General features: G+C 72.4%; 104 protein-coding genes and 1 riboswitch (1 of these 105 cut by a window edge). Of the genes, 60 read left to right on the forward strand and 44 right to left on the reverse strand.

Features of this window, described 5'->3' with window-relative positions:
* Window positions 1-194 precede the first annotated feature (194 nt).
* The 7 genes from ACZ4TO_RS18300 (at window position 195) to ACZ4TO_RS18330 (ending at window position 7,128) form a co-directional block, all read left to right on the forward strand.
* Window positions 195-845 (forward strand): GntR family transcriptional regulator, encoded by a 651-nt coding sequence (locus ACZ4TO_RS18300; protein WP_382794766.1) that lies wholly within the window; start codon window positions 195-197, stop codon window positions 843-845.
* 74 nt (window positions 846-919) lie between these two features.
* On the forward strand, window positions 920-1,708 hold the full coding sequence (locus tag ACZ4TO_RS18305) for a PIG-L deacetylase family protein (RefSeq protein ID WP_468024720.1): 789 nt from the start codon (window positions 920-922) through the stop codon (window positions 1,706-1,708).
* The gene (locus tag ACZ4TO_RS18310) at window positions 1,705-2,415 is read left to right on the forward strand and encodes a 4-carboxy-4-hydroxy-2-oxoadipate aldolase/oxaloacetate decarboxylase (RefSeq protein ID WP_468024721.1); all 711 of its coding nucleotides are present in this window, start codon (window positions 1,705-1,707) and stop codon (window positions 2,413-2,415) included. The genes ACZ4TO_RS18305 and ACZ4TO_RS18310 overlap by 4 nt, the downstream gene beginning before the upstream one ends.
* A gap of 58 nt (window positions 2,416-2,473) precedes the next feature.
* A complete protein-coding gene (locus ACZ4TO_RS18315) occupies window positions 2,474-3,535 on the forward strand; it encodes a 4-oxalomesaconate tautomerase (protein ID WP_468024722.1) in 1,062 nt (353 codons plus the stop codon).
* Window positions 3,536-3,544: 9 nt separating this feature from the next.
* Window positions 3,545-4,495, forward strand: coding sequence for a catechol 2,3-dioxygenase (locus ACZ4TO_RS18320; protein ID WP_468024723.1), 951 nt, complete (start codon window positions 3,545-3,547; stop codon window positions 4,493-4,495).
* Between the two features lie 300 nt (window positions 4,496-4,795).
* A complete protein-coding gene (locus ACZ4TO_RS18325) occupies window positions 4,796-6,124 on the forward strand; it encodes an MFS transporter (protein ID WP_385045172.1) in 1,329 nt (442 codons plus the stop codon).
* Between the two features lie 227 nt (window positions 6,125-6,351).
* Window positions 6,352-7,128, forward strand: a complete 777-nt coding sequence (locus ACZ4TO_RS18330) for a GNAT family N-acetyltransferase (RefSeq protein WP_385045175.1) — start codon at window positions 6,352-6,354, stop codon at window positions 7,126-7,128.
* 21 nt (window positions 7,129-7,149) lie between these two features.
* Here ACZ4TO_RS18330 and ACZ4TO_RS18335 read toward each other — a convergent pair whose 3' ends face one another.
* Window positions 7,150-8,031 (reverse strand): GNAT family N-acetyltransferase, encoded by an 882-nt coding sequence (locus ACZ4TO_RS18335; RefSeq protein ID WP_468024724.1) that lies wholly within the window; start codon window positions 8,029-8,031, stop codon window positions 7,150-7,152.
* 190 nt (window positions 8,032-8,221) lie between these two features.
* Complete coding sequence (locus tag ACZ4TO_RS18340) at window positions 8,222-8,485, reverse strand: GlsB/YeaQ/YmgE family stress response membrane protein (RefSeq protein ID WP_382794790.1); 264 nt, start codon at window positions 8,483-8,485, stop codon at window positions 8,222-8,224.
* 252 nt (window positions 8,486-8,737) lie between these two features.
* On the opposite strand from ACZ4TO_RS18340, the gene ACZ4TO_RS18345 reads away from it, so the two are divergent.
* Complete coding sequence (locus ACZ4TO_RS18345) at window positions 8,738-10,183, forward strand: hydrolase (protein WP_468024725.1); 1,446 nt, start codon at window positions 8,738-8,740, stop codon at window positions 10,181-10,183.
* A gap of 74 nt (window positions 10,184-10,257) precedes the next feature.
* Here the strand turns inward: ACZ4TO_RS18345 and ACZ4TO_RS18350 are convergent, their stop codons facing one another.
* The 3 genes from ACZ4TO_RS18350 to ACZ4TO_RS18360 form a co-directional block, all read right to left on the reverse strand.
* Window positions 10,258-11,037 (reverse strand): hypothetical protein, encoded by a 780-nt coding sequence (locus tag ACZ4TO_RS18350; protein ID WP_385045179.1) that lies wholly within the window; start codon window positions 11,035-11,037, stop codon window positions 10,258-10,260.
* A gap of 158 nt (window positions 11,038-11,195) precedes the next feature.
* Window positions 11,196-13,949: a glycoside hydrolase family 2 protein gene (locus ACZ4TO_RS18355; protein WP_468024726.1), complete on the reverse strand. Its 2,754-nt coding sequence runs from the start codon at window positions 13,947-13,949 to the stop codon at window positions 11,196-11,198.
* Window positions 13,950-14,310: 361 nt separating this feature from the next.
* Entirely contained in the window at window positions 14,311-15,510 is a 1,200-nt protein-coding gene (locus ACZ4TO_RS18360; RefSeq protein WP_382794799.1) for an ROK family transcriptional regulator, read from the reverse strand.
* Window positions 15,511-15,730: 220 nt separating this feature from the next.
* Here ACZ4TO_RS18360 and ACZ4TO_RS18365 point away from each other — a divergent pair, with 220 nt between their 5' ends.
* Window positions 15,731-17,185, forward strand: a complete 1,455-nt coding sequence (locus ACZ4TO_RS18365) for an APC family permease (protein WP_468024727.1) — start codon at window positions 15,731-15,733, stop codon at window positions 17,183-17,185.
* A gap of 98 nt (window positions 17,186-17,283) precedes the next feature.
* Here the strand turns inward: ACZ4TO_RS18365 and ACZ4TO_RS18370 are convergent, their stop codons facing one another.
* A complete protein-coding gene (locus tag ACZ4TO_RS18370; RefSeq protein WP_382794804.1) occupies window positions 17,284-17,856 on the reverse strand; it encodes a GNAT family N-acetyltransferase in 573 nt (190 codons plus the stop codon).
* A 157-nt stretch (window positions 17,857-18,013) separates the two neighbouring features.
* Between ACZ4TO_RS18370 and ACZ4TO_RS18375 the strand changes: the two genes are divergently transcribed.
* From ACZ4TO_RS18375 to ACZ4TO_RS18395, 5 genes are all read left to right on the forward strand, one after another.
* On the forward strand, window positions 18,014-19,549 hold the full coding sequence (locus ACZ4TO_RS18375; RefSeq protein ID WP_382794808.1) for an AMP-binding protein: 1,536 nt from the start codon (window positions 18,014-18,016) through the stop codon (window positions 19,547-19,549).
* 195 nt (window positions 19,550-19,744) lie between these two features.
* Complete coding sequence (locus ACZ4TO_RS18380; protein WP_468024728.1) at window positions 19,745-21,076, forward strand: NAD(P)/FAD-dependent oxidoreductase; 1,332 nt, start codon at window positions 19,745-19,747, stop codon at window positions 21,074-21,076.
* Complete coding sequence (locus ACZ4TO_RS18385; RefSeq protein WP_468024729.1) at window positions 21,073-21,804, forward strand: DUF1365 domain-containing protein; 732 nt, start codon at window positions 21,073-21,075, stop codon at window positions 21,802-21,804. The genes ACZ4TO_RS18380 and ACZ4TO_RS18385 overlap by 4 nt, the downstream gene beginning before the upstream one ends.
* Entirely contained in the window at window positions 21,801-23,105 is a 1,305-nt protein-coding gene (locus ACZ4TO_RS18390; protein ID WP_468024730.1) for a class I SAM-dependent methyltransferase, read from the forward strand. The genes ACZ4TO_RS18385 and ACZ4TO_RS18390 overlap by 4 nt, the downstream gene beginning before the upstream one ends.
* Window positions 23,102-23,908, forward strand: a complete 807-nt coding sequence (locus ACZ4TO_RS18395) for a DUF1295 domain-containing protein (RefSeq protein WP_451075787.1) — start codon at window positions 23,102-23,104, stop codon at window positions 23,906-23,908. The genes ACZ4TO_RS18390 and ACZ4TO_RS18395 overlap by 4 nt, the downstream gene beginning before the upstream one ends.
* 80 nt (window positions 23,909-23,988) lie before the next feature.
* On the opposite strand, the gene ACZ4TO_RS18400 is transcribed toward ACZ4TO_RS18395, so the two are convergent.
* The 3 genes from ACZ4TO_RS18400 to ACZ4TO_RS18410 form a co-directional block, all read right to left on the reverse strand.
* Window positions 23,989-24,735: an anti-sigma factor gene (locus ACZ4TO_RS18400; protein WP_468024731.1), complete on the reverse strand. Its 747-nt coding sequence runs from the start codon at window positions 24,733-24,735 to the stop codon at window positions 23,989-23,991.
* Window positions 24,732-25,316 carry a sigma-70 family RNA polymerase sigma factor gene (locus ACZ4TO_RS18405; protein ID WP_355775278.1) on the reverse strand — a complete coding sequence of 195 codons (585 nt, stop codon included), beginning with the start codon at window positions 25,314-25,316 and terminating at the stop codon, window positions 24,732-24,734. Before ACZ4TO_RS18405 ends, ACZ4TO_RS18400 begins: the two co-directional genes overlap by 4 nt.
* Before the next feature lie 179 nt (window positions 25,317-25,495).
* The gene (locus ACZ4TO_RS18410) at window positions 25,496-26,089 is read right to left on the reverse strand and encodes a sigma-70 family RNA polymerase sigma factor (protein WP_468024732.1); all 594 of its coding nucleotides are present in this window, start codon (window positions 26,087-26,089) and stop codon (window positions 25,496-25,498) included.
* A 113-nt stretch (window positions 26,090-26,202) separates the two neighbouring features.
* On the opposite strand from ACZ4TO_RS18410, the gene ACZ4TO_RS18415 reads away from it, so the two are divergent.
* Window positions 26,203-27,201, forward strand: a complete 999-nt coding sequence (locus ACZ4TO_RS18415) for a MerR family transcriptional regulator (protein ID WP_468024733.1) — start codon at window positions 26,203-26,205, stop codon at window positions 27,199-27,201.
* Between the two features lie 68 nt (window positions 27,202-27,269).
* Here ACZ4TO_RS18415 and ACZ4TO_RS18420 read toward each other — a convergent pair whose 3' ends face one another.
* The 3 genes from ACZ4TO_RS18420 to ACZ4TO_RS18430 form a co-directional block, all read right to left on the reverse strand.
* Entirely contained in the window at window positions 27,270-28,040 is a 771-nt protein-coding gene (locus ACZ4TO_RS18420; protein WP_468024734.1) for a DUF4142 domain-containing protein, read from the reverse strand.
* A gap of 210 nt (window positions 28,041-28,250) precedes the next feature.
* Window positions 28,251-29,624 (reverse strand): cryptochrome/photolyase family protein, encoded by a 1,374-nt coding sequence (locus tag ACZ4TO_RS18425; RefSeq protein WP_468024735.1) that lies wholly within the window; start codon window positions 29,622-29,624, stop codon window positions 28,251-28,253.
* Between the two features lie 147 nt (window positions 29,625-29,771).
* On the reverse strand, window positions 29,772-31,298 hold the full coding sequence (locus ACZ4TO_RS18430) for an SDR family oxidoreductase (protein ID WP_382794837.1): 1,527 nt from the start codon (window positions 31,296-31,298) through the stop codon (window positions 29,772-29,774).
* A gap of 158 nt (window positions 31,299-31,456) precedes the next feature.
* Here ACZ4TO_RS18430 and ACZ4TO_RS18435 point away from each other — a divergent pair, with 158 nt between their 5' ends.
* Window positions 31,457-31,972, forward strand: coding sequence for a MarR family winged helix-turn-helix transcriptional regulator (locus tag ACZ4TO_RS18435; RefSeq protein ID WP_382794840.1), 516 nt, complete (start codon window positions 31,457-31,459; stop codon window positions 31,970-31,972).
* Window positions 31,973-32,128: 156 nt separating this feature from the next.
* Complete coding sequence (locus ACZ4TO_RS18440) at window positions 32,129-34,270, forward strand: MMPL family transporter (protein ID WP_468024736.1); 2,142 nt, start codon at window positions 32,129-32,131, stop codon at window positions 34,268-34,270.
* Window positions 34,271-34,398: 128 nt separating this feature from the next.
* Here the strand turns inward: ACZ4TO_RS18440 and ACZ4TO_RS18445 are convergent, their stop codons facing one another.
* Window positions 34,399-34,566 (reverse strand): hypothetical protein, encoded by a 168-nt coding sequence (locus ACZ4TO_RS18445; protein WP_386976396.1) that lies wholly within the window; start codon window positions 34,564-34,566, stop codon window positions 34,399-34,401.
* Window positions 34,567-34,882: 316 nt separating this feature from the next.
* On the opposite strand from ACZ4TO_RS18445, the gene ACZ4TO_RS18450 reads away from it, so the two are divergent.
* The 3 genes from ACZ4TO_RS18450 to ACZ4TO_RS18460 all read left to right on the forward strand — a co-directional run bounded on the left by ACZ4TO_RS18450 (window position 34,883) and on the right by ACZ4TO_RS18460 (window position 37,851).
* Window positions 34,883-35,365 carry a hypothetical protein gene (locus tag ACZ4TO_RS18450; protein WP_468024737.1) on the forward strand — a complete coding sequence of 161 codons (483 nt, stop codon included), beginning with the start codon at window positions 34,883-34,885 and terminating at the stop codon, window positions 35,363-35,365.
* 698 nt (window positions 35,366-36,063) lie between these two features.
* Window positions 36,064-36,618: an NADPH-dependent FMN reductase gene (ssuE, locus tag ACZ4TO_RS18455; protein ID WP_382794851.1), complete on the forward strand. Its 555-nt coding sequence runs from the start codon at window positions 36,064-36,066 to the stop codon at window positions 36,616-36,618.
* Between the two features lie 90 nt (window positions 36,619-36,708).
* Window positions 36,709-37,851, forward strand: a complete 1,143-nt coding sequence (locus ACZ4TO_RS18460) for an LLM class flavin-dependent oxidoreductase (RefSeq protein ID WP_468024738.1) — start codon at window positions 36,709-36,711, stop codon at window positions 37,849-37,851.
* Here the strand turns inward: ACZ4TO_RS18460 and ACZ4TO_RS18465 are convergent.
* Window positions 37,841-38,914, reverse strand: coding sequence for an acyl-CoA dehydrogenase family protein (locus ACZ4TO_RS18465; RefSeq protein WP_468024739.1), 1,074 nt, complete (start codon window positions 38,912-38,914; stop codon window positions 37,841-37,843). The two genes, ACZ4TO_RS18460 and ACZ4TO_RS18465, sit on opposite strands and share 11 nt — an antisense overlap.
* A 101-nt stretch (window positions 38,915-39,015) precedes the next feature.
* Between ACZ4TO_RS18465 and ACZ4TO_RS18470 the strand changes: the two genes are divergently transcribed.
* The 4 genes from ACZ4TO_RS18470 (at window position 39,016) to ACZ4TO_RS18485 (ending at window position 43,041) form a co-directional block, all read left to right on the forward strand.
* Window positions 39,016-39,369, forward strand: a complete 354-nt coding sequence (locus tag ACZ4TO_RS18470; RefSeq protein ID WP_451075781.1) for a YciI family protein — start codon at window positions 39,016-39,018, stop codon at window positions 39,367-39,369.
* Window positions 39,369-40,568 (forward strand): RNA polymerase sigma factor, encoded by a 1,200-nt coding sequence (locus tag ACZ4TO_RS18475; RefSeq protein ID WP_468024740.1) that lies wholly within the window; start codon window positions 39,369-39,371, stop codon window positions 40,566-40,568. Before ACZ4TO_RS18470 ends, ACZ4TO_RS18475 begins: the two co-directional genes overlap by 1 nt.
* 480 nt (window positions 40,569-41,048) lie before the next feature.
* On the forward strand, window positions 41,049-41,954 hold the full coding sequence (locus ACZ4TO_RS18480) for a universal stress protein (protein ID WP_382794865.1): 906 nt from the start codon (window positions 41,049-41,051) through the stop codon (window positions 41,952-41,954).
* A 64-nt stretch (window positions 41,955-42,018) separates the two neighbouring features.
* Entirely contained in the window at window positions 42,019-43,041 is a 1,023-nt protein-coding gene (locus ACZ4TO_RS18485) for a zinc-dependent alcohol dehydrogenase (RefSeq protein ID WP_385045229.1), read from the forward strand.
* A gap of 18 nt (window positions 43,042-43,059) precedes the next feature.
* Here ACZ4TO_RS18485 and ppk2 read toward each other — a convergent pair whose 3' ends face one another.
* Window positions 43,060-43,863 carry a polyphosphate kinase 2 gene (ppk2, locus tag ACZ4TO_RS18490; RefSeq protein WP_382794871.1) on the reverse strand — a complete coding sequence of 268 codons (804 nt, stop codon included), beginning with the start codon at window positions 43,861-43,863 and terminating at the stop codon, window positions 43,060-43,062.
* An 86-nt stretch (window positions 43,864-43,949) separates the two neighbouring features.
* Here ppk2 and ACZ4TO_RS18495 point away from each other — a divergent pair, with 86 nt between their 5' ends.
* Entirely contained in the window at window positions 43,950-46,334 is a 2,385-nt protein-coding gene (locus ACZ4TO_RS18495) for a phosphoketolase family protein (protein ID WP_468024741.1), read from the forward strand.
* A 137-nt stretch (window positions 46,335-46,471) separates the two neighbouring features.
* Entirely contained in the window at window positions 46,472-48,856 is a 2,385-nt protein-coding gene (locus tag ACZ4TO_RS18500; protein ID WP_385045236.1) for a glycoside hydrolase family 65 protein, read from the forward strand.
* Between the two features lie 39 nt (window positions 48,857-48,895).
* Here ACZ4TO_RS18500 and ACZ4TO_RS18505 read toward each other — a convergent pair whose 3' ends face one another.
* Together ACZ4TO_RS18505 and ACZ4TO_RS18510 are read right to left on the reverse strand one after the other, a co-directional pair.
* Window positions 48,896-49,600 carry a response regulator gene (locus ACZ4TO_RS18505; protein ID WP_382794880.1) on the reverse strand — a complete coding sequence of 235 codons (705 nt, stop codon included), beginning with the start codon at window positions 49,598-49,600 and terminating at the stop codon, window positions 48,896-48,898.
* A gap of 151 nt (window positions 49,601-49,751) precedes the next feature.
* On the reverse strand, window positions 49,752-50,216 hold the full coding sequence (locus tag ACZ4TO_RS18510; RefSeq protein ID WP_382794883.1) for a Crp/Fnr family transcriptional regulator: 465 nt from the start codon (window positions 50,214-50,216) through the stop codon (window positions 49,752-49,754).
* 304 nt (window positions 50,217-50,520) lie between these two features.
* Between ACZ4TO_RS18510 and ACZ4TO_RS18515 the strand changes: the two genes are divergently transcribed.
* Window positions 50,521-51,141, forward strand: coding sequence for a hypothetical protein (locus ACZ4TO_RS18515; protein WP_468024742.1), 621 nt, complete (start codon window positions 50,521-50,523; stop codon window positions 51,139-51,141).
* A gap of 207 nt (window positions 51,142-51,348) precedes the next feature.
* Window positions 51,349-52,239 carry a universal stress protein gene (locus ACZ4TO_RS18520; RefSeq protein WP_468024743.1) on the forward strand — a complete coding sequence of 297 codons (891 nt, stop codon included), beginning with the start codon at window positions 51,349-51,351 and terminating at the stop codon, window positions 52,237-52,239.
* Window positions 52,240-52,297: 58 nt separating this feature from the next.
* Here ACZ4TO_RS18520 and ACZ4TO_RS18525 read toward each other — a convergent pair whose 3' ends face one another.
* Window positions 52,298-52,882: an Rv1733c family protein gene (locus ACZ4TO_RS18525; RefSeq protein ID WP_382794891.1), complete on the reverse strand. Its 585-nt coding sequence runs from the start codon at window positions 52,880-52,882 to the stop codon at window positions 52,298-52,300.
* A 326-nt stretch (window positions 52,883-53,208) separates the two neighbouring features.
* Between ACZ4TO_RS18525 and ACZ4TO_RS18530 the strand changes: the two genes are divergently transcribed.
* The 5 genes from ACZ4TO_RS18530 to ACZ4TO_RS18550 all read left to right on the forward strand — a co-directional run bounded on the left by ACZ4TO_RS18530 (window position 53,209) and on the right by ACZ4TO_RS18550 (window position 59,109).
* Window positions 53,209-53,874: a helix-turn-helix domain-containing protein gene (locus ACZ4TO_RS18530; RefSeq protein ID WP_468024744.1), complete on the forward strand. Its 666-nt coding sequence runs from the start codon at window positions 53,209-53,211 to the stop codon at window positions 53,872-53,874.
* 34 nt (window positions 53,875-53,908) lie between these two features.
* Window positions 53,909-54,349 (forward strand): pyridoxamine 5'-phosphate oxidase family protein, encoded by a 441-nt coding sequence (locus ACZ4TO_RS18535; RefSeq protein WP_382794898.1) that lies wholly within the window; start codon window positions 53,909-53,911, stop codon window positions 54,347-54,349.
* A gap of 149 nt (window positions 54,350-54,498) precedes the next feature.
* Window positions 54,499-56,757: a formate C-acetyltransferase gene (gene pflB / locus ACZ4TO_RS18540; protein WP_468024745.1), complete on the forward strand. Its 2,259-nt coding sequence runs from the start codon at window positions 54,499-54,501 to the stop codon at window positions 56,755-56,757.
* Entirely contained in the window at window positions 56,754-57,491 is a 738-nt protein-coding gene (pflA, locus tag ACZ4TO_RS18545; protein ID WP_468024746.1) for a pyruvate formate-lyase-activating protein, read from the forward strand. Before pflB ends, pflA begins: the two co-directional genes overlap by 4 nt.
* A 58-nt stretch (window positions 57,492-57,549) precedes the next feature.
* Window positions 57,550-59,109 carry a hypothetical protein gene (locus tag ACZ4TO_RS18550; RefSeq protein WP_468024747.1) on the forward strand — a complete coding sequence of 520 codons (1,560 nt, stop codon included), beginning with the start codon at window positions 57,550-57,552 and terminating at the stop codon, window positions 59,107-59,109.
* A gap of 123 nt (window positions 59,110-59,232) precedes the next feature.
* Here ACZ4TO_RS18550 and gndA read toward each other — a convergent pair whose 3' ends face one another.
* From gndA to ACZ4TO_RS18565, 3 genes are all read right to left on the reverse strand, one after another.
* Window positions 59,233-60,675, reverse strand: coding sequence for an NADP-dependent phosphogluconate dehydrogenase (gene gndA / locus ACZ4TO_RS18555; RefSeq protein ID WP_382794909.1), 1,443 nt, complete (start codon window positions 60,673-60,675; stop codon window positions 59,233-59,235).
* Window positions 60,676-60,849: 174 nt separating this feature from the next.
* On the reverse strand, window positions 60,850-61,647 hold the full coding sequence (gene thiD, locus ACZ4TO_RS18560; protein WP_385045257.1) for a bifunctional hydroxymethylpyrimidine kinase/phosphomethylpyrimidine kinase: 798 nt from the start codon (window positions 61,645-61,647) through the stop codon (window positions 60,850-60,852).
* Between the two features lie 65 nt (window positions 61,648-61,712).
* On the reverse strand, window positions 61,713-63,113 hold the full coding sequence (locus tag ACZ4TO_RS18565) for a purine-cytosine permease family protein (protein ID WP_468024748.1): 1,401 nt from the start codon (window positions 63,111-63,113) through the stop codon (window positions 61,713-61,715).
* Window positions 63,104-63,198: riboswitch (TPP riboswitch) on the reverse strand. (Overlaps the previous gene by 10 nt.)
* Before the next feature lie 220 nt (window positions 63,199-63,418).
* Between ACZ4TO_RS18565 and ACZ4TO_RS18570 the strand changes: the two genes are divergently transcribed.
* The 3 genes from ACZ4TO_RS18570 (at window position 63,419) to ACZ4TO_RS18580 (ending at window position 66,558) form a co-directional block, all read left to right on the forward strand.
* Complete coding sequence (locus ACZ4TO_RS18570; RefSeq protein WP_468024749.1) at window positions 63,419-64,252, forward strand: alpha/beta fold hydrolase; 834 nt, start codon at window positions 63,419-63,421, stop codon at window positions 64,250-64,252.
* 152 nt (window positions 64,253-64,404) lie between these two features.
* Window positions 64,405-65,772, forward strand: a complete 1,368-nt coding sequence (locus ACZ4TO_RS18575) for a phosphoinositide-specific phospholipase C-related protein (protein WP_451075769.1) — start codon at window positions 64,405-64,407, stop codon at window positions 65,770-65,772.
* A gap of 177 nt (window positions 65,773-65,949) precedes the next feature.
* The gene (locus tag ACZ4TO_RS18580) at window positions 65,950-66,558 is read left to right on the forward strand and encodes a hypothetical protein (protein WP_382794925.1); all 609 of its coding nucleotides are present in this window, start codon (window positions 65,950-65,952) and stop codon (window positions 66,556-66,558) included.
* 37 nt (window positions 66,559-66,595) lie between these two features.
* On the opposite strand, the gene ACZ4TO_RS18585 is transcribed toward ACZ4TO_RS18580, so the two are convergent.
* The 3 genes from ACZ4TO_RS18585 to ACZ4TO_RS18595 all read right to left on the reverse strand — a co-directional run bounded on the left by ACZ4TO_RS18585 (window position 66,596) and on the right by ACZ4TO_RS18595 (window position 68,274).
* Window positions 66,596-67,339: a hypothetical protein gene (locus ACZ4TO_RS18585; RefSeq protein ID WP_468024750.1), complete on the reverse strand. Its 744-nt coding sequence runs from the start codon at window positions 67,337-67,339 to the stop codon at window positions 66,596-66,598.
* Entirely contained in the window at window positions 67,336-67,659 is a 324-nt protein-coding gene (locus ACZ4TO_RS18590; protein WP_382794931.1) for a hypothetical protein, read from the reverse strand. Before ACZ4TO_RS18590 ends, ACZ4TO_RS18585 begins: the two co-directional genes overlap by 4 nt.
* Window positions 67,660-67,872: 213 nt before the next feature.
* On the reverse strand, window positions 67,873-68,274 hold the full coding sequence (locus ACZ4TO_RS18595) for a hypothetical protein (protein ID WP_382794934.1): 402 nt from the start codon (window positions 68,272-68,274) through the stop codon (window positions 67,873-67,875).
* Window positions 68,275-68,468: 194 nt separating this feature from the next.
* Between ACZ4TO_RS18595 and ACZ4TO_RS18600 the strand changes: the two genes are divergently transcribed.
* Both ACZ4TO_RS18600 and ACZ4TO_RS18605 read left to right on the forward strand, forming a co-directional pair.
* On the forward strand, window positions 68,469-68,918 hold the full coding sequence (locus ACZ4TO_RS18600) for a hypothetical protein (protein WP_385045268.1): 450 nt from the start codon (window positions 68,469-68,471) through the stop codon (window positions 68,916-68,918).
* Between the two features lie 245 nt (window positions 68,919-69,163).
* Complete coding sequence (locus ACZ4TO_RS18605; protein WP_468024751.1) at window positions 69,164-70,405, forward strand: PQQ-binding-like beta-propeller repeat protein; 1,242 nt, start codon at window positions 69,164-69,166, stop codon at window positions 70,403-70,405.
* Window positions 70,406-70,463: 58 nt separating this feature from the next.
* On the opposite strand, the gene ACZ4TO_RS18610 is transcribed toward ACZ4TO_RS18605, so the two are convergent.
* A complete protein-coding gene (locus ACZ4TO_RS18610) occupies window positions 70,464-70,940 on the reverse strand; it encodes a hypothetical protein (protein WP_468024752.1) in 477 nt (158 codons plus the stop codon).
* A gap of 593 nt (window positions 70,941-71,533) precedes the next feature.
* Between ACZ4TO_RS18610 and ACZ4TO_RS18615 the strand changes: the two genes are divergently transcribed.
* Complete coding sequence (locus ACZ4TO_RS18615) at window positions 71,534-72,058, forward strand: hypothetical protein (RefSeq protein WP_468024753.1); 525 nt, start codon at window positions 71,534-71,536, stop codon at window positions 72,056-72,058.
* A gap of 73 nt (window positions 72,059-72,131) precedes the next feature.
* On the opposite strand, the gene ACZ4TO_RS18620 is transcribed toward ACZ4TO_RS18615, so the two are convergent.
* A complete protein-coding gene (locus tag ACZ4TO_RS18620; RefSeq protein ID WP_468024754.1) occupies window positions 72,132-72,893 on the reverse strand; it encodes a phosphatase PAP2 family protein in 762 nt (253 codons plus the stop codon).
* Window positions 72,894-73,283: 390 nt separating this feature from the next.
* On the opposite strand from ACZ4TO_RS18620, the gene ACZ4TO_RS18625 reads away from it, so the two are divergent.
* Together ACZ4TO_RS18625 and ACZ4TO_RS18630 are read left to right on the forward strand one after the other, a co-directional pair.
* On the forward strand, window positions 73,284-73,676 hold the full coding sequence (locus ACZ4TO_RS18625) for a VOC family protein (protein WP_355774056.1): 393 nt from the start codon (window positions 73,284-73,286) through the stop codon (window positions 73,674-73,676).
* An 87-nt stretch (window positions 73,677-73,763) separates the two neighbouring features.
* The gene (locus ACZ4TO_RS18630) at window positions 73,764-74,828 is read left to right on the forward strand and encodes an adenosine deaminase (RefSeq protein WP_385045281.1); all 1,065 of its coding nucleotides are present in this window, start codon (window positions 73,764-73,766) and stop codon (window positions 74,826-74,828) included.
* Here the strand turns inward: ACZ4TO_RS18630 and ACZ4TO_RS18635 are convergent.
* Both ACZ4TO_RS18635 and ACZ4TO_RS18640 read right to left on the reverse strand, forming a co-directional pair.
* The gene (locus tag ACZ4TO_RS18635; protein ID WP_385045284.1) at window positions 74,816-75,325 is read right to left on the reverse strand and encodes a mycothiol transferase; all 510 of its coding nucleotides are present in this window, start codon (window positions 75,323-75,325) and stop codon (window positions 74,816-74,818) included. The two genes, ACZ4TO_RS18630 and ACZ4TO_RS18635, sit on opposite strands and share 13 nt — an antisense overlap.
* Window positions 75,326-75,411: 86 nt before the next feature.
* Window positions 75,412-76,305 (reverse strand): LysR family transcriptional regulator, encoded by an 894-nt coding sequence (locus ACZ4TO_RS18640; protein ID WP_382794956.1) that lies wholly within the window; start codon window positions 76,303-76,305, stop codon window positions 75,412-75,414.
* A 146-nt stretch (window positions 76,306-76,451) separates the two neighbouring features.
* Here ACZ4TO_RS18640 and mgrA point away from each other — a divergent pair, with 146 nt between their 5' ends.
* On the forward strand, window positions 76,452-77,444 hold the full coding sequence (mgrA, locus tag ACZ4TO_RS18645) for an L-glyceraldehyde 3-phosphate reductase (protein ID WP_385045291.1): 993 nt from the start codon (window positions 76,452-76,454) through the stop codon (window positions 77,442-77,444).
* Between the two features lie 78 nt (window positions 77,445-77,522).
* Here the strand turns inward: mgrA and ACZ4TO_RS18650 are convergent, their stop codons facing one another.
* Window positions 77,523-77,900 (reverse strand): nuclear transport factor 2 family protein, encoded by a 378-nt coding sequence (locus ACZ4TO_RS18650; RefSeq protein WP_468024804.1) that lies wholly within the window; start codon window positions 77,898-77,900, stop codon window positions 77,523-77,525.
* A 367-nt stretch (window positions 77,901-78,267) separates the two neighbouring features.
* On the opposite strand from ACZ4TO_RS18650, the gene ACZ4TO_RS18655 reads away from it, so the two are divergent.
* The 4 genes from ACZ4TO_RS18655 (at window position 78,268) to ACZ4TO_RS18670 (ending at window position 83,043) form a co-directional block, all read left to right on the forward strand.
* Window positions 78,268-78,678 carry a hypothetical protein gene (locus ACZ4TO_RS18655; RefSeq protein WP_385045294.1) on the forward strand — a complete coding sequence of 137 codons (411 nt, stop codon included), beginning with the start codon at window positions 78,268-78,270 and terminating at the stop codon, window positions 78,676-78,678.
* 68 nt (window positions 78,679-78,746) lie between these two features.
* Window positions 78,747-81,089: an ABC transporter ATP-binding protein/permease gene (locus ACZ4TO_RS18660; protein ID WP_385045297.1), complete on the forward strand. Its 2,343-nt coding sequence runs from the start codon at window positions 78,747-78,749 to the stop codon at window positions 81,087-81,089.
* A gap of 6 nt (window positions 81,090-81,095) precedes the next feature.
* Window positions 81,096-82,010, forward strand: coding sequence for a hypothetical protein (locus ACZ4TO_RS18665; RefSeq protein WP_468024755.1), 915 nt, complete (start codon window positions 81,096-81,098; stop codon window positions 82,008-82,010).
* Window positions 82,011-82,044: 34 nt separating this feature from the next.
* Complete coding sequence (locus ACZ4TO_RS18670) at window positions 82,045-83,043, forward strand: serine/threonine-protein kinase (protein ID WP_382794971.1); 999 nt, start codon at window positions 82,045-82,047, stop codon at window positions 83,041-83,043.
* Between the two features lie 28 nt (window positions 83,044-83,071).
* Here ACZ4TO_RS18670 and ACZ4TO_RS18675 read toward each other — a convergent pair whose 3' ends face one another.
* The gene (locus ACZ4TO_RS18675) at window positions 83,072-84,367 is read right to left on the reverse strand and encodes a streptophobe family protein (RefSeq protein ID WP_468024756.1); all 1,296 of its coding nucleotides are present in this window, start codon (window positions 84,365-84,367) and stop codon (window positions 83,072-83,074) included.
* 164 nt (window positions 84,368-84,531) lie between these two features.
* Between ACZ4TO_RS18675 and ACZ4TO_RS18680 the strand changes: the two genes are divergently transcribed.
* Both ACZ4TO_RS18680 and ACZ4TO_RS18685 read left to right on the forward strand, forming a co-directional pair.
* Window positions 84,532-85,800, forward strand: a complete 1,269-nt coding sequence (locus ACZ4TO_RS18680) for a DUF6777 domain-containing protein (protein ID WP_382794974.1) — start codon at window positions 84,532-84,534, stop codon at window positions 85,798-85,800.
* Between the two features lie 129 nt (window positions 85,801-85,929).
* Window positions 85,930-86,421: a helix-turn-helix domain-containing protein gene (locus ACZ4TO_RS18685; protein ID WP_468024757.1), complete on the forward strand. Its 492-nt coding sequence runs from the start codon at window positions 85,930-85,932 to the stop codon at window positions 86,419-86,421.
* An 86-nt stretch (window positions 86,422-86,507) separates the two neighbouring features.
* Here the strand turns inward: ACZ4TO_RS18685 and ACZ4TO_RS18690 are convergent, their stop codons facing one another.
* From ACZ4TO_RS18690 to ACZ4TO_RS18700, 3 genes are all read right to left on the reverse strand, one after another.
* On the reverse strand, window positions 86,508-87,110 hold the full coding sequence (locus ACZ4TO_RS18690) for a ClpP family protease (protein ID WP_382794979.1): 603 nt from the start codon (window positions 87,108-87,110) through the stop codon (window positions 86,508-86,510).
* A gap of 1 nt (window position 87,111) precedes the next feature.
* Entirely contained in the window at window positions 87,112-87,765 is a 654-nt protein-coding gene (locus ACZ4TO_RS18695; protein ID WP_382794982.1) for an ATP-dependent Clp protease proteolytic subunit, read from the reverse strand.
* A gap of 136 nt (window positions 87,766-87,901) precedes the next feature.
* Window positions 87,902-89,098, reverse strand: coding sequence for an epoxide hydrolase family protein (locus ACZ4TO_RS18700; protein WP_468024758.1), 1,197 nt, complete (start codon window positions 89,096-89,098; stop codon window positions 87,902-87,904).
* 178 nt (window positions 89,099-89,276) lie between these two features.
* Between ACZ4TO_RS18700 and ACZ4TO_RS18705 the strand changes: the two genes are divergently transcribed.
* Entirely contained in the window at window positions 89,277-89,759 is a 483-nt protein-coding gene (locus ACZ4TO_RS18705) for a VOC family protein (protein ID WP_382794987.1), read from the forward strand.
* Window positions 89,760-89,885: 126 nt separating this feature from the next.
* On the opposite strand, the gene ACZ4TO_RS18710 is transcribed toward ACZ4TO_RS18705, so the two are convergent.
* Together ACZ4TO_RS18710 and ACZ4TO_RS18715 are read right to left on the reverse strand one after the other, a co-directional pair.
* Window positions 89,886-91,109: a PP2C family protein-serine/threonine phosphatase gene (locus ACZ4TO_RS18710; RefSeq protein WP_468024759.1), complete on the reverse strand. Its 1,224-nt coding sequence runs from the start codon at window positions 91,107-91,109 to the stop codon at window positions 89,886-89,888.
* A gap of 61 nt (window positions 91,110-91,170) precedes the next feature.
* Window positions 91,171-92,187 carry a zinc-binding alcohol dehydrogenase family protein gene (locus tag ACZ4TO_RS18715; RefSeq protein ID WP_468024805.1) on the reverse strand — a complete coding sequence of 339 codons (1,017 nt, stop codon included), beginning with the start codon at window positions 92,185-92,187 and terminating at the stop codon, window positions 91,171-91,173.
* A gap of 140 nt (window positions 92,188-92,327) precedes the next feature.
* Here ACZ4TO_RS18715 and ACZ4TO_RS18720 point away from each other — a divergent pair, with 140 nt between their 5' ends.
* Together ACZ4TO_RS18720 and ACZ4TO_RS18725 are read left to right on the forward strand one after the other, a co-directional pair.
* On the forward strand, window positions 92,328-93,125 hold the full coding sequence (locus ACZ4TO_RS18720) for a VOC family protein (protein WP_468024760.1): 798 nt from the start codon (window positions 92,328-92,330) through the stop codon (window positions 93,123-93,125).
* A 90-nt stretch (window positions 93,126-93,215) separates the two neighbouring features.
* Window positions 93,216-93,923, forward strand: coding sequence for a ribonuclease H family protein (locus ACZ4TO_RS18725; RefSeq protein ID WP_382794995.1), 708 nt, complete (start codon window positions 93,216-93,218; stop codon window positions 93,921-93,923).
* Between the two features lie 135 nt (window positions 93,924-94,058).
* On the opposite strand, the gene ACZ4TO_RS18730 is transcribed toward ACZ4TO_RS18725, so the two are convergent.
* The 3 genes from ACZ4TO_RS18730 to melC1 form a co-directional block, all read right to left on the reverse strand.
* Window positions 94,059-95,291: a cytochrome P450 family protein gene (locus ACZ4TO_RS18730; RefSeq protein ID WP_468024761.1), complete on the reverse strand. Its 1,233-nt coding sequence runs from the start codon at window positions 95,289-95,291 to the stop codon at window positions 94,059-94,061.
* 103 nt (window positions 95,292-95,394) lie between these two features.
* Complete coding sequence (gene melC2 / locus ACZ4TO_RS18735) at window positions 95,395-96,219, reverse strand: tyrosinase MelC2 (protein ID WP_382795000.1); 825 nt, start codon at window positions 96,217-96,219, stop codon at window positions 95,395-95,397.
* 33 nt (window positions 96,220-96,252) lie between these two features.
* A complete protein-coding gene (melC1, locus tag ACZ4TO_RS18740; RefSeq protein WP_468024762.1) occupies window positions 96,253-96,657 on the reverse strand; it encodes an apotyrosinase chaperone MelC1 in 405 nt (134 codons plus the stop codon).
* Window positions 96,658-96,994: 337 nt separating this feature from the next.
* On the opposite strand from melC1, the gene ACZ4TO_RS18745 reads away from it, so the two are divergent.
* The 3 genes from ACZ4TO_RS18745 to ACZ4TO_RS18755 all read left to right on the forward strand — a co-directional run bounded on the left by ACZ4TO_RS18745 (window position 96,995) and on the right by ACZ4TO_RS18755 (window position 100,375).
* A complete protein-coding gene (locus ACZ4TO_RS18745) occupies window positions 96,995-98,197 on the forward strand; it encodes an FAD-dependent monooxygenase (RefSeq protein ID WP_468024763.1) in 1,203 nt (400 codons plus the stop codon).
* Window positions 98,198-98,279: 82 nt separating this feature from the next.
* Window positions 98,280-99,746 carry an MFS transporter gene (locus tag ACZ4TO_RS18750; protein ID WP_382795008.1) on the forward strand — a complete coding sequence of 489 codons (1,467 nt, stop codon included), beginning with the start codon at window positions 98,280-98,282 and terminating at the stop codon, window positions 99,744-99,746.
* A 5-nt stretch (window positions 99,747-99,751) separates the two neighbouring features.
* Window positions 99,752-100,375, forward strand: coding sequence for a TetR/AcrR family transcriptional regulator (locus ACZ4TO_RS18755; protein ID WP_468024764.1), 624 nt, complete (start codon window positions 99,752-99,754; stop codon window positions 100,373-100,375).
* A gap of 226 nt (window positions 100,376-100,601) precedes the next feature.
* On the opposite strand, the gene ACZ4TO_RS18760 is transcribed toward ACZ4TO_RS18755, so the two are convergent.
* A complete protein-coding gene (locus tag ACZ4TO_RS18760) occupies window positions 100,602-101,228 on the reverse strand; it encodes an alpha-ketoglutarate-dependent dioxygenase AlkB (RefSeq protein ID WP_468024765.1) in 627 nt (208 codons plus the stop codon).
* Between the two features lie 58 nt (window positions 101,229-101,286).
* Window positions 101,287-101,994, reverse strand: coding sequence for an SDR family NAD(P)-dependent oxidoreductase (locus ACZ4TO_RS18765; RefSeq protein WP_468024766.1), 708 nt, complete (start codon window positions 101,992-101,994; stop codon window positions 101,287-101,289).
* Between the two features lie 102 nt (window positions 101,995-102,096).
* Here ACZ4TO_RS18765 and ACZ4TO_RS18770 point away from each other — a divergent pair, with 102 nt between their 5' ends.
* A complete protein-coding gene (locus ACZ4TO_RS18770) occupies window positions 102,097-102,936 on the forward strand; it encodes a helix-turn-helix transcriptional regulator (RefSeq protein WP_382795018.1) in 840 nt (279 codons plus the stop codon).
* Window positions 102,937-102,954: 18 nt separating this feature from the next.
* Here the strand turns inward: ACZ4TO_RS18770 and ACZ4TO_RS18775 are convergent, their stop codons facing one another.
* On the reverse strand, window positions 102,955-103,836 hold the full coding sequence (locus ACZ4TO_RS18775) for an aminoglycoside phosphotransferase family protein (protein WP_468024806.1): 882 nt from the start codon (window positions 103,834-103,836) through the stop codon (window positions 102,955-102,957).
* A 341-nt stretch (window positions 103,837-104,177) separates the two neighbouring features.
* Between ACZ4TO_RS18775 and ACZ4TO_RS18780 the strand changes: the two genes are divergently transcribed.
* The 3 genes from ACZ4TO_RS18780 to ACZ4TO_RS18790 all read left to right on the forward strand — a co-directional run bounded on the left by ACZ4TO_RS18780 (window position 104,178) and on the right by ACZ4TO_RS18790 (window position 108,698).
* Window positions 104,178-105,230 carry a tetratricopeptide repeat protein gene (locus ACZ4TO_RS18780; RefSeq protein ID WP_468024767.1) on the forward strand — a complete coding sequence of 351 codons (1,053 nt, stop codon included), beginning with the start codon at window positions 104,178-104,180 and terminating at the stop codon, window positions 105,228-105,230.
* The gene (locus tag ACZ4TO_RS18785; RefSeq protein ID WP_468024768.1) at window positions 105,230-106,327 is read left to right on the forward strand and encodes a polyprenyl synthetase family protein; all 1,098 of its coding nucleotides are present in this window, start codon (window positions 105,230-105,232) and stop codon (window positions 106,325-106,327) included. The genes ACZ4TO_RS18780 and ACZ4TO_RS18785 overlap by 1 nt, the downstream gene beginning before the upstream one ends.
* A gap of 583 nt (window positions 106,328-106,910) precedes the next feature.
* On the forward strand, window positions 106,911-108,698 hold the full coding sequence (locus ACZ4TO_RS18790; protein WP_468024769.1) for a M4 family metallopeptidase: 1,788 nt from the start codon (window positions 106,911-106,913) through the stop codon (window positions 108,696-108,698).
* 75 nt (window positions 108,699-108,773) lie between these two features.
* On the opposite strand, the gene ACZ4TO_RS18795 is transcribed toward ACZ4TO_RS18790, so the two are convergent.
* Both ACZ4TO_RS18795 and ACZ4TO_RS18800 read right to left on the reverse strand, forming a co-directional pair.
* The gene (locus ACZ4TO_RS18795) at window positions 108,774-109,451 is read right to left on the reverse strand and encodes an AIM24 family protein (RefSeq protein ID WP_355776017.1); all 678 of its coding nucleotides are present in this window, start codon (window positions 109,449-109,451) and stop codon (window positions 108,774-108,776) included.
* Between the two features lie 125 nt (window positions 109,452-109,576).
* Window positions 109,577-110,140 (reverse strand): NAD(P)H-dependent oxidoreductase, encoded by a 564-nt coding sequence (locus ACZ4TO_RS18800; protein ID WP_382795030.1) that lies wholly within the window; start codon window positions 110,138-110,140, stop codon window positions 109,577-109,579.
* Window positions 110,141-110,266: 126 nt separating this feature from the next.
* Between ACZ4TO_RS18800 and ACZ4TO_RS18805 the strand changes: the two genes are divergently transcribed.
* Entirely contained in the window at window positions 110,267-110,929 is a 663-nt protein-coding gene (locus ACZ4TO_RS18805; RefSeq protein WP_382795032.1) for a TetR/AcrR family transcriptional regulator, read from the forward strand.
* A 66-nt stretch (window positions 110,930-110,995) separates the two neighbouring features.
* The gene (locus ACZ4TO_RS18810) at window positions 110,996-112,126 is read left to right on the forward strand and encodes a sulfite oxidase (RefSeq protein WP_468024770.1); all 1,131 of its coding nucleotides are present in this window, start codon (window positions 110,996-110,998) and stop codon (window positions 112,124-112,126) included.
* A gap of 151 nt (window positions 112,127-112,277) precedes the next feature.
* On the opposite strand, the gene ACZ4TO_RS18815 is transcribed toward ACZ4TO_RS18810, so the two are convergent.
* On the reverse strand, window positions 112,278-112,369 hold the end of the coding sequence (locus ACZ4TO_RS18815) for a glycoside hydrolase family 64 protein (protein WP_468024771.1). The gene runs 1,105 nt beyond the window's last position; the window shows 92 of its 1,197 coding nt (coding positions 1,106-1,197); the start codon falls outside the window, past its right edge; it ends in the stop codon at window positions 112,278-112,280.

The raw sequence follows: 112,369 nt of genomic DNA on the forward strand, positions 1-112,369 counted from the left end.
TACCTCCTCCCACACCCCCCCACCCCCCCCCCCCCCCCCCCCCCCCCCCCCCCCCCCCCCCCCCCCCCCCCGCTCCGCTGTCGGCGGACCCGCGGGTTCCGCCGTGACACGGTCGGCAACATGCCGAACAAAATTGTTGACAATCTTGTTGGTCTAGATTTACGTTCGACAGGCACTCACTCAGGGAGGGCGCAATGCAGAAGGAAGCCCGTCCAGGCACCGGCGAGCAGGCCAAACAGCACGCGTTGGCGGAGCTGCGGCAGGCGATTCTGCGCGGAGAGATGGCACCGGCCCAGCGGCTGGTGGAGAACGAACTCGCCGAGCAGTTCGGTGTCACCCGGGCCAGCGCACGCGCGGCGCTGATCGAGCTGGAATCGGAGGGACTGGTCGAACGGATCCGCAACCGCGGATCGCGCGTCCGGGTGGTGACCGTGGAGGAAGCGGTCGCCATCACCGAGTGCCGTATGGCCCTCGAAGGGCTCTGCGCCGCCAAGGCGGCCGTCCTGGCGACCGACGACCAGCTCGCCGAGCTGGCCGATCTGGGCGCCGCGATGGTCAAGGCGGTCGGCGACGGGGAACCGGTCACCTATTCCGAGCTCAACCACGAAGTGCACGCCCGGATCAGGGAGTTCTCCGGCCAGCGGACGGCCGTCGAACTCCTGGAACGACTCAACGCCCAACTGGTGCGCCACCGCTTCCAGTTGGCGCTGCGCCCGGGCCGGGCCCAGCAGTCCCTGAGTGAACACCTGGCCATGATCGAGGCGATCGCGGCCCGGGACCCGCAGGCGGCCGAAGCGGCCGTCCGCGCTCACCTCGGCAGCGTGATCGAAGCGCTGCGCGACTGACGCACCGCGCGGCGACGCGCGGTGCGACGGACAGCCGAGGCGGGCGCCCACCTGTCCACCAAGGAGATTGCTCAATGACGCACGGCTACGCGCCCGCCGCCCCCGACCCGTCGGCCCCGCCCGGTGACGGGGAGCGCCCATCACGATCGACGCTGGTCGTCACCGCGCACGCCGGGGACTTCGTGTGGCGGGCGGGGGGCGCCATCGCCCTGGCCGCGTCCCGCGGGGAGAAGGTCACCATCGCGTGTCTGACGTTCGGCGAGCGCGGTGAGTCCGCGAAGGCCTGGCGCGAGGGCAAGAAGCTCGACGAGATCAAGGCGATACGCCGAGAGGAGGCGGAGAAGGCGGCCGCCACGCTCGGCGCCGCGGTCCGCTTCTTCGACGCCGGCGACTACCCGCTCACCGTCACGGCCGAGCTCACCGACCGGCTGGTGACGGTCTACCGCGAGACCCAGCCCGACGTCGTGCTCACCCACCCGGCCGAGGACCCGTACAACGGCGACCACCCCGCCGCCCACCGCATGGCGCTGGAGGCCCGCGTTCTCGCCCAGGCCATCGGCTACCCCGGCGAGGGGGAGATCATCGGCGCCCCGCCCGTCTTCTACTTCGAGCCCCACCAGCCCGAGATGAGCGGCTTCCGGCCCGAAGTCCTCCTCGACATCACCGAGGTGTGGGGGACCAAGCGCAAGGCGATGGAATGCCTCGGCGCCCAGCAGCACCTGTGGGACTACTACACCGACCTCGCCGTACGCCGCGGGGTCCAGCTCAAGCGCAACGCCGGCCCCAACCTGGGCCTGGCCCACAAGACCATGGCCGAGGCGTTCATGCGTCCCTACCCGCAGATCGCGAAGGAACTGGCATGAGCGGCGTGATCGTCACCGGCCCGCCGCGGGCGGACGCGAAGGACGTCGAGGCGATCGCCGGGTACGGCACCGCCACCGTGCACGAGGCGATGGGCCGCGCCGGACTCCTCGGCACCGGGCTGCGCCCGATCCAGCAGGGCGTCCGCGCCGCGGGCACCGCGGTCACCGTGCTGTCCTGGCCCGGCGACAACCTCATGATCCACGCCGCCGTCGAGCAGTGCGGCGAGGGCGACATCCTGGTCGTCACCACCACCTCCCCCTCCACCGACGGCATGTTCGGCGAACTGTTCGCCACCGCCCTCCACCGGCGCGGGGTGCGCGGTCTGGTCATCAACGCCGGCATCCGGGACACCGCCGAACTGCGCGAGATGGGCTTCGCCGCCTGGTCCGCCGCCGTCAGCCCGCAGGGAACCGTGAAGGCGACCGGCGGCTCCGTGAACGTGCCGGTGGCCATCGGCGGCCAGATCGTCCGGCCCGGCGACGTGATCCTCGCCGACGACGACGGCGTGGTGTGCGTGCCGCGCGAGGAAGCCCGTGCGGTCGCCGAGGCCTCCGCGGCCCGTGAGCGCAAGGAGGCGCTGGCCCGCGCCGCCTTCCTCGACGGCGAACTCGGCCTGGACCGCTACGGGTTGCGCGAGACGCTCGTACGCCTCGGCGTGACCTACACGTCGTACGAAGACCACGTACGGGACGGAGCCGCGCCGTGAGCGGGCCCCGCTTCCCGGACGGGGCCGTGCCGTGAGGGGCCCGGAGGAGGTGCGCTGCATGCTTCTGCGCGGGGGCACGTCCAAGGGTGCCTACTTCCTCGCCGGGGACCTGCCCGCGAACCCCGCCGAACGCGACGGCCTGCTGCTGCGCGTGATGGGCAGCCCCGACCCGCGCCAGATCGACGGCCTGGGCGGCGCCCACCCGCTGACCAGCAAGGTGGCGGTGGTCTCGGTCTCCGCCGACCCGGCCGCGGACATCGACTATCTGTTCCTCCAAGTCGCCGTGGACAGGACGGAGGTGTCGGACCGTCAGAACTGCGGCAACATCCTCGCCGGGATCGGCCCGTTCGCCGTCGAACGCGGACTGGTCGAGCCGGGGGAGGGGCGTACGTCGGTACGGATCCGCATGGTCAACTCTGGGGATCTCGCGGTCGCGACCTTCCCCACCGAGGACGGCCGCGTGGTCTACGACGGCGACGCCGAGATCTCCGGCGTGCCGGGGACCGCGGCGCCCGTGGTGATCGAATTCCCGCGGGGGAGCGCCCCGTTGCTGCCCACCGGCCATGCCCGGGACCTCCTCGCCGACACTCCCGTGACGTGTGTCGACAACGGCATGCCGACCGTGCTGATCGCCGCGTCCTCGCTGGGCGTCACCGGGTACGAGACGCCCGAGGACCTGGAGGGGGACCGGGTCCTGGCCGGCCGGCTCCGCGAGATCCGGCTGGAGGCGGGCAAAGCGATGGGGCTCGGTGACGTCGCGAACGCCACCGTGCCCAAGCTGACCCTGCTCGCGCCGCCCCGCGCGGGGGGAGCCGTCACGACCCGCACGTTCATCCCGGTGCGCTGCCACACCTCCATCGGCGTCCTCGGCGCGGCGAGCGTCGCCGCCGGGCTGCGCGTGGAGGGCGGCGTCGGACACGCCGTGGCGCGCCTGCCCGACCGGGGCGACCGGCTGCGTATCGAACATCCCACCGGATTCCTCGACATCGAGGCCGGGGTCGACCACGGCCCCGGCGGCGGCCCGCCCGTGGCCCGGCGCACCGCCGTCGTCCGCACCGCCCGCAAGATCTTCGACGGCACGGTCTTCCCCCGGCCGGCCGGAGCCGCACATCAACCCTGAGGAGCCCCCATGGCCCCGCCGCTCGGCGACATCGCCCACCTCGGGCACGTCGAACTGCTCACCCCCGACCTGGACGCCAGCGTCCGCTTCTTCACGGAGTACCTCGGCCTGACCGAGAACGGCAGCTCCGGAGACTCCGTCCACCTGCGGACCTGGGGCGACTACGAACACCACAGTCTGACCCTCACCGCCCACACGACCTCGGGCATCCGCCGCACCGCCCTGCGCGCTTCCAGCGAGGAGGCCCTCCAGCGCCGGGTCAAGGAGAGCGAGAGTGCCGGCCGCGAGGGCCGCTGGGTGAACGACGAACCCGGGATCGGCCCGCTCTACGTCACCACCGATCCCGACGGCCACGAACTCGCCCTGTACTGGGAGAGCGAGTGGTACCGGGCGCCGGAGCACCTGAGGCCGGGACTGAAGAACCAGCCGCAGGCCAAACCCGGCCACGGGGTCGGCGTACGGCGCCTGGACCACGTGAACTACCTCGCCTCCGACGTCGCCGCGAACGGGGACTTCGTCCGCGACGTCCTCGGAGCCCGGCCCACCGAGCAGATCCGGCTCGACAGCGGGCGGATCGCCGCCCAGTGGCTGACCTTCAGCAACAAGTCGTACGACGTCGTCTACACGGAGGACTGGACGGGGTCGAGCGGGCGCCTGCACCACATCGCGTTCGCCACGGACACCCGCGAGGACATCCTGCGCGCCGCCGATCTCGCCATCGACACCGGTGTGTTCATCGAGACGGGCCCGCACAAGCACGCCATCCAGCAGACGTTCTTCCTGTACGTCTACGAACCCGGCGGCAACCGTGTCGAGTTGTGCAACCCGCTCACCCGCCTCGTCCTCGCGCCCGACTGGCCGCTGATCACCTGGACCGAGGACGAGCGGAAGAAGGGCCAGGCCTGGGGTCTGAAGACCATCGAGTCCTTCCACACCCACGGCACACCGCCCGTCGGCTGACCGTCTCCGGGACGACCTGCCGGGATCGAACGGCCGAGCGAAGCATTCCAGCCGGTACCTGCGTGCGGGCGGCATCGATCGTGTGCCGCCCGTGCGTGCTTTCACCTGCCCGTCAGCCGCTCGGACGAAGGTCACCCGAGGTGGCCGGATCGTTTCCTGGATTGTTGACAAAAGCGTTGACACTCTCGGAGTTCACTCCTTAGCGTCTGTCGCATCACCGGGTCGGCCGCACGAGCCGCGTCGGCCCGCACCCACGACCCCCTTCCAGGGCCCCCACCTCCTGGACGAGAGGAAACAACGATGTCCTCCTCCCTCGCCCTGCCCGCTCGCGGCGGCAGCAGACTGGCCGCGCTGGTCGTCGGCCTCTGCTGGCTGGTCGTCCTCTTCGACGGCCTCGACATGTTCATCTACGGGTCCGTGCTGCCGCACATGCTGGAGACGAAGGCGCTCGGCATCGACCCCGGCAAGGCCGGCGACGTCGGCTCCTGGGCCACCTTCGGCATGCTGATCGGCGCCCTGTGCTCGGGCACCGTCAGCGACTGGGTCGGCCGCAAGAAGACGATCATCGCCTCGACCGCCGTGTTCTCGCTGGCCTCCGCGGTGTGCGCCTCCGCCGGGAGCCTGGGCGTGTTCAGCCTCGGCCGCTTCCTGGCCGGCCTCGGTCTGGGCGGCCTGCTGCCGAGCGCGATCACCATGGTCACCGAGTACGCGCCCCGCGGCCGCCGCGCCCTGATCGTGGGCTCGCTGATGACCGCTCACCAGGCGGGCGGCATCGTCGCCGGATTCGTGGCGCTCGGGACGGGCGACTGGCGGATCTCCTTCTGGATCTGCGTGATACCGCTGTTCATCGGCGTTCCGCTGGCGGCCGCGTACCTGCCCGAGTCGATGGCCTTCCTCCAGGCCAAGGGCCGCACCGACGAGGCCCGGGCGCTCGCCGACCGCTACGGTGTCGACCTCGCGGCCCGTGCCGAGGAGCGCCAGGCCGTCGCCGACCGCTTCGGCGCCGTCGCCGCCCTCTTCCGCGGCGGCCGGTGGCTCCAGACGCTGCTCTTCTGGATCGCCTCCTTCGGTGGACTCCTCCTCGTCTACGGCGTCTCGCAGTGGCTGCCCTCGCTGATGAAGGCCAACGGCTACAACCTCGGCTCCTCCATCGGCTTCGTCATCGTCATCAACCTCGGCGGCATCGTCGGCATGCTGATCGGCGGCCGCCTGACCGACCGGTTCGGCGGCTCGGTCATCTCGGCGATCTGGTTCGGCGCCACCGCCGTCGGCATCTACTCCCTCAGCGTCAAGATGCCGCTGCCCCTCACGTACACCGTCGTCTTCCTGACCGGCCTGTTCCTCTTCAGCGCCCAGGCGATGATCTACGCGACGGTGGCCCACCGCTCCGAGGACGACAACCGTGCCACGGCCGTCGGCTGGACCTCGGGCATGGGCCGCTTCGGCGCCGTCTTCGGCCCCTGGCTGGGCGGTCAGCTCCTCGCCACCGGCTCGACCACCGCGGGCTTCACCGCCTTCGCCCTCGCGGGCGTCTTCTCCCTGGTGTTCGTCAGCCTCACCGGTCTGAGCCGCGTCCGGACGGCATCACCGGACACCGTCCGCCCGCAGGAACTGACCGTCACCGGCTGACCGGAGCGGCACGCGGCCGGCGTCCGGGCGGGCCTGAGGAAGGGCCCGCCCGGACGCCCTCGCGTCCCGGCAGCGTGAGCCGACCGTGCCCGGCTCCGGACCGTGCCGGGTTCCGGACCGTCCCGGGTTCCGACCGGCCGGGGGAGAGGGCCGAACGGGGCCCGTCCGGTGGCCTTTGGACACTTATTCCCGTTGCCCCGTTCGTCCCGGGATGCTGGAGTGACCCCATGGATCACGCGGCGGTACTGGCGCTGTTCGACCGGGACATGCGGGAAGGCGCGCGGCCCGACGCGCCGGGCGCCCGGGTCGAGCGCGCCGGCAAGGTGGTGCGCCAGTTCGGCGCGGACAAGGGCTGGAACGGGGTGGTCTGGTCCGACCTCGACGCGGCGAGCGCCGACGCGGCCATCGCCGAACAGGTGCGCTTCTTCTCCGGCCTCGGGGGCGGCTTCGAGTGGAAGGTCTACGGGCACGACCGGCCGCTGGACCTGGGGCAGCGGCTGCGGGCGGCGGGTTTCACCGCCCAGCCCGAGGAGACGCTGATGGTCGCCGAGCTGAGCGATCTGGCCCTCGACGTGCAACCACCCGAGGGCGTACGGCTGTTGCCGGTCACCGACCGCGCGGGTGTGGCCCTCGTCGCCGACGTGCACGAACAGGCCTTCGGCGGCGACGCCACCCTGCTGCGCCACCAACTGCTCGCCCAGCTCACCGGTGACGCGAACACGGTCGTCGCCGTCGTGGCGCTCGTCGGCGACGTCCCGGTGAGCGCGGCCCGCATGGAACTCGTGCCGGGGGCCCGGTTCGCCGGGCTGTGGGGCGGTGGCACCGTCGAGGCCTGGCGGGGCCGGGGCATCTACCGCGCCCTCGTCTCCCACCGCGCCCGTGTCGCCGCCGAGCGCGGCTACCGCTACGTCCAGGTCGACGCCTCCAGCCGGAGCCGTCCGATCCTCACCCGCCTGGGCTTCCAGCCGCTGACCACGACCACCCCGTACGTGTACGCGGGCTGACGCGGGCCCGGTCCCGGCTCCTCAGAGGTCCAGCCGGTACTCCAGTTCCCGGTGGGTGGGCCGATAGCCCAGCGCGTCGTTGATGCCGATCATGTACGCGTTGCTGTCGGCGGTGTCCGTGAGCAGGCCGGAGAGTTCCGGGTACCGCAGCCGGGCCGCGCGGATCGACTCCGCCTTCATCCACAGCCCGAGGCCGTGGCCGCGGTGCTCCGGCAGGACTCCCGTGCCGTAGTGCTGGGCGTCGCCGCGTCCGTCGCCCGGGACGACGAGTTCGGAGAAACCGGCGACGGAGCCGTCCGAGCGGTCCACCACGGCCACCGTGTGCAGGGCCTCGCCCCGTGCGAGAACGGCCTCGGCGACGGCCACGACCCGTTCCACGTCCCAGACGTCGAAGCCGTGGTCGCTGTCCTCCATCGGCATGTCGTCCATGGCCCGCCGGGAGTCGGCGAAGGTGTGCGCCAGCTCGGCCGGCACGACGCCTTCCCAGCTCGTCAACGCGTAGCCGGGGTGCGGGCGTTCGGCGATCTCCGTCACCGCCGCGAGGTCGAGGTCCGGCAGCGCGAGGCGGGCGAACGTCAGGGCCAGCACCGGGCGGAACCCGTGGGCCGCGAGAAAGGGTTCGCCGGGCGAACCGGCCGTGACCCGGGCGACCAGCGACCGGCGTCCGTCCTCCCGCGCGGCCGCTAGAGCGGCGGTCAGCAGGGCGCCGCCCACTCCGGTGCGGCGCTCCGCGGGGTGCACCGCGATCTCCAGCTCGGCGCGATGGTCCCGGCCCTTGCCGCCGGACAGCCCGAGGAACGCCGAGCCCACCGGGACCCCTTCGGTGTCCGAGGCGAGCCAGGCCAGACGGCGGCCCGACGGGGAGGCGTCCGGATCGGTCAACGGTGTGATGCGTGGCGGCAAGGTGTCTCCGTGGCGTGGGGGCGCGGGCGGGCGCGGGCAGGCGAAGCCCGCAGACGGTAGCCGCGCGCGCGTCCGCCCCGCAACGCAATTCCCCGAGAGGCGCCCAGGGGGAGGCAGGGCGCCGCGACGCCCGGCCCGCGGCTGGCCGGCACCCCGCCCCGCCCGCCCCGCGTCCCCGCGAGCCGTTCGCTCAGCGGCGCGCCCTCGACCGGTCCAGGGCCGCGACACCGATCGCGGCGAGGCCTATCTGGATGAGCCACTCGATCCAGTCGACGCCCTTGGTGTCGGCGACGTCGAACGCGGCGGCGATCCCCGACCCGATGAACGCGGCCACGATGCCGACCACGATGGTCCACAGGATGCCGATGCGCTGGCGGCCGGGCACGACGAGCCGGCCCAGTACACCGATGACGATGCCGATGACGACGGCACTGATGACGCCAGAGATCTCCATCTGAGCCCCTCCTGGTCGGTCCCCCGCAGTTATGTTCTGCCCGCATCCGGCCCGGCCAGTCCGCGGCCGGGCCCGCGCCCGTGGAGAGGCCGCCGGAGGGCCCGCGGCGCACCCCGCCCGCCCCCTGGGCAACTCGCGTTTGGACATGTACCGTTCAATAGTCTGTTGAACGGGAGACAGTCAACTTCCGTTCTACGCGCGCAGACTTGGCGCCCGCACCGCCTCTCCCCCCTCATCACGGAGGTTCGTCGGATGCTCGGATTCAGGAAGTCCCGCCACAGACTCACCACCGCCCTGGGCCTGTTCGGACTGCTCGTCACGGGTGCCGCGCTCCAGGCGGCCACCGCTGTTCCCGCCCACGCGGCCACCCCCCACCGCGTCCTGTTCGACAACGGCCACGCCGAGACCGCGGGCAACGCCGACTGGATCATCTCCACCAGCCAGCCCGACCCGCTCGGCCAGAACTCCAGCCCCACCTCGGAGACGTCCTGGACCGGTGCCCTGTCCTCCTGGGGCGTGGCGCTGCAGAAGACCGGTAACTACAGCCTCAAGACGCTGCCTTCGGGCTCCAGCCTCACCTACGGCGGCACGGCCGCGACCGACCTGTCGAACTTCGACGAGCTGGTCCTGCCCGAGCCCAACACGCTGTTCACCACGGCCGAGAAGACCGCGATCATGACGTTCGTCAAGAACGGCGGCGGCCTCTTCATGATCTCCGACCACACCGGTGCCGACCGCAACAGCGACGGCTACGACGCGGTCGAGATCTTCAACGACCTGATGACCAACAACAGCGTCGACAGCACCGACCCGTTCGGCTTCTCGATCGACACGCTGGACGTCGGCTCCGACTACCCGACCGCCATCAGTGACAGCACCAACGCGGTCCTGCACGGCTCGTTCGGCACCGTCACCAAGAGCCTGATCGCGGACGGGACCACGGCCACGCTCAAGCCGGCGGACAACTCGGCCGTCAAGGGCCTGGTCTACCGCACCGGTTACTCCGGGAACACCGGCGCGTTCTTCGCGACCAGCACCTTCGGCAGCGGCAAGGTCGCCTTCTGGGGCGACAGTTCCCCCATCGACGACGGCACCGGCCAGTCCGGCAACACGCTGTACGACGGGTGGAACGACAGCGGCGCCACCAACGCGGCCCTCGCCCTGAACGCCACCGACTGGCTGGCCGGCACGACCAGCGGCGGTGGCGGCGGCGGTGGCGGCACCTGCACGGCCGCCCAACTGCTCGCCAACCCCGGCTTCGAGTCCGGCGCCACCTCCTGGACCGCCACCAGCGGCGTCATCACCAACAGCTCCGGCGAGGCGGCCCGCACCGGCTCGTACAAGGCGTGGCTCAACGGCTACGGCTCGGCCAACACCGACACGCTGTCCCAGTCCGTGACCATCCCCTCGGGCTGCACGGCCACCCTGAGCTTCTATCTGCACGTGGACACGGCCGAGACGACCACCACCACGGCGTACGACACCCTCAAGGCCCAGGTCGTGAACAGCAGCGGCACCGTGCTGTCGACCCTGGCCACGTACTCGAACCTGAACGCCGCGTCCGGGTACACGCAGCGCACGTTCAGCCTGGGCTCCACCTACGCCGGGCAGACGGTCACGATCAAGTTCAGCGGCGTCGAGGGCTCCACCCTCCAGACGTCGTTCGTCCTCGACGACACCGCGCTCAACGTGAGCTGAACCTCCGTCAAGACGAGGGGCGGGCCCAGGACCGGGTCCGCCCCTCGTGCGTCAGCGTTCGGGTGCCCGCCGGGTCAGGCGACGCGGCGCACCTTGACGCCGTCGGCCTCGAAGTCGTAGACGTACTGATTGATCCGCAGCCCGTCGACGGCACCGATCCACATGTGGTCGCGGCCCTTGCCCACGGCGGCTGAGTAGATGGTCGGCACCGCGCCGCCGTCGTTCAGGGAGGCCTTGAGCTGCGTGAAGGTGCATTGCGCGGCCTGGTCGCAGGCGGTCTCGCCGCCCGTGAGGAACCAGTAGCCGGTCGTGGTGGCGTCGATGTAGCCACTCCAGCGGTTCGTCACCGGGGCGGCGTCCGGTACCCACACGAGCGTGGAGTAGGTGTCGGTCGGGTGCGCGCTCACGTTCGGATTGATCTCGAACCTGATGTTCGGCATGTTCTTCGTGCCGCCGTAGTCGACGTTCTCGCCGGTCTGGAAGACGTGGAACCCGACTTTGTTCAGGCCCAGTACCGGATCGCCGAAGAAGTCGACCTCGTTGCCGAAGTCCACCTTCTCGGCAGGAGGGGTCAGCGAGGTGGAGCTGTCCGCCACCTCGATTCCGAGGCTGCCCTTCCCGTAGGGCGGCCTGGCGGAGGAGCCCGTCACGCCGAACGATCCGTAGGGCCCCGTCCGCAGGGCGGCGACGGGGGAGCCGATGGTATTTCGTGTGATCACGCCCCAATGCTCCGACTGTGCCCGGCTTCCGTCGGCGGCGGCGGGGACCGACGCCTGGACGGTCGATGTGAGGATCGCGGTCAGTGCGGTGACCGCGAGCACCTTTCCCCGGGGCATGCCAAAACGAAGTCTCACGCTCGCTCCTCGCGGGTGGTCGATGGGTCCGACGCGCGCCGGTCCCGTCCGGCGCGACGCCCGACACGCTATGTCACCCTCAGTGACCTACGCGTCAGCGACATGCTGTTGGCATATGCCTGAATCGGGCACAAGGTGCGAAACGCTCCACTCTGCTCCTACTCTCCGTGTCGACTCGCTCCAGTACCGGCCGCCGGAACGGTGGTCTCCGACGCGTTCCACCCCGTGACCCGCACGCGGGGTGCCGAGCCGTGCAGATCGGCCGTCCGGTACGTGGCGGTGAGTGTCGTGGACTCTCCGGGCCACAGGCTGACCTGGTTGTCGGACCATCGAACGGGCAGGACCGGCTTGCCGGTGGAGTCCACCAGGTGTGCGTCGGTCAGCAGCGACGGGGTCTTTCCGGCCCCGGTGTTCCGCAGCGTGACCGTCGTCGTGGAGATGCCGTTCGCGGCGGCCGAGGTCGCGGCCGTCGCCGAGACCGGTACCCGCGCCATCGAGTTGAGCCCCCTCAGGTCCGCGTAGCCCGTCGTCGGGGTGTGGTACCAGTCGGTGTTCGCCCAGTCGAGCGTGTCCGGCCGCGTCGACAGCCAGTACACGTTCCGGCCGATCTCCCGGCCCCCGGCGTCGCGCAGGACCAGGCGCGCCAGATAGGTCGTCGCGAGACCCCTCACCGAGGGAGGAACCGTCAGGGCCCTGACGTGCGCCCCGTCACCGTGCACGGTGAGACCGCTCGCCGTGCGGTCGTACCGCTGTGTGCCGTCCGGGTCGAAGAGCGTGACGCGCGCGCTGAGACCGGACACCGGCCTGTGCCGGTTGTTCACGACGACGACGGACCGGTCGTCGTACGAGTACTGCACGTGCAGGGCCTCGTCGGCCTTCTTCGCGCCGAAGTAGGCTCCGCCCTGGTCGAGATAACGGTCCATCAACTGCCAGTGCAGCGAGGTCCATCCACTGTTGAGCATCCAGTGCACGACCCCGGTCGAGGGCTTCGTCGCGTCGGTCGCGTTGCGTCCGTAGGCCTCGAACTGCGCCCGTACGGCCTCGTACTGGGCGAGCTGCGCCTTGCGCACATAGTCGGTGAGTCCGGTCGGGGCGCCGTAGCGGCCGGCCAGGGCGGCGTCGTAGATCTTGAGCGTGCCGAACACCGGGGACGGCGAGCGGTGGTACTGCCTGGCGTCCGGGTCCTTCCAGAGGGTGTCCAGTTCGGCGGGCGACATCATGCGGCGCAGGGTGTCGAGGGTGGGGATGTCGGGGCCGGCCCCGGTCTCGGAGTTGAATCCGGTGGCGCCGCCCTCGCGCTTGGCGTACCAGTAGCCCGGCGGGACCCAGTCGTAGGGCCCGGTCATCTTCATACCCGAACGGCCGGACACGGGGGAGGAGTTGTCGGACGCGGCGGCGACCACCGGGGTCGGCCAGTCGGCCGCCTTCAGCGCGTCGAGGTAGGTCTTCTCGATCCTGGCGTCCGGCGCGAAGTCGCTGCCGATGAGGAAGGAGACGACGCTCGGGTGGTCGCGCAGCCGGGCGGCCTCGGCGGCCATCGACGCCCGGGCGACGGGGTAGTCGGCGTCGGTCCACCTGTCGCCCCGCTCGTCGCCGTTGACCTGCCCCTCCCACTTGTCGCAGCACTCCCAGCCCGGCAGGGTGAGGATGCCGTAGCGGTCGGCGAGATCGAAGAACTCGTCGGGCTCGATGTGCCCTTCCAGGCGTACGGTGTTGAGGCCCAGGTCGAGCACGTACCTCAGCCGGTCCTCGACGTATCCGCGGTCCCAGCGCAGGAACTCGTCCGGCGACCAGCCGCCGCCCTTGATGAGCAGCCTCCGGCCGTTGACGCGGTACTGCCGGGCGCCGTCGGTGTTCAGGGGCGCCTTCACGTCGCGGACGCCGAAGGTCTCGTGGGCGGTGTCCGAGACGGTGCCCGCGACGGAGGCGGTCAGATCGAGCCCGTACAGCGGCTGGCCGCCCATGCCCGCGGGCCACCACACCTTCGGTGACCTCAGGCGCAGTCCGGGGACCTCGGACGGTGAGAAGGTGACGGCCCGGGTCTGGTGCGGCGCGAGCGGGACCGTCTTCGAGAAGGACACGGAGCCGACGCGGCCGGACACCGTGGCGGTCACGGCCGAGCCGGTCTCGTTGCGGGCCCGCGCCCTGACCGTGAGATCGGCGGTCCGGAGCGAGGGGACGTCGAGGCGGGTCAGTACATGCGCGTCGCGCAGCGCGACCGGGCCGCCGCGGCGGACGAGGACGTCCCGGACGATCCCCATGTTCTGGTCCGGCGGCGGCTGGAGCCAGTCGATCCAGCCCATCGTCAGGTTCTTGTCGGGGTCGTTGGGCCGGATGTAGAAGGCGACGGTGTTGGTGCCGCGGCGGACCAGGGAGGTGATGTCCAGTTCGTGGTGCGTGTAGGCACCCTTGACCCGGTCGGCGTCGGCCACCCGGTGGCCGTTGACGTAGACGTCCGCCGCCGAGACCACCCCGCTGAAGTCGAGCTGGGTGCGCCGGGACGTGTCGCTGACGGTGAAGTCCGAGCGGTACCACCAGGGAACGGTGAAGTCGGACTTCGGGATGTTCCGCAGGTTCGTCGAGTAGAACGGGTCCGCGTACCTTCCGTTCGCGAGCAGCGCCGCGAGGACCGTGGAACGCGGGCCCGCCGGGTACCAGCCGCTCGCCCGGTAGCCGGGACGGGAGACGGCCGACGCCGGATCCCGGACCTCGGCGCCGGACCGGATCGCGTATCCCGCCAGCGCCGTGGCGCTGCCCGGCGCGGAGGCCACCGCCGTGACCGGGAGGCGGGGCGTGGCGGCCGTCGCGGCGCCGGGGCCGTCGGCCGACGCGCTCCGGGAGAGGGTGCACAACAGGCCCAGGGCGACGGCGGCCGTGGCGAGGCGCGGCCGGGAGGCAGGGCGGTGGAACACGGTGATCTCCTTGGGGGGTGGGGGGAGCATCCGCGCTTCGGCACTGCAAGTTAGGAAACTTTACTAACTGGGTCCACAAGCTAGGCCGGTGAGCAATCCGTGTCAATCACCGGCCGGACCGGCGCGACCGGCCCGGTGTCCGCACGGGCGTCACGAACTGCACGGGTGTCACCGACTGCGTGGGCGTCACCGGCCGCACGAGTGGCAGCCTTCGCGCCGTCGTCACCCGTCGCGTCGTCGTCACCCGTCGCGCCGTCGTCGGCCTTCGCGCCGCCGTCACCGTCCGCGCGGGCCTCGCCGACCCGCACCGGCCCCGCGACGCACGGCCCGGCCGACGAGGTGCGGCGGACGCCCTCCCGGTTCAGGAGGCCGACCTGCGCTCGAACACCACATCGCGTGCCGTCCCCAGAGCCGTGGCCACCGCGCCGAGCAGGACCGCGTCCTCGCCCAGACGGCCGGGCGCGATCCTCGGGCGCAGCGGTGTGAGCGTCCGGAGCGTCTCGCGGACGGGCCGCAGCAGCAGGTCGACGCTGTGGCCGACCCCGCCGCCCAGGACGACCAGGTCGGGATCGAGCACCGCCGTCGCGGCGGCCACCGTGTGCGCGATCCGCTCGCCCTCCAGCCGGACCGCCTCGACCGCAGGGCCGTGCCCCTCGCGCGCCGCGTCGAAGACGGCCTTGGCGGTGAGCTGTCCGGTCATGCCGAAGTGCCGCGCGGCCTCCACGACCGCCTCGCCGGACACCGCGTCCTCCAGGGTCTCGGGCTTGTGCCGGCCCGGCCAGGGCAAGAAGCCGATCTCGCCGGCCCCGCCGTGCGCCCCCGTGAACAGCCGCCCCTCGCTGACGACGCCCATGCCGAGCCCGGTGCCGATCATGATGTACGCGAACAGCCGGCTGCCGGCGCCGACCCCGTAGGTGTACTCGCCGAGCGCCGCGAGGTTGGCGTCGTTGTGCACCTCCAGCGGGATGCCCAGCTCCTCGCGCATCCGGTCGAACAGACCCGCCCGGCCCCACCCGGGCAGATGCATCGCGTACCGCACCCGGCGCTGCTTCTCGTCGTACACGCCCGGGGTGCCCACCACCGCGTGCGCCACCTCGTGCGCGCCGACACCGGAGTTGGCCACGACCTGACGGGCCGTCGACACCACGAGGTCGGCCATGGCTCCCGAACTGCGGGCGCGGTTGCGCACGTCGGCGCGCGCGACCACCGCGCCGTCGAGATCGGCGACCGCCACGCGCAGCCAGCTCCGGCCGATGTCGATGCCGAGCGCGTACCCGGCGGCGGGATCGGGGGCGTACAGGACGGCGATCCGGCCGCGCTCGGGCGCCAGCGTGCCGGCCTCGCGGACGAGTCCCGCCTCCTCCAGCGCCGCGAGCGCGCTGGAGACCGTCGGCTTGGACAGCCCCGTCTCGCGGGCGAGCTGGGCGCGCGAGGCGGCACCGCCGGAGCGCAGCCGGTCGAGGAGCAGCCGCTCGTTCGTACTGCGCAGCCTGCGGCGGTTCCAGGGCTGTTCGGGGTGCTCTGCGGCGTCGCTGGCGGGCATCGCACCATTCTCACTCATGGGCCACGCCCCCTTGACGCGCTTAGTAAGGCTCCTTAACTTTATCGCCCAGTCGGCCCCGCCGGGCGAGCCGAGGGGAGTCCGGCGCCGTTCGCCCACCCGTCGCCCCCGATCCCGTCGGCCGCCTCCAGGCCGACCGTCACCCGCACGCCTCTCCGCGCCTCCCTCCCCGCACCTCCCCCCGTAGCCCTCTCCCCGCGTCCCGTCCTGAGGAGGATCCGTGTCCGGTACCCCGCCATCCCCCGGCGGTTTCGTACGCCGCGTCGGCATGTTCCAGGCCACCGCCATCAACATGAGCCAGATGTGCGGCATCGGGCCGTTCGTGACGATCCCGCTGATGGTCGCCGCGTTCGGCGGTCCGCAGGCCGTCATCGGATTCGTCGCGGGCGCCCTGCTGGCGCTCGCCGACGGGCTCGTGTGGGCCGAACTCGGCGCCGCCATGCCCGGTTCCGGCGGCAGTTACGTCTACCTGCGCCAGGCCTTCCAGTACCGCACCGGACGCCTGATGCCCTTCCTGTTCGTGTGGACGGCGATGCTCTTCATCCCGCTGATCATGTCCACCGGCGTGGTCGGCTTCGTCCAGTACCTCGGCTATCTGGCGCCCGACATGAGCCGGACCACCGGCGATCTCGTCGGACTGGGCATGGTCGCCCTCGTCGTCGTCCTGCTGTGGCGCGGGATCGAGCACATCGCGCGGATCACCGCCGTCATGTGGGGCGTGATGATCACCTCGGTCCTCCTCGTGATCGTCGCCGCCGCCACCGACTTCAGCGCCGCGCGCGCCTTCACCTACCCGGCGCACGCGTTCGCGCTGTCCACGAGCCACTTCTGGGTCGGCTTCGCGGCGGGCCTGACCATCGGCATCTACGACTACCTCGGCTACAACACCACGGCGTACATGGGCGCCGAGATCAAGGAGCCCGGCCGCACCCTGCCCCGCTCGATCATCTACTCGATCCTCGGCATCATGGCGATCTACCTGCTGCTCCAGATCGGCACGCTCGGTGTCATCGACTGGCAGCGGATGACGGACCCCGGCGACATCGCCTCCACCTCGGTGGCCTCGGCGGTCATGGAGGAGACCTGGGGCAAGGGCGCCGCCGACACCGTCACCGTCCTCATCCTGATCACGGCGTTCGCCTCGGTCTTCACCGGGCTGCTCGGCGGCTCGCGGGTGCCCTACGACGCCGCCCGCGAGCGGGTGTTCTTCCGCCCCTACGCCAAGTTGCACCCCAGGCACCGCTTCCCGATGCTGGGTCTGGCCACCATGGGCGTCATCACCGCGATCGGTTTCCTGATCGGCCGCCACACCGACCTCGCGACCCTCATCCAGCTCCTGACCACGGTCATGGTGATCGTCCAGGCGCTGGCCCAGATCGTCGCCCTGTCGGTGCTGCGCAAGAGGCAGCCGGGGCTGCGCCGCCCGTACCGGATGTGGCTCTATCCGCTGCCGAGCCTCCTCGCCCTCGTCGGGTGGCTCACCATCTACGGATACGCGGACAAGAACTCCCCGGGCCGCCATCCCATCGAGTGGTCGCTCGCCTGGCTCGCCCTCGGCCTGGTCGCGTTCGTCGTCTGGGCCCGGCTGGAGAAGGTGTGGCCGTTCGGCCCGAAGGAGGTCACCGAGGAGTACCTGACGGCACCGGCCGCGGAGGCGGAGCCGGCGGGGGCCTGACACTCGGCGCGACGGGGCGTCCGGCATCCGCGGTCGCCGGACGCCCGCGCCGTGCGGTCCCGGGGCAGTCGCGGTGCCCGGGACCCCCTGGAGCCGCCTCATCCGAGGTGCGGGCCGCTGTCCTCGACGTGGCTCCAGGTCCACAGGACGACGTTCCGCCCCTTCGTCGTACGGACCAGGGGCGGGTCGGCGGTGAGGACGAAACCCGTCGCCTCGGCGACCGCCTGGCTCGCGGTGTTCCCGCCTTCGATGCACAGCACGACGCGCCGGCCGCCGACGCGCCGGTGGGCGAAGTCCACGACGAGCCGGACCGCGCGGGTCGCGAGCCCTCTGCCCCGGTGGGCGGCGCCCACGCCGTAGGCCAGCTCGACGTCGCGGTCGTCGGCCGTACCGGGGAACAGCAGGATCTCGCCCCGGGGCCGCCGACCGTCCGTCGTGATGGCGAGCTGCATCCCCCGCCTCTCGGCCGCCTTCTGCTCGGCCGCCGCGAGGTAGGCGAGCGCCGCCTCGGTGTCGAAGGGGGAGGCGACCGGCGTCCACCGGTCGATCTCGGGATCGTCGTAGAGCGCGACGAGGTCCGCCGCGTCGTCGTCGGACCACTCGCGCAGATGCAGCCCCAGCCCGCCGATGCGCAGGGGGCGGGGAAAGTCGAACGTGGGTCGGCTGTCCATCCGACGATCGTGACGTGCCGGGCACGCGGAGGCCAAGGATGCCAGGACACGCACAAGGATCCGGACATCACCGTGCGTATCCGTAGGGGTTTCACCGGATGCGCCGGGGCCGGGGCAGGATAGAAAGGGGGCATCGTCCGATCTTCGGGAGGCCGTGATGATCGTCCCCTTCGGAGCACTTGATTTCCTGGACCGCGCCGTGACCGTGTACGGCGACAGACTCGGCGTCGTCGACGAACCCGACCAGCCCGCCGAGTCCTGGGAGGGGCTGACCTACCGGCGCGTCGGCGAGCTGGCCGCGGCCCAGGCCGCCGGGCTCGACGCGCTGGGCGTCCCGCACGGCGCGCGCGTGGCGGTCGTCTCGCCCAACAGCGCCCGGCTGCTCACGTCCTTCTTCGGCGTCAGCGGCCACGGCCGCGTCCTCGTACCGGTCAACTTCCGTCTGACGGCCGACGAGGTCGGCTACATCGTCGAGCACTCCGGCGCGAGCGTCCTGCTCGTCGACCCCGAACTGGCCGACCGCTTCGCCGGGGTCGCCTGCAAGCACCGCTTCACGCTCGGCGCCGCCGCGGACACGGAGCTGTACCGTTTCGGCACCGACCCCCGCCCCTGGGAGGCGGACGAGAACGCCACCGCGACGATCAACTACACCAGCGGCACGACGGCCCGGCCCAAGGGTGTGCAGATCACCCACCGCAACATCTGGGTCAACGCCACCACCTTCGCCCTGCACGCGGGCATCACCGACCGCGACGTGTATCTGCACACCCTGCCCATGTTCCACGCGAACGGCTGGGGGATGCCCTTCGCGATGGCGGGCCTCGGCGTCCGGCAGATCGCGCTGCGCAAGGTCGACGGCGCGGAGATCCTGCGCCGGGTCGCCGAGCACGGCGTGACGGTGATGTGCGCCGCCCCGGCCGTCGTCAACGCCGTGCTGGCCGCCGCCGAGTCCTGGGAGGGCGAGATCCCCGGCCGCGACCGGGTCCGTATCATCGTCGCCGGCGCGCCGCCGCCCACCAGGACCGTCGCCCGCGTCGAGTCCTCGCTGGGCTGGGAGTTCATCCAGATCTACGGCCTCACCGAGACCTCACCCCTGCTCACCGTCAACCGCACCCGCGCCGAATGGGACGACCTCGACCCGCAGGCCCGCGCCGAGAAACTGGTCCGCGCGGGCGCCCCCGCGCTCGGCGTGAGCCTGCGCACCGCCGCCGACGGCGAGATCCTCGCGCGCTCCAACGTCGTGCTGGCGGGCTACTGGGAGCAGCCCGCGGAGACCGAACGGGCCCTCGCCGACGGCTGGTTCCACACCGGCGACGGCGGAACCATCGGCGAGGACGGCTATCTGACGATCAGTGACCGCAAGAAGGACGTGATCATCACGGGCGGTGAGAACGTGTCCTCGATCGAGGTGGAGGACACCCTCTTCAGCCATCCGTCGGTCGCCGAGGTCGCGGTCATCGGCGTGCCGCACGAGAAGTGGGGCGAGACCGTCAAGGCCCTGGTGGTCCTCGCCCCGGACACCGAGGCCACGGAGGACGAGCTGATCCGGTACTGCAAGGAGCGCCTCGCCGGGTACAAGGCGCCGACCTCGGTCGAGTTCCGGGACGCCCTGGCCCGGACCGCCACCGGCAAGCTCCAGAAGTACAAGCTGCGCGAACCGTACTGGGAAGGACACGAACGGCACGTCAACTGACCGTCACTCCAGGTGACGAAGGGCGCCGCGGCGGGGACTCCTCGCACGCCGCGGTGACCCGGCACCGGACGCTCCCGTCGTTCCCCCGGCCGGTGCCGAAGAAGATCGCCCCCCGGCCAATCCGTTCGGCCCCCTGCTCCGGAATACCTCCGAGAGCTCCGATCGGCCGATCAGGAGCCGGGCGGGAGGAAACCGATGAGGGCGAGGCATGGGTCCGAGGACGCACGGGACGGCGGCGCCGGGCACCCCGGCGAGGAACGGCTGAGAGCACTCAGGCGTACGGCGGTGATCGGCGGGGGAGTGGCCGGGCTCACCGCCGCCTACGTGATCGGCCGCGAGCGGCCCGTCGCCCTCTACGAAGCGGACGACCGCCTCGGCGGGCACGCCCACACCCACGACCTGACCTCGTCCGACGGACGCCTGCACCGCGTCGACTCGGGCTTCATCGTGCACAACCACCGTACCTACCCCCATCTCCTGCGGCTGTTCGCCGAACTCGGCGTCGCCACCCAGGAGTCCGAGATGAGCATGTCGGTCCGGTGCGAGGGATGCGGCCTCCAGTACGCCGGCGCCCGCGGCCCCGCGGGACTCCTCGCCCGGCCGCGCAGCGCGCTGCACGGCCCCTACCTGCGAATGCTCACCGAAGTGCCGGCCTTCCACCGGGCCGCCCGCCGCCTGCTGGCCCAGGGCGGCGAAGACACCCTCACCCTGGGCGAGTTCATCACCCGGCAGGGCTTCTCCCCGTACTTCACCCGGCACTTCATGACCCCGCTCGTCTCCGCCGTGTGGTCCTGCGACGCCGCCACGGCCCGCCAGTACCCCGCCGTCTATCTGTTCCGGTTCATGGACCACCACGGCATGCTCTCGGTGGGCGGCTCGCCCCTGTGGCGCACGGTCACCGGAGGGTCGCGCTCCTACGTCGACCGGCTGGCCAAGGAACTCGACGCGGTGCACACCTCCACCCCCGTCCGGGCCGTACGCCGCCACGCCGACGGAGTGGACATCACCACCGAGGACGGCACCACCACCTCGTACGGATCCGTCGTGATCGCCGTGCATCCGGACCAGGCGCTGCGGCTGCTCGCCGACCCCACCCCGCTGGAGCGCGAGGTGCTCGGGGCGTTCCGCTACTCCCGCAACACCACTCTCCTGCACACCGACACCGCGCTCCTGCCCAGCGCCCGCGGGGCACGGGCCTCCTGGAACTACCTGATGCCCGACTGCGACACCGACGCGGACCGGGTCCGGGTCAGCTACGACATGAACCGGCTGCAACGGCTGGACGCGCCCGAGACGTTCGTCGTCACCCTCGGCGGCGAGGACCGGGTCGACCCGGCCCGGGTCCTGGCCCGCATGGAGTACGAACACCCCGTCTACACACCCGAGTCCGTCGCCGCCCAGCGCCGACTCCCGTCCCTCAACAGCCCGGTGACCGCGTACGCCGGCGCCTACCACGGCTGGGGCTTCCACGAGGACGGCTGCCGGTCCGGCGTCGAGGCGGCCGAGGCGCTGGGGGTGACCTGGTGACCCACACCCCCGCCCTCTACCCCTGCACGGTCGCGCACGTACGGACCGCACCCACCCGGTACACGCTCCGCCACCGCACGTACATGTGGCTCACCGACCCCGACCGGCCACCCGAACTGCCCTACCCGCTGCGCCCGTTGGCCCGCTTCGACCCCCGGGACCACTTCGACGGCGACCAGCCCAGCATCCGCGCGGGCCTCGACCGGTTCCTCGCCGCGCACGGCGTCGACCTGCGCGGCGGACCCGTGCTCATGCTCACCCACGCACGCGTCCTCGGCCATGTCTTCAACCCGCTGACCCTGTACTGGTGCCACGACCCCGACGGCACCGCCCGCTGCGTCGTCGCCGAGGTCCACAACACCTACGGCGAACGCCACTCCTACCTGCTGCGCCCCGACGACGGCGATACGGCCCGGACCCGCAAGGAGTTCTACGTCTCGCCGTTCTTCCCCGTCGACGGCGCCTACCGGATGCGGCTGCCCGAGCCCGGCGACAGGCTCGACCTGACCGTCCATCTGGAACGCGTGGGCACCCGGCCCTTCACCGCCACCGTACGCGGGACACGGCAGACCGCGAGTGCCGGCGCGCTGCTGCGCCAGGCACTGCGCCACCCCTGGTCCACCCTCGCCGTGTCCGCCGCCATCCGCCTGCACGGCATCCGCCTGTATCTGCGCGGACTGCCCGTCCAGCCCCGCACCCCGCAACGAGCCCAGGAGAACGTGAAATGAGGACAGCCGAGTCCTGCCCCGTCGAGACGCCCCGACAGGACACCGACCCGCTGCGCTGGACGGACGTGGTGACCCGGCCGCCGTCGTCGCGGGCCCGCACGGCCGTCACCCGCGCCGTGGTGCGCCGTGCCCTCGAACGACTGCCGCTCCAGGCGCGGTTCGCCGACGGAACCCGGGCCGGCCTCGGCGGCCCGGTCGTCGAGATCCACGACCCCGACGCCTTCCACGCCCGCATCGGCACCCACGGCCTCGTCGGCTTCGGCGAGTCCTACATGGCGGGGGAGTGGGACGCGCCCGACCTGGTCGCCGCGCTCACCGTCCTCGCCGGGAACGCGGCCCGGCTGATCCCCGCCCCGCTCCAGCGACTGCGCGGCCTCTGGGCGCTGCGCCGGCCGGACGTCCAGCGCAACACCCCCACGGGCGCCCGCGACAACATCAGCCGCCACTACGACCTGTCCAACGACCTGTTCGCGCTGTTCCTGGACGACACCCTCAGCTACTCCTCGGCCCTCTTCCGCGGCTTCCCCGCCTCCTGGTCCCTGCTGGCCGACGCCCAGCACCGCAAGATCGACCGGCTCCTCGACCTCGTCGAGGCGGGACCCGGCACCAGGCTCCTGGAGATCGGCACCGGCTGGGGCGAGCTGGCGATCCGTGCCGCCGCGCGCGGTGCCCACGTCACCTCCCTCACCCTCTCCCGCGAACAACAGGCCCTGGCCCGTGAACGGGTGCGCGAGGCGGGAGCCGAGGACCGAGTGAGCATCGAGCTGTGCGACTACCGCGAGGCCACCGGCACGTACGACGCCGTGGTCAGCGTCGAGATGGTCGAGGCGGTCGGCGAGGAGTTCTGGCCGGTCTACTTCGCCACCCTCGACGAACGGCTCGCCCCCGGCGGCCGCGTCGCGCTCCAGGCGATCACCATGCCGCACGACCGCCTGCTCGCCTCCCGCGACACCTTCACCTGGATCCAGAAGTACGTCTTCCCCGGCGGGCTGCTGCCCTCCGTGGAGGCGGTGGACGAGGTGACCCGCGCCCACACCTCCCTGCGCACCACGCGCAGGGACGCCTTCGGCGCGCACTACGCCGAGACCCTGCGGCTGTGGCGCGAGCGGTTCACCGAGCGGGCCGACGAGGTCGCCGCGCTCGGGTTCGACGAGACCTTCCGCCGGATGTGGACCTTCTATCTCGCCTACTCCGAAGCAGGGTTCCGCTCCGGCTATCTGGACGTCCAGCAGTACCTGTTCACGAAGGGCACGCCGCAGGCCGCGGGCGCCCGGGACGCGAAGGAGGACACCGGGCCATGACGGGTTTCCCCTGGGCGGCGTTCGCCCAGAACCTCGCTTTGGCGGCCGGCGCGGCCCTCGCCGTCATGCTGGTCACCTTCGCCGTCGGCGTCCGCCGGGGCCTGCACCGGATCGTGGACGTGGCCTGGGGGATCGGCTTCACCGCGGTGGCCCTCGTCACCTTCCTGGCGTCCGCCGGTGAGGGTGACGAGGCCCGCCGTGTACTCGTCACCGTCCTCACCTCGGTGTGGGGACTGCGGCTGGCCGTTCACATCGCGCGGCGCGGACGGGGACACGGCGAGGATCCACGCTACGAAGCCATGCTCGCCAAGGCGCCCGGCAGCCGTGACCTCTACGCCCTGCGGATGGTGTACCTCCTGCAGGGCGCGCTGGTCTGGCTGGTGTCACTGCCCGTCCAGGCCGCGCAGTACATCCCGGGGCCGCTGACGGGCTTCGCCTGGGCCGGCACCGCGCTGTGGGCCGTCGGTCTGTTCTTCGAGTCGGTCGGCGACGCCCAGCTCGCCCGTTTCAAGGCCGACCCGGCGAACCGCGGCCGCCTCATGGACCGCGGCCTGTGGAGCTGGACCCGCCACCCCAACTACTTCGGTGACTTCTGCGTCTGGTGGGGCCTGTTCCTGCTGGCCTGCGACAGCCCGCAGTCGGCCGCCGTGGCCCTCGTGTCACCACTGGTGATGAGCTACCTGCTGATCAACGGCAGCGGGAAACCGATGCTGGAGCGCCACATGGCGCGCCGCCCGGGATTCGCCGAGTACGCGGCGCGCACCAGCGGCTTCTTCCCGCTGCCGCCACGCAACCGCCACTGACCGGTCCGGCGGCCGAGGTGCCGCCGGGCCGGTCAGGTGCCGGGTGTTCGTCCCCTCCCCCGAACCGAGGGGACGAACACTCAGACGGGCAGCCCCAGCAGGGCCACCGGCGCGGACGTCGGCCTGGCCGAGCCGCCGGCCGGTTCCACGGTGATCCCCATGCCGGACGCGCCGTCGACGGAGCCGTTCATCAGAACGGCCTCGCTGGTGCGGCCCGGGTCCATCAGCCCGGCGGACCGCATGGTGCCCGCGTCGTCGAACCAGAGCTGGTAGACCTTGCCGCCGGGCGGCTTCGCCATCTTCGAGGAGATGAACACGGCCCGGTCCCGGCTCCGGGACACGACGACCGTGCCGCTCGCCCCGTCCGCCAGCTTCGCCGTACGGGACGACGCGTCGGGGGCCGTGAGCACCGCGGCCACCTGGTCCGCCCGCCGTTCGGCCTGACGGGCCTGCTCCTGGGCGTCCTGCGCGCGCTCGTGCTGCCAGGCCGCCGTACCGCCCAGCGCCGCCACCGCGGCCAGTGCCGCGGCCAGTGCCCAGTGCCCGGGCCGGAACCGACGGATGCCGGCGGCCCGCGGAGCGGGGAGGGTGCGCGGCGGCTCCTGGCGGACCGTGGTGATCCGCCGCATGACCTGGTCCTTGAGGGCCGGACCCGGCGAATCGGTGACGGCCAGGCCCAGACGCGCGGCCGTGGCGGTCAGCTCACGGACCTCCTGCGCGCAGTCGGCGCAGTCCGCGGCGTGCCGCTCGAAACGCTCGCGTTCGTCGTCGGCCAGCGCGTGCAGAGCGTACGCGCCGGTCAGTGTGTGCAGGTCAGCCGTGCTCACGCCGTCACCCCCAGACAGTCACGCAGTCGGATCAGCCCGTCGCGCAGCCGGGTCTTGACCGTGCCGAGGGGAGTCGCCAGCAGCTCCGCCACCTCCCGGTAGGTCAGCCCGCGGTAGTAGGCCAGCGTCACCGACTGACGCTGGAGTTCGGTCAGCGTGCGCATGCAGCGCCGTACCTGCTCACGTTCCAGCCGCGCCTCGACCTGCTCGGTCACCTCGTCGAACTCGGGCGTCCGGTCGAGGAGGGCGGCCTTGTGCTCCCGCGCCGTCGAGGCCTCGACCGAGCGCACCCGGTCCACGGCCCGCTGATGGGTGAGGGTCAGGACCCAGTTCATCACCGAGCCCTTCTCGGGGCGGTAGCGGGCGGCGGTCCGCCACACCTCCACCAGCACCTCCTGGGCGACCTCCTCCGACTGCGCCCGGTCACGCAGGACCCGGCGCACGATGCCGAGGACGGGGCCCGCCACCACGTCGTAGAGCGAGGCGAACGCATCCTGGTCACCTCGGGCGACCCGGGCCATGAGATCCGGCAGGTCCGGCCCCGCGGACGGGTTGCGCCCGATCTCCACGGCTTCCTTCACAGTGTGGTCCTCCAAGACGCTTCGAACATTTCGGATGTGATCCGAAGCCGGTGGGTCGGCGGATTGGCCCGCGGGCCGGAAAACGACGACGGAGCGGAAAGGGCGACGGATCGGAGGGGGCGGCCGACCGTCCGTGCTCGGGCCGCGGCCACCGTGAGTCAGACCACGGGCACCGGGAGTCAGACCCCGGCCACCGGGCGGAGGCAGTCGCGGAGCTGGTGCATGCCGCGTCGGGAGTGGCTCTTGACGGTGCCCAGCGGCCAGCCGGTGCGCCGGGCGATCTGAGTCTGGGTGAGGTCCTCGTAGAACGCGAGGTGCAGGACCCGGCGCTGCGGCGTCGGGAGCTTGGCCAGCTCGTGCCGGACGACGACACGGTCGAGCGAGGCCTCGGGCCGGCTCCGGGAGTCGTCGGCGAGGGCCAGCAGGGCGCCGGCCGCCCCCACCAGTTCGGTGCGCCGGGTCCGCGCGGACAGCGCGTCGGCGATCTTGCGCCGGGTGATCCCCACGAGCCACGCCGCCACCGGGCCGCGCTCGGGCCGATACCCGCCGGCGCCCCGCCACACGGCGAGGAACACCTGCTGGGTGACGTCCTCGGCCTCGCGCGGGTCGCCCAGCGAACGCCGGGCGAGGGCCTGGACGAGGGGTGCCCAGCGCCGGTAGGCGGTGGCCAGGGAGGCCTCGTCCCCGTCGACGATCCCACGGGTCAGTTCCGCGTCCGTGATCGCGTCCCCGGGCTCGGCGGTCGGCTGCTCGGCGATCGGATCTGCGCTCATGGCCACGGCTCCTAGCTCCGGGAACTCCCTGTGTGGGGCCCCGTGAAACCGATTGTGTGAACCGTGGGACAGAGGCGACAACTCGCATCGTTTCTGCGTCGTATAGTCGCCGTATGGGTGATGGCCGGTCTGATCAGGGGCGGGAACCGGGCGCGGGATCCGCCGAAGCCGGTGTCACCACCGGTGCGCTGGCCCGCCGCCTGGGAGTGTCACCCACCACGCTGCGTTCCTGGGACCGCAGGTACGGAATGGGCCCCGCGGTCCGTTCCGGCGGCCGGCATCGCCGCTGGACACCCCAGGACGTCGCCATGCTCGAGGAGATGTGCCGGCTGACCTCGGCCGGAGTGCCGCCCGCCGAGGCCGCCAGGGCGGCGAAGGGCTGGTCCGATCCCCTGGAGCCCGAGGGCGTGAGCGTGGCCGAGGGGCCGGAACCCCCGGCGGGAGCGGCCGGAGCGGAGCCCCTGGGGGACCCCCGGCAGGAGTGCAAGGGTCTCGCGCGCGCCGCCGTGCGTCTCGACGCACCTTCCGTGGACGACCAGTTGACCGCCCTCGTGGAGCGGCACGGCGTGGTCGTCGGCTGGGAGGAGGTGATGGTGCCGACCCTGCACGCGGTGGGCCGCAAGTGGGAGTCCGCCGGGGACCGCTACGTGGAGGTCGAGCACCTGCTGTCGTGGCACATCTCCCGGGTGCTGCACCGGGCTTCGGGACCGGCGGAGCCCAGGACGCCGGTCACGGGCACGGGACCGATCGTGCTGGCCTGCGTGCCGGGCGAGCAACACTGCCTCCCGCTGGAGGCGTTGCACGCCGGGCTCGTCGAACAGGGCCTGCCCACGCGGATGTTCGGCCCCGCCGTACCTCCGGAGGCGCTGACCGCGGCGGTGCGACGGCTGGGACCGGTCGCCGTCGTGCTGTGGTCGCAGACCCGCTCCACCGCCGACCGCCCCCTGGCCCGGCACATCGCGTCCACCACCTGGGGGGTCAAGGGCGCCCGCGCTCAACCGGCCGTTCTCCTCGGCGGCCCCGGCTGGGCCGGACGCCCGGAACCGGGCATGCTCCGGCCGCCGGGACTCAGGGAGGCTCTCACCTCGCTGGTGAGCCTGGCCGAGGGCTGAGACCGCAAAAGCCGGCCGCCCTCGCGAATTCTCGCTCGGGCGGCCGCAGTTCACACGATCCTCGTCGTTCAGCCCACGGTCGGCGTCGGCGAGGGCAGCGCGGCCCCTCCGGCGGGAAGCGACGCCCCGCCCGCGGGCTGGGACGCCCCGCCCGCCGGCGGCGTCAGGACGACCTCCGGCTCGCCGGGCTGCGGCGGGGGAGGCGTCAGGTTCACCGCGGGCACCTTCGGGATGGTGGTCTCCTGGATGATCACCTGGTCGAAGTTGACCAGGCCGGTCTTCTCCATCACGGTGATGTGGTCCAGGACGGTGTCGTTGGCCTGGTCGGCGAGCTGCCGCACGAGCGTGTTCTCCGTCGTGGCGCGGATCTTCGCCACGGTCGAGAAGATCTGTCCGTGCGTGACGCGCAGGATGTTGGCGAAGTCGGTGTCGAACTTCGTGCCGGAGTCCCCGCTCAGGGTCGCCACGAACCCCTGCTGCTGCGGGGAGGGCTTGTTGGGCAGTGTGATGCCGAGTTCCTTGGCGACCTTGCGGCTCGTGGCGTCGAGGCCGGCGTGGCCCGAGATCAGGTGCTCACCCGCCGTGCGGACCGCCGGGGTCGTCCCCTTCTGCAGGGCCAGTTGCCCGACCGGGTACTCCCACAGTCCCGCCGCGCGCACCTTGACGACGAAGTCGCGGTCGGCCTCGGTCAGCGGCCCCGAGGACGGATTGGCGATGACGCGGACCGGCGCGGCGGACGTGGTCTGGATCCCGAGCATGGCCGGATAGGCGAGGGCGGCCAGGGTCAGCGTCAACGCACCGGTCACGAAGAGGGTTCCCACGTTCCGTGTAATGCGCATTGAACAGCCTCCTGGGGGCGGGTGCGGCGCTTCCGGGGCTGTCGGCTCCGGGGTGGCCGCGCGATGGATCCGGTGCGCACGGATCCGGTACGAGTGGTTCGGACGACCATCAGTACGGCGGCGCACCGATGAGGAATCTCTACAACAGGTAAAATCCTCGGCAGTTTATATTCGGATCCGCTCGTTCCCGCACCCGGCCCGGCGTTGCCGTCAGTCCAGGCCACGGGCCTTCTTGAAGCGGGCCAGCCCCTCGGACAGGTCGACGATCGGGTCCGGGTAGTCGCACGCGGCCCGGTCCAGCCCCTGGAGCTTCCACGGTTCGTGCACGGCATGCCCGGCGATCCCGTCCAACTCGGGCACCCAGCGCCGGACATATACCCCGTCCGGGTCGTAACGCCTGGCCTGGGTCAGCGGATTCAGGACGCGGTTGGGCCGGCTGTCGGTGCCCGTCCCCGCCATCCACTGCCAGTTGAGCTGGTTGTTGGCGACATCGCCGTCCACGAGCAGGTCCAGGAAGTGGCGGGCCCCGACCCGCCAGTCCACGTAGAGCGTCTTGACCAGGAAGCTCGCCGTGAGCAGGCGCCCCCGGTTGTGCATCCAGCCCTCGTGGCGCAGTTGCCGCATCGCCGCGTCCACCACCGGATAGCCGGTCCGGCCCTCCCGCCACGCCTCGATGTCGTCCCTCGCCTCGGCCTCCGAGCGCCAACGGTCGTGCCGGGAGCGGTAGTCGGCGGTGGACGCCTCGGGCCGCGCGGCCAGGACCTGGTGGTGGAAGTCGCGCCAGGCGACCTGCCGGACGAACGCCTCGGCACCCGGACCGCCCGCGCCGCGCGCCCGGTGCACCAGCTCGGCCGCCGACAGCGTGCCGAAGTGCAGATGGGGGGAGAGCCGGGAGGTCGCGTCGCCGGGCAGGTCGTCGTGGCGGTCCTCGTACGCCGCGATCCCGTCGCGCAGCCAGGCCGTCAGCAGCGTCCTCGCCTCCGTCTCGCCGCCCCGGGCCAGCCCCTCGGACACTCCGGAGAGGTCCGAGCCGGAGGGGACCGCCTCGGAACCGACGCCGTCCGGCACCCGGACGGTCCGGGGAGCCGGGAGCGGGTCCCGCAACGGCTGCCGCGCCCACTGCCGGTGGTACGGCGTGAAGACGGCGAAGTGGTCGGAGGCCGCCGGGGTCACGGCGCCAGGAGCGAGCGCGGTGACCACCGCGTCGTGGACGTGCAGACGGCGTCCGTCCGCCTCCAGCGCGGCGCGCAGCCGCTCCTCCCTGCGATGCGCGTACGCGCTGACCCCCGCCGCGATGTGCACCGCTTCGGCGTCGCTCTCGGCGGCCGCCTTGGCCACCTCGGCCGCCACGTCGCCGGAGCGCACCACCAGACGCCCGCCGCGGTCGCGGAGCCCGGCGTCCAGGTCCGTCAGGCAGTCGGCGAGGAACGCCATCCGGTTGGGGGCGGTGAACCCGGCGTCCGCGACGGCGTCGTCGCGGACGAAGAGGGGCACCACCGCGTCCGAACCGTCGAGGGCGGCCCGCAGCGGCGGATGGTCGTGCAGGCGCAGGTCGGAGGTGAACAGCACGATCGAGACGGTCATGGGGTGGCTCCGGGGTGGTGCTCGGCGGGGTGACGACGTCGTCTGCTTCGGCCCGGGGGACCGCCGCGGATGCGCTCCGCGCGGTTCCCGTGAAGCCGCGCCCACCCCTCCCGACGACGGGTCCGGCGACAGGCGCGGCCGCGTGGGTCAGGGGACGAGTGCCGGGGCGGCCGCGTCCTCGGGGGTGTCCCTGGCGGCCCGGGCGATGTTCCGGGCCATGCCGCCGAACACCACGGCGTGGAACGGCGACACGCTCCACCAGTACACGTGCCCCAGCAGCCCGTGCGGGTGGAACAGGGCCCGCTGCCGGTAGCGCGTGCGTCCGCCGTCCGTCGCGTCGGCGTACATCTCCAGCCAGGCGAGCCCGGGCAGTCTCATCTCGGCCCGAAGCCGCAGCAGCCGGCCCGGCTCGATCTCCTCCACCCGCCAGAAGTCCAGGGAGTCGCCCACCCGCAGCCGGCTGGCGTCCCGGCGCCCGCGCCGCAGCCCCACCCCGCCGACCATCCGGTCCATCCAGCCGCGCACCGCCCACGCCAGCGGGAAGGAGTACCAGCCGTTGTCGCCGCCGATGCCCTCGATCACCCGCCACAGGTTCTTCGGCGAGGCGTCCACGGTCAGTTCGCGTTCGTCCGTGTAGAGGCTGCCGCCCGCCCAGTCGGGGTCGGTGGGCAGCGGATCGCTGGCCGTCCCGGGATACGACGCGGACGACCACCGGGTCGTCACCTGGGCGTCGCGGACCCGCTGGAGCGCCAGGGTCACCGCGGCGTCGAAGCCGATCGGCCGCCCCGGGGGATCGGGAACGTACCGGGCGATGTCGTGCTCGCGGCACACGACCTCGTGGCGCAGCGACTCCGTGAGCGGGCGCGCGATCGACGCGGGCACCGGCGTGACCAGTCCGACCCAGTGGCTGGACAGCCGGGGCGTGAGGACCGGCACCGGGAAGATCAGCCTGCGCGGCAGCCCCGCGACGACCGCGTACCGCCGCATCATCTCCAGGTACGTGAGGACGTCGGGACCGCCGATGTCGAAGGCCCGGTTGACCTCCGCGGGCATCCCGGCACAGCCGACCAGGGTGCGCAGGACGTCGCGTACGCCCATCGGCTGGATGCGGGTGTGCACCCAGCTCGGTGTCACCATCACCGGCAGCCGCTCGGTGAGATAGCGCAGCATCTCGAAGGAGGCCGAGCCGGAGCCGATGATGACCGCGGCGCGCAGCACGGTGGTCGGCACGCCCGACGCCAGCAGGATGCGCCCCACCTCGGCCCGGGACCTCAGGTGCGGCGAAAGCTCCGCCTCCGGAACGCCCGCGGGCGTGAGGCCGCCCAGGTAGACGATGCGCCGGACGCCCGCCGCACGGGCCTGTTCGCCGAAGATCCGGGCCGCCCTGCGGTCCGTCTCCTCGAAGTCGTGGCCCGTACCGAGCGCGTGCACGAGGTAGTACGCGACCTCGCAGCCGCGCATCGCGTCGGCGACCGAGTCGGCGTCCGTGACGTCGCCGCGCACCACCTCCGCCTCGCCCGCCCAGGGATAGTCGCGCAGCTTGGCCGGTGAGCGGGCCAGACAGCGCACCCGGTACCCCTCGGCCAGCAGTTCGGGCACCAGCCGTCCGCCGATGTAGCCGGTGGCACCGGTCACCAGACACCTGGGGCCGGTGCCGGTCTCCTCGTCGCTCATGGGTCCTCCGTCGGTAGCCGCCCGGGCCCCCCTCGGGGACCGCCTCGCTCCCTGATCCCTTCCACGCGGGCACCGCCCGCGGATGCGCCGGACGGGGCGGCCGCCGGGTGCCGGACGCCCGAACGGGGGAGGCGTCGGGACTTCTATAGGCTGATCACGTGGCCAGACGAGACGACCGTGACGACCGGACGGACGATCCGGAACCCGACACGGGCCGGAGCCGGGCCGGGGCGACGGATCTTCACTCCTTCGCGGTCGAGCTGCGCCGGCTCAACGGCGAGATCAACCGGCTGGTCCACGGCTTCGCCGGTGAGCACGGTCTGCACGCGACGGACGTCCTGGCGCTCGCGGCGATCCTGGACGCCCCCGAGCCGCTCACCCCCGGCCGGCTGCGCGAGCACCTCGGACTCACCTCGGGTGCGGTCACCGCGTGTCTGGACCGGCTCGAACGCGCGGGTCACATCCGGCGCGTCCGGGAGAGCCCCGACCGCAGGGTGGTCCACCTTCACTACGATCCCGACGCCAGGTCCGCCGCACGCGCCCACTTCCGGCCGCTCGCCGACGTCACGGCGAGCGTGCGGTCCGGTTTCAGCGAGGACGAGCTGGCCGTGGTCCTCCGCTTCCTGGCGGCGATGAACGAACAGCTCTCGGCCGTACGCTCACCCGGCCGCTGAGGCCGCCTCCGGACGCACGCGTCCGGCGGCGATGCGCCGCATCCGAACGGCCCCCGGGGCCGGAAGCACGGGCATGGTCTACGATCTGGCCGCGAGATATCTCAATGATTGAGATTGTCATTCATCGAGACACCTGACGGCGAAATCTGGAGAGCGATGTCCCTCACCCCGCGACGAGCCCTGTGGCTGATCCCCGTCGTCCTGCTCGTCGCCTGGCTCGGCATCGGAGGCACCCTCGGCCCCTACGCCGGCCGGCTCGGCGAGGTCTCCACCAACGACCAGGCCGCGTTCCTGCCGCGCAGCGCCGAGTCCACGAAGGTGGTCGCGCAGCAGCGCGCCTTCCAGCGGGACGGGACGCTGCCCGCGATCGTCGTGTGGACCGTGGACGGCGACGCCGCCACGGCCACGGCCCGGCAGTCCGCCGCGACCCGCGCGCTCGCCGCCCTCGCCGGCACCCCCGGCGTGGTCGGCCGGCCGTCCCCGGCCCTGCCCTCGGACGACGGCAAGGCGCTGGAGGGTGTCGTCCAGCTCCGGCCCGACCTCGGCAAGCGGCTTCCCGACGCCGTCGACCGGATCCGTACCGCCGCCGACGGCGTCCCCGGTACGACCGCGTGGATCGCCGGACCCGCGGCCAGCCAGGCCGACCTCGGGGGAGCTTTCGCCGGGATCGACGGACTGCTCCTCGGGGTGGCCCTGGCGACCGTCCTAGTGATCCTGCTGCTCGTCTACCGCAGTGTGCTGCTGCCCTTCCTCATCATCCTCGGCTCGGTGTTCGCGCTCGGCCTGGCCTGCGCCGTCGTCTACGTCCTCGCCGACCACGACGTCGTACGCGTCGACGGCCAGGTGCAGGGCATCCTCTCGATCCTCGTGATCGGCGCCGCGACCGACTACGCGCTCCTGTTCAGTGCCCGCTTCCGTGAGGAACTGGCCCAGAGCGCGGACCGGTTCACCGCGGTCCGGGCGGCACTGCGGCAGTCCTGGGGCGCGATCGTCGCGAGCGCGGGAACCGTGGCCCTCGGGCTGCTGGCGCTGCTGCTCAGCGATCTGACGAACAACCGGTCGCTCGGTCCCGTGGGCGCCATCGGCGTGGCCTGCGCCGCGCTGAGTTCGCTCACCTTCCTGCCCGCCGTCCTGGTGCTCCTCGGCCGCGCCGCCTACTGGCCCGCCAAGCCCCGTCCGGCGGCCGGGGTGAGCACCGGCGACGGCATCTGGAACCGGGTCGCGGCGCTGGTCGACCGCGCGCCCCGCAAGGTCTGGGCGACGGCCCTGGCCGGGCTCCTGGTCTGCGCGGCCTTCGCTCCCACCCTCACCGCGAAGGGCATCCCGCTCGCCGAGACCTTCGTCAACGACGCGCCCTCGGTCGCCGCGCAGGCGACCCTCGGGCGGCACTTCCCCGGCGGTTCGGGCAACCCCGCCGTGATCATCGCGAACGCCGACCGCGTCGACCGGGTCACCTCCGCGGCGCGCGCGACGGACGGTGTCGCGTCGGCCGCCGCGGTGACGGAGTCCGGGCGGCCCGGCGGGGGAGCGCCCCGGATCGTCGACGGCCGGGTCCGTGTCGACGTCACGCTGCGGTCGGCCGCGGACAGCGACGCGGCCAAGGCCACGGTCGCCCGGCTGCGCACGGCGGTGCACGCCGTGCCGGGCGCCGACGCGCTCGTCGGGGGCTACGCGGCCCAGCAGTACGACACCCGGCAGACCGCCGAACGCGACCGCGCGCTCATCGTGCCGGTGGTCCTCGCGATCATCCTGGTGATACTGACCGTCCTGCTCCGCTCGCTGCTCATGCCGGTGCTCCTGGTGGCCACGGTGGCGCTCAACTTCGTCGCCACGCTGGGCATCTCGGCGCTGGTGTTCCGGCACGGGTTCGGCTTCACGGGCACCGACGCCTCCGTGCCGCTGTACGGCTTCGTGTTCCTGGTGGCCCTCGGCGTCGACTACAACATCTTCCTGATGTCCCGGGTCCGCGAGGAGTCGTTGCGCCACGGGGTGCGCCAGGGTGTGCTGCGCGGCCTCGTCGCCACCGGCGGGGTGATCACCTCGGCGGGCGTGGTGCTGGCCGCGACCTTCGCCGCGCTGTCGGTGATCCCGCTGGCCTTCCTGGTGCAGATCGCCTTCATCGTCGCGTTCGGCGTCCTGCTCGACACCTTGGTCGTCCGCTCCCTGCTGGTGCCCGCCCTGGTCCGCGACATCGGCCGCCGGGCATGGTGGCCCGGGGCGCTGAGCCGCGAGCCCGATGACGCTCCCGAGCCGACGCCCGCGCCCGGGGCCCGAGGGGACGAGCCCGTCGGGGTGTGAGGGACCGGGTGGGAACGGGCCGGGTCCGGCCCGACGGGCTGTGGCGGCCCGGCCGATTCCATCGGTTCAGCTTCGACGACGGTGCCCCCGCGCGGTTCGCGCGGGGGCACCGTCGGTCGTTGTCCAGCTCAGTCCTCGTCGCCGGCCGGCACGACCACGAGGAAGGCGTCCGAGGTCAGGTCCATCACGACCGTCGCCTTCAGACCCTCGGTCCGGCGTCGGGCGGCGTACTCCTCCGCGGTCCAGGACCCACGCGGAGCGCCGGCGGGAAATCGTTCCAGCACCTTTGTGCCCATGGCGGCAGACACCTCCAGCTCGGACGTCGGACCCGGAGCGACGAGTCCCGTGGAATCCGCTTGCCCGGCAAACACCGGTTCAAGCGTACGAAGGCGAGCGGGCCCTGCGGTCCCCGACGTGACGTCAGGCGGGTGTCCTCGGCCCGCCGATCCGGCTGCGTCCGCGGCAACTCCCGCTCACCGGAGGCTCGTTCACCCGGAAGGCATAGTCGGGGCAAAGCCTGCCGAGGGCTGTTGATCTCCGCCACCGCGAATCCGACACTGTGGTGGCCGCACGTCCGGACCGGGACGCGCGCGAACGGGGGGCTGACGGGACATGAACCGACCCATACCTGGCACGGTGGAAGTCGCGGTGCGCCACATCCTCAGCGACAGGACGACCGGGTTCCTCACCCGGACGCGCAGGATCACCTGGAAGGACAGCCTGTACCGGGTGCGCCGGCCGGCGTCCGGCAAACAGAGCGTGGAACTGATCTGCCCGGTCTGCGACGCCTCCCTGCTGGCCGAGGTCCGCACCGAGGCCCGTACGCGCCGGACCGGGGCCGTCCTGCTGGTCCTGGCCGCGCTGAGCGTCATCGTCCTCCTCGCGGCGGCGGGCTACGCCGTCCACGAGGGCGGCCGCACGCTCCCCGAGGGGCAGTCGCTCCCGACCTTGTTCCCCGTCAGCGTCGTCTCGGTCTTCGTCACGTTCGTCGCCGCTCCGGTGCTCTTCGCGCGGGGCCGCCGCTACAACGGCGTCACGATGCTGGACGCCCCCAAGCCGCGCCGGAGGCACGGGATCATGCCGGTACGCGGCTGAGAACCCGGAACGGCGAGGAGCGCACCGGCGAGCGCGGCTCACGCCCGCCGCCGGGGCGAGGGTGGCCCGGCCCATGTCCGGGGAGCGCCGGTGCACTTCACCGTCCGGGATACGAGACCGGACCGCCGTTCCTTGACTGCCCTCGCCCTGGGCTGCGACGATCTCCGCATGACGATGCGACTGGACCTCACGCGGCGACGCCACGTCGACCTCGCGCGTGTCTGCAGCGCTTTCTGTCGCCGCGAAGTCTGACGACCCCCGACTCCGGGTCTCCTTCGCGCGGGTCCGTCCGCCCACGGTGACTTCCTCCGGCCGTGGTCCGGTGTGTTCCCTCCTCCCCGGCTCCTGCTCCGGCGCCCGAACTCCCTCTGATCCGGGCTGAGTTCCCGAGCCTCGACGCGTCCCGAACCGCCGGGCCCCGCAGACCGCGCCGCGGTCCGTGCGGCGCCCGGAGGCCCGACCGACGCTCGGGGGCGGGAGTCCGTCAGGACTCAGGCGCCTTTCCAGCGGGCCGCGCGCGTGGAGTGCGAGCCTGGCCCGTCGTCCCCGTTCGCTCACCGCCGGCCGGCGGTCCGCCTGCCCCGGAACGCCGGTCACGCCCACTCACCCGGAACCCGGGACACGGAATCCACCCGCGAGCCCGCTCACGGCACCCACCCGGAACCCGTCCACCGGAACCCGTCCACGAAAGAGGACTCATGGCCACCGTCCTGTCCGTATCCGGCAGCCCCTCGGTCTCCTCCCGCACCGCCAAGCTCCTGCGTCACCTCGACACCCGGCTCGCCGCGCACGGCCACGAGGTGATCCCCCTCGACGTCCGCACGATCCCCGCGGAGGCGTTGCTCGGCGCGGACTTCCAGCACCCGGCCATAGTCGAGGCGACCGAACTGTTCGCCCGCGCCGACGGAGTGGTCATCGGCACCCCCGTCTACAAGGCCGCCTACTCCGGCGTCCTGAAGGCCCTGCTCGACCTGCTCCCGCAGTACGCCCTGACCGGGAAGACCGTGCTGCCCCTGGTGACCGGCGGCAGCACGGCCCATGTGCTCGCCCTGGACTACGCACTCCGCCCGGTCCTCAACTCCATGGGAGCGGCCCACATCGTGCAGGGCTGGTTCACCCTCGACAAGGACATCGTCACGGGCCAGGACGGCAGCGTCACCGTGGCGCCGGGCAGCGCCGAGGCACTGGCCCAGGTGGTGGACCAGTTCTCCGCAGCCCTCGGCCGCACGCCCCTGCTCGCCGCGACGGGCTGACGCCCCCGGCCGAGATCTCCCGGCGGCCGGCCCCGGCCGACGCCGGCCCCGCCCGGACCCCGCAGGTCCAAACGATCGGAGAACGCCGCCGTGTCCCTCACCTTCCACTGGTTCCTGCCCACCAACGGCGACAGCCGCGACGTCGTCGGCGGCGGGCACGGCACCCCCGCCACCGCGACGGGGCGGGACCGGCCGCCGACGGTCGCCTATCTGAGCCAGATCGCCCGCGCCGCCGAGGACCTGGGGTTCGTCGGTGCCCTCACCCCCACGGGCGCCTGGTGCGAGGACGCGTGGCTGACGACCGCGATGGTCAGCCAGCGTACGGAGCGGCTGAAGTTCCTCGTGGCCTTCCGGCCGGGCTTCGTCTCGCCCACGCTCGCCGCGCAGATGGCCTCCACCTTCCAGCGGCAGACCGGCGGACGGCTCCTGCTCAACGTGGTCACGGGCGGCGAGAGCCACGAGCAGCGCGCGTACGGCGACTTCCTCGACAAGGACGCCCGCTACCGCCGTACCGGCGAATTCCTGGAGATCGTCCGGGACTTGTGGGACGGCGGGACCGTCGACCTCTCCGGCGAGCACCTCCGGGTCGAGGACGCCCGGCTCGCCCGGGTCCCCGACCCGGTCCCCGAGATCTACTTCGGCGGCTCCTCACCCGTCGCGGGCGAGGTCGCCGCCCGCCACGCGGACGTCTACCTCACCTGGGGCGAACCGCCCGCCCAGGTCGCCGAGAAGATCGCCTGGATCCGCGGGCTCGCGGCGAAGGAGGGCCGGACCGTACGGTTCGGCATCCGCCTGCACGTCATCACCCGCGACACCGCCGAGCAGGCCTGGGCGGAGGCCCGCCGGCTCCTCGACGGCTTCGACCCGGCGACGGTCCGCTCCGTGCAGGAGGGGCTCGCCCGCAGCGAGTCCGAGGGCCAGCGGCGGATGCTCGCGCTGCACGGCGGCGGCCGGGACGGACTGGAGATCCACCCCAACCTGTGGGCCGGCATCGGACTGGTGCGCGGCGGAGCGGGCACCGCTCTGGTCGGCAGCCACGAGGAGGTCGCCGACCGGATCGGGGAGTATCACGCCCTCGGCATCGACGAGTTCGTGCTCTCCGGCTACCCGCACCTGGAGGAGGCCTACTGGTTCGGCGAAGGCGTCCTGCCCCGGCTCACCGCGCGCGGACTGTGGCGGCATCCGTTCGCGGCCCCGCCCGCACCGGTGGCGCAGGTGCCGTTCAGCGGCTGAGCGGACCGTTCCGCCCGGGCGAACCCAGCGACCCCAGGTGCGCGGCGCGCACCTGGGCCGTCTGCCCCTGCACGAGCAGGAACATCCCCTCACGCGCGAGCCGTTGGGCCGGGCTGCGCAGATCCATCGCCCGCCCGCCCCCGGCCACGACCGCCGCCGTCGTGGCCGCCCGCATCACGTCGTACGCCCGTGTCTTGCACTCCAGCCGCTCCTCGATCCGCTCCGTCGGCACCGGGTGGTCGGCGAGCTCGTACGCCCGCCGCCGGACCTCGTCGAGACGCGTCCGCAGCGCGGCCGCCGTGTCCTTCGCCGAGGGATCGTCCTCCAGCAGGCCGATCGCCGTCGCGGTGATCCCGAAGACGGCCGGTGAGGCATTGGTGTTCTTGGGCCGGTCGGTGACCGCCCAGGACTCGTACGGAGTGCGCAGCGCCACCGCGTCGTCGGGCAGCCACAGCCCGTCCAGCTCCAGCGAGACCGTCCGGGACGCGGTGAGCGCGGCGAGCCGCATCGGCGGGGAGGGACGCAGTCCCCGCTGTTCGCGCGCCTCGGTGAACGCGAACAGCGCCTCGTCGTCGGCGGTCACCCCGGCCAGCAGCATGACGTCGTTCAGCCCCCAGCCGGTGTACCACGGGACCGTCCCGTCGAAGCGCCAGCCGCCGCGCTCGCGGGTCACCCGCACCGGGACGCGCGGATAGGCCCGCAACTGGGCGTACGCCACCCCGGAGAGCAGCTCACCGCGCGCGAGCGGACCGAGCAGACGCTCCCGTACCGGAAGACCGCTCTTCGCCAGGGTCGCCACCGGCGTGTGGTGCTGGGTCTGCACGAACCACGTCGAGCAGCACGCCCCGGCCAGGATCTCCGCGCTCTCGCGGACCACCGGGGCGGGCGCCGCCGAGCCGCCGTCCGCGACGGGCGCGGCGATCCCGAGCAGCCCCGACCGCTTCACGGCCTCGATGCTGCTCGCGGGCACACCGTTCAGGTCCACCTCCTCGGCCAGCGGTGCCAGCACCCGGGACGCAAGGTCCCGGGCCGCGGCGACGAGCGGATGCGGTGGGACGGTCATCGAGGAAATCTCCCGCTGTCGGCGTGGCGTGTGTCGATCCGGCGCCCTCCCGTTCGTGTAGAGGGAAAGACACCGAGTGGGACCACCGAGGAGAACACATCATGAAGTACTACCTGCTGAGCGTGATGCAGCCGCAGGGCGAGCCGCCCGCGCCGGAGGTCCTGGAAGAGATCATGCACAAGCTGGAGGTGTTCCACACGGAGCTGCGCGAGGCCGGCGCCTGGGTGTTCGCCGGGGGACTGCACGGGCCGGACAGCGCCACCGTGCTGCGGGCCCGGGACGGTGACGTCCTGGTCACCGACGGGCCGTACGTGGAGAGCAAGGAGTATCTGGGCGGGATCTGCCTGATCAAGGCGCCCGACCTGGACGCGGCGCTGACATGGGGACGCAAGGCGACCCTGGCCACGACCCTGCCGATCGAGGTGCGCCCGTTCACGCACGAGACCGAGGACTGATGCCCGTCGGCGCCGACGACGTCGAGGCCGTCTTCCGCGCCGAGTACGGCCGGGCGGTCGCCGTCCTGATCCGCTTCCTCGGCGACATCGACCTCGCCGAGGAGGCGGTCCAGGACGCGTTCGCCACGGCCATGGCGAAGTGGCCGGAGACCGGCGTACCCCCGAGCCCGGCCGGCTGGATCATCACGACGGCCCGCAACCGCGCCGTCGACCGGCTGCGCCGCGAGTCCACCCGCGCCGCCCGGCAGGCCGAGGCCGCCCGGCTGCGGACCCCGGACGAACCCGTGGAGGAGGGCCCCGTGCGTGACGACCGGCTCCGTCTGATCTTCACCTGCTGCCATCCCGCGCTGGCCCCCCAGGCTCAGGTGGCCCTCACCCTGCGGCTGCTCGGCGGTCTGACCACCGCGCAGATCGCGCGGGCCTTCCTCGTCCCCGAACCCACCATGGCCCAGCGGATCGTCCGCGCCAAGGCCAAGATCCGGGACGCGGGCATCCCCTACCGCGTCCCGCGCGACGCGGACCTGCCCGACCGCGTCAGGGGCGTCCTGGCCGTCGTCTACCTCGTCTTCAACGAGGGGTACGGGGGCCGCGCGGACCTCTGCGCCGAGGCCCTGCGGCTCGGCCGCCTCCTCGTCGAACTCATGCCGGACGAACCCGAGGCGCTCGGCCTGCTCGCGCTGATGCTGCTCGTCGAGGCCCGGCGGCCCGCCCGCACGACGGCTGACGGTGACCTGGTCCTCCTGGCCGAACAGGACCGGAACCTGTGGGACCGGGACCTGATCACCGAGGGCCAGGCCCTCGTGCGCCGCTGTCTGCGCCGGGCCCGGCCGGGGCCGTACCAGATCCAGGCCGCGGTCAACGCCGTCCACAGCGACGCGCCGACCGCCGCCGCGACGGACTGGGGCCAGATCCTGACGCTGTACGACCAGCTCATGGCGCTCGCGCCCAGCCCGGTCGTGGCCCTCAACCGTGCCGTCGCCGTGGCCGAGACCGAGGGACCGGAGCGCGCCCTCGCCCTCGTGGAGGAGCTGGACCTGGAGGGGTACCACGCCTTCCACGCCGTACGGGCCGAGCTGCTGCGCCGGCTGGGACGCGACGCCGAGGCCCTGCGGGCGTACGACGCCGCCATCCGGCTCACCGGCAGCGCGCCGGAACGCGCCCGTCTCGAACGGACCAGGGCCGCGCTCGCGGAAGCCTGACGGCCCGGCGGATCGCCGCGCGGACCCGGGCGGACCCGGGCGGACCCGGGCGGATCGCCGCGCGGACGCCGGCCGACGGCCGCGAGGACCCCGATCGACGGCCGCCAGGACCCCGACCGGTCGTCGCGAGCACCCGGACCGACCCTCGCCGCCGGGACGGTGATCGATCGTCGCGCGGACGGTGATCGAGGCCGGGCGGCGGCCCGGCATCCTCGGTATCCTCGAAGGGATCGCCACACGGCCGTGCACGAGGTCTCCCACCGACGCACCCGGTGCCGCCCTCCGTCGCCGGACCGGGCGCCGACCGCACCGCCACGAGGGGCGTCGACCATCACCTCGTCCGGAGCGCGACCGCGCGGCCCGGGCCCGCATGGGCCGAACGGCCCGGATCGGGGACCTGCGGCCCCTGCCCCGTCCGATCCCTCGACACGACCCTGGAATCGGAGCCCCACCGGGCCCCCGATTCAGGAGGTGGACATCATGCCCCGCACCGTCACCGTGGGCCTCGACGGTTCTCCCGAGAGTCTCGCCGCAGCCGAATGGGCCGCCCGCGAAGCGCGACTGCGCGGCCTGCCGGTCCGACTGGTCAACGTCTGGGAAGCGGCCCCGGACCCCGTGGCCCAGGCTCCGCTGCTCGGAGCGGAGACCCACCAGCACTGGAGCGAGCGGATCCCGCGCGAAGCCGCCGAAGGGGTGCGGGCACGCCACCCGGGCGTCGAGGTCACCACGGAGCAGCTCACCGGCCGGCCCGCCGAGGCGCTGATGAAGGCCGTGGACGACGCCGAACTCCTGGTCCTCGGCACCCGCGGGCTCAGCGGCGCGGGCGGCTTCATGGTGGGCTCCGTCGGGCTGGCCGTCGCGGCCCACGCCGAACGGCCCGTGGTGTTCGTACGGGCCGGCGAACAGGCCGCCGACGAGCACGTGCAGGACCCGGCGGGCATCCCCTCCGCCGCCGCCCCCTTCCGGCCCGTCGTGCTCGGCCTCGACACCGGCGCCCCGGACGACGCGCTGATCGGCTTCGCCTTCGAGGCCGCGCTCGTGCGCGACACCGCGCTCAGGGTCGTGCACTCCTGGAACGAACCGCCCTACATCGCCTACGGGCTGCCGCCGGACCTGAAGATGAGCACCCGGCTGGCCGCCGAGGACGCGGCCTCCATGACGGTCGCCCTGCGGACCTGGCGCGAGAAGTACCCGGCCGTCGAGATCATCGAGGACTCCCTGTCGGGCAAGCCGGCCAACCACCTCGTGGACGCCTCCCGGGAGGCCTCGCTCGTCGTCGTGGGCCGCAGGATCCGCCATGCCGCGCTCGGCGCCCACATCGGGCCCGTCACGCACGCCGTGCTCCATCACTCCACCGCCCCCGTGGCCGTCGTGCCGCACCCGTGACCGGCACGGGCCGCACCCGGGCCCGCCGCCGCTCGCGGTCCGATCGCGCAAGGAGAGACACCTGATGAAAGCAGCAGTCGTACGAGCGTTCGGTGAGCCGCTGGTCATCGAGGAGCGCCCCGATCCCGAACCCGGACCCGGCCAGGTCCGGGTCCGGCTGGAGGCCTCCGGGCTCTGCCACACCGACATCCACGCGGCCAACGGCGACTGGCCGGTCAAGCCGAGCCCGCCGTTCGTCCCCGGCCACGAGGGCGTCGGCCTGGTCGAGGCGCTCGGCGACGGCGTCACCCATCTCACGGTGGGGCAGCGGGTGGCCGTGCCCTGGCTCGGCAAGGCGTGCGGACGCTGCGAGCACTGCCTCTCCGGCTGGGAGACCCTGTGCGAGCAGCAGCTCAACACCGGCTACGGATACGACGGCGGCTACGCCGAGAAGATGCTCGCCTGGGCCGACTTCGCCCAGCCCGTGCCCGAGGGCATCTCCCCGCTCGACGCCGCCCCGCTCACCTGCGCCGGCGTCACCACGTACAAGGCCCTGAAGGTCGCCGACGTCCGGCCCAGCCAGCTCGTCGCCATCTCCGGGGTGGGCGGACTGGGCCATCTGGCCCTGCAGTACGCGAAGATCGCCGGAGCGACCGTGGCGGCCGTCGACGTCACCGACGACAAGCTCGAACTCGCCGCGGAACTCGGCGCCGACATCGTCATCGACGCCCGCAAGGAGGACCCGGGCGAGGTGCTGCGGCGCAGCGGCGGAGCCCACGCCGCGCTCGCGCTCGCGGTCAACGAGGAGGCCTTCGCCGCGGTGTACACCGGACTGCGGCGCGGCGGGAAGCTCGTCATGGTGGCGATGCCGGCGCACGGCACGATCCAGGTCCCGATCTTCGAGACCGTGCTCAACGGCACCTCGGTGATCGGCTCCATCGTCGGCACCCGGCAGGACCTGGCCGAGGTGTTCGAACTGCACGCCGCGGGCCGGACCCGGGTCATCCGCGAATCCCGGCCCCTCGCGTCGGTCAACGAGTCCATGGACGAGGTCCTGCACGGCCGGGTCCAGGCCCGCATCGTGTTCGACTTCGGCGAAGCGGGCTGACCTCCTCGCCCGAACGTCTCAGAGGCTCGCCGCGTGGTCCGGGACGAACGTCTGCAGATCACGCGGCGGGCGCACGTAGCCCGTCGACGGAGGCCGCTCGGGCAGCTCCAGCACCGGCGGCGGGACCTCGCGATACGGGACGGTGGACAGCAGATGGGCGATCATGTTCAGCCGGGCGCGGCGCTTGTCGTCGCTCTCGACCACGAACCACGGCGCCTCGATGATGTCCGTGTGCACCAGCATCTCGTCCTTCGCCCGGGAGTACGCCTCCCAGCGCGTGATCGACTCCAGATCCATGGGGGACAGCTTCCAGCGCCGCGTGGGGTCCTTCAGCCGGCGCCGGAACCGCTTCTGCTGCTCCGCGTCGCTCACCGAGAACCAGTACTTGCGCAGCAGCACACCCGCCTCGACCAGCATCCGCTCGAAGATCGGGCACTGCCGCAGGAAGAGCTGATGCTCCTCCTTCGTGCAGAAACCCATGACGTGCTCGACCCCGGCGCGGTTGTACCAGCTCCGGTCGAACAGCACGATCTCCCCGGCGGCCGGCAGATGCTCCACGTACCGCTGGAAGTACCACTGGGTGCGCTCGCGCTCGGTCGGCTTGGGCAGCGCCGCGATCCGCGCGACACGCGGGTTCAGATGCTCCGCCACCCGCTTGATCGTGCCGCCCTTGCCCGCCGCGTCCCGGCCCTCGAAGACCACCACCACACGGGCACCCTCGGTCCGCACCCACTCCTGGAGCTTCACCAGCTCCGTCTGCAGACGCAGCAGCTCCCGCTCGTACGCCGCGAGCGGCACCTTCGCCGTCTTCCCGCCGGCCATGCCGCCTCCTCCGCCGGACGACGCCTCCCGTGAGGCGCCGCGATGACCCGCCTCGTCGCCCCACCCCGATGACCTACGGAGTCACCATGCCCAAGGCCGAACACCAGGACAGCACGGTACTGACCGACGACGAACTGCGCACGCTGGACGCCCACTGGCGGGCGGCCAACTACCTTGCCGTGGGCCAGATCTATCTGCTGGCCAACCCGCTGCTCACCGAGCCCCTGACTCCCGCGCACATCAAGCCCCGCCTGCTCGGCCACTGGGGCACCTCACCCGGCCTCAACCTGGTCCACACCCACCTCAACCGGGTGATCAAGGCACGCGGACTGGACGCGCTGTGCGTCTGGGGCCCCGGGCACGGCGGCCCCGCCGTGCTGGCGAACTCCTGGCTGGAGGGCACGTACAGCCAGACGTACCCCTCTGTGCCCCGGGACCTGGAGGGCATGGAGAAACTGTTCCGGCAGTTCTCCTTCCCCGGCGGAGTCCCCAGCCATGTCGCTCCCGAGACGCCCGGCTCCATCCACGAGGGCGGCGAACTCGGCTACTCCCTCGCCCACGCCTACGGAGCCGCCTTCGACAACCCCGGGCTGCTGGTCGCCTGCGTGATCGGCGACGGCGAGGCGGAGACGGGACCGCTCGCCGCGTCCTGGCACTCCAACAAGTTCCTCGACCCGGTCCACGACGGCGCCGTCCTGCCGATCCTGCACCTCAACGGCTACAAGATCGCCAACCCGACCGTGCTCTCCCGCCTCCCCGAGGCCGAACTCGACGAACTGCTGCGCGGATACGGCCACGAACCCGTCCACGTCACCGGCGACGACCCCGCCCAGGTGCACCGGGCCATGGCCGCCGCGATGGACGACGCCCTCGACCGCATCGCCGTCATGCAGCAGACCGCCCGCGAGCAGGGCGTCGGCGAGCGCGTCCACTGGCCGATGATCGTCCTGCGCACCCCCAAGGGCTGGACCGGCCCCGCGGAGGTCGACGGCGAGCCCGTCGAAGGAACCTGGCGCGCCCACCAGGTCCCCCTCGCCTCGGTCCGCGAGAACCGCGAACACCTGCGACAGTTGGAGACCTGGCTGCGCTCCTACCGCCCCGAGGAACTCTTCGACGCCCAGGGCCGGCCGGCCGCCGACGTACTGGCCTGCGTGCCCGAGGGCTCCCGGCGCCTCGGCGCCACCCCGCACGCCAACGGCGGCCTCCTGCTGCGCGATCTGCCGCTCCCGCCCCTGGACCGCTTCGCCGTCCCCGTCGACAAGCCCGGAGCCGCCCTGCACGAACCGACCCGGGTCCTCGGCGACCTCCTCGAACACGTCATGCGCCAGACCTCGGAGCGCCGCGACTTCAGGCTGGTAGGCCCCGACGAGACCGCCTCCAACCGCCTCGACGCCGTCTACGGCGCCAGCGGCAAGGCCTGGCAGGCGGCGACCCTGCCCGTCGACGAACACCTCGACCGGCACGGCCGGGTGCTGGAGATCCTCTCCGAGCACACCTGCCAGGGCTGGCTGGAGGGCTACCTCCTCACCGGCCGGCACGGGCTGTTCTCCTGCTACGAGGCGTTCGTGCACATCGTCGACTCCATGGTCAACCAGCACATCAAATGGCTGCGGACCTCGCGCGCACTGCCCTGGCGCGCCCCGATCGCCTCCCTCAACTACCTGCTCACCTCGCACGTCTGGCGCCAGGACCACAACGGCTTCTCGCACCAGGACCCCGGCTTCGTCGACCACGTCCTCAACAAGAGCCCCGAGGTCGTGCGCGTGTACCTCCCGCCGGACGCCAACACCCTGCTGTCCGTGATGGACCACGCCCTGCGCAGCCGCGACTACGTGAACGTCGTCGTCGCCGGCAAACAGCCCTGCTTCGACTGGCTGTCCATGGACCAGGCCCGCGCCCACTGCGCCCGCGGCGCCGGCATCTGGGACTGGGCGGGAACGGCCGACGGCGACCGGGAGCCCGACGTCGTCCTCGCCTGCGCGGGCGACGTCCCCACCCAGGAGATCCTGGCCGCCGCCGACCTGCTGCGCCGCCATCTGCCCGAGCTCGCCGTCCGGGTCGTCAACGTCGTCGACATGACCCGGCTGCTGCCGCGCGAGGAACACCCGCACGGCATGAGCGACTTCGAGTACGACGGACTGTTCACCACCGACAAGCCGGTGATCTTCGCGTACCACGGCTACCCCTGGCTCATCCACCGGCTCGCCTACCGCCGCACCGGCCACGCGAACCTCCACGTGCGCGGCTACAAGGAGATGGGCACCACCACGACCCCCTTCGACATGGTCGTCCGCAACGACATGGACCGCTACCGGCTCGTCATGGACGTCATCGACCGCGTCCCCGGCCTCGGCGTGCGCGCCGCCGCCCTGCGCCAGAGGATGGCCGACGCCCGCTCCCGCCACGACATCTGGATCCGCGAGCACGGCACCGATCTTCCCGAGGTCGCCGACTGGGCCTGGACCGGCTGAGGGGGCCGGGCCCGCGCCAGGAGCAGCGTGCCGCCGCCCGTGGGTACGCGGCGGCGGCCGACGGGCACGGCAGCGGCCCGCCGTCGCCGCGCGCGTGCCGCGAGGACGGCGGGCCGCCCGTACCGGAGGATGGGGGCATGGACGACCTCACCTGGGACTACGAGGGCTACCACCCGGCGCAGGAACGCCTGCGCGAATCGCTGTGCACCCTCGGCAACGGGTACTTCGCGACCCGGGGAGCGGCCCCCGAGTGCGCGGCCGACTCCGTCCACTACCCGGGCACGTACGCGGCGGGCTGCTACAACCGGCTGACCTCACAGGTGGCCGGGCAGCAGGTCGAGAACGAGGACATGGTCAACCTCCCCAACTGGCTTCCCCTGCGCGTACGGACCGCCACCGGGACCTGGCTCACCCCCGACACCCACCGCCTGCTCGACCACCGGCTGCGCCTCGACCTGGTCGCGGGCACCCTGGAGCGTGTCTCGCGCTACGAGGACGAGGAGGGCCGGCACCTCGCCGTGCGCCAGCTCCGCCTGGTCCACATGGGCGATCCCCACCTCGCCCTGCTGCGCACGGAGCTGACGGCCGAGGGCTGGTCCGGTCCCGTCGAGATCGAGTCGGCCCTCGACGGGACCGTCACCAACAGCGGGGTCGAGCGCTATCGCTCCCTCGCCTCCCGCCACCTGACGGACGTCGGCACCGGGACCGGGAAGCCGGACACGGTCTGGCTGCGCTGCCGCACCACCGCCTCGGAGACCGGCATCGGGCTGGCCGCCAGGACCGTCACCGACGCGCCCGCCGACACCACGGACGCGCACACCCCGGGACGCGCCGCCCAGTCGCTCAGGATCACGCTCACCGACGGCCGGACCGTGACCGTGGACAAGACCGTGGCCCTCCACACCTCCCACGACCTGGCGATCAAGGACCCGCTGAACGCGGCCGTGGACCGCGTCGGGCACGCCCCGGACTTCGAGACGCTCCTGGACACCCACCGCACCGCCTGGCAGCAACTGTGGCGCACCGCCGAACTCGACGTACGCGACAGCGTGGGCTCGATCCTGCGCCTGCACCAGTTCCACCTGCTCCAGACGCTCTCCCCGCACACCGGCGAGCTCGACGTCGGCGTCCCGGCGCGCGGCCTGCACGGCGAGGCCTACCGCGGGCACGTCTTCTGGGACGAACTGTTCGTGCTGCCGTATCTGAACCTCCACTTCCCCGAGGTCTCCCGCGCCCTGCTCACCTACCGCCACCGCCGCCTGGAGCGGGCCTGCCGCGCGGCCCAGGACGCCGGCCGCACCGGCGCGATGTACCCGTGGCAGAGCGGCAGCGACGGACGGGAGGAGACCCAGCGACTTCATCTGAACCCGCGTTCCGGGCGCTGGCTGCCGGACCACTCGCACCTCCAGCACCACGTCGGATCGGCGATCGCCTACAACGTGTGGCAGTACTGCGAGGCCAGCGGCGACGCCGAGTTCCTGCACACCAAGGGCATCGAGATGCTCGTGCAGATCTCCCGCTTCTGGGCCGGCTTCGCCGAGTACGACGGCGCCCTCGGGCGGTACCGGATCCGCGGTGTCGTGGGCCCCGACGAGTACCACGACGCCTACCCGGACGCCGCCCGGCCCGGGCTCGACGACAACGCGTACACCAACGTCACCGCCGCCTGGGTGCTCTGCCGCACGCTCGACGTGCTGGGCGAGCTGCCCGAGCTGCTGCGCCGGGACCTGGTCGAGCGGACCGGCCTCGACCCCGCCGAACTCGACCTGTGGCACGAGGTGGCGAACGGACTGCACGTGCCCTTCCACGCCGGGGTCGTCAGTCAGTTCGAGGGGTACGGGGACCTCGCGGAGCTCGACTGGGAGGGCTACCGGAAGCGGTACGGCGACATCCGGCGGCTCGACCGGATCCTGGAGGCCGAGGGCGACAGCGTCAACCGGTACCAGGCCTCGAAGCAGGCGGACGTGCTGATGCTGGGCTATCTCTTCTCGCCCGCCGAACTGGGCGCCCTGTTCCGAAGGCTCGGCCACGAGGTCGACGACGCCCTCTGGCGGCGCACCGTCGACCACTACCTGAGGCGTACGAGCCACGGCTCGACGCTGAGCAGCCTGGTGCACGGCTGGGTGCTGGGCCGGGCCCGGCGCGTCGAGGCATGGACCTACATCCACGAGGCGCTCCAGGGCGACATCGCCGACCTCCAGGGCGGCACCACGGCGGAGGGCATCCACCTGGGCGCGATGGCGGGCACCCTCGACCTCGTCCAGCGCGGGCTGACCGGCCTGGAGACCCGCGGCGGGGCGCTGCGGTTCGACCCGGTGCCGCTGGCCGAGCTGTCCGAGTACGGTCTGTCGATCCGCTACCGCGGTCACCGTGGAGTCCACCTGCGCCTGAGCGCGGGGCGGCTGAACGTCAGCGTGCCCGCGTCGGACGAGCCGCCGATCGACATCACCCTGGCGGACCGCACGGTCACGGTGGCACCGGGGGAGTCCTGCATGCTCACCCTGCCCGACCGGCGACCGTGACCGGCGCCGGGCACGCGCGGGGGTGAGCCGGGGCGGGACTCAGCGCCCCGAGTGGTGGCCGGCCGCTTCCGGGTGTTCGAGCTGGTTGGCGAGGACCGCGGCCTGGACGCGGCGCTGGACGCCGAGCTTGGCCAGCAGCCGGGAGATGTGGTTCTTCACCGTCTTCTCCGACAGATAGAGCTCCTTGCCGATCTCCCGGTTCGTGAGCCCGTCCCCGATCAGCGCCAGGATGTCCCGCTCGCGCGGGGAGAGGCCGGCGAGCTCCTGCGCGACGGGCGGCTCCTCGGCCGGGTCCGCCCGCAGCTTGCGCATCAGCCGGGCGGTCGTCGTGGGGTCCAGCATCGACTGGCCGGACGCGACGGTACGGACCGCCGAGATCAGGTCGGACCCCTTGATCTGCTTCAGCACGTAGCCCGACGCCCCGGCCATGATCGCGTCGAGCAGCGCCTCCTCGTCGTCGAACGACGTCAGCATCAGACAGGACAGCTCGGGCATCTGGCTGCGCAGCTCGCGGCAGACACTGATCCCGTCGCCGTCCGGCAGGCGTACGTCGAGGACGGCCACGTCGGGGCGCAGCGCGGGGCCGCGCACGAGGGCGTGCTCCACGCTGTCCGCGTCGCCGACCACCGAGATGTCCGGCTCGGCGTCCAGGAGGTCGGTCAGACCACGGCGCACCACCTCGTGGTCGTCGAGCAGGAAGACCCTGATCGGGTCGCGCTCGGAGAACGTACGCACCTCGGCCATGACGACCCCTCGTTCAGTGACGGACCACGGATCGCGAGTCCCCTCACGTCGATCATCACGCTTCCGGCCCGGCCGCACTAGGGCCGACCGGCCCTATCCGCGTCCGCTCGCGCTCCGCGTCGCGGACAGGTCCGGAGCCCGCCGCCCGTTCTCAGCGTGCGCTGCCGCTTCCGTAGGGGGCGTACAGGTCGAGCAGCCGGGTCCGGGCCGACTGGAGCCGGTGGGCGACGATCCCGCCGACCCACGCGGTCACGGCCATCCCCAGCTCGGAATCCTCGCGGCACAGCGCCCGGACGTCCTCGGCGTCGAACTCGTAGGCGCGCACGGGACTCGTCGTCTCGGCGCCCAGATGCCAGACGTGCGGGGCGAACAGCCAGGACCAGCCGACGAGTTCGTTGTGCCCGAGCATCTCGATGACGGCCGCGCGGCGGCCCGGGACCCGCAGGTCGAGGGCCACCGTGCCGGTCCGGACGATCCAGAACCGGTCCGCGTTGCGGCCCTCTTCGAAGAGCCGGGTGCCCTCGGGGAACGACACCTCGCGGGCCAGCCCCAGGAGGCGCTCCCGGTGATCGGCGGGCAGCGCCCGCAGCATGGTGGACGTGGTGGAAGTGCTCATGATCCTGCCTCTTCCTGGCGCGTGACCCTTCCCTCTCGAATCTCCGCCCGCAGTCCGTCCGCCGCCATGGGCCGTCCGGCCCCGATGGCGGTCCGCATGGCACGGGCGCGGACCGTGGGCGGAGCCGGTCACCCGGTCCCGCGCCGGGCGTGCGGCGCGGCAGGGACCTTCGGCCCGTCGCCAGGGACTCGCGGCCCCTCCGAACTCCCTTGCGGCCGCGGGACATTGAAGGCGCAACGGAGGCGATCACAGCGGAGCCCGAGACCGGGCCCGACCTCGAACACCCCTGGGAGGGATCAGCATCATGGCAGTCCACGAGCAACCTCACCGGCACACAGGGTTCCACCTTCTGTCGCGCGGGATCCGGTCGGCACAGGCGTCGGGAGAGGCCGCGAACACCTCGGCCACGACGATCCGTTCGTACGCCCTCGCGGGTCTGCGCCTCCTGACGGGCTTCGTCTTCCTGTGGGCCTTCCTCGACAAGGCCTTCGGGTTCGGCTACGCCACCCCGTCCGGCAAGGGCTGGATCGACGGCGGCTCACCCACCAGGGGATTCCTCGGCGGAGTGGCCGCCGGACCGATGGAGTCGACGTTCCACTCCTGGGCCGGTGCCGCCTGGGTGGACTGGCTGTTCATGGCGGGCCTGCTCGGCATCGGCGTCGCCCTCGTCGCCGGTGTCGCCCTGCGGCTCGCCGCGGTCGCCGGCACGGTGATGATGGCGTTCATGTGGCTCGCCGAATGGCCGTCGGCCCGCCACCTGTCCGACGGCTCGCCGAGCATGTCGCCCAACCCCTTCGTCGACTACCACGTGATCTACGCGGTCGTCCTCGTGGCGCTCGCCGTCGCGGGCGCCGGCGCCACCTGGGGTCTGGGCCGCCTGTGGGAGCGGCTTCCCGTGGTGAGCCGGAGCCCCTGGCTGCGGTGACCGCGACCGCACCCTCGCGGCACCCTCGCGGCGACGTGAGGGCGCCGCGGTCGGACGCGTCGTCGCACGGGGGACATGAAGTCCCTGCCCGGAAGCATGAAGTCCCTTCTCACATGGGCCGGTTGGCCCCCGCCGAGGACCAGCGGCCCCTCCTCCGGGCCCGCGCGCGACGCGAGACTCGTCCTGCATCCCCAAGGAGGTCCCCAGATGTCCCGCACCATCGTCGTCGGTCTCGACGGCTCGCCCGAAAGCCTCGCCGCAACCGAGTGGGCGGCCGGTGAAGCCCGGCGCACGGACGCCCGGCTGCACCTCGTGCACGCCTGGCTGTGGCATCCCTACGTGTACGGCCTCCCGGCGGGCGTCGCGGTTCCGCCGCCCTCGGAGGACCCGCAGCGGGAGTGGGCCGAACGTCTCCCGCACGAGACCGCGGCCAAGCTCGCCGCGGACCACCCCGGTCTGTCCGTCACCGCGGAGCGCGTCGCCGAGCAGCCCGTCCCCGCGCTCCTGGCCGCCGCCGAGGGCGCCGAACTGCTGGTGCTCGGGTCCAGGGGCCTCGGCGGCGTCACCGGCTTCCTGACCGGGTCCGTGGCACAGGCCGTGGTGGCCCGGAGCCGGACACCGGTCGTTCTCGTACGAGCCGACGCGCCGCCGGCCGCCGAGGACGCCCCCGGGCGCGAGGAGGTCGTGCTCGGCCTCGACCTGGAGCACCCGGACGCCGCCGTGATCGGGTTCGCCTTCCGCTCGGCGGCCCACAGGGCGACCGGCCTGCACGTCATCCACGGCTGGAGCCCGCCGCCGTACTACGGCTACGGCGGCGCCTTCGACGCGGACGTCAACGCGGACCTGCTCACCGAGGCGCAGCGCCGGCTCACCGAGACACTGGCCCCCTGGCGGGAGAAGTTCCCGGCGGTCGAGGTGCGCCGGCAGGCCGTGATCGGCGGCGCGGGGCCGCATCTCGTGGAGGCCTCGCGCGACGCCGCGCTGGTCGTGGTCGGCCGCCGGAACCGGCAGTCCCCGGTGGGCGGTCACATCGGTCCGGTGACCCAGGCGGTGCTGCACCACTCCACGGCACCGGTGGCGGTCGTCCCGCACGACTGACCGCCCGGAACGGCGGACGGCTCGGTGTCCCGCGGTACGGACCGCGGGACACCTGGCGTCAGGGCGTCTTGTGCCCCCACTGCGGGCCGAGCCGTTCCCACTCGCGCTCCCAGCGGTTGTAGCGCCCCTGGTCGAGCCGCCACCGGGCGAGTCCGCCGGCGCCGAAGACCAGACCGCACAGGGCCACGGCGGCGCCGATGCCCAGCAGGGTGGACTCGGTGGCCGCGGCGCTCGTGGTGGGCGGTGCCGTGGTGGGCCGGCCCCGCTCGTCCAGCCAGATCACCACGTGCGATCCGGCCTTGTGCCCGGATTCCACCAGGGCACTGCCGACGCGCGGCGCCCCGTTCGCGGCGGTCCATCTGACCGTCGCCCGGACATGGTCGTAGACCGCGCTCTCCCCGGCGGGAACCGCCGATCCCGTACCGGCGACCAGGACGGCCGGGACGGCGTGCCGGTCGTGGCGCAGCCGCGTGAAGGATTCGTCGGCGGCGTGGGCCGTCACCAGTCCGGCGAGGATGCCGCCCAGCACCATCACCGTCCAGACGATCAGCACGATCCACGCCTCGAAGACGTCGTCACGGCGACGCAGCGGATTCCTCCGCCAGCGCCAGCACCACTGCCTCGCACTCTGTGCTCCGCGCATGGCACCGCACCTCCTCGTTACACCCCAACAGTGCAAGGGGATCGCTGCGCGCGCGAGCGGTGGCAGAGGTCTTCCGGTCCCGAGATGGGGCCCGATCGGCCCATGCGCGCGGCATCTTCCCCGGTCAGGGTGGATGTACGAGTTCTATTCGCGTCCTGGACGAGCCGTTGGCGAGGCGATGCCCGTCCTGGCCGCCGGGACGTTCCACTCGTCGGGACACTCCGCTCGTGGAGGCCTCCACCCGCGCTCGTGGAGCCCTTCACCGCCGGGGAGGCCCCGCCGGAAGGGTAGTGATGGTGATGTCCGAGCAGACACGAAGCGTCACGATGGATGACACGCGACCGGCGACCGGAGCGGGAGACGTCGGGCGGCGCATCGCCGCGCGGCGTGAGGAACTCGGCCTGACCCGGCAGGACACGGCCGTCCGCGCGGGCGTCGCGGCGGGCTACCTCCGGTATCTGGAGCAGCAGCCCAACGCGACTCCCGGGACGAGCGCCCTGATCCGGATCGCGGACGCCCTCGACACCAGCGTCGCGGCTCTGCACGGCGCCGGGACCGGCCGGCCGCCGGGCCCCGGCCGGGCCGCCGCTCACTCCGAGCTGATCGAACTCGACCCCGCGGAGTGCCGGGCACGGCTGTCGACGCACGGCGTCGGAAGGATCGCCGCCCACACGACCGACGGACTGGTCGTCCTTCCGGTCAACTACAGCGTCGTCGACGGGGCGGTCGCCTTCAGGACGGCGCCCGGTTCGGTGCTCGCCGCGGCGGTCGGGGCGCACGTCGCCTTCGAGGTGGATCACATCGACGAGGCCCTCAGCCAGGGCTGGAGCGTGCTCGTCCAGGGACGCGCCCGTGCCGTGACCGGCGCCGACGTGGTCCGGCGGTTCGACGCCCTCGCCCACAGCCGTCCCTGGGCGGGCGGCGCGGAACGCGACCTGTGGGTGCGCGTCGACGAGGACAGGATCTCGGGCCGCCGGATCGTCGTCCACTGACGCGGGCCCCGACGCATGAGAGGTGGCTCCGCTGATGCATCCCGAAGACGGCTTCCGTGAACTCGGCCGGCAGGAGTGCCTGGACCGGCTCGGCCGCGCGCCGATCGGCAGGGTCGTCCACACGCGGGACGCCCTGCCCGCCGTCCTGCCGGTCAATTTCAGTCTCGACCCGGGGTCCGCCGTCGTGCTGCGGACGTCGGCCGACTCGGAACTGGCCCGCTCCATCGACGGCGTGGTCGTGGCGTTCGAGGCCGACGCGGTGGACGCGGCCGCGCACTCCGGCTGGAGCGTGGTCGTCACGGGCCGCGCCCAGGTGGTGAGCGACCCCGCCGAACACGACCGCCTCACCCGGACCGGACCCCACTCCTGGGTGGCCTCGCCCCACGACGTCTTCATCCGGATCACGTCCGAACTGGTCACCGGACGCGAGCTCGTGGGAGGGCGCACGCTGTACGGGGTCGATCTGCCCACCTGACCCCCGGGGCCGAACGGCCCGGTCGCAAGGCCCTTCGGCGACCGCGCCGGTACCCTCCGGCCCTCGCCGGGCCCACCGTGCAGGACAACCATCGAAGGTGCGGAGAGCGCGGAAGGCGCCGACCGTCCGACGTGCGAGGGAGACCGGCGATGACGACAACGATGACGGCCGAGGGCCGGACGGCCCCTGCATGGCAGGGCTTCGCGGGAACGTCGTGGCGCGAGCGGATCGACGTACGCGACTTCATCCAGGCCAACTACACGCCGTACGAAGGAGACGCGTCCTTCCTGACCGGACCGACGGACCGCACCCGGGCCGTCTGGGGCACGGTCGGCGCGCTCTTCCCCGAGGAGCGCGCGAGGGGAATCCTCGAAGTCGACACCGCGACCCCGTCCACGATCACCTCACACGCCCCCGGATACATCGACCGCGAGCGGGAGCTGATCGTCGGCCTCCAGACCGACGCGCCGCTGAAGCGCGCCATCATGCCCAACGGCGGTCTGCGCATGGTCGAGAACGGACTGAAGGCGTACGGCTACGAACCGGACCCGTTCGTCACCAAGGTCTTCGGGACCTACCGCAAGACCCACAACGACGGCGTCTTCGACGCGTACACCCCCGCGATGCGCGCCGCCCGCAAGGCCGGCATCATCACCGGCCTGCCCGACGCGTACGGCCGGGGCCGCATCATCGGCGACTACCGGCGCGTGGCGCTGTACGGCACGGACCGGCTCATCGCCGCGAAGCGCGCCGAACGCGCCGGTCTGGACGCCGCGCCGTCCACCGAGCACATCATCCGCGACCGCGAGGAACTCGCCGAGCAGATCAAGGCGCTGGGCGAACTGACCCGGATGGCCGCCACCTACGGCTGCGACGTCGCACGACCCGCCGCCACCGCCCACGAGGCCGTGCAGTGGCTCTACCTCGGCTATCTCGCCGCCGTGAAGGAACAGAACGGCGCGGCCATGTCCCTGGGCCGCACCTCCACGTTCCTGGACGTCTACCTCCAACGCGACCTGGACACCGGAGTCCTGGACGAGACCCGTGCCCAGGAACTGATCGACGACTTCGTGATCAAGCTGCGCATCGTACGGTTCCTGCGCACACCCGAGTACGACGCGCTGTTCTCCGGAGACCCGACCTGGGTCACGGAGTCCATCGGCGGCATCGGCGAGGACGGCCGCACGCTCGTCACCCGCACCTCGTTCCGCTTCCTGCAGACCCTGTACAACCTGGGACCGGCCCCCGAGCCCAACCTTACCGTCCTCTGGTCGCCCCGACTCCCCTCCGGCTTCAAGGAGTTCTGCGCCAGGGCCTCCATCGACACCAGTGCCGTCCAGTACGAGTCCGACGACCTGATGCGGCCCCGCACCGGCGACGACACCGCGATCGCCTGCTGCGTCTCCGCGATGGCGGTCGGCCGGCAGATGCAGTTCTTCGGAGCCCGCGTCAACCTCGCCAAGGCGCTGCTGTACGCCGTCAACGGCGGCCGGGACGAGATCACCGGCGAGCGAATCGCCCCCGAGACCCCGCCCCTGTCGGGGGAGTACCTGGACTACGAGGAGCTGACGCGGGCGTACGACGTCATGCTGGACTGGCTGGCGGAGACCTATGTCAACGCCCTCAACGTCATTCACTACATGCACGACAAGTACGCCTACGAACGCGTCGAGATGGCGCTCCACGACCATCCCGTGCACCGCTTCATGGCCTGCGGCATCGCCGGACTGTCCGTGGCCGTCGACAGCCTCTCTGCCGTCAAGTACGCCCGGGTCAGGGTGATCCGCGACGCGAGCGGTCTGGCCGTCGACTACGAGACCGAGGGCGTGTACCCGGCGTACGGCAACAACGACGACCGCGCCGACGCCATCGCCGTCGGCCTCGTGGACTCCTTCATGACGAAGGTGCGCGAACACCCCACCTACCGGGACGCCGAACACACGCAGTCCGTGCTGACGATCACCTCGAACGTCGTCTACGGCAAGCACACCGGCAACACGCCGGACGGCCGTCGCGCGGGTGCGCCCTTCGCGCCCGGCGCGAACCCGATGAACGGCCGCGACCGGCACGGGGTGGCCGCCTTCGCCCTCTCCGTCGCCAAGCTGCCCTACGAGCACGCCCGCGACGGCATCTCGCTGACGACGACGATCACCCCGGAGGGCCTGGGACACGTGCCCGCCGAGCGCCCCGGCCATCTGGTCGGCATTCTGGACGGCTACATGGCCTCCGGCGGCTTCCACATGAACGTCAACGTCCTGGACCGGGCGACCCTGGAGGACGCGATGGAGCACCCGGACAAGTACCCGGAGCTGACCATCCGGGTCTCCGGCTACGCCGTCAACTTCGTCCGCCTGACCCGTGAACAGCAGCTCGACGTCATCAGCCGCACCTTCCACGGAACGCTGTGAGGACGGCCACGACGGGCCGGATCCACTCCTGGGACCTGTCCACCGGCGTGGACGGTCCCGGGACCCGGTTCGTCCTCTTCGTCAGCGGCTGCCCGCTGCGCTGTCTCTACTGCGCGAACCCCGACACCTGGCACATGCGCGACGGCCGGGAGGCCACCGTCGACGAGGTGATGGCCGAGATCGAGAAGTACCGGCCGTTCGTCACCGCCGCCGGGGGAGGGGTGACCGTGACGGGCGGCGAGCCCCTCCTCCAGCCCGCCTTCACCGCGGCGGTGCTGCGCCGCTGCAGGGAGGCCGGACTGCACACGGCCCTGGACACCTCCGGGTTCCTCGGCGCCCGCGCCACCGACCGGCTCCTCGCGGACACCGATCTGGTGCTCCTCGACATCAAGTCCTTCGACGCCGACGCCTACCGCAAGCTCACCGGCGGCGAACTCGCCCCCACACTCGACTTCGCCACACGACTCGATCGCCTCGGCATCCCCGTGTGGATCCGCTACGTCCTCGTCCCCGGCCACACCGACGCGCCCGAGCCCATCGAGGGACTCGCCCGGTTCCTCTCCGGGCTCGGCAACGTCGACCGCGTGGACGTCCTCCCCTTCCACAAGCTGGGCGCCGCCAAGTACGAAGCCCTGGGCATCCCCTTCCCGCTGCGGGACAACCCCGTGCCCGGACCCGACCTGACCGAACGCGTCCGGGGCCAGTTCAGGTCCCAGGGACTGGCCGCGCACTGACCTCCGCGCGGGGGAAAATCCCGGGCCGCTCCACCGCGACCCGGGGCAGGATGACCCTGTGAACCACGTCCTGAGCGGTCTCGCCGCCAATCCGGCCCTGCCCTCCGAACTGGTCGACCGGCTGATCGCGGTCGCGGACGGGGACCTCGCCCGAGACCTCGCCGGCCGGGAGGACCTCAGCCACGCACAGGCGGTCGCCCTCTTCGCGCGCGACCCGGACTGCGGCGTGCCGCTCGCCCACGCCGGGAGGCTGACGGCCGCCGACGTCGATCCCGTCACCCGGCCGGACACCGCCCTCGCCCTGCTCGACGAGGGGTCCGGCAACCCCGACTGGGCGCGCCTTTTCGCGGGCGACCCGATGACGGAGCGCCGGGAGAGGCTGGCGGCCTGTCCGGGCCTCCCGGCCGACGTGGTGGACAGGCTCGCCGCGGACCCGGATCCCGGCGTCGTCGCGGAACTCGCGCTGTGGACCACACCGGAGACGGCCGCGCGGCTCGCGGAGCATCCGCACGCCCTGGTCCGCTGCGCGGTGGTGTGCAACGAGGCGACACCCCCGGACGTACTGGCCGCGCTCCTCACCGGAGAAGGACTGCCGCCCGCGCGGCACTGCCGCGTCTGCGACCGCGAGGCGACCCCCTTCACCCACGATCCGGAATGCCCCCGGACGGACTGCGACCTGGGTCCGGGTGACTCCTGCGACGGTTCCCACGAGTCGGCCGTCCACGGGATGCGGATCGCGGCACTCGGCAACCCGGCCACGCCCACGGAAGCGGCCGCCGGCTTCGCGGACCACCCTTCGGTGCTGCTGCGCCTGACGCTCGCCGCCCGCGAGGACCTGCCCCCGCAGGTGTGCGCCCGGCTCGCCACGGACCCCGTGCCCGGCGTCCGTGGCGACCTCGCCGAGAACCCCGCGATCGGCGAGGACGTCATCCGCGTACTGGCGCGGGACGGCGACGTATCGGTACGACGGGGCCTCGCGCGGCATCCCCGCGTCCCGCTCGACGTGCTCACCGAACTGGCCCGGACCGCCAAGGTCGGGGCCACGCTCGCTCCCCGTGTCGCCGCCGCGACGCCCGCCGAGCTCGCGGACCTGGCCCGGTCGCCGGACCCGGCGGCCCGCATGCTCGCGGCCCAACACCGTGACCTGCCGCCCGGGATACGCGACGCGCTGGCAAGTGACGCCGACGCGAAGGTGGTCAAGGCCGTCGCGCCACACCCCGGCCTCTCCGAAGGACAGTTGAGGGCGATGGTCGACCGGCACGGAGTCCGGGTGCTCGCCAGGGTGGCGGCCAACCCCGGTGCGAGTCCGGGTCTGTTGGAACACCTGACCCGTCAGGCGCCACCGGTGCCGAAGGCCCTCCGGGAGGTCGCCCGGCACCCGAACGCGACGGGCGAAGCCCTGCTCTCCTGCCTCGCGGACGACCGGGCGAGGCCCGTGGCCGCCGCGCACCCGGCCCTGCCGCCGGCGGTGATCGTGGACCTGCTCGCCGACCCCGACCGGCAGGTGGCGGAAGCGGCGGCAGCCAACCCGTCCCTGCCGCCCGCCGTGATGGCGCGACTCGTGACCGCGGCCGACGAGACCCGCGCGAGCGCCGGTCGAGACGTCCGGCGGTCATGACGGCCGGGGCCGGACCTCCGTCACGACGGGGCGGGGCGGTCCATCCGTCACGACCGGGCGGGCCGTGCGTCCGTCGCAACGGATGCACGGCCCGCCCCGCGCTCAGTCATCTCCCGACCGGATTCACAGCATCTCGGTCTCGCCGCGGGACGCCTCGCCCCACAGCGTGTGGAAGCTGCCCTGGCGGTCGGTGCGCCGGTAGGTGTGGGCACCGAAGAAGTCGCGCTGGCCCTGGGTGAGGGCGGCCGGCAGGCGGTCGGCGCGCAGCGTGTCGTAGTAGGACAGCGCCGCCGAGAACGCGGGCACCGGGACGCCCCTGCGGGTGGCGATGGAGACGACCTCGCGCCACGGGACCTGGGCGTCCTTGATCTCGGTGGCGAACCCCGCGTCGGACAGCAGGCTCACCAGGCCCGGGTCGACGGCGTACGCGGCGCGGATGCGGTCGAGGAACGCCGCGCGGATGATGCAGCCGCCGCGCCAGATCTTCGCCACCTCACCGAGGTCGATGTCCCAGCCGTACTCGGCGGCGGCGTCCAGGATCATCTTCCAGCCCTGGTCGTAGGCGATCAGCTTCGAGGCGTACAGGGCGTGTTCGACCTGGCTGGTGAAGCGCTCGGCCTCGGTCCCGGACAGGTCCCAGTGGGTGCCGCCGGGCAGACCGCGGTAGGCGGAGCGCAGCGCGTCCTGGCTGGAGGCGGCGCGGGCGAAGGTGGCCTGCGCGATGGCGGTGACCGGGGAGCCGAGGTCCAGGGCGGTCTGCACGGTCCAGCGGCCGGTGCCCTTCTGCCCCGCGGCGTCCACCACGATGTCGACGAAGGGTTCCCCGGTGGCGGCGTCCGTGTGCGCGAGCACCTCGGCGGTGATCTCGATGAGGTACGAGTCGAGACGGCCCTTGTTCCAGCGCCGGAAGATCTCCGCTATCTGCGGCGGCGTGTAGCCCCCGACGCGGCGGAGCAGGTCGTAGGCCTCGCCGATCAACTGCATGTCGGCGTACTCGATGCCGTTGTGCACCATCTTGACGAAGTGACCGGCGCCGTCGGTGCCGATGTGCGTGGCACAGGGCTCGCCGTCCACCTTGGCGCTGATCGACTCGAACATCGGGCCCAGCGAGGCGTACGACTCGGGGGAGCCGCCGGGCATGATGCTCGGCCCGTTGAGGGCGCCCTCCTCGCCGCCGGACACGCCCGCGCCGACGAAGTGGATGCCGCGCTCGCGCAGCGACTGCTCACGCCGGCGGGTGTCGGAGAAGTGGGCGTTGCCCCCGTCGATGATCATGTCGCCGGTCTCGAGCAGCGGCGCGAACTCCTCGATGACGGCGTCGGTGGCCGCACCCGCCTGCACCATGATCATGAGGCGGCGCGGGCGCTCCAGCGCCGCCACGAAATCCTCGGCCGACTCGGCCGCGACGAAGGCGCCCTCGTGTCCGAACTCCTCGACCAGTGCCTTGGTGCGCGCGGGTGTGCGGTTGTGGACGGCGACGGTGTAGCCGTTCCGGGCGAAGTTGCGGGCCAGATTGCGGCCCATCACGGCGAGCCCTGTGACGCCGATCTGTGCGGTCGCCTTCATGGTGTGCTCCTTGGATCCGGATCTGCCTGTCCGCGTACCTGACGGGCGAGCAGACGACTGTCGCTGTGCCGATCAGTACGCCGCCAGGAGCCCAGGTGTTCACCTTTCGGCACAGGAGCTGTGGGGGGGACGGCGGAACGGGTGCCGGCCGCCGGGTGCCGGGGCGCGCCGAGGTCAGCCGTCCCGGCGCAGCCGCCATCCGTGGTCCACCGGTCCGATGCCGGCGCCGAGCGCGAAACCGGCCTCGATCGCGGCGGTCACGTAGGCCTTGGCCCGCCGTACCGCCTCCGGCACGTCGAGGCCCTCGGCCAGTCCCACCGCGACGGCCGAGGCGAGCGTGCAGCCCGTGCCGTGCGTGTGCCGGTTGTCGTGGCGGGGCGCGCGCAGCCAGTGCTCGGCGGTTCCGTCGGTGAGCAGGTCGACGGCCTGGCCCGGCAGATGACCGCCCTTCACCAGCACCCAGCGGGGACCGAACGCGAGCAGCAGGTCGGCGGCCCGGCGCATGTCCGGCTCGCCGTCCACCTTCACGCCGGTGAGCTGGGCGACCTCGTCGAGATTCGGGGTGGCCACGGTCGCGCGCGGCAGCAGCCGGGTCCGTACGGCGTCCAGGGCGTCGTCGGCCAGCAGCCGGTCACCGTGCTTGGAGACGCTCACCGGGTCCACGACGACCGGGGCGCCCACGTCGGACAGCAACTCGGCGACGGTGGTGACGAGTTCGGGCGAGGAGAGCATCCCCGTCTTCACCGCCTGGACGCCGATGTCGTCGACGACACTGCGGTACTGGGCCCGTACCGCCTCCTCGGACAGCTCCCAGGCCCCCTGTACGCCCACGGAGTTCTGCGCGGTCACCGCGGTGAGCACGCTCATCCCGTGGGCGCCCAGCGCGAGCATGGTCTTGAGGTCGGCCTGGATTCCGGCGCCTCCGCCGGAGTCGGATCCGGCGATCGTCAGGACGCGGGGAGGGGTGGTCATGGGGTGTTCCTCTCGGAAACGGCTTCGGGCACGGGGGCCCTGACCGGCTGAGCGACGGGCGGCCCTCAGACGCGGCGGCGCAGCCGCAGCGGGGCGTAGAGGGCGAGGGCGACGAGGAACGCCACGTAGTAGGAGAGATCGGCGCCGTGCAGCGCGTCGGCCACCGGACCGACGTACAGACTCGTGTCCATGAACGGCACGGCCGCGCCGAACGCCGCGACGAAGGCCACCAGCGAGGGCCACGCCGGGCGCGGACGGGACAGCTCGGCGGCGACGTCCACCGGGGCGCCTCCGCGCTCCCGCTTCCGGGCGATCCAGTCGACGACGACGATCGCGACGAACCCGGGAATCCAACAGCCCACGAACAGCAGCACGTTCTGGAAACGCGCCGTCGTGTCGGCGGCGTGCATCCACAGCACCAGCGGGAAGCCGAGCGCCGCGGCCAGGGCCGCCGCGACCGGTCGCGGGATCCGCACCCCCAGGGTCTGGAGGGCCAGCGAACCGCTGTAGTCGTTCATCGCGTTGCTGCACACGGCGGCCAGCGCCACGGCCAGCAGCCCGAACGCGCCCGCGGCGCCGCCGCCGAGCAGCGCGTCCACGCCCGCCGCCGTCTGGTCGGTCAGCACCGAGGCGCCCCACAGTCCGAGGACCTGCACGGCGACGAAGGAGGCGACGAGTCCGAGCAGGGTGCACCAGAACATGCGCGGGCGGGACGTCGTCCGCGGCAGATAGCGGCTGAAGTCACCGGCGTACGGCGCCCAGGACAGCGACAGGCTCAGCGCGATGGTGCTGGTGAGGACGAACGCGCCGGCACGGTCGGCGCCGGTGGCGGACCCGGTCGTCGCGGGGTGGACCCCGTCGAGCATCCGCCAGGCGATCACCGCGAAGGCCACGGCGAGCACGAACGTCATGACGATCTGGAGGCGGTGGATCGCCTCGTAGCCGAGGACACCGAGCGCCCCCTGCGCGGCCATCATGACCAGGACGCCGAGCCAGAACGGCCAGCCGCACAGCCGCGCCAGCGCGTCCCCGCCGAACAGGCCGATCAACGCGTCCCAGGCGACCGAGGACAGCCACTGGAGCGTGCCGGGAAGCACCACGGACCGGCCGAACGCCAGCCGCGCGAGGGGGAGTTGGCCCGTACCCGTGAGGCCGCCCCAGGTGCTGAGGTAGGCGGTGGGCAGCGCGCCGAGCACGGTCCCGAGGACGACCGCGGCGAGCGCGGTGGTGAAGTCGAGGCCGAGCGCGATCCCGATCGTGCCGGTGAACACGCCCGTCATCGTCAGGTTCGGAGCGAACCAGACGGTGAAGAGGCGTCCCGCCCCGCCGTACCGGTTGCTTTCGGGCACCGGTTCGATGCCGTGGCCCTCCACGCGGAGGTCGCCGGGTGCGGCCGGCATCCGTCCGTCGAAGACGGCAGGCCGGCTGTCGGCGGGCAGCCCGCCGGGAACATGCGCCAATGGCATGAAGACATCCCTCCGCCAGTATGAACTGGTTCAGGTTCGACGGGTGTGATCTCAGCCCTCGGACGGGGCACCCCGTGTCCGGTACGACGGACACCCTAACCGTTCCCCGCGACGCGGCGGCAGGGGGTCCTCACTCGCCCGGACCGGCGTACGCCCGCGCGTGCTCCGGTTCATTCGAACGGCGCGGGCGGGCCCGTTCACAGCGCGGCGCGTGCCGCCCCTCGGTAGTGTCGGAAGTGATCGCCGCTCGCTCTGCGCTCCCGGGTTCCGGGCCCCGGTGGCAGGGCCGAAGGAGGCAGGGTGCCGTGACCGTGATCTCCCTGAAGTCCGCGCAGGTGCGGGAAGGTCTCGTCCTCCCGTACGCCGAGGCCGGCTACCCCAGTGGTACGCCGGTCGTGTTCGTGCACGGTCTGGCCGACTCCTGGTGGTCCTTCGAACCCCTCCTCAGGCGCCTTCCGGCGTCCCTGCACGGATACGCGCCCACACAGCGCGGGCACGGCGACGCCGGCCGGCCACCGGAGGGCTACACCCCCGACGACTTCGCCGCGGACCTGGTGGCCTTCCTGGACGCGGTCGACATCCCCCGGGCCGTCCTGGTCGGGGCGTCCAGCGGCGGTGTACCGGCCCGACTCGTCGCCGGCAGCCACCCCGACCGCATCGCGGGTCTGGTGCTGCTCGGTGTCCCCGGCACTCTCGCGGACAAGCCGGCGGTGACCGGCCTGGTGGCGGCCATGGAGGACCTGGCCGATCCGGTGCCCCGCGTCTTCGTCGAGGACTTCCTGGCCGACACGGTGGCCCGACCGATCGCCCGGGGGTTCGTCGAGACCATGGTCGAGGAGAACCTGAAGCTTCCCGCGCACGTCTGGAAGGACACCGCCCGCGGGCTCCTCGACGCCGATCTCCGCGCGACCCTCGGCGGCATCCTCGTGCCCACACTCGTCATCTGGGGTGAACAGGACGAATTCCTGCCGCGCGAGGACCAGCAGACCATCCTGGACGCCGTCCACGGCGCCGACTTCCTCGCCTACCCGGAGACCGGGCACTCCGTGCACTGGGAACAGCCCGAGCGCGTGGTCGCCGACCTCACCGCCTTCGTCTCGCGGATCGAGCACCCCGGCACGCGAACCGGCGGCGGCTGACCGCACCCTGCGGGTGCGCCGGACTCGCCGGTGCCGCGAGGGAACCCGTCCGGTCCGGGCCGCGCTCCCTGACGTGATCCGTACCGTCGTCACCCCGCCGACAGGTCTCTGCATGGCATGCTCATGCTCCCCACAGGAAGGGATCACGTGCCATGAGACCGAGCCGACGCTCCCTGCTCGCCGCCACCGTCGTACTGGGATCCGTTGTCGCCGCCCCCGCGCCCGCGGGAGCCGCCGAAGTGCCCACATCGGGCGCCTTCTACGTACAGAGTGCCGTCACCGGACTGAACGCCGCCGACAGCGCGGGCGCGGTCGTCCAGCACAACCCCAAGGGCAACGAGGACCACCAGCAGTGGACGCTGCGCCAGAACGGCTCCTCCTTCGTGCTCGAAAGCGCCGACGCGGCGGGCAGTTGCCTGGGCCGCTCGGGCGGCCAGGCCCGGACCGTCGCGTGTACGAGCGCGGATGCCGCCTGGGAGGTGACGCCGAACGGCACCGACCAGTACGCCCTCAAAGCCCCCGGGACGAACGGCTACTTGACCGTGACCGACAAGTCGGCGGGCGCCAACTACCCGGCTCAGCTTGCGATCGGCGCGCCGGGCGCCCTCGCGTCCTGGTACCTCACCCCGGTCGCGCCCACGACCCGGCCGATGCCGCCCCAGGACCAACGCACCCTCGACCAGGTCACGTTCCTCACCGCCCACAACGCCTACGCGAACGGGGTGGACGGCGGCTTCGCCCCGCCCTTCGTGAACCTCGTACCGAACCAGAAGCGCGGCATCGATCAGCAACTCGCCGACGGTGTGCGTGGTTTCATGCTCGACCTGCACCAGACCCCCGACGGGGCCATCCTCTGCCACAACAGTTGCACCCTGGTCAGCAGGCCCGTCGCGCTCTGGGTCGACCTCCAGCGCATGGTCGACTTCCTCAAGCAGCACCCCGATCAGTTCGTCACCGTGTTCCTCGAGGACTACGTCGACCCGGGCGTCCTGCGCGCCGAACTCGCGCGGGTGAACGGCCTGTCCGACGTGCTCTACCGGCCGGATCGGACGGGTGTGCGCGAGCACGGCTGGCCCAGGCTCGCCGACCTGACCGCCGCCGGGCAGCGCCTGCTGGTTTTCACCGACCACAGCCGTGCCTCCGACGAGTCGGCCGGACTGACCCGGGACAGCTTCGGTGTCATGTACCAGCGTGAGTGGACCGTCGAGAACTACTGGTCCATGGGCTCGGGCCTCGGTTCCTCCGACTGGTCCTGCTACAGCCGCTGGTACGGCGCGGACACGAACGTACCGCTCACCCGCACCGAGTCGGGGTTCCGTCCGCTCTTCGTCATGAACCACTTCCGTGACGTCACCCTCTCGGGGACCGCGGGCACGGACAACACCAAACTCGCCGACCGGGCGCGCCGCTTCTGCGAGCCGGCCGCCCGCAAGAAGCCCAACTACCTCGCCGTCGACCGCTACGACCTGGGCGACCCGGCCTCGGCGGTGAACACGCTGAACACGTACGTGTATCCGTAGCCGGACGCGCGCCCGCGCCCCGCGAGCCGCGTGGAGGCCTCGCCCGAGGGGGAGTCGCCGAGGCGGGGCTCGTGGGCACGCGGGGCGCGACGGGGCCGGGGGAGGGGTGGCGCTGCCCGATGGTTGATGTCAGTGCCGTGCGGCAGGATCCACCCCCAGACGTGAGAGGGGATCGCCATGGGCATGGGTTACAAGACGTCCTGGCTCGCCGTGCCCGGCACCGACACCGGAGCGGTCGCCGACGCGCTCGGACTGGTCGGGCGCGTGGCGATGGACTGGGAGACGGGGACCGAAGCGGCGTACAGGCGGGGCGTGTTCGTGGCGTCCCCCGTGGACGGCTGGACGCTCGCCCACGGCCGGATCCACCTCGACCACCGGCGCGGCACCGACGGCCCCGCCATCCTGGACTGGCTCGGGTCGCTCGGCCGGAGCCTGGGCGACTTCCAGTACTTCCGGACGGATCGCATCGGCGAGGATCACGCCTGGGCGAGAGTGGAGGCCGGCCGAGTGGTCCGGGCCTACTGCTACGACGGCTGCACCGGCGACGTGCCCCTGCGGTTCGGCGAGCCCACCGAGATCGAGCGCCGACTCGGCGTCGGACAGAGGGGGCTGGAGGAGGTCCGGGAGGACTGGAGCGACGCCGACTGGGACGACTGGCACGCCGGCATGCCCGACGAGCAGCACGTCATGGCCATCGCCCGGAACTGGGGCATCCTGCCTCTGGAGATCCCGGACGGGGCACCGGTGGAGGACGGCATCCACGGTCTGCCCCCGGACGCCGCATGACGTCGACGCGCCCGCCTGCGGCCCTGACCCGTGCCGTTCAGTGCTCGCGCAGGCCGCATTCGGCAGGGTAGAGAACGGAGCCCGGAGGGAGCTCGGCGGGTGTCGCCCTCAGCTGAACCGCGGCGGCGCCCGAAGTGTCCACGGTCAGGGCGTCGACCCACACGTTCGCGTCGGACAACCCCCCTTCCGGTGTGTGCACTTCGGCCTCGGCCGGTGTGGTGAAGGGCGCGCCGTCGAGGAGGGCGAGGGCGGTCCGGCCGCCGTCGGGCCGGCACTCCGCCTCCTCGACGGTCAGTCGCCAGTGCGGCTCCGTCTCACCAAGGAGCCGCTTGCCGCCGCGCCCGTGGGCGAGCAGGACGTCGCGGCGGTCGCGGATGCGTTGCGCGATGGCACAGCAGAGAGGGATGCCGGCGCCGTAGTCGGTGTCCACGCGGTTGTGGCCGGCCGGTGGATCGCAGCCCAGCGCGTCGGACAGCAGCCCGACCGCCACGTCCTTGATGCGCGGCCGCCGACCGCTCGCGACGAGGTCCAGCAGGATCGGGGTGGCCGCGTGGGCCGCGGGGAACACCATGGCGGCGTGGCCCCAGACGAAGCCGCGGCCGGCGAGGCTCGCCGCGGCGTCCCCCGTCTCGTTGGCCGTCGTGGACACCGCCAGCCGTCGCAGCGCGTCGGCGACGCCCCGCGGATCGTCCCAGTGGTCCCCCGTCGGATTGGGCAGCGCCGACCAGTCGACGGCATCGATGGCGTCCAGAGTGGGCTCCTCGTCCCGCGGGATGTTCATCGCCAGGCTCCGTGGACCCGCTCGATCTCACCGAGATACTGCGCCAGATGGAAGCGGACCTCCTCGACGACCCCGAGTTCGAGGTCCGGGTACATCAGCTCGGACCAGACGACCGTCTCACCCTGGAGCCGCACGGTGATGGTGAGTCCGCCGGGGTCGGCGTCGGCGTGTCCATGGTCGGCCACCTTCACGACGCGCGGCGTGTCCGAGGGGTAGAGAGGCCCGCCGGGGCGAAGGAGCCGCCGGGGGTGCAGGCCCAGCGCGCCCCCGTAGCTCCGCGTCACCAGGTCGAGCCCGTCGACAAAGAGATACGTGTGCACATCGGCACACGCCGGCGCCCCCGGACACGTACCGACCACCAGGGAACTCACCCCGGCACGGCCACCCCGCCCGGACCCCCCACCACGAAGCCGACCCGGGGCCCTACGCGGCATGGGCCTCATATGACGTCATGGGGTGATGATAGCGACCGCCCCGCACCCGCCCAGGAGCACCGGACGCGTCCTTTCGCACTACGGCTATTCGCACTACGGCTACAGGTCTTCGAAGGCTTCCTCGCCCGGCCGCCAGACCATCCAGCGCTGATCGGCGAAGCCGCTGAGCATGGCGATCTCCGGACCGACGAGTTCGCTCTCAGCCGGGTGCAGTTGGAGGGAGCCGGTCGCGAAGTCGACCTTGATCCCGATCCCCGTGCACTCGTGGGTGCCGGTCACGTCCTGGGCGATCAGTCCGAGCAGCGCGTCGGCCCAGCCGGTCTCCGTCGGGGAGAACCGCCGCCCGGACAGCGTGACGGCGGGCAGCACGTCGCAGGTGAGCAAAGGCGCGTCGTCGGTCGGTCCGTCAAAGTGCAGTTGGACGTAGTCCATCACGAACTGCACCGAGTACAGCCGGAAGCCGACGAGACGACCGAGCAGGGAGTTCAGCTCGTATGCCATGGAAGGAAGCTTAGGTGCCGGGCCGGCCGGGCTTGGGAGGCGGGCGAGGGGGCGGCCGTGAGCCGACAACGCGGGCCGCTGCCCGGCGGTATCAGGTCGAGACGTTCGCCGGGGTGGCGCCACGCCCCCTCGCTCGTACACTCCGGAAGGTGAAATGGCGGCGTTCAAGCGGTGTCATCGTTCTCGCGCTTCTGTTGAGTGCTTGTGGCGCGGAGTTCGATCCGCTGTTCGTCGAGAGCGGGAGTTCCGGTCCGGTGATCGGCTGGCGTGAGTGCCCGGGAGCCGGGCCCGACGGCATCACCGAGGTAGCCCTGTACCGCTGGGATCGCGACGGGACCGTCGACGATCCGGGCCGACTGCTCTGGCACATCAAGGCTTCCGCCGGGACCCCGCTGCACCGCGTCCAGCTCGGGACCGCCCCCCAAGGCTTCACCACACAGCTCCCCCTGACCGTCGAGCTGGACCCCACGGTCACCTACGCGCTGCGCGCCAACATGACGTCGGACGATCTCGTCTCGGGCTTCCTCACCTTCGAGCCGCGCCAACTGGCCACGGGCCGCGTCGTCTTCAGCGAGGGCCAGGAGGAGTCGCGCAGGTCGTACGAGAACCGGAACGACGAGGACTTCGGCTGCTTCCGCGACTGACGGCGACGTGGCAGGTCACGCGTCCGCGCGATCGCAAGGTCTCAACCGGCTTTGTCGGCGCTTCCACTTGCCCGGCCCGTCGACCGGGCGCGAAGATCCCTGAGCCGCCGCCGTGTCACCGCGACAGGCGGCAGGGTCCGCGGGGGTGGGGGGCGGTCGTGGCGCGACGACGTATGAACTTGCTCGGAGAACCAGGGGTGGGACTGACGAGGGGTCCGGGCGGAACCGCCCTGAGGCGCGTGGACGTGCGCGGGGCTCGCGTGCGGTTGCTGGTCGAGGTCATGGTGCTGGTCTTCTTCGTCGTGGTCGTGCCGCTGAAGCACGGGCACCAGTGGGGGGACGTCTTCACCGAAGCCCGTGGCCCCTTTCCGGCCGCGTTCGCCTCGGGTGCCCCGGTCGCGCCCGCCCACGTCGTACGCGGGACCACGGTCCAACGGGCGCTCGTGCACGGGCTGTCCGTCCGGGAGACGGATTCCGGTGTCAGGGCGGTGAACCTGCGGACCGGTGAGGAGTACTGGCACTACGAGCGCCGGGATCCGGAGGGCCTCGTGAATGCCGTATCGGTGTCGGAACGGACCGTGGTCGTCGGCGAGAGTGACGGCAGGCTCGTCGGCATCGATGTGCGTACGGGCAAGCTGCTGTGGCGCGTGGACGTCCGGGAAGAAGGCTGGCGGCGCGTGGTGCTCGCCGCTGGCCAGGTCGTCACCGGGGCACCCGGCGCCGTGCGAGCCTTCGACGAGCGCGACGGCCGGAGCCTGTGGACGGTGAGGACGCCCACGTCGTGTCCCCAGGTGCTCGTCGTTCACGTGCACGCCCTGCCGGAGGGTCTGAGCGCCGTCCAGGTGATGTGCAACGTGGTGAAACCCGAGTGGGACACGTACCACCTTCTGCTCGGCGTCGACCATCGCACGGGCCGGGTCCTTTGGCGACAGCGCACCGAGGAATCCGTCGAGGAGGCCTGGAGCGGGCACACCCGCGTCACCGAGGACCCGGAGCTCGAGCGGAACGTCCAGGTGTCGGACGTGGACCGGCAAGGTGTCTCCCGCCGCGGCACTCTGCCCTTCGTGAGCTGGGACGAGGTCGCCGCCGACGACGGCACGGTACTGGTCGGCACCGACGCGAAGGACCGCCCCGGGGATCACGGCACCCTGCTGGCGGCCTACGACACCCGGGACGGCCACCGCGCCTGGCAGATGCGGGCACCCGCCGGCCAGGAGTACGGGGCCCCCGAGATCGCCGACGGCCGGGTGTACGTCGTACGCCGGCCGTTCCTCACGGAGGCCGACAAGGGCCGCCGGATCCACGCCGAGCTGCTCGTCCTCGACGCGGACACCGGCCGTCCGCTCCACACCCTGAAGCTGCCGTCCATGAAGGCGCCGGACGCCTCTGACGACGACGAGGAGCTCGACATCCTCGACATCGCCGACGGCGCGCTGAGCATCGGCTGGAGGGGCGGCGGGGGAGGCCTGCTGATCGCCTTCGACTGATCGCCGGGGCGCTCGTCGGCCGTGAGCGCGGCAGTGGCGTCGGCTGACCGGCGGCGGATCACCAGGTGAACCAACCGGGAGTCGCCGAGTAGACCTGCGGCGTGTAGTCGCACTGCCCCTCATGGAAACCCTGGGCCGCGAGACGCGCCGCCCGCCGTTCGCCCGCGGCGTCCACCGTGTCCGCTGCCACGACACAGGCGAGCGCGGCCACCATGCAGGCGATGAGGAACACCGGGTTGGGCCGCGAAGCATCGATCATGATCGCCGTCACCCCGCCGACCACCCCTGCCACGAGCGCCCCGCCGGCCAGGGCGAGCGCCACGATCGTGAGGTGATCCACCGCCGACGAAGCGTGGCACAGGACGTACTGCCGACCCGATCGGAAGCCTCGGACCCGCTCGAACAGAGCGGCCGCCCCCAGCACGGACCCGACCGCGAACGCGTGCCACGGCCGCACGGTCACGTGGCGATCATCCTCGACGCCGGTCCTTCCGCGCACGCCGTTCATGCCCTTCACGCCGGTCTTCGCACGCACGCTTCAGCCCCCTCCTCGCCGTGCCCACTGCCGCAGCTTCCTGACGGCGCGTTCCTTCCTCATGCGGGACGCCGAGGTTTCGCCGGCGCCCGTGACGAAGGCCGTCAACGGAGTCCACCGTGTGCGCCCATCGCGGGATGTCCACCGCACGGCTGGAAAGTCCGTGATCCCGGTGATGTCTTCCCGGTCGACGACCCGTGTGCGCAGGTAGCCCCGAACGGTGATCCGTGCGTGGTCATACGTCACGCCGAGCCGGTATCCACGTACGGCCAGCACGGAAAACCCGACCACACCCAGCACGGCGAGACCCCGCGGCACCCCACTCTCGGCCTTCACGACGTACGCGACCCCGACGACTCCCGGAACACCCCCGAGGCCGCTGTTCGCCAGGCGGTTACCGGAGCGATAGCTCCATGGCCTTCCTCAAGTGATCGGCGCGGGCGCAGCCTACAGCCCGAGACTTCGCGTGACGTCACGAGCATCCGTAGGCCGGATCGCCCTCTGGAATGGCCGGCACCAGGCGGGGAAGATCTGCGAGAACGACTTGCTCACGGCTCGATGACCGCACGGGGGTGGGGATGTTCCTGGATCAGTTGGCCACACTGCTGGCCGTGGGCGTCGGTGCCGCGGGCTCGTACGCGACCACGACGTTGACCGAGCGCAAACGCTGGCACCGGACACAGGCCGAGCGATGGCACGAGAAGAAGTTCGAGGTGTACGCGCGATACGGCAACGCCCTCAAAGAGCAGATATGGATCAGCCAGCGCATCGGAGCGGCGCTGGGCTACGCGAACGTCGTCGACCCCTTGGAGCCCGCGGCAGGCCTGCAACTGCTCGCCGAGGCGGAGGCGCGCAGGGCCTCGCTGTGGGAATCCGTGCTGCTGGTCGGCGATGTCGAGACCGTCGTGGCGGCGCGATCCTGGCACGAGGCGGTTTGGACCCTGGAACTGCACGTGCGAGAACAGGGGCGCGAGGCGGACAAGTGGACGCGCGACGCGCAACGAGTCAGTCAGAAGCGCGACGCGTTCTACGCCTGTGCACGCCGTGAACTCGGCGTCGCCGGCCCGCCGCCTCCCTCGGGGAACTGGCCTCGTGACTGGCGGCAGGACGAGGGCTGACGCGCGTTCCTGCGGGCCTTGACGCTCAGTCCGGGCTGCCGGGCGTGCACACCGATACTCCTCGATCGAACGGTCACCCAGGAGTGTGAGGGGGGACGTCGCCCCGCTCGCGCTGTTCCCGGGTTCCGTCATCGCGTCCGTCCGCCGTGGGCTCCCCGCGGGGCGTGGGCGCCGTCAGCGCGGCATAGGTTTCGGGGAGGAACCGCGTCACGCCGTACACCAGCGCGCTCAGCCAGCAGACGGCGAACAGCCAGCCGCCCAGGACGTCGGAGAACCAGTGGACGCCCAGGTAGACGCGGGACAGGCCGACCAGCACGGCCCAGCAGCCGATGAGCGGGACCAGCGTTCTCCTGGACTGTGGGGCGCGGGCCAGCACCGCGAGGATGAGGATGCCGCCCGCGACGGCCGAGGTCGTGGTGTGGCCGGAGGGGAACGACCAGCCCGAGGCGTGGGTGGCCCAGTTCGCCAGAGGGGGCCGGGGCCGGGCTATCAGTGACATCACCGCGAACCGAACGGCCTGCGCGGCGGCCAGGGCGCCCACGCACGCCGCGACGACCGCGACCCGTTGGCGCGTCGTACGCCCGGTCCGCCCGAGGACGAGGCCGGCCACGACGACCAGCGCGTACGGGACGGCGCCCGTGCCCGTGTACGTCACCCCGCGTGCCATGGCGAGCGCCACGTCCGGACGGTGCTCGAGCGACCACGAGGCGAGCCCGCTGTCGCCGAACAGGGGAGCACCCTCGTGCGTGGTGACGACCAGCGTCAGCAGCACGAACGCGGCCAGACTCCCCATCGCGGCCGACGCGGCGACGGCACGGACACCCTCGCGCTTCACGGCTTGGCCGGAACGGCGTCGGCCTCGCGCGCGGGTGCGGCGGACATGGGCGTGGCCCCTTTCCTCGGCGGGCACGCGCATGGCAGGACAGCCCGCCCCGCACCCGTCTCCCTCGCTGACTACGTCTACATAACTGTAGACGAACGACGGCCGGGATCGTTCCCGGGTCGCCCCGGTCGGACTACCTCGGTTGGATCACCACGCTCGGATCACCCCGGTCGGATCACTCGACTCGGATCACCCGACGCGGATCACCTCGCGAAGATCGGCACCCTTTCAGCCTGCGCCGCCGGGCGCCGCACCGCCCGGCGGCGGGCCCTGCCTGGCGCCCGACCGTGAATGTCGTACCCTACGTGTTACGTATAACCCTGGAGAGCTCCGAGGAGACAGATGAGACGCGTCGCCCTAGTCACCCTCGTCGTCGACGACTACGACGAGGCCATCCGCCACTACACCGAAGCCCTCGGATTCCGCCTCGTCGAGGACACCCCGCGCCCCGACGGCTCCCGCTGGGTCGTGGTCGAGCCGGGCGCGGACGGCGGCGGGACCGGGCTGCTGCTCGCCCGGGCCAAGGACGAGGCACAGCGCGGCCGCATCGGCGACCAGACCGGAGGACGGGTCGGCTTCTTCCTCCACACCGACGACTTCGCCCGCGACCACGCCAGGATGCGCGCCGCCGGCGTGACCTTCCTGGAGGAGCCGCGCCACGAGCCGTACGGCTCGGTCGTCGTCTTCCAGGACCTGTACGGCAACCGCTGGGACCTGCTCCAGCCCGCGGACTGACCCGGCCTCCCGCACGTCACGCGGGCTGCCGCCCCCACGCTCTTCCGCTCCCTCCCGCTCCGAACGACCTCCCGAGGAACACCGCACATGACCGCGCCCCGCATCGACATCGACACCATCCGCCGCCTGCCGAAGGCGGTCCTGCACGACCACCTCGACGGCGGCCTCCGCCCGGCCACCCTGGTCGAGCTCGCCGAGACCGTCGGGCACACCCTGCCCACGACGGACCCGCAGGAACTGGCCGCCTGGTACGTCGAGGCCGCCAACTCCGGCGACCTCGTCCGCTACATAGCCACCTTCGAGCACACCCTCGCCGTCATGCAGTCCCGCGAGGGCCTGCTGCGCACGGCCGAGGAGTACGTCCTCGACCTCGCCGAGGACGGCGTCGTCTACGGCGAGGTGCGCTACGCGCCCGAGCTCATGGTCAACGGCGGCCTGACCCTGCCCGAGGTCGTCGAGGCCGTGCAGGAAGGCCTCGCGGCCGGTATGGCCAAGGCCGCCGCGGCGGGCACCCCGGTGCGCGTCGGCACCCTGCTGTGCGGCATGCGGATGTTCGACCGGACCCGCGAGACCGCCGACCTCGCGGTGGCGTTCCGTGACGCCGGCGTCGTCGGCTTCGACATCGCGGGCGCCGAGGACGGCTTCCCGCCGGCCGACCACCTCGACGCCTTCGAGCACCTGCGCCGCGAGAGCGTCCCGTTCACCATCCACGCCGGCGAGGCCCACGGCCTGCCCAGCATCCACCAGGCGCTCCAGGTCTGCGGCGCCCAGCGCATCGGCCACGGCGTCCGCATCACCGAGGACATCGTGGACGGCAAGCTCGGCCGGCTCGCCGGCTGGGTGCGCGACCGCCGCGTCGCCCTGGAGATGTGCCCGACCTCCAACCTCCAGACCGGCGCGGCCAAGTCCATCGCCGAGCACCCCATCACCGCCCTGCGCGACCTGGGCTTCCGCGTCACCCTCAACACCGACAACCGCCTGGTGTCGGGCACGACGATGACCCGGGAGATGGCGCTGCTCGTCGACGAGGCGGGCTGGGGCGTGGAGGACCTGCGCACGGTGACGGTGAACGCCCTCAAGAGCGCGTTCATCCCCTTCGACGAGCGCAAGGCCCTGATCGAGGACGTCGTCCTTCCCGGTTACGACGTCTGAACCAGCCCGCGTACGTAGGCTGCCTGTCCGACGTGCTGGAGATCGTCGGACAGGACGCTGACCAGACGGACGCCGAGCGTGACCGGCGGGTCCCAGCGTTCGTCCACGACGCGTTCGAAGTCGTGGGCGGCCAGACCGCCGATGTAGTCGAGGGTCCGCTCGTGGACCGCGTCGTAGTAGCCGAGCAGCAGGTCGCCCGACTCCACCCGGACCCGGGCGACCTTCGCGGACGTGTGGCCGTACCCGGTGTCGCCCCGCGGCAGGTCGAGCCCGAAGCGCTTCGCCCAGTCGTCGGTGAGCCACACCTGTTCCGTCCCGGCCGCGTCGGCGACGTGGTCGTCCTGGACCCGGGTGAGGTGCCAGACCAGCCAGGAGATCGAGTTCGCCGTCTCGGCGGGGCGGGCGTTGAGGGCCTCCGGCGCGAGGTCGCCGACAGCGGCGTGGACTTCTTCCCGGATGCGGCCGAAGCCGTCGATGAGGATGTCCTTGGCAAGCATGGAACCACCATCGCGCATCGCGCCCGTCCCTGCGTCCGGAACCGCCCTTCCCGGCCTCCGCTCCCGGGAACCGGACCGGCGCCGGCTCAGGCCCCGTCCCCCGAGGCGTCGAGCAGCGTCATCAGGGCCCGTGCGGCCGGGCTCGTGGCCTCCTCCGGCGGCAGCATCGCGACCGTCTCGTACGACCCCTCCGAAGCGCCCTTGAAGGGCAGCGCGGTGAGATCGCGGGCCTCCGGCTTGTGACCGAAGTGGCGCGGTACGACGGCGACCCCGAGGCCCTCGTGGACGAGCTCCAGGAGGCTGTGGACGTCGTTGACCTCCAGGGCCACCGTCCGCTGCACCCCCGCCTCCGCGAACGCCGCGTCGGTGGTGCGCCGCGGGCCCCAGTCGGGGTGGAAGTCGACGAAGGCCTCCTCGCCCAGTTCCTCGGGCGTCACCACGGCCGCCGTGGCGAGCGGGTGCTCCGGGTGGCAGAGGACCGTCATCGGCTCACTGGCCAGCGGCACCGACCGCAGATGCTCGGAGTCGGCCCGGGTCCGCACCGCGAAGGCCAGGTCGAGACGGCCCGCCGCGACCTCCTCCGCCAGCGCCTCGGAACCCGCCTGGCGCAACCGGATCTCCACGTCCGGGTGGCGCCGCCGGAACGCCGCGAGGAGCCTGGCGCAGTGCACGCCCGCGATGCACTGTTCGGTGCCGAGGGACAACGTGCCGCGCAGCACCCCCTGCACGGCGGCCACGGCGTCGTGCGCAGAACGCACCTGCGCGAGGATCCGCTCCGCCTCGACGAACAGGGCGCGACCGGCCTCCGTGAGGGTGACACGGCGGGTCGTACGGACGAAGAGCGGCGCCTGGAGCTCCCGCTCCAGCGCCCTGATCGACGAGGAGAGGCCCGACTGCGACACCATCAGCCGCTCCGCCGCCCGGGTGAAGTGCCGGTCCTCGGCGACGGCGACGAAATGCTGAAGATGACGCAGTTCCATGAGAGGCAAGGGTAGGCGCGATCGGAGGGTGCCTCGACCGATTGAGAAGCCGGATCGCTCAATGCCATCCGATCCTCCCGTTGGACCGGTGCCCACCGGGCGCGCGAGAGTGGAAGCCTGTTTCCCCGGCCTCACAGGAGTACGCGTTGTACACCCCGCACCCCGATCGTTACGCGGACATGCCCTACCGGCGGACCGGCCGCAGCGGCCTGAAGCTCCCCGCGCTGTCGCTCGGCCTGTGGCACAACTTCGGCCCGGACCGGCCCGTGGACGTCCAGCGCGCGATCCTGCGCCGCGCCTTCGACCTCGGCGTCACCCACTTCGACCTGGCGAACAACTACGGCCCGCCGCCCGGCGCCGCCGAGTCCGCCCTCGGCGACGCCCTCAAGGCGGACTTCGCGCACCATCGCGACGAGCTGGTCGTCTCCACCAAGGCCGGCTATCTGATGTGGCCGGGCCCGTACGGCGAGTGGGGCTCGCGCAAGTACCTGCTGTCCTCGCTCGACCAGAGCCTGGGCCGGATGGGTCTGGACTACGTCGACATCTTCTACTCGCACCGTCCCGACCCGGAGACCCCGCTCGAGGAGACGATGGGCGCCCTGCACTCGGCGGTCCAGCAGGGCAAGGCGCTGTATGTCGGGGTCTCGAACTACTCGGCGGAGCAGACCCGTGAGGCCGCGAGGATCCTCGCCGAGCTGGGCACCCCGCTGCTCATCCACCAGCCCCGCTACTCGATGCTCGACCGTCGGCCTGAGGACGAGGGCCTGCTGGACACGCTCGACGAGCTCCAGGTCGGCTCCATCGCGTACTCGCCGCTGGAGCAGGGCCTGCTCACCGGCCGGTACCTGAACGGCATCCCGGAGGACTCGCGGGCCGCGAGCGACAGCCCGTTCCTGAGCACGGACACGGTCACCGAGGATCTCGTGGGCCGCCTGCGCACCCTCGACGAGATCGCCAAGTCGCGCGGCCAGTCGCTGGCCCAGCTCGCGCTGGCCTGGGTGCTGCGCGGCGGCCGGGTCACCTCGGCCCTGGTCGGCGCCAGCAGCCCGCGCCAGCTCGAGGACAGCGTCGCCACCATCGCCAACCTGGACTTCACCGACGACGAACTCGCCCGGATCGACGCGGTGATCAAGGCGTAGGACGTACGACGCCGGGCGCGGCCCCGGCGGCATTTCGAGGTCCCCGACGCACGGCCGCGTCGGGGACCTCGCCGCGTGTCAGGACGGGACGCGGTCCAGGAATCCGTGCACGCTCCGGATCCGGCCCTCGCCGTCCAGGACGATCACGTCGAAGCCCGCGACGGGCGCCGAGCCGTCCGTCTCGTCGACCAGTTCCCAGCCGAAGCGGGCGATGTCGTGGTGGCCGTCGACCGCGCCCAGCGGGCGGAAGACGAAACCGGGGAACCGCTCGTGCGCCGCGGCGATCATGGCCGCGATCTCCTCGTGCCCGCGGACGTCGGCGAGCGGGTCGGTGTACGTGCCGTCCGGTGCCCAGGCGGCGGCCACCGCCTTCGCGGAGGTGTCCGGCCCGCTCGCGTTCCAGGCCTCGAAGTAGCGGGTGACGGCGGTCTCGTGGCGCTCGGTGTTCGCGGACATGGTGAACCAGCCTCCAGCGGGGAACGTATTCATGGTCAAGGTCCGTGTCCCGGGCGGGTGTTCCGCCGCCGGGACGCGTTACGCCCACCCTGACGGGCGCCGCCCGAGGGGTCGATTACCTCGCGGGTCATGCCGGAGACCGGGCGCGTTCCGGGGCCGGGAAAGCTGTCGATGCCGTTTCGGCCAACCATCGCGGTGAATATGCCAAGAGACTGGCTGGATTCACATGGTGACAGTGTGTCAGTAGTGGCGATACTCAATCAGTAGGGCAATTCAACCAAGCCCGTGCAATTGCACGGAGCAACGCCCAAGAGCCGCAGGGAAAGTGAGGCCGGACCGGCGACGAGCGACGCCAATGGGGGAGATCGTGCACGACGAATTCCTGTGCCATGTCACCGCGTACGGCATGTGCGGCGGTCAGCGAGTCGGCGTACCCCTCGGCACCTATCGAGCGCCGACCCTGGCGCTGGCCCTGTGGTGGATGCGGGACCGAGCGGCCTGGATGGCCGAAAGGCTCGATCCGCAGCCCGAGGACCCCGCCTTTCCGCCCAACTCGATCGCGCCGGTGGGGGACAGTGTCCCCGACGTCCCCACGATGCTGCGGGCGTGGTGCGGCGACTCGGAGCAACAAGAGCTCGTCGCCGAGGAGTTGGCCGCGGGCAAACTCGTCCGTGTCTCCACCAGCGACGACACCACCGAGTACGAACTGCTCGCGGAATCGGTGGACGCGCTGCGCATGCACCGCACCGCCGCGGTGCTGGGGATCTCCGCCGCCTGAGCCTCCGGGCGCCCCGGCCGCCGAGCGCAGATCAGGCGCACAAGGGGGCGAATCGTTAGAATTCTGGCATGGCAGAGAGGCCTGTCGCGGCAACCGCACCCGAGCTCGTCCTCGAAACCGAGACGGGCTCGACGGTGATGAGTCCGAACCACGATTACCACGTCGGGCGCGATCCGCTGTGCGACGTCGTGATCGACGACGTCCGGGTCTCGTGGCACCACGCCGTGCTGCGGCCCCACGCCGATCACTGGACGCTCGAGGACGAGAACAGCACGAACGGCACGTACGCCGACGGCCGCCGCGTCCACGAATGGGGCGTGGGACCCGGCAGCGTGATCCGCTTCGGAAGTCCCGCCGACGGCCCGCGCGCCGTCCTCGTCAGCCGCCCGCCCCCCGTCGCGGAGCGCCCCTCGGCCGTCTCCATGCCGGCCGCCACCAGCACGTTCAAACAGCCGACCACCGTACGGCCGCTGCCCTCCCGCACCGTGCGCATCGGCCGCGGCCCCGACAACGACCTCGTCATCGACGACCTGATCGTCTCCCGGAACCACGCCGAACTGCGGGCCCGGCCCGACGGCACGTACGAGATCGTCGACCTGGGCAGCCACAACGGCACGTTCCTCAACGGACAGCCCGTCGCACAGGCCCTGGTCACACCGGGTGACATCGTCGGCATCGGGCACAGCGCGTTCTGCCTCGTCGGGGACCAGCTCCAGGAGTACGTCGACAGCGGCGAGGTCTCCCTCGACGTGCAGGACCTCGTCGTCGAGGTCGACCGGGGCCGCAAGACGCTCCTGGACCAGGTGTCCTTTCCCGTCGGCGAGAAATGTCTGCTCGCCGTCGTCGGTCCGAGCGGCGCGGGCAAGTCCACGCTCCTGAACGCGCTCACCGGGCAGCGCCCCGCCGACCACGGCACGGTGCTCTACGACGGCCGTGACCTGTACCGCGACTACGCCGAACTGCGCCAGCGCATCGGCCTCGTCCCGCAGGACGACATCCTGCACGCCCAGCTCACCGTGCGCCGGGCCCTGACCTACGCCGCCGAACTGCGCTTCCCGCAGGACACCGCGAAGGCCGAGCGCCTGGCGCGGGTGGACGAGGTGATCGGCGAGCTGGGCCTGGAGCAGCGCGTCGACCAGCCCATCCACAGTCTGTCGGGCGGCCAGCGCAAGCGCGTCAGCGTGGCCCTGGAACTGCTCACCAAGCCGTCCCTGCTCTTCCTGGACGAACCGACCTCCGGGCTCGACCCGGGCATGGACCGCTCGGTGATGCACATGCTGCGCGGCCTCGCCGACGACGGCCGTACCGTCATCGTGGTCACCCACAGCGTGCTCAGCCTGGACGTCTGCGACCGGCTCCTGGTCCTGGCGCCCGGCGGCAAGGTCGCCTACTACGGACCGCCCGACGACACCCTGGCCTTCTTCGGCTACCGGCAGTGGCCCGAGGCGTTCGAGGCCTTCGAGCGCGACACGGACCGTGACTGGGCGGGGGAGTACCAGGACTCGCCGTTCCATCGTCAGTACATCGACAAATCGACCTCGCAGCCGAGGATGCCGGACGCGGCCACCGGAGCGCTCGTCGGACCGCCCCCGAAGGCCCAGAGCTGGGGCTCCCAGCTCCGCACCCTGGTCCGCCGTTACGCGGCCGCGCTCGGGGCCGACCGGACCTTCCTCGCCATCATGATCGCCCTGCCGTTCGTGATGGGCGCGATGGCGCGGGCGCTGGCCGGCGGCAAGCTGACCCAGGAGACGGCGATGAACGCGCTGCTCATCCTGTGCGTCGGCGGCGTCCTGACCGGCGCGGCCAACGCCGTGCGCGAACTCGTCAAGGAACGGACGATCTACCAGCGAGAACGGGCCGTCGGTCTGTCCAGATCGGCGTACCTGATGTCCAAGGTCGTGGTCCTCGGCACCATCACCGTGCTCCAGGCCGTCGTGCTCACGCTCGTGGGCCTGTTCGGAGTCGATCTCAACGCCCCGGGCGGCGAAGGCGTCCTGATGCCGCCCCTGCTGGAGATCACGCTGGCCGTGGCCCTGCTGTCCTTCACCGCGATGATGCTCGGCCTCCTCGTCTCCGCCGTGGTGCGCAAGGAGGAGGTGACGATGCCGCTGCTGGTGTTGCTGGCCATCGTCCAGGTGGTGTTCTGCGGCGCCCTGCTGAAGCTGCACGGCGTGCCCGGCCTCGAACAGCTCTCCTGGCTCGTGCCCTCCCGCTGGGCCCTGGGCGCGATGGCCGGGACCATCGGCCTCGCCCGGATCGTGCCCGGCGAACTGACCGGCGACCCGATGTTCCGGCACACGACCAGCGCCTGGCTCCTCAACATGGGCATGCTCATCGTGCTCTCCGTCGTCTTCGGCTGGCTGGTCGCCCGGCTGCTGCGACGGCACGAGCCCGCGGTCATGCGGAAGTAGCCGCCGATGACGAGCCCCGGATTCCGCCCGACGCACGTCGTTCCGCAGGACGGGCTGCCCGCGTGGGAGTCGCCGGACCCGTCGCGGCCCACCGTGCCCCTGGACGCGCTGCTGCCGGTCGAACTCGTCGACCGGCTCGGTGACTGGGGGCGGGTCGTGTGCGCCAACGGCTGGTCGGCATGGGTGGACGGCCGTCTGCTCATCGCCGTACCGCAGGTACCGCCGGCGGCGACCCGCCCGCTCGCCCGCACGGCCGATCCGCGCCCGCTGCTGGCCCGCGTCGACCAGGCGCTCACCGAGTACCGGCGGGCGGCGGAGGAACTGGCGTCCGGGCGGCTGGAGGCCGAGAGCTTCCGCGCCCGGACGCAGGGCAACCGGATCGGTGTGATCGTCGACGGCGAGTCGATGTGGCTGTACGACGGCGAGCACGAGCGCTGGGTGTACTGCGACGGAACCCGGCTGAGCACGTTCGCGGCCGAGCGCACCCCGTCGAGCACGCGACGCGAGACGACGCACGAGCCCCGGGAGCAGGAACCGCCGCGGGAACAGGACCGGACGCCGGAGCGGGACCGGGTGGAGGACGTGGAGGACCGGGGGCGGGAGCAGGACGAGTCGCGGGTTCCGGACCGGACCAAGGTGCCGGGCGGCGCGCGGGGACCGGACCCGTCCGGTGGGCCGGGCGACACGAAGGTGCCGGACCGGACACAGGACCCGGACCGGGCGCAGGAGCCGGACCGGGCGCAGGAGCCGGACCGGGCGCAGCGGCCGGACCGGGCGAGGGAGCGCCAGGCGGAGCCGACGCGGATCGTGCGGGAATCCGCCCCCGGCGGACCTCCCGGAGGGCCACCGGGCGTACCCCCCGGCGGACACGAGCCCACCCGCCTGGTCACCTTCGACAGCGACGACAAGGGCGAGGACTGATGCGGGGCGCGCGGCACGAGCGGGGTGACCGCTGATGGACGAGACGTCCGGGCCGGGCACCAGTCCGTTCTCGGGGCGGCCCTCCGAGCTGATCGGGCGGCAGATCGCGGGCTACCGGATCGAGCGGGAGATCGGCCGCGGCGGGATGGCCGTCGTCTACCAGGCCAAGGACCTGCGGCTGGACCGCACGGTCGCGCTCAAACTGCTCGCCCCGGAACTCGCCCGCAACGACACCTTCCGCGGCCGCTTCACCCACGAGTCGCGGGTCGCCGCCGCGATCGACCACCCGCACATCGTGCCCGTCTTCGAGGCGGGCGAGACGGACGGCGTCCTCTACATCGCCATGCGGTACGTCGCCGGGCGCGACCTGCGTCATCTCCTCGACCGGGAGGGCCCGCTGACGGTCACCGTGGCCGGCCGGATCGGCATCCAGGTCGCCTCCGCGCTCGACGCGGCCCACGACCACGGCCTGGTGCACCGGGACGTGAAGCCCGGCAACATCCTGGTCGCCCAGGGCACCGACAGCGACCACCCCGAGCACGTCTATCTCACCGACTTCGGACTGACGAAGAAGTCCCTGTCCTTGACCGGGTTCACGAGCGTCGGACAGTTCGTCGGCACCCTCGACTACGTGGCGCCCGAACAGATCTCCGGCAAACCGGTGGACGGCCGCTGCGACGTCTACAGCCTCGGCTGTGTCGTCTACGAGACGATGGCCGGCCGTCCGCCCTTCCAGCGCGACGACGACATGGCGCTGCTGTGGGCCCACCAGTACGACCAGCCGCCGGCCCTGACCTCCGTGCGCCCCGACATCCCGGAGGCCGTCGACGCGGTCCTCGCGAAGGCGCTCTCCAAGAGCCCCGACGACCGGTACGACTCGTGCCTGGCCTTCGTCAGCGCGCTGCGGGTCGCCGCGCGCGGCGTCGCGACCGGGAGCGGCACCGCCTCGGCCACGGACGCCGAGGCCGTGCCCGGCGGGCCGGGACCCGTGCCGCAACCGCCGGTCTGGGCCCGCCCGGTGTTCCGCCGCTGAGCCGCCGACCGACGCTCGGCCGTGTGCGTCAGCCGGCCGGGCCGACCTCGCCCCTGCGCCGGACGCCCTTCGCCATCAGGGCGCCCAGGAACCCGGTGACCAGCCCCCACAGCAGGGCCAGACCGAGGGCACCCCACACCTGGGGCTTCAGGAAGAGCTCTCCCTTGAGGCCGCCGCCGATGTCGCCCAGACCGAGGATCGACAGGCCGTAGTTCGCCGAGACCCGGCCGAGCAGGCAGATCATGAGCACGGTCAGCGCCAGCGCGACCGCCATGCGGACGGCGTGCTGCCAGGCCCGCGTCCGGGCCGGTGAACGGGCCGCCATCAGGAACGCGGCCCCGAGCAGCAGGACGGCGTCGACGACCACCAGCCACCAGATCCTGCCGTCGTAGTCCGCGAGCGAGCCGAGGTTGAGCTCGGACACGTCCGGAGTGCGCAGCACCTCGTCGAGCACATGGGGCATCGGCAGCCCGAAGGGGCCGTCCACCCGTCCGTTCCAGGTGGCGCCGAGGCCGATCGTGAACGCGAGCCAGACGACGTTGGGAAGGCCCAGGAGCATCACGGCGAAGGTCTCGGCGGGATGCCCGCGGGTCGCCGCCACCACCAGTCCGATGACCACGCCGAGGCCGACGCACACGAGCAGCAGGACCACCATCGCGTACGCGGCCGGCCGCACCGACTCCTGGAAGCGCAGCAGCCGGGCGGGGAGCGGCGCGCCGCGCGAGACCAGCAGCGCGATCACGAACACGCCCGCGAGCCACAGCACCCCGAAGACCAGGGTCGGAGCCATGGACGCCTTGAAACCCACCTCGGGCGTTGCGCCGAACAGGTCGCCGATGGCGCCGATCGTGCCGTTCCCCAGGTCGATGGTGAAGTTCTGGCGGGCCGCGAGCGCCAGCCCGATCAGCACGAGCAGCCACAGGACCGCGAGCCGTCCGGCCCAGCCGGCCAGCTCCTTCGCCCCGGCGACGGCGCGATGGCGCAGCGGCCACAGGAAGCCCGCCCCCAGCACCAGCGCTCCGGTCAGCGTCACGGACAGGGGAGTCACCGTGAGACCCGCCTTCGTCTCCGCGATGGCTCCCGCGTCGCCGGTGAACTCGACGGTCCCGCCGACCGCGGTGACCAGGGTGGCCGCGACCACCCGGGGGAAGGCGTTGTCGGGAAGGCCGTTGGCGCCGGAGGCCCACAGGCCGAGAGCGGCGACCACGACCATGAGGACCAGACCGGCCAGAACGGCCACGAGGGCCTGGAGCCAGCCGTGACGGGCGGCCGGACGCGCACCGCTGCTGGGGGTCGGCTGGGCGGACGGTGTCGGGGGGCTCACGCTGCCACGCTAAGCAGCACCGACACCGTCCGCCCCTCGGGGAGAGCCGCCCGCGTCGGCTTGCGGGCACCGGCGGACCGGGGCACACAATGGGTTCGTTGTGCAGGAAAGCAGTACATATGCCCCTCTGACGTCCCTGCATCCCTCCAACGGGAGAAGAGCTCGTGAGCGTCGAACAGCCGTCCTCCGGCCGCCCCACCGGCCCGCCCTCGGGCCCGCTGTCGGGCCCGGCGCAGCCGAGCCCGACCCAGCCCGTCAACGTCCCGCCCGCCGGACCGCCGAGCGGTGCGTCCGGCGAGGGAGGCGGACCCGGAGGACCGGGGGGCGGCGGTTCGGGAGGGGGCGGCGGAGGCTCGGGTCCCGAGGGGCCCGGCGGTGGCGCCGGCGGACCCGGTGGGCCGGGCGGAGGACCCGAGCGGCCGTGGTGGCGGTCGGCGCCGCGGGTCGCGCTGATCACCGGTGTCGTGGCGGCGGCGGTGATCCTCGGACTGGTCTTCACCAACAACGGCGGCGGGGCCAAGAACGCCAGCAGCGAGGTGTTCGCGCAGCCCGCGAGCAAGTCGGGGCCCGATTCGTTCACCGAGTCGACCGCCAACGACAGTTCCATCGAGTCGGCGACGCCCTCCGCCGCGGCCTCGTCGGCACCGGCCACCCAGGGCGGCACCTACAGCGGCAGCGCGCCGGGTCTCTACGGCGGCACCCGCAACGTGTCGAGCTGCGACGTCGAGAAGCAGATCACCGCGCTGAAGGCGGACCCCGCGAAGAACAAGGCCTTCGCCTCGGTCGAGGGCATCCAGCCGAACGCGGTCCCCGCCTATCTGCGTTCCCTGACCCCCGTACAACTGCGCCTGGACACCCGTGTCACCAACCACGGCTACCGCAACGGCGCCCCCACCAGCTATCAGGCGGTCCTCCAGGCAGGCACCGCCGTCCTCGTGGACTCCCGGGGTGTGCCCAGGGTGCGCTGCGCGTGCGGCAACCCGCTGCTCGAACCGGTACCGCAGAAGGGCACCATCAAGACGACCGGCGACCCGTGGCCGTCGTACCGTCCGCAGAACAGCGTGGCCGTCGTGCCGTCGAAGACGGTCATCGACGTGTTCGTCATCTACGACCCCGAGAGCAACGAGTGGATCAAGCGGCACCGGGGTGACGACGTGAAGAAGGACAAGAAGACGCACCCGCCGGTGAGCCCCTCGCCGTCGGTCAGTGACTCGGGCTCCAAGTCCCCGTCGACCTCGACCTCACCGTCGTCCGAGAGTTCCGCCCCGTCGTCGGCCTCCTCCGAACCGTCCTCCTCCGCGCCGTCCTCGGAGGAACCGCCCCCGTCCAGCGAGCCTCCGGCGTCCGAGTCGCAGGCACCGCCCCCGGATTCGGGTTCGGCCTCCGCCGACCTGACGTCGCAGTCGGCGGACGCCTCCGCGGGATCCTCCTGACCCCGCGAAGCCGTCACCGTGCCGGGAGCTTCGAGCGGGAGCGGCGCGGACCCTTCGGTGCGTGGCCGCTTCACCGAGAGCGGAACGCCGCTCCCTTCCCGTACGGCCCCGCGCTTCTAGGCTGAAGGGGTGAGCGACCACGTGACGAACGAAGCCCGCGTCATCCCCCTGCGTCCGGCGGCGTCGGAGCCCTCCCGGACACCGGCCGGGGCCGATGCCCCGGCCCGGGCGCACCGGCCACCGGTCCTCGTGCCGCGCCGGCCACCGGCGGCTCCCGCTCCCTCGGCCAGGGAGCCGTTGTGGCGTGACCTCGTCGGTGACGTCCTGCGGCGCGAGCGACTGGCCCAGGAACGCACGCTCAAGGACGTCGCCGAGGCCGCCAGGATCTCCATGCCGTACCTCTCCGAGGTGGAGCGCGGCCGCAAGGAGGCCTCCTCCGAGGTCCTCGCCGCGGCCGCGCGCGCCCTCGGTCTCGGCCTGTCCGAACTGCTGTCGCTGGCCCAGCGGGAACTGACCCGGCACACCCGGGCCGAGTCCGTCCGCGGCCGCCCGGCGTCGGCCCCGTCCTCGGGCCCGCGGTCCTCGGGCTCGCGGTACGACGGCATGTGCCTCGCCGCCTGACGCCGGCCCGCGCACCGCGCCCTCCCCGGGCGCGGGCCCCCGGGGCCCTGCTGCCCGGCAAGGGCCGGGTTCCGGGCGGGTCGGGGTCAGATCAGGGCGAGCCGGCGGCTCAGGATCTCGTCCGCGAGGCCGTACTCCACCGCTTCCCGCGCGGTGAAGATCTTGTCGCGGTCCATGTCCGCGCGCAGCGTGGCGACGTCGTGGTGGGTGTGCCGGGACAGCACCTCCTCGACCTGCGAGCGGATCCGCAGCATCTCCTTGGCCTGGAGACTGAGGTCCGACACCGTGCCCTGACGGCCGCCGCTGGCCGGCTGGCCGAGCAGCACGCGCGCGTGTTCCAGCACGAACCGCCGCCCGGGATCGCCCCCGGCGAGCAGCACCGCCGCCGTGGAGGCCGCCTGCCCGACGCAGAACGTCGAGATCGGCGCCTGGACGAAGGTCATCGTGTCGTAGATGGCCATCAGCGAAGTGAACGATCCCCCGGGTGAGTTGATGTAGATCGCGATCTCGCTCTCCGGGCTCGACGACTCCAGATGGAGGAGTTGCGCGATGACGACGTTGGCGACGCCGTCGTCGATCTCCGTGCCGAGGAAGATGATCCGCTCGGAGAGCAGCCGGCTGAAGACGTCGTACGACCGCTCGCCCTGCGGGGTCCGCTCGACGACGTTCGGGATCGTGTACGTACCCATGTCAGAGCCCCATCCGTCGCCGTGACGCGGCCGGGCGGACGTCGTCGAGCGACTCCACGACCCGGTCCACCATGCCGTACTCCCTGGCCTGTTCCGCGGTGAACCAGCGGTCCCGGTCACCGTCCCTGGAGATCGTCTCCTCGTTCTGGCCGGTGTGCTCCGCGGTGATCCGTTCGATGGCCCGTTTGGTGAACTCGTGGTTCTGCGCCTGGATCTCGATGTCGGCGGTGGTGCCGCCGATGCCCGCGGACGGCTGGTGCATCATGATCCGCGCGTTCGGCAGCGCGAAGCGCTTGCCGCGGGTGCCCACACTGAGCAGGAACTGCCCCATGCTCGCGGCGAACCCCATCGCGAGCGTGGAGACGTCGTTGGGGATCAGCCGCATGGTGTCGTAGATGGCGAGTCCGGCGGTCACCGAACCACCGGGGCTGTTGATGTAGAGGCTGATGTCGGTGCGCGCGTCCTCGGCGGAGAGCAGGAGCAGTTGGGCGCACACCCGGTTCGCGGAGACCTCGTCGACCTGGGTGCCCAGGAAGATGATCCGCTGGGCGAGCAACTGCGCGGCCAGATGGTCGTCGTAGCGGGTCGCCGGGGTGTCGCCCTCCTCGGCCCACTGGGTGCGGGCCGGATGCCGGCCGGTGATGAGCGGAGTCATGGTTCCTCGTTCCTCCTGGTCGTGACGCGGCGGGCGTCGCCGCTCACTCCACTCTCTGCCCGGCCCCAGCGCCGGAACGGATTTCTCGGCCCGTGGCAGATTCGCCGTCGGCAGAGCCGCGCCCCCGTGCCGTTCCTCAGCCGGCGGCGCGGAGTTGGCGGAAGAACGCCCGGATGTCCCCGACCAGCAGATCCGGCTCCTCCATCGCGGCGAAGTGGCCGCCCCGGTCGAACTCGGTCCAGCGGACGACGGTGTCGGTGCGCTCCGCGACATGGCGCAGCGCGACGAAGTTCTCCTCGGGGAAGACGGCGAGCGCCGTCGGAGCGGTCGACGGCTCGGACGGTGTGCCCCAGTAGGCGGCGTGGGCGCGCTCGTAGTAGATCCGGGCGGAGGAACCCGCCGTGCCGGTCAGCCAGTACAGCATCACGTTGGTCAGCAGGAGGTCCCGGTCGACGGCGTCCTCCGGGCACTCCCGCGAGTCCGTCCACCGCATGAACTTCTCCGCGATCCAGGCGAGTTGACCGACCGGTGAGTCCGTGAGGGCGTACGCGAGCGTCTGCGGCCGGGTGGCCTGGATCGCCGCGTACCCCGCTTCCTCGCGGTTCCACTCCTGGCCGCGACGCCAGGAGCGGAGGGTGCGCTCGCGCTCGTACGGGCTCAGCGCGGCCAGTTCCCCGGCGGTCGGCTCGGTGACGGCGGACGATCCGGGCAGCAGGTTGAGATGGACGCCGGTCACCCGGTCGGGGTGGGCCCGCCCGAGCTCGCGCGAGACGGCCCCGCCCCAGTCGCCGCCCTGCGCGCCGTAGCGCCGGTAGCCGAGGCGGTCCATCAGCGTGGCGAACGCGGCGGCCACCCGGGTGAACTCCCAGCCGGTGTCCCGTGTCGGTCCCGAGAGCCCGAAGCCAGGGATGCTCGGCACGACCAGGTGAAAGGCGTCCGCCGGATCGCCGCCGTGCGCGCGGGGATCGGTCAGCGGCCCCACGACATCGGTGAATTCGACGATGGACCCGGGCCAGCCGTGCGTCATGATCAGCGGGGTCGCCCCGGGCTCCGGCGAGCGGATGTGCGCGAAGTGCACGCGCGCGCCGTCGATCTCGATGGTGAACTGCGGCCATGTGTTGAGGCGCTTCTCGGCCGCACGCCAGTCGTAGGCGTGCCGCCAGTGGTGGACGAGATCCTGGAGGTAGGCCTTCGGGACTCCGTAGGCCCAGCCCACTCCGGGCAGTTCGTCGGGCCAGCGGGTGGCGTCGAGGCGACGGTGCAGGTCGTCGAGGTCGCGCTGCGGGAAGTCGACACGGAACGGATGGACGCCGGGGGATTCGGTGGGATTCATGTCCGCGGATGCTAACTCCGTGCCGGGCGCGCCGGGCACGGGTTTTCCGCGGGGCGGGGGCGCGTGCCGGGGCGGCTCCGGTCGGCCGGGGGTGGGGTCGTGCGCGCGCGGCCGATGAGTTTTCGGACGAGGATCGGTCGACAGAGGTGACGACGATTTCCCGCCCGAGGAGGTACACATGCCCGCCGACGGTTTCACCACCTGTCTGTGGTTCGACGGCCAGGCCGAGGAGGCCGCGCACTACTACGTCTCGACGTTCAAGCACTCCCGGCTCGGCAGGGTCGGCCGCTACACCGAGGCCGGGCCCGGGACGCCCGGTTCCGTGCTGGCCGTCGAGTTCGTGGCCAACGGCCAGAAGTTCGTCGCGGTCAACGGAGGCCCGCAGTTCACGTTCGACGAGGCGATCTCGTTCCAGGTCCACTGCTACGGCCAGGAGGAGGTGGACCACTACTGGAACAAGTTCGTCGAGGACGGCGGCGAGCCGGGTCCCTGCGGCTGGCTGAAGGACAAGTACGGGCTGTCCTGGCAGATCGTCCCGGACGGCCTGATCGAGTTGCTCGGCGACGCGGACACGGAGAAGGCCGCCCGTACGGCCCAGGCGATGTACAAGATGACCAAGCTGGACATGGCGGCCCTGGAACGGGCGCACGCGGGGGAGTGACACGACCGGCACCCTGGGGTGCCGCTGCCGCTGCGGCCGCCGCCCTCCGGCCGGGACAGGGAGCCTGTCCCGGCCGACCGGAGGCGTCAGGCCGGGCGGACGACCCGTGCAGGCGGCCGGGGTGTCTCAGCCCGGATGGCCGCGCGGGTGGATCCGGGCCGCCAGCACCGCCACGTCGTCCTCCGCGTGCCGGGCGTCGAGCGCGACCAGCACCTCGTCGAGCAGGTCGTCGACGCCGGCGCCCGGTGGCAGCCGCAGCGCGGCCAGCCGTGCCAGTGACGCGTCGATGTCCTCGTCGCGGCGCTCGACGAGCCCGTCGGTGAACATCACCAGGGTGTCGTCCGGGGCCAGCCTGCGGACCACCTGCTGGTAGCCACCCACCCCCGTGCCCAGCGGCGGCCCCACGGGCAGCGGCAGCAGTTCGCCCGAGCCGTCACCGGCGAACACCACCGGCGGCAGGTGCCCGGCACCCGCGATCACCGCGATCCCGCGCGCGGGATCGACCCGTACGAGCAGACAGGTGGCCGGGCGCCGGCTGCCGTCCTCGGCGACCGCGGTGTCCAGCCGGCGCAGCACCCGGTGGGGCGGAAGGTCCGTGGAGGCGACGTAGCGCAGCATCGCGCGGTACGCGTTCATGTCCACCGCGGCGTCCAGGCCGTGCCCCATCACGTCGCCGACGACCAGCAGGGTGCGCCCGAAGTGCAGCCGTACGGTCTCGAACCAGTCCCCGCCGACCAGGGAACCGCCGCCCGCGGGGAGATAGCGGGTGGCGAGATCGAGGTTCGGGTGCGGCCGGCCCGGTGCGGCGAGCAGCGCCCGCTGGAGGTCCAGGACCGTGCCGCGCAGGGACGCGTGCTCGCGGGAGTGGCCGAGGTGCACGGCCGCGAGCCGCGCCGCGTGGTGGGCCCCCGAGATGTCGGCACCGGTGAAGGGCGCGCCCTGCCGGACGGCGAGCAGCACCCCGTACAGACGTCCGTGCGCGAGGAGGGGGACGGCCATGACCTGGCGGGGCGTCCGGCCGGACAGGTCGATCGAGGCGGCGATCGGACGGCCCTCGTCGAGCGCCCGGACGGACAGCGGGCGCGGACCCTCCGACGGGGTGAGCAGCCGGGTGCGGCCGGCCTCGGCCACCCGGGTGAGCTCCGGGTCCGCGGTGCGGCGGCCGGCCGCCACGTCCTTGGGCAGCAGGTCCACCGCCGCGGTCTCGCAGAAGTGCCGGCACATGAACGCGACGAGTTCCTCGCAGGTCATGCCTTCGTCGAGCGTCGTGCCGATCGACTCGACGGCGTCCTCCGAGGCGTCGGACGGCGCCCCCGCGCCCGCCGTCCCGCCATCGCCCCGGCCCGCCATCGCACCTCCACCGCAGCACCCCCTGCTTCCATCCACGCACGCGGTCGTCGCGCCCGCACGCTCAGTCGCGCGGCGGGCCGTCGTTCACCAGCACCGCCGCGCCGTCGAAACGGCCCGCCTTGAGGTCCCGCAGCGCCCGCGGCGCTTCCGCCAGGGGATAGGCGTGCGTCGTCGCGCGGATGCCGTGGCGGGCCGCGAGTGCCAGGAACTCCCTGCCGTCCTCCCGCGTGTTGGCGGTGACGCTGCGCAGTTCCTTCTCCTGGAACAGGTCGCTCTCGTAGCGCAGCGGCGGGATGTCGCTCAGATGGATGCCGGCGACGGACAGGACGCCGCCCCGGTCGAGTGCCCGCAGGGCGACCGGCACCAGCTCACCGACCGGTGCGAAGAGGATCGCGCCGTCCAGGGGCTCGGGCGGCTCGTCGTACGCCCCGCCGGCCGACGCGGCCCCGAGGTCGAGCGCGAGCCGTCGGGCGGCCGGATCGCGCGTCAGTACGTGCACGGTGGCGCCCTCGGCGAGCGCGAGCTGCGCGCAGAGGTGGGCGCTGCCGCCGAAGCCGTACAGGCCGAGCCGCCCGCCCGGCGGCAGCGCGGCCCGGCGCAGGGCCCGGTAGCCGATGATGCCCGCGCACAGCAGCGGGGCCAGCGCGACGTCGTCCACGCCGTCGGGCAGCCGGTAGGCGAAGGCGGCCGGCACGGTCGTGTACTCCGCGTAACCGCCGTCGGCGTCCCAACCGGTGTACTCGGACGCCGGGCAGAGGTTCTCGGACCCGCGCAGGCAGTACCCGCAGGTGCCGTCCGTACGGCGCAGCCAGGCGACCCCGACCCGGTCGCCCGGGGCGAAGCCGCTCACCGCGCCGCCGGTCGCCGCCACCACGCCGACGACCTCGTGGCCCGGTGTCACTCCGGGGCGGTGCACGGGCAGGTCGCCCTCGGTGACGTGCAGGTCGGTGCGGCACACCCCGCAGGCGCGCACGTGGACCAGGAGCTCGTCGGGGCCGGGCACCGGCACCGGTCGCTCGGCCAGGCGCAGCGGCTCCCCCTCGACCGGCCCCGGCCGGACCACTTCCCACGCCCGCATCATCCCGTGCCCCGTCCTGTCGGCGGCCGGACCGGCCCGCCTCCAGTGTCGTGCAGGGCGCCTGCTTCGGCGCGCGGCCCCGGTGAAGGCTGGCTAGCGTGAACAGCGCAATCGTTCACCGAACAGGAGAAGGTCGGGTCATGGCCGTACAGCCTGAAGGAACGCCCTGCTGGGCGGACGCGATGTTCAGCGATGTCGAAGGGGCCAAGAGTTTCTACGGGGACGTGCTCGGCTGGACGTTCGGCGAGTCGTCCTCCGAGTACGGGAACTACACGCAGGCCTACTCCGGCGGCAAGGCGGTGGCCGCCGTCGTGCCGCCGATGCCGGGGCAGGAGGGCCAGTCCGCCTGGTGTCTGTACTTCGCCTCGCCCGACGCCACGGCGACCGCCGAGAAGATCAGGAGCGAGGGCGGCGAGGTGCTGATGGAGCCGATGCAGGTCGGCGAGTTCGGCACGATGGCGCTGGCCCGGGACCCCGGCGGGGCCGTGTTCGGCGTCTGGCAGGCGGGCGTCCACGAGGGCTTCGAGTCGATCGGCGAGCCCGGCTCGTACGCCTGGGCCGAGGTCTTCACCCGTGAGCCGGAGAAGTCCGACATGTTCTTCCCGGCCGTCTTCCCCTTCACCGCCCAGCAGGTTCAGGACGACGCCGTCGACTTCCGCGTCTTCAACATCGACGGGAAGCCGGTGCTGGGGCGGATGAAGATGACGGACGACTTCCCGCCCGAGGTCCCGTCGTACGTCAACGTCTACTTCGCCGTCGAGAACTGCGACGAGGCGGTGTCCAAGGCGACCGCGCGCGGTGCGGTCCTGCGCTTCGGGCCGATGGACAGCCCCTTCGGCCGGTTCGCCGCGCTGAGCGACCCCCAGGGCGCCTCGTTCTCCGTCATCGACATGAAGGCGGCCCAGGGCGAGATGCCCGGGATGACGGACGTGTCCTGACGCTCGTCCATGGCCCCCACCCCGCCGCTGACCGGCGGGGTGGTCGTGCCGCGCACCACTCCGTGCGCGGGGCGCTCGCCCGGGCGTGGCATGATCGGGGTCATGCCTGAACGCGTTGTTGCCGCCTGTGACGGGGCTTCGAAGGGAAACCCGGGACCCGCCGGATGGGCCTGGGTCGTCGCCGACGGGGACGAGACCCCGGCCCGCTGGGAGGCGGGACCGCTGGGCACGGCGACCAACAACGTCGCCGAACTGACCGCGCTGGAACGCCTGTTGACGGCCGTGGCCGCCGATGTGCCGCTGGAGATCCGGATGGACTCCCAGTACGCGATGAAGGCCGTCACGACCTGGCTGCCGGGCTGGAAGCGCAAGGGCTGGAAGACGGCCGCGGGCAAGCCCGTCGCCAACCAGGAACTCGTCGCCCGGATCGACGAACTGCTCACCGGCCGCTCGGTGGAGTTCCGTTACGTTCCCGCCCACCAGGTCGACGGCGACCGCCTGAACGACTTCGCCGACCGGGCCGCCAGCCAGGCCGCGGTGGTGCAGCAGCCCGCGGGCAGCGACCTCGGGTCTCCGGAGCCGCCCGCCTCCCCCGACACCCCGGCCGCCTCGGGCGCCGCCCGCCGCCGCCCCGCGGCCAAGGCGTCCCGGCCGGCCACGTCGAGCCGCACGATCAAGGCCAAGTTCAACGGCCGTTGCGTGTGCGGCCGTTCCTACGCGGCGGGCGAGCCCATCGCCAAGAACGCGCAGGGCTGGGGTCACCCGGAGTGCCGGAGCGAGGCGCAGGGCGGAGCCTGACCCGGCACCGTTTTCCGCGCCGCGACCGCGTCCACGCGCCCGCGCCGCGGCCGTACTCCATGGCCGAACGCCATCACGCGTCGTCACCGCTGTCGCTGATGCCGTCGTGCTCGAAGGACGAGGCCGCACACCCGGTCATCGAGCCGTGGTGGCTTCCTTGATCGTGCCGGTGCGGACCGGAAGGCCGAGCAGGCCGCGGGATCGCATCGAGGGCCTCCACCGCAGTTCGTCCGGCGGCACGTCGAGGGCCAGGTCGGGGAAGCGGTCGAGGAGCGCGGACAGCGCGATGCCGGTTTCCATGCGGGCCAGCGGAGCGCCGAGGCAGTAGTGGATGCCGTGGCCGAGGGCGAGGTGACCGGTGGCGTCGCGGCCGATGTCGAAGCGGTCGGGGTCGGTGAAGCGGTGCGGGTCCCGATGAGCGGCGGCGAGGGACAGCAGGATGGTCTCGCCCGCGGGAACGGTCACGCCGCCGATGGTGACGTCCTCGGTCGGGAACCGGCGGATCGCCAGAGGCATCGGGCCGTCGTACCGGGCCAGTTCCTCCACCGCCGCGCCGATGCGCGTGGGATTGGCCCGTAGCTCGGCGAGCTGGTCGGGGTGGCGGAGCAGGGTCAGGACCGCGTTCCCGATGAGGTGAACGGTGTTCTCGTACCCGGCGAACAGGATGAGGAAGGCCAAGGACATCAACTCGTCCTCGCTCAGCCGGTCCTCCTCGTCGCGTACGGCGATCAGCGCGGAGAGCAGGTCGTCGGTCGGAGCGGCTCGCTTGTCGGCGATGAGCCGGGTGAGGAACGACAGCATGCTGCCGACCGCTTCCTTGGCGAGGGACGGCCGTGTGGGATCGGGAGCGACGAGCGTGTCGGTCCATGAACGGAAGTCGAGCCGGTCGGCCGGGCCGATGCCGAGCAGGTCGCAGATCACGGTGATCGGCAGCGGCGCGGCGTACGAGGCGATCAGGTCCACGCGTTCCGCCGTGGCGACCGCGTCCAGCAACTGGTCGGCGGTGCGCCGGATCGGCTCGCGCAGCCGCTCGATCCGACGCGGGGTGAAGGCCCGGGTCACCAGGCGCCTGATGCGGGTGTGGTCCGGTGGGTCCATGTTGAGCAGGTTCGCGTCCAGCGCCGGGGGTAAGGCCATGCCTCGGTAGCCGCCGGGCGCGGCGTTGTGCTTGTCCAAGGACAGCCGCGGGTCGGCGAGAGCCTCGCGTACGTCGTCGTAGCGGGTCACCAGCCAGGCAGACAGCCCGTCCGTCCCGGTGATCCGGTGAACGGGCCCGGCCTGGCGGAGCCGTGCGTACACGGTGTACGGATCGCGGGCGAGTCCCGCGGGGTCGACGGGAGCGTGGGAAGCGGAGGTTGTATGGGTCATGTCCCGACCCTACTGATCGGTGCCCCGCGCCGAGCGGCGGCAACGGGCGCGCCCGTGCGAGCCGGCCCTCCAGGAGGTCCGGCGGTCACGGGCGCGGCCGGGATCAGACGGTGTCGAACGTGTAGAACGCGGAGTGGTCGAGCAGGTCGGCCGGCCGGGTGTCGTTCCACGGCTTCATGGTCTCGCCGAGGTCGACGACGTTCGGGGTGTCCTTGAGTGGGAGATAGCCGGAGCCGGGGTGCCGGCGCTGCCACTGGGCCCACAGCCTGTCTATGAAGGCGTGGTGGAGCCAGAACACCGGATCGTTGGGCGATACGCCGGTGCCCATCTGGCCGCCCACCCACACGTGCACCCGGTTGTGGAGGTTGACGCCCCGCCAGCCTTCGAGGTGGTTGCGGAAGCCGTCCGAGGCGCTGTTCCAGGGGGCCATGTCGTACGTCGTCATCGCGAGCACGGAGTCCACCTCGGCGCGGGTGGGCAGTTCCCGCACCCCGGCGCCCAGCGACCTGCGCAGGTAGGTGCGGGTGTCGACACGGACGTTGATCGGCCAGTTGCCCGCGGAGGCGGCGAACGGGCCGTCCATCACCCGGCCGTCCAGGCTGCGCCCGGTGCCGCCGAGGAAGTCCGGGGCCCACAGGGAGGCCCGCGTGGTGCGGTCGGTGCTCCAGTCCCAGTAGGGCAGCGCCACCGAGGGGTCGACGGCCTGCAGGGCCCGCTCGAACTCCAGCAGGAATCTGCGGTGCCAGGGCAGGAACGACGGTGAACGGTGGCCCGTCCGCTCGCCGTTGTCGGTGTCACCGAGGATGAAGGCGTTGTGCGTCGTGACGAAGGTGTCGTACGTGCCGCTGCGCTTGAGCTGCAGCAGCGCGTCGACGAATCGCCGCTTCTCGTCGGCGGTCAGGCTCGCCTGGTTCTTGCGTACGGTCATGTGCGGGACTCCACGATCTGCTTGCGGGGTGGTTCAGTTGGCGGCGAAGGGCACGAGCGGGGCGCCCTGCAGCTCCACTACGGCGGCGCGGGCCGCGTCGCGCGGGGTGGGTACGGGGTCGTAGTGGCTGACGACGCTGATCCAGCTCCCGTCGGCGTTGCTCATCACGTGCAGTTCCACGCCGTCGATGAACACACCGAAGCCGCCGCCGTGATGGTGTCCGCCCCCGGTGACCGGGCGGCCCTGTATGCGGCGTCCGCGGAAGACCTCGTCGAAGGGTTCCGGGCCGCCGTGGTGGTGCTCGCCCATGGACTCCCGTGCGGCGGCGGGGCCGTTCGGTGAGGCGGACGCCGAGGGTGCGGCGAGGGCTTGGGCGCCCGCGCCCGCGGCGAGTGCGGCGGCGGCGCCGAGGGCGCGGCGGCGAGTGAGCTCCGGCATGCGGAGACCTCCTGTGATGTGCGGTGTCGATGACCCGATATGCCTATCGGGTCGTCAAACAACGGGAGAAATCGCCGAATGTCGGTTGGCTGTGATCCGGACAATCGTGGATATGTCATACAGAGTTGAACAAAGATGATCTTGCTGTCCGGAGTGCCCGCGGCATACCCGCCGGCGGAAATCCTGCGGCGGAAGGGGCTCGCGTCGATGATCTTGCGGTCGCGGCCGTCCGCCCGTGGCGCGGCTCACGCCCGCGATCTGGCGCGAAGTGCGGGCGTCGCGCCCCTGCTACGCTTCGTGACCAATCGACCGCATTGTGCAACATAGGGGAGTGCGCGTGAAGATCGCGTGCGTCGGTGGCGGACCCGCAAGCCTGTACTTCTCGATCCTGATGAAGCTCCAGGACCCGTCCCATGACATCACCGTCCACGAGAAGAACCCGGCCGGATCGACGTACGGCTGGGGAGTGACCTACTGGGCGGGTCTGCTCGACAAACTGCGCGAGGGCGACCCGGCGTCCGCGCTCGCCGTCAGCGAGAACTCGGTGAGCTGGAGCGACGGCGTCGCCCATGTCGGCACCCGCACGACCGTGGCTCCGGGGGACGAGGGATTCGGCATCGGCCGCCGCCGGATGCTCGACCTGCTCGCGGAGCGGGCCCGCTCCCTGGGGGTCCGCGTCGAGTACGAGAGCGAGATCGCGCCCGACGAACTGCCCGAAGCCGATCTCGTCGTCGCCGGGGACGGGGTCAACAGCGCGCTGCGCGAGCGTCACGCCGGCCACTTCGGCAGCGAGATCAGCCACGGGCGCAACCACTACATCTGGCTCGGCACGACGAAGGTCTTCGACGCCTTCACCTTCTCCTTCGTGGAGAGTGACCACGGCTGGATCTGGTGCTACGCGTACCGCTTCGGCGACGACCGGAGCACCCTGGTCATCGAGTGCTCCCCGGAGACCTGGACCGGCCTCGGGCTCGACGGCGCCGGCGAGGCCGACGGTCTCGCGCTGCTGGAGAAGCTCTTCGCGGACCTGCTGGACGGGCACCGGCTGATGGGCCGCGAGCGGTCCGACGGCGCGGCCCGGTGGCTCACCTTCCGCACCCTGACCAACCGGACCTGGCACCGGGGCAATCTCGTCCTCCTCGGCGACGCCGCCCACACCACGCACTACTCGATCGGCGCCGGCACCACCCTCGCCCTGGAGGACGCCATCTCCCTGGCCCGAGCGCTGGGCGAGCACGCGGACCTCGAGACCGCCCTCACCCGCTACGGACGCGAGCGCAGGTCCGAACTCCTGTCCGTGCAGAGCGCGGCCCGCCACAGCGCACAGTGGTACGAGAACCTGCCGCGCTACATCGGCCTTCCTCCGGCGCAGATGTTCGCCCTGCTCGGGCAGCGGCACTCGCCGCTGCTCCCGTACGTCCCGCCCCAGCTCTACTACCGGATCGACCGCGCGGCCGGCCGCCTGGAGGCGCTGCGCCGCTTCAAGCGCTGGCTCGGACCCCGGGTCGCCCGCGGCGTGCAGGCCCGCGCGCAGCGCTAGGGCCTGTCGTCCAGAAGGGGATCCCACTTGGGGTGAATGACAATTCACCGGTAAGGTGAATTGTCATTCACCTCGCTTTTCCATGCCTACTTCTGGAGTGCCGATGGCGGCCCTGCGCGAGCGGCTCGCGATCCCTGTCCTGGCGTTCGGCGGGATCCTCATGGCCGTCATGCAGACGGTCGTCGTCCCGCTGCTGCCCGACCTGCCCCGGCTGACCGGCGCCTCGGCGGGAGCGGTCTCCTGGATGGTGACCGCGACCCTGCTCGCCGGAGCGGTGCTGACCCCGGTCCTCGGCCGCGCGGGCGACATGTACGGCAAGCGGCGCGTGCTGCTCATGGCCCTCGGGATGATGACGGTCGGCTCGCTGATGTGCGCGCTCACCTCGGACATCGGCGTCCTGATCGTGGCGCGGGCGCTGCAGGGCGCGGCCGCCGCCGTCGTGCCGCTGTCGATCAGCATCCTGCGCGACGAACTGCCGCCGGAGCGCACGGGCTCCGCCGTCGCGCTGATGAGCTCCACCGTCGGCATCGGCGCCGCCCTCGGCCTGCCGCTGGCCGCCCTCGTGGTGCAGTACGCCAACTGGCACGTCATGTTCTGGGCGACGACCGCGCTCGGCGCCTTCGGGACGGCGCTGGCCTGGTGGGCGGTGCGCGAGTCGCCCGTGCGCGAGCCGGGCCGCTTCGACACCGTGGGCGCCCTGGGCCTGGCCGCCGGGCTGGTGTGTCTGCTGCTCGCCGTGTCCCAGGGCGGCACCTGGGGCTGGACCAGCCCCAGGATCCTCGCCCTGTTCGCCGGCTGCGCGGCGATCCTCGCGCTGTGGTGGCGCCAGCAGCTCCGCGCCGAACGCCCCCTCGTCGACCTGAAGCTGGCCGCCCGGCCGCGCGTCGCGCTGCCGCACATCGCGGCCCTGCTGACCGGCTTCTCCTTCTACGGCAACTCGCTGGTCACGGCGCAGCTCGTGCAGGCGCCCACGGCCACCGGTTACGGACTCGGCCTCTCGATCGTGGCGACCGGTCTGTGTCTGCTGCCCGGCGGCGTGACGATGCTGTTCCTGTCGCCCGTCTCGGCGCGCATATCGGCGGCCCGCGGTCCCCGGATCACCCTGGCCCTCGGCACGGCGATCATCGCCTCCGGCTACGTCCTGCGGATCGCCGACAGCCGCGACCTGTGGGCGATCATCCTGGGCGCCACGGTCTGCTCGATCGGCACGACCTTCGCCTACTCCGCCCTGCCCACCCTGATCCTGCGCGCCGTGCCCGCCGGGCAGACCGCGTCCGCCAACGGCGTCAACGTCCTGATGCGCACCATCGGGCAGGCCGTGTGCAGTGCCGCCGTGGCCGCCGTGCTCGTCCACCACACGAGTCTCGTCGCGGGCGCCCCGGTGCCGACCCTGCACGGCTATCTGCTGGCCTTCGCCATGGCGGGTACCGTCGCACTGGTGGCCTGTGCCGCCGCGCTGTCGATACCCACCGACCCCGCCTCCCGCGAGACCCCGCGAACCGGCCGCCGTACCGGCGCGTCCCGCGACGAGGCACTCGAAGGAGCCTGAGCACCGTGACCACCCCGCACTCCGGTCTCACGGCGTCCCCGTCCGCCCCCGAGCCCGGGGAGCGGCCGGACGCCGCCCCCGCTCCCCGCCGTGACGCCGAGGCCAGCAAGGCGGCGATCCTGCGGGCGGCCCGGTATCTGCTGGCGCGGCACGCGCACGCGGACATCACGCTCAAGGCGGTCGCCGACCGGGCCGGGGTGAGCGCGCCGCTGATCCTCAAGTACTTCGGCAACAAGGACGCGCTGTTCGCCCGGGTCATGTCCTTCGAGTCCGACGCCGACGCCCTGCTGGACGCCCCGCTGGAGGAGCTGGGCCGGCACATGGTCCGTCATGTGCTGGAAGGCCAGACCCAGCGCGGCGCCGACCCCGTCCTGCGGATCGTCTTCGCCCCGCTCCAGGGGGAGCAGGGCGAGATACTCCGGGCCAACTTCCGCGCCCAGGTCAGCGAACGCCTCGCCGGGCGGCTGAGCGGGCGGGACGCGGGCCTGCGCGCCGAGCTCGCCGTGAGCACACTGCTCGGCCTCGGGGTGATGTACGGGATCGCGCGGGGCTCGCACCTGCGCGCCACCTCGGTCGACGCCATCGTCGACCGGTACGCGCCCGCCGTGCAGGCACAGCTCGCGCCGTGAGCCGGCGGGTCCGGCGGGAGGCGTGAGTCCTGCGGGTCCGGCGGTCTGGTGAGTTCGGCGGGTCCGGGTCCGGCAGGTTCGGTGGGCTCCGGCGGCTCCGGCGGTCTGGTGAGTTCGGCGGGCCTGGCAGGTTTGGCTGGTCCGGTGATTCCGGCGCGTCCGGTGGGACTGCGAGAAGGGCCGCCCGGCCCGGTTCACCCGCGGGGCGTGGCGGCGGCCGCGCCGCTCAGTTCACCCCGTCCGGGCGGAACTGCACGCTGATCCGGGGCCCCGCTGCGCGCGCCGTCTTGGGGATCGCGTGCTCCCAGGTGCGCTGGCAGGAGCCGCCCATCACGATGAGGTCGCCGTGGCCGAGCGGGCGCCGGACCGTCTCCCCACCGCCCCGCGGCCGCAGCAGGAGATCCCGCGGGGCGCCCACGGACACGATGGCGACCATCGTGTCCTCGCGGGCGCCCCGCCCGATCCTGTCCCCGTGCCAGGCCACGCTGTCGCGGCCGTCCCGGTAGTAGCAGAGGCCCGCCGTGGTGAACGCCTCGCCCAGTTCCCCGGCGTAGTGCGCCGAGAGCGCGTCCCGGGCCTCGTCCAGGACCGGGTGCGGCAGCGGATCGTCCGCGCGGAAGTACGCGAGCAGCCGGGGCACGTCCACCACCTGCTCGTACATCTGGCGCCGTTCGGCCCGCCAGGAGACCTCGGCGGCGAGGTGGCCGAAGAGCTCGTCGGCCCCGCTCAGCCAGCCGGGCAGCAGGTCGATCCAGGCCCCCGCGCCCAGCGTGGTGCGCCGCAGCCCGCCCAGCGGGCCGAGGCGGAGTTCGTCGGTCTGGTCGAAGAGCGAGCCCTGGAGATGCGTGGCCATGAGGCCAGCGTACTCCGTATTCGAATGGGTGTTCCATTGCCCGACTGGGTGTCCGTGGTCACCAGGGGACGGGGCCCGACGCGTCGAAGAAGCCGCCGGTCGGTCCGTCCGGGCCGATCAGCGCCATGCGCACGATGATCTCGGCGCCCTCCTCCACGGTCTGGAACCCCGTGTTGCCGTTGAGGTCGGTCGCGGTGAAGCCCGGCTCCACGGCGTTGACGCGGATCCCGGGGAATGCCTTCGCGCACTGCACGGTGATGGTGTTGACGGCCGTCTTGGACGCGGGATAGGCGACACCGGGGTAGGCGTGGGCCGGGCCCCCGGGGTCGGTGATCCGGGCCAGCGAGGCCAGGCCGCTGCTGAGATTGACGACGACCGGTGAGGCCGAACGCCCGAGCAGGGGCAGGAAGGCGTGGAGGACCCGCACGACACCGAAGACGTTCGTCTCGAACAGCTCGCGCATCATGCCGGCGGTCACCTCCGCCGCGCCGATCACGCTGTTCCCCGCGCCGCGCCCCTCGATGCCCGCGTTGTTGATCAGGACGTCCAGCCCGCCCTCGGCCTCGACGGTCTTGGCGGCGGCCGCCACGGACGCGTCGTCGGTGACGTCGATGACGACCGGGCGCGCCCCGAGCTCGGCGGCCGCGCGCCGTCCGCGTTCCGGGTCCCGGCTGCCCAGGTAGACGGTGTGGCCCTCCGCGACGAGCCGGCGGGCCGTCTCGTAGCCGAGGCCCTTGTTCGCTCCGGTGATGAGTGTTGTGGTCATGCGTCCACCCTCCGGCCGATCGGGGCCGACAGCCAGGAGTCCGGTCCTCCTGGGACCGGCGGTACCAGGCGCGTTCGGCCGGGTGGGTGCACAGTGGGTGGCATGGCGAACACGGAGTTCGGGCGTACGGTACGACGCTGGCGTGACCGCGTCACGCCGGAGGCCGTCGGCCTGCCCGGAGGCGGCAACCGGCGGGCGGCCGGCCTGCGTCGCGAGGAGCTGGCCCTGCTCGCCGGCATCTCGGTCGACTACGTCACGCGTCTCGAGCAGGGGCGGGCGGCTCATCCCTCGGAGCAGGTCGTCGAGGCGCTGGGCCGGGCGCTGCGCCTGTCCGGGGCCGAACGCGAGCACCTCTTCCAGGTGGCCGGACTGGTGCCGCCGGGACGAGGCATGGTGCCTGCCCACATCACCCCGGGCGTCCACCGGATGCTCGACCGGCTGAGCGGGACACCCGTGGCGGTGTACGACGCGGCCTGGACCCTGCTGCTGGCCAACCCGCTGTACGCGGCCCTCCTCGGTGACCCCTCCGGGTGGAGCGGCAACGAACGCAACGGTGTGTGGCGCAACTTCGTCGGGCCGGGCAGCCGGGTGCGGCACACCCCGCGGGAGCGGCGCGCCTTCGAGGCGACGCTCGTCGCCGACCTGCGCGCCACGGCGAGCCGGTACCCGACGGACCGGCGTCTGGGGCAGTTGATCGAGGAACTGTGCGAGAACAGCGTGCGCTTCGCGGAACTGTGGGAGTCCGGGGCCGTCGCCCGCCACGACGCGTCCCGCAAGACCGTCGACCACCCCCAGGTCGGCGCCGTGACGCTGGACTGCGATGTGCTGAGCGTCGCGGGCAGCGACCTGAGGATCATGGTCTACACCGCCGAGCCCGGGACGGAGGACGCCGAACGCGTCGCCCTCCTCGGCGTTCTCGGGACGCAGGCCCTCGTCGAGTGATCCGCCGATGCCCCGTGGCTACGACCCCCGGTGCTCGGCCAGTACTTCGCGGATCACGTGTGCGGCGTTGCCCGCGATCACCGGGTTCGTGTGGCGGTAGTACGGGAGTTGGGCGAGTGCCATGGACAGGGCCCAGCCACGGCCGCGCGCCCAGCCGGGGTCGTCGGCGCCGGCCGCGTCCCGGAAGGCGGGCCGCGCCGCGGCGGGCAGGAGGTTCCAGGCCGGGATGAAGTCGCAGGCCGGATCACCGGTGCCGAAGGTGCCGAAGTCGAGGACGGCGGCGAGGCGGCCCCCGCGGACCAGGAGGTTCATCGGCATCAGGTCCGAGTGCAGCCAGCGCGGCGGGCCCGTCCAGGCGGGTGCCGCCAGTGCCTCCTCCCAGGCCGCCGTCGCGGCCCCGGTGTCGATGTCGCCGTGGAGGTCGTCGATCGCCGAGCGTGTCTCGGCGTCCACCGCCGTCAGCGGGGTGCCCCGGTAGGCGCCCGGCCCGCCGGGCAGCTCGATCCCGCGCAGAGCGGTGACGAACGCCCCCAGATCGACGCCCAGTTGATGCGGGTCGGTCAGGGCGTCGGGTGCCGGGGCGTCGCCGTCGAGCCAGCGCAGCACGGACCAGTGCCACGGGTAGTCGGCGGTCGGGGTGCCGAGGCCGAGGATCTCGGGGACCGGGAACGGGAGCATCGGGGCGAGCCGCGGGAGCCAGGCGTGCTCCTTGACGGCGTCGTCGGCGCCGCCCGGCACGCGCGGGAGGCGCACGGCCATGTCGTCGCCGAGACGGTAGAGGGCGTTGACGGTGCCGGCCGACCGCACGGGTTTCAGGGGCAGTCGGGCCCACCGCGGGAACTGTCCGGCCAGCAGACGCCGTACGAGCGCGGCACCGATCCGGGTCTCGTCGGCGTGCATCGGCGCTGTGGGCAAAAGGGGCCTGCTTTCCTCGGAGAAGCGCTGCTCGTCGCCATCCTGTGAGCCCTCCGGACCGCCGTGCAACGCGTTTTGACGCCGCCAGGCAACCTTCCCGACGCGATCGCCGTCTTGATCGGCAACGGGCGCGTGGCAAGCGGTCCCTCCTGAAGGTCACTTCACGGGCGGAAACCGGCGCACTATACCCCTTGCGTATACATGCCGTGTATACGCCACGTGTATAGCTGGATCGCCGCACGTCACCGCCTTGGACGACTCGACAACAGCAGCGCCACCGGGCCGGGCCCGAGACGGGACGGACGGTGGCGGACGGAAAGGCACTCATGTACGGCAAAGCCTTCGCCCCGGAGTACCAGGGCGCCCTGACCACCCTGTCGGTGAACTCCTCGCTGACCGACGTCCTCGCGGCGGGCACCGAGCAACTGCGCGCCGCCGAACGGGCCGGCGCTCGCGCGGAGGCCGCCCGGTCGGGCCTCGCGGTCGCCGAGGCGCACCGCCGGCTCGGGCAGGTGGCGGACGCCGAGCGGGCGTGGAAGGCGAGTTACCGCACCGCGCGGGAGGCCGGGGACGGCGCCGCGATGGCGTGGGCGCTGTGGAGCGGTGGCACCCTGGCCCGCCAGCGCGGGGCGTTCCCGCTCGCGTGGCGGCTGCTGCGGCTGGCCGCGGAACTCGGCGGCCGGGCGGGGGACGTCGTGGTGCGCGGCTACTCGCTGGCCGGAATGGCGGAGACCGGCCGCATCCAGGGCGACTACGCGGCCGTGACCGAGCTGCACGAGCAGTTGCTGGCCGAGGCCCGCAAGCGCGGCGAGGCCCGGCACACCGTGTGGGCCCTGGAGGGCATCGCCCAGATCCACCGCAACACCGGCTCGTACGACACCGCTTACGCGATGTTCGAGGAGGCGGCCGCGATAGCCGCCGGAGCCGAGGACCGGCGGGGCCACGCCTGGGCGCTGCGGGGACTCGCGGACATCGTCTCCGTGCGGGACGGGGACACCGACCGCGCGCTCGGTCTGCTCGGCGAGGCCGAGGTCTCCTGCCGCGCGATGAAGCTGTCCGGTGCGCTCGCCTACAACCACAAGATGCGCGGCAACGTCCTCTACCGGGCCGGGCGTTACGAGCAGGCCCGCGACGTGTACGCGGGCGCGCTCGCGGAGTTCGAGACGATGGGCGAGCCGCGCGGCACCGCCCTGTCCCGCCTCGGGCTGGTCAAGTCCCTTGCCCGTCTCGGCCGCGACCGGGCCGAAACCGCAGCCGAAATCGACGAGTTGGGCGTGACCCTGGAGGGCATCGGGTTGCGGCACGCCCATCGGATGGTCGAACAAGCCCGGACAGAGCTCGGGTTGACGGCCGGGTCCGGCGAGACGGAGGCCGCGTGATGACGACCCCGGCCCTCCACCTGGTGCCCGCCCCGGCGCCGGCCGGCGCGCCCGCCCCGGCGGCCCCGCACCCCTCGTCGCCGCCCGCCGCCGCTCAGGTGCTGAGCCGCTGCCGTGAACTCGTCGCCCCCGCGCTGGGGGAGGCGATCGGCACCTTGCACCCCTGGGTGGCGGAGATGGCCCGGTACGCGCTGGGCCGCTGCGAGGTCGGCGGCGCCCCCGCCGACCACGACCAGGGAAAAGGGGTACGACAGGCGCTGGCCGTCCTCGGGGCGGAAACCGTCTCCGGACCGGCCGGCGCCGGTGTGCCCGCGGCCGTCGCGGTGGAGCTCGTGCACGTCTTCTCGCTGCTCCACGACGACATCATGGACGGTGACGCGCTGCGCCGTGGCCGCCCGGCCGTGTGGAAGGCGTACGGCACCGGCCCCGCCGTCCTCGCGGGTGACGCGCTGTTCGCCCTGGCCGTCGAGACCATGGCTCTCACTCCCCAAGCCGGTTTCGCCGTAAAGCAGTTGACCACCGCGCTCGGCGACCTGGTGCGTGGCCAGGCCGACGACCTGCTGTTCGCCGACCGGCCCTGGACCGGACCCGGGGCGGTCGGGGTGGGGGAGTACGAGGTGATGGCGGAGCGCAAGACCGGTGCCCTGCTCGGCTGCGCCCTGGCGCTCGGCGCCCGGCTGGCCGGAGCACCGGACGGGACCGTGACCGTCCTGGACCGCGCCGGACGCCATCTCGGCGTCGCGTTCCAGATCGCCGACGACGTCCTCGGCATCTGGGGTGATCCCTCGGTCACCGGCAAGCCGGTGCACAGCGATCTGCGGCAGGGGAAGAAGACGCTGCCCGTGCTCGCGGCGCTCGGCGGAGCCGGGTACGGCGAACTCGACGACCTCCTCTCGGCCCCGGACTCCCTGGACGCGTCCGGAGTCCGCCGTGCGACGGCCCTCGTCGAGCGGGCCGGGGGCCGCGCGGCCGCGGTGCGCGCGGCTCGCCGCCGGCTCGCCGCGGCGGGCACGCTCCTCGACGGACTGCCGCTCGCCCAGGGGCCCGCGGCGGAACTCCGCACCCTGCTGTCCGCGCTCGCCGACCGCAGAGTCTGAGCCGTCGCCGGCCCCGCCCCCGTCCCGACCGCCGCCCCCGTCCCGACCGCCGCCCCTGTCCCGACCGCCGGATCCGCCTGGCCCGTCGCTCCCACCGGGCCGTCGGTGCCACCGGGCCCTCGGTTCTGCCCGGCCCAGTGCTCCGCCCATCCCTCGGTGCCACCGGGCCGCCGATCCCACCGGGCCGTCGGCGCCACCGGGCCGTCGGTTCTGCCCGGCCACTGGTCCACCCGGCCGTCGGTTCAGCTCCGCCCTCGCTTCCACCCGGCCCGCTGGTCCGCCCTCGGGCTGCGGTTCCGCCCAGGGCATCGGTCCGACCTCGGATCCCGGTCCCGCCCGAGCCTGGGTCTCACCGCCCGGCCCCCGGCCGGGATTCGGCCCTCCCGTCCGCACGCCCGTTCCGTCCGCTCCGGGCCAGGACGCGTGCGACATCTGTCACATGCGGACGTTGATCGGCCCGCGCGGGCAACCCCCGCATTCCCCCGCACATCTGTCCGGTCGGGAGCGGGCAGCCCCCGCGGCGCGCAACGGCGCCGCGCCGTAGGGCGGTTGGTGTTCGGCCGCCCCTGTACGAAGGAACTCAGTGCGTAGACCCCACATACGCCGCGTGGCGATCGCCGTCGCCGTGACGACGGCCGCCACGCTCCCCGGTCCCGCCTTCGCCGCCGCGCCGAACGGGCCCGCCGTCGCGGCGGCTTCGGCCTCGTCGCCCGTGGCCACCGCCAGGGCGGCCGCGTTCGCGCACGCCTCGGCCACCGGTGTCACCCGCGGCGACACCCTTCAGGCCAAGGACGTGATGACCGACCCGGACGGAAAGCGGCACGTCCGCTTCGTCCGCACCCACCAGGGCCTTCCGCTGCTCGGCGGCGACCTGGTCGTCCACCTCGGCGCGCGGGGCGAGTACCTGGGCGTGACCCGGGCCGCCGACCACGTGGTGAAGCCGTCCACCGTCGAGGCGGAGCTGACGCCCGAGCAGGCGGCGCGGAAGGCCGAGGCCGTCGCGAAGGGCGACGCGGACACCGCCCATCTCGTCGTGGACGCCCGCGACGGCGCCGCCGCCCTCGCCTACCAGGTGATCGTCTCGGACAGCGACACGACGCAGACCGGCGGATCGAGCACGGTCGTCGTGGACGCCCGTACCGGCGAGATCCGCAGCAACACCCCGAACACGGACGAGTTCATCTCGCCCTCCCTGGCGGCCACGCTGCGCGAGCGCGGCGAGAGCGCGAGCCCGCAGACCGGTGTCGCGGCGGGTGCCACCGCCGGGCTGTCCGGCCTCACGGGCATCGCCGCGGCGGGCCACTACCCGGCCACGGCCACGGGGAGCGGTTCCTCCCTGTTCGCGGGCAAGGTCTCCCTGATCACCACCCGCACCGCGCGGACCAGCTACGTCCTGAAGGACCCGACCCGGTGGAACACCGAGACCCGGGACGCCAGGGGCCAGGAACTGGAGTCCTTCGCGCGGGGCAAGGCGTTCACCGACGGCGACAACAAGTGGGGCGACGGCACCACCTCGGCCCGGACCACCGTCGCCGTCGACGCCCAGTACGGCATCACCCAGACCCTGGACTTCTACAAGAAGACCTTCGGCCGCAAGGGCATCAAGAACAACAGCGCCGGCGCCCGGGGAATGGTCCACTACGGCAACAAGCTCGGCAACGCCTTCTGGGACTCGTACTGCGGCTGCATGGCGTACGGCGACGGCGACGGCCGCGTGTTCAAGAAGCCGCTCGTCGTCCTCGACGTGACCGGCCACGAGCTGAGCCACGGAGTCGTCGACGCGACCGCCGCCCTCGAACCCACCCGGGTCGACGACGACGGCAACCAGTACGGCGAGGCGGGCGCCCTCAACGAGTCGCTCGCCGACATCTTCGGCACGAACGTCGAGTTCTCGGCGAACAACCCTAAGAACCCCCCGAACTACCTGATGGGGGAGAAGCTGGGGCTCGCCCAGAAGTTCCTGCGCCGCCTCGACCACCCGTCCCTCGACGTCCTCGAGGAGTCGATCGACTACTGGTCGCCCGCCGTGTACGACACCGAGGTGCACGCCGGCTCCGGCGTCTCCTCGCACGCGTTCTACCTGCTCGCCGAGGGCAGCGGCCGCAAGACGATCAACGGCGTGACGTACGACTCGCCGACGTACGACGGTTCCCGGGTGACCGGGATCGGCCGCACCAAGGCCACCGCCGTCTTCTACCGCGCTCTCACCCGGTACATGGTCTCCACGACCGACTTCCACGACGCGCGCAAGGCCACGCTGAAGGCCGCCGCCGACATGTACGGCGCGAACAGCGCCGAGTACAAGGCGGTGGGCAAGGCCTGGGCCGCCGTCAACGTCACGGCCGCCAACACCCCGGCCGCCCGGCACTGACGACCGGCTCCGGCAGACGAACCGAGGGGCCCCGCCGACCGGCCGGCGGGGCCCCTCCTGCCGTGCGGCGCCTGCTCAGTGCTGCTGCGTCTTCTGCGGGGTGGCCTCACTGGGACGTACGACGACGTAGCCCTCGCCCTCCAGCTTGAGCTGCACCGCCTCGCCCGAACCGCCCCGGATCATCGAACCGATCGACTGCGAGCGGTGCAGCGAGGTCCGCAGGTGCGCGGTCCAGCCGACGACCGCGTCCGTGTCGACGAACACCGGCTGCTGCTGGGAGACGGGTATGACCAGCGGGTTGCCCTCGCAGATCAGCCCCAGGCTGCCGTGCCCGGTGAAGACGCTGTTGAACAGACCGCCGCCGGTGATGCCCGCGCCCTTGACGGTCTTGATCTCGTACGACAGCGACGCGTCGAAGCACAGGACGTTGCGGCCGTTGACCGTGAAGACGTCGCCGGGCTCGATGCCCACGATGAAACAGTTCTGCGCCTCGTGCGCGAACCAGGCCTCGCCCTGCCCGCGGACGGTCATGAGCGGAAGTCCCTCACCGGTGACCGCCCGCTTGAGCATCCCGCCCACGCCCTGGCCCTTGCGCTCGAACTGGAGGCTGCCCCGGTAGGCGACCATCGCGCCCTGACGCGCGAACATCTCGCCCTGGACGGCGTACTTGATGGACTTGGCGTTCTGGACGGTCATGCCCGCCGCGACGGCCGGCTGCACCATGTGGTCACTGGAAAAGAGATCGCTCTTCATACGGGCATCCTGTCGCGGAGGGTGGGGCTCCGCCAGGGTCGTGGCGATCTTGGGACGAACGGTGACCGAGTCACGACATGACGAGGGCCGGCCCGGGTCAACCGGACCGGCCCACAGGTGAGTTGTCAGGCAGCGGTGGGCGCCGAGACGTGGCCGTGCAGACGGTCCAGGACCTCGGAGAGCTGCGCCGCGACCTCGGCGTCGTCGGCGGGGTGCGTCTCGGCGAAGCGGACCACGGAGCCGGGGACGGAGAGCTTGACGTCCTCCAGCACGGTGCCGCCGGCGATGCCCACGGCCTTGCGGGCCTCGTCCTGCGCCCAGACGCCGCCGAACTGGCCGTACGCGGTGCCGACCACGACGACCGGCTTGCCGGTGAAGGCGCCCGCGCCGTACGGACGGGACAGCCAGTCGATGGCGTTCTTGAGGACCGCGGGGATGGTGCCGTTGTACTCCGGCGAGAACAGCAGGAAGGCGTCGGCCTCGCCGGCCGCGGCGCGCAGGCGCGCGGCGGCGGCGGGCACGCCGCCCTCGACGTCGACGTCCTCGTTGTAGAAGGGGATCTCGGCCAGGCCCTCGAAGAGCTCGACCTCGGCACCCTCCGGAGCGAGCTTGACGGCCGCCTCGGCGAGCTGGCGGTTGTGGGAACCGGCGCGCAGGCTGCCGACGAGGGCGAGGATGCGAACGGACATGGATATCTCCCGGGGGGATGGAAACGCTGAAACATTGCCGCAATAAAACGGACCGAAGTCCGCTTAAGGTCTACCACTGAAGCGGACCGCAGTCCAGTTGGCCCCGGATGCCGTTACGCTGGCTTCATGTCCCAGCCACTTCCGCCGTTCCCGAAGCGACCGGAAACGTCCGACGAGCCCGTCCTCATGCAGCTCAGCGCGCCCGAGGCCGCCCCGCTGCGCGCCGACGCGGCCCGCAACCGCGCCCGCCTGCTGGAGGCCGCGGCCCGGCTGGTCGAGGAGCAGGGCGTGGCCAAGCTCACGATGGAGGGCGTCGCCTGCGCGGCGGCGGTGGGCAAGGGGACCGTCTTCCGGCGCTTCGGCGACCGCACCGGCCTGCTCATGGCCCTGCTCGACCACACCGAGCAGCGCTTCCAGACCGCCTTCATCAGCGGCCCGGCCCCGCTCGGTCCCGGCGCCTCCCCGGTGGAGCGCCTGCACGCCTTCGGATGCCACGCCCTGCGCCAGACCTCCGAGCAGCTCGACCTGTACCTCGCCGCCGAACCCGAGGTCACCCGCCGCTTCACCTCGGCGCCCTACCGGGTCCGCTTCATGCATGTGTGCATGCTGCTGCGCCAGGCGAGCCCGGGACCGGAGACGGACGTCGAACTGGTCGCCCAGACGCTGATGGGCTACCTCGACCCCGCGCTGATCGGCCATCTGACCCGCCAGCGCGGCATGCCGCAGGAGCGGCTGGAGGCCGGCTGGCGCGATCTGGTGGACCGCAGCGTCGGCCCGCGCCCGGCCTGAGGTCCCGTCCGCGGGCGACCGGGGCCGTCTGGCGCTCCCGCCCCCGGCGGGCGGACCATGGATCCCATGGGACAACGCCTCGAAGACGTGAGCGCACCCGCCCGGATCGCCGGCCCGGACGAGGGCATCAGCGCCCAGGAACTGGCCCTCGCGACGCGGAACCACGGACTTCCGCTGGAAGCCCTGCGCTACGAGGTCACCCCTGCGGGACTGCACTACGTACTGACCCACTACGACATCCCCTACGCGGAAGAGGATTCCTGGCGCCTCGCCCTCGGCGGCCGGGTGCGGCGCCCGCTGCTGCTCGGCGTCGACGACCTCAAGGCGTACCCGTCGGTCACCCGGCGGGTGACCATGGAGTGCGCGGGCAACGGCCGGGCACTGCTGACACCCCGGCCGGTGAGCCAGCCGTGGCTCGTGGAGGCGGTCGGCACCGCCGAGTGGACGGGAGTGCCGCTGCGCCTCCTCCTCGCCGAGGCCGGGGCCGAACCGGACGCGGTGGACGTGGTGTTCACCGGCGCCGATCACGGAGTGGAACGCGGGGTCGAGCAGGACTACCAGCGCGCCCTTCCGCTGGACGTGGCGCGGGGCGAGGAGCCCGAGGTCCTGGTGGCCTACGCGATGAACGGCGCCCCGCTGCCGCCGCAGCACGGACATCCCGTACGGCTCGTGGTGCCGGGCTGGTACGGCATGGCGCACGTGAAGTGGCTCCGGGACATCACGGTGGCCGACGCGCCGTTCCGGGGATTCCAGCAGACCGTGGCCTACCGGCTGCGGCAGGAGGCCGCCGACGAGGGCGAGCCGGTCACCCGCATCGCGCCCCGTGCCCTGCTGGCCCCGCCGGGCTTCCCCGACTTCATGTCGCGGACGCGGGTGGTCCCGCCGGGCGCCGTCACCCTGACCGGACGGGCCTGGTCGGGCCGCGCACCCGTGACCGGCGTCGAGGTCAGCACGGACGCGGGGCACTCCTGGCGCCCGGCCCGGCTCGACCCGCCGAACGCCCACCCATGGGCCTGGCGCGCGTGGCGGTTCACCTGGACGGCGACCCCCGGCCGTCATCTCCTCAGCGCCCGGGCGACCGACGCCGAGGGCCACACCCAGCCGCTCGACCAGCCGTGGAACCGCGGCGGCTTCGTGAACAACCTCGTCCAACAGGTCCCCGTGCACTGCCTGGATCCCGGCGACGACGACCGATGAGGCCTCCGGCGCCGACCGCACCACGGGGGCCGCGGCGACGAGGTGCGGGCACGGGCGACGGCGCGGGGACGGACACGGGCAGGGGCACGGGCACGGGCACGGGGACGGTTCCCGTCCGGGACCCGCCCCCGCTCGCGCTCCCCGGCTTCGGTCAGCTGAACGGGTCCAGCGTGACGTACGCCTGCTGCGGATTGCCGTCGTTGACGAGGGACTCGTGGTTGCCGACGTCGTCGAACGCGAACG

The sequence above is a fragment of the Streptomyces sp. NPDC028298 genome, assembly GCF_055565895.1.

Coding starts and splice junctions, on each gene's coding strand:
- ACZ4TO_RS18300 (WP_382794766.1), top strand. CDS start 195: ATGCAGAAGGAAGCCCGTCCAGGCACCGGCGAGCAGGCCAAACAGCAC.
- ACZ4TO_RS18310 (WP_468024721.1), top strand. CDS start 1,705: ATGAGCGGCGTGATCGTCACCGGCCCGCCGCGGGCGGACGCGAAGGAC.
- ACZ4TO_RS18775 (WP_468024806.1), bottom strand. CDS start 103,836: ATGCACGCCGACGAGACCCGGATCGGTGCCGCGCTCGTACGGCGTCTG.
- ACZ4TO_RS18410 (WP_468024732.1), bottom strand. CDS start 26,089: ATGAGCGCAGATCCGATCGCCGAGCAGCCGACCGCCGAGCCCGGGGAC.
- ACZ4TO_RS18625 (WP_355774056.1), top strand. CDS start 73,284: ATGAGACGCGTCGCCCTAGTCACCCTCGTCGTCGACGACTACGACGAG.
- ACZ4TO_RS18785 (WP_468024768.1), top strand. CDS start 105,230: ATGACGACCCCGGCCCTCCACCTGGTGCCCGCCCCGGCGCCGGCCGGC.
- ACZ4TO_RS18525 (WP_382794891.1), bottom strand. CDS start 52,882: ATGCGCGGAGCACAGAGTGCGAGGCAGTGGTGCTGGCGCTGGCGGAGG.
- ACZ4TO_RS18640 (WP_382794956.1), bottom strand. CDS start 76,305: ATGGAACTGCGTCATCTTCAGCATTTCGTCGCCGTCGCCGAGGACCGG.
- ACZ4TO_RS18710 (WP_468024759.1), bottom strand. CDS start 91,109: ATGGCGGGCCGGGGCGATGGCGGGACGGCGGGCGCGGGGGCGCCGTCC.
- ACZ4TO_RS18535 (WP_382794898.1), top strand. CDS start 53,909: ATGCATCCCGAAGACGGCTTCCGTGAACTCGGCCGGCAGGAGTGCCTG.
- ACZ4TO_RS18690 (WP_382794979.1), bottom strand. CDS start 87,110: ATGGGTACGTACACGATCCCGAACGTCGTCGAGCGGACCCCGCAGGGC.
- ACZ4TO_RS18595 (WP_382794934.1), bottom strand. CDS start 68,274: ATGGCATACGAGCTGAACTCCCTGCTCGGTCGTCTCGTCGGCTTCCGG.
- gndA (WP_382794909.1), bottom strand. CDS start 60,675: ATGAAGGCGACCGCACAGATCGGCGTCACAGGGCTCGCCGTGATGGGC.
- ACZ4TO_RS18395 (WP_451075787.1), top strand. CDS start 23,102: ATGACGGGTTTCCCCTGGGCGGCGTTCGCCCAGAACCTCGCTTTGGCG.
- ACZ4TO_RS18660 (WP_385045297.1), top strand. CDS start 78,747: ATGGCAGAGAGGCCTGTCGCGGCAACCGCACCCGAGCTCGTCCTCGAA.
- ACZ4TO_RS18750 (WP_382795008.1), top strand. CDS start 98,280: ATGCCTACTTCTGGAGTGCCGATGGCGGCCCTGCGCGAGCGGCTCGCG.
- ACZ4TO_RS18565 (WP_468024748.1), bottom strand. CDS start 63,113: ATGCCATTGGCGCATGTTCCCGGCGGGCTGCCCGCCGACAGCCGGCCT.
- ACZ4TO_RS18420 (WP_468024734.1), bottom strand. CDS start 28,040: ATGCGCATTACACGGAACGTGGGAACCCTCTTCGTGACCGGTGCGTTG.
- ACZ4TO_RS18325 (WP_385045172.1), top strand. CDS start 4,796: ATGTCCTCCTCCCTCGCCCTGCCCGCTCGCGGCGGCAGCAGACTGGCC.
- melC2 (WP_382795000.1), bottom strand. CDS start 96,219: ATGACCGTACGCAAGAACCAGGCGAGCCTGACCGCCGACGAGAAGCGG.
- ppk2 (WP_382794871.1), bottom strand. CDS start 43,863: ATGGCCGGCGGGAAGACGGCGAAGGTGCCGCTCGCGGCGTACGAGCGG.
- pflB (WP_468024745.1), top strand. CDS start 54,499: ATGACGACAACGATGACGGCCGAGGGCCGGACGGCCCCTGCATGGCAG.
- ACZ4TO_RS18810 (WP_468024770.1), top strand. CDS start 110,996: ATGGGACAACGCCTCGAAGACGTGAGCGCACCCGCCCGGATCGCCGGC.
- ACZ4TO_RS18330 (WP_385045175.1), top strand. CDS start 6,352: ATGGATCACGCGGCGGTACTGGCGCTGTTCGACCGGGACATGCGGGAA.
- ACZ4TO_RS18360 (WP_382794799.1), bottom strand. CDS start 15,510: ATGAGTGAGAATGGTGCGATGCCCGCCAGCGACGCCGCAGAGCACCCC.
- ACZ4TO_RS18765 (WP_468024766.1), bottom strand. CDS start 101,994: ATGACCACAACACTCATCACCGGAGCGAACAAGGGCCTCGGCTACGAG.
- ACZ4TO_RS18465 (WP_468024739.1), bottom strand. CDS start 38,914: ATGACCGTCCCACCGCATCCGCTCGTCGCCGCGGCCCGGGACCTTGCG.
- ACZ4TO_RS18475 (WP_468024740.1), top strand. CDS start 39,369: ATGCCCGTCGGCGCCGACGACGTCGAGGCCGTCTTCCGCGCCGAGTAC.
- ACZ4TO_RS18505 (WP_382794880.1), bottom strand. CDS start 49,600: ATGGCCGAGGTGCGTACGTTCTCCGAGCGCGACCCGATCAGGGTCTTC.
- ACZ4TO_RS18320 (WP_468024723.1), top strand. CDS start 3,545: ATGGCCCCGCCGCTCGGCGACATCGCCCACCTCGGGCACGTCGAACTG.
- ACZ4TO_RS18425 (WP_468024735.1), bottom strand. CDS start 29,624: ATGACCGTCTCGATCGTGCTGTTCACCTCCGACCTGCGCCTGCACGAC.
- thiD (WP_385045257.1), bottom strand. CDS start 61,647: ATGACCACCCCTCCCCGCGTCCTGACGATCGCCGGATCCGACTCCGGC.
- ssuE (WP_382794851.1), top strand. CDS start 36,064: ATGGCCACCGTCCTGTCCGTATCCGGCAGCCCCTCGGTCTCCTCCCGC.
- ACZ4TO_RS18375 (WP_382794808.1), top strand. CDS start 18,014: ATGATCGTCCCCTTCGGAGCACTTGATTTCCTGGACCGCGCCGTGACC.
- melC1 (WP_468024762.1), bottom strand. CDS start 96,657: ATGCCGGAGCTCACTCGCCGCCGCGCCCTCGGCGCCGCCGCCGCACTC.
- ACZ4TO_RS18700 (WP_468024758.1), bottom strand. CDS start 89,098: ATGAATCCCACCGAATCCCCCGGCGTCCATCCGTTCCGTGTCGACTTC.
- ACZ4TO_RS18770 (WP_382795018.1), top strand. CDS start 102,097: ATGGCGAACACGGAGTTCGGGCGTACGGTACGACGCTGGCGTGACCGC.
- ACZ4TO_RS18760 (WP_468024765.1), bottom strand. CDS start 101,228: ATGGCCACGCATCTCCAGGGCTCGCTCTTCGACCAGACCGACGAACTC.
- ACZ4TO_RS18485 (WP_385045229.1), top strand. CDS start 42,019: ATGAAAGCAGCAGTCGTACGAGCGTTCGGTGAGCCGCTGGTCATCGAG.
- ACZ4TO_RS18650 (WP_468024804.1), bottom strand. CDS start 77,900: ATGTCCGCGAACACCGAGCGCCACGAGACCGCCGTCACCCGCTACTTC.
- ACZ4TO_RS18635 (WP_385045284.1), bottom strand. CDS start 75,325: ATGCTTGCCAAGGACATCCTCATCGACGGCTTCGGCCGCATCCGGGAA.
- ACZ4TO_RS18800 (WP_382795030.1), bottom strand. CDS start 110,140: ATGTCCGTTCGCATCCTCGCCCTCGTCGGCAGCCTGCGCGCCGGTTCC.
- ACZ4TO_RS18705 (WP_382794987.1), top strand. CDS start 89,277: ATGCCCGCCGACGGTTTCACCACCTGTCTGTGGTTCGACGGCCAGGCC.
- ACZ4TO_RS18340 (WP_382794790.1), bottom strand. CDS start 8,485: ATGGAGATCTCTGGCGTCATCAGTGCCGTCGTCATCGGCATCGTCATC.
- ACZ4TO_RS18720 (WP_468024760.1), top strand. CDS start 92,328: ATGGCCGTACAGCCTGAAGGAACGCCCTGCTGGGCGGACGCGATGTTC.
- ACZ4TO_RS18480 (WP_382794865.1), top strand. CDS start 41,049: ATGCCCCGCACCGTCACCGTGGGCCTCGACGGTTCTCCCGAGAGTCTC.
- ACZ4TO_RS18795 (WP_355776017.1), bottom strand. CDS start 109,451: ATGAAGAGCGATCTCTTTTCCAGTGACCACATGGTGCAGCCGGCCGTC.
- ACZ4TO_RS18390 (WP_468024730.1), top strand. CDS start 21,801: ATGAGGACAGCCGAGTCCTGCCCCGTCGAGACGCCCCGACAGGACACC.
- ACZ4TO_RS18695 (WP_382794982.1), bottom strand. CDS start 87,765: ATGACTCCGCTCATCACCGGCCGGCATCCGGCCCGCACCCAGTGGGCC.
- ACZ4TO_RS18305 (WP_468024720.1), top strand. CDS start 920: ATGACGCACGGCTACGCGCCCGCCGCCCCCGACCCGTCGGCCCCGCCC.
- ACZ4TO_RS18515 (WP_468024742.1), top strand. CDS start 50,521: ATGGCAGTCCACGAGCAACCTCACCGGCACACAGGGTTCCACCTTCTG.
- ACZ4TO_RS18470 (WP_451075781.1), top strand. CDS start 39,016: ATGAAGTACTACCTGCTGAGCGTGATGCAGCCGCAGGGCGAGCCGCCC.
- ACZ4TO_RS18345 (WP_468024725.1), top strand. CDS start 8,738: ATGCTCGGATTCAGGAAGTCCCGCCACAGACTCACCACCGCCCTGGGC.
- ACZ4TO_RS18530 (WP_468024744.1), top strand. CDS start 53,209: ATGGATGACACGCGACCGGCGACCGGAGCGGGAGACGTCGGGCGGCGC.
- ACZ4TO_RS18430 (WP_382794837.1), bottom strand. CDS start 31,298: ATGAGCGACGAGGAGACCGGCACCGGCCCCAGGTGTCTGGTGACCGGT.
- ACZ4TO_RS18495 (WP_468024741.1), top strand. CDS start 43,950: ATGCCCAAGGCCGAACACCAGGACAGCACGGTACTGACCGACGACGAA.
- ACZ4TO_RS18715 (WP_468024805.1), bottom strand. CDS start 92,187: ATGCGGGCGTGGGAAGTGGTCCGGCCGGGGCCGGTCGAGGGGGAGCCG.
- ACZ4TO_RS18415 (WP_468024733.1), top strand. CDS start 26,203: ATGGGTGATGGCCGGTCTGATCAGGGGCGGGAACCGGGCGCGGGATCC.
- ACZ4TO_RS18580 (WP_382794925.1), top strand. CDS start 65,950: ATGGGCATGGGTTACAAGACGTCCTGGCTCGCCGTGCCCGGCACCGAC.
- ACZ4TO_RS18315 (WP_468024722.1), top strand. CDS start 2,474: ATGCTTCTGCGCGGGGGCACGTCCAAGGGTGCCTACTTCCTCGCCGGG.
- ACZ4TO_RS18520 (WP_468024743.1), top strand. CDS start 51,349: ATGTCCCGCACCATCGTCGTCGGTCTCGACGGCTCGCCCGAAAGCCTC.
- ACZ4TO_RS18725 (WP_382794995.1), top strand. CDS start 93,216: ATGATCGGGGTCATGCCTGAACGCGTTGTTGCCGCCTGTGACGGGGCT.
- ACZ4TO_RS18780 (WP_468024767.1), top strand. CDS start 104,178: ATGTACGGCAAAGCCTTCGCCCCGGAGTACCAGGGCGCCCTGACCACC.
- ACZ4TO_RS18575 (WP_451075769.1), top strand. CDS start 64,405: ATGAGACCGAGCCGACGCTCCCTGCTCGCCGCCACCGTCGTACTGGGA.
- ACZ4TO_RS18585 (WP_468024750.1), bottom strand. CDS start 67,339: ATGAACATCCCGCGGGACGAGGAGCCCACTCTGGACGCCATCGATGCC.
- ACZ4TO_RS18510 (WP_382794883.1), bottom strand. CDS start 50,216: ATGAGCACTTCCACCACGTCCACCATGCTGCGGGCGCTGCCCGCCGAT.
- ACZ4TO_RS18665 (WP_468024755.1), top strand. CDS start 81,096: ATGACGAGCCCCGGATTCCGCCCGACGCACGTCGTTCCGCAGGACGGG.
- ACZ4TO_RS18445 (WP_386976396.1), bottom strand. CDS start 34,566: ATGGGCACAAAGGTGCTGGAACGATTTCCCGCCGGCGCTCCGCGTGGG.
- ACZ4TO_RS18380 (WP_468024728.1), top strand. CDS start 19,745: ATGAGGGCGAGGCATGGGTCCGAGGACGCACGGGACGGCGGCGCCGGG.
- ACZ4TO_RS18805 (WP_382795032.1), top strand. CDS start 110,267: ATGTCCCAGCCACTTCCGCCGTTCCCGAAGCGACCGGAAACGTCCGAC.
- ACZ4TO_RS18440 (WP_468024736.1), top strand. CDS start 32,129: ATGTCCCTCACCCCGCGACGAGCCCTGTGGCTGATCCCCGTCGTCCTG.
- ACZ4TO_RS18670 (WP_382794971.1), top strand. CDS start 82,045: ATGGACGAGACGTCCGGGCCGGGCACCAGTCCGTTCTCGGGGCGGCCC.
- ACZ4TO_RS18500 (WP_385045236.1), top strand. CDS start 46,472: ATGGACGACCTCACCTGGGACTACGAGGGCTACCACCCGGCGCAGGAA.
- ACZ4TO_RS18450 (WP_468024737.1), top strand. CDS start 34,883: ATGAACCGACCCATACCTGGCACGGTGGAAGTCGCGGTGCGCCACATC.
- ACZ4TO_RS18730 (WP_468024761.1), bottom strand. CDS start 95,291: ATGACCCATACAACCTCCGCTTCCCACGCTCCCGTCGACCCCGCGGGA.
- ACZ4TO_RS18370 (WP_382794804.1), bottom strand. CDS start 17,856: ATGGACAGCCGACCCACGTTCGACTTTCCCCGCCCCCTGCGCATCGGC.
- ACZ4TO_RS18630 (WP_385045281.1), top strand. CDS start 73,764: ATGACCGCGCCCCGCATCGACATCGACACCATCCGCCGCCTGCCGAAG.